97 protein-coding genes, 16 tRNA genes and 2 pseudogenes (2 of these 115 only partly in view) are annotated in these 115026 nt (G+C 62.9%); 28 read left to right on the plus strand and 87 right to left on the minus strand.

Going from position 1 to position 115026, the window contains the following annotated elements:
* From ACK2SD_RS17195 to leuC, 21 genes are all read right to left on the minus strand, one after another.
* Positions 1-209 carry the 5' end (the start) of a DUF2242 domain-containing protein gene (locus tag ACK2SD_RS17195; protein ID WP_412460423.1) on the minus strand. Its footprint begins 649 nt before the window's first position, so the window shows 209 of its 858 coding nt (coding positions 1-209); it begins with the start codon at positions 207-209; its stop codon lies beyond the left edge, outside the window.
* A 194-nt stretch (positions 210-403) separates the two neighbouring features.
* Positions 404-480, minus strand: a tRNA-Asp gene (locus ACK2SD_RS17200).
* Positions 481-620: 140 nt separating this feature from the next.
* Positions 621-697, minus strand: a tRNA-Asp gene (locus ACK2SD_RS17205).
* A 98-nt stretch (positions 698-795) separates the two neighbouring features.
* A tRNA-Asp gene (locus ACK2SD_RS17210) sits at positions 796-872 on the minus strand.
* A 78-nt stretch (positions 873-950) separates the two neighbouring features.
* Positions 951-1026: transfer RNA gene (locus ACK2SD_RS17215), tRNA-Val, on the minus strand.
* 206 nt (positions 1027-1232) lie between these two features.
* Positions 1233-2006, minus strand: coding sequence for an SDR family oxidoreductase (locus ACK2SD_RS17220; RefSeq protein ID WP_412460424.1), 774 nt, complete (start codon positions 2004-2006; stop codon positions 1233-1235).
* Complete coding sequence (locus ACK2SD_RS17225; RefSeq protein ID WP_029614186.1) at positions 2003-3214, minus strand: O-succinylhomoserine sulfhydrylase; 1212 nt, start codon at positions 3212-3214, stop codon at positions 2003-2005. Before ACK2SD_RS17225 ends, ACK2SD_RS17220 begins: the two co-directional genes overlap by 4 nt.
* 24 nt (positions 3215-3238) lie before the next feature.
* On the minus strand, positions 3239-4744 hold the full coding sequence (gene purF, locus ACK2SD_RS17230; RefSeq protein WP_295483573.1) for an amidophosphoribosyltransferase: 1506 nt from the start codon (positions 4742-4744) through the stop codon (positions 3239-3241).
* Between the two features lie 41 nt (positions 4745-4785).
* Positions 4786-5340 (minus strand): CvpA family protein, encoded by a 555-nt coding sequence (locus ACK2SD_RS17235; protein ID WP_412460425.1) that lies wholly within the window; start codon positions 5338-5340, stop codon positions 4786-4788.
* Between the two features lie 194 nt (positions 5341-5534).
* On the minus strand, positions 5535-6218 hold the full coding sequence (locus tag ACK2SD_RS17240) for an SPOR domain-containing protein (RefSeq protein ID WP_412460426.1): 684 nt from the start codon (positions 6216-6218) through the stop codon (positions 5535-5537).
* On the minus strand, positions 6202-7509 hold the full coding sequence (gene folC, locus ACK2SD_RS17245) for a bifunctional tetrahydrofolate synthase/dihydrofolate synthase (protein ID WP_412460427.1): 1308 nt from the start codon (positions 7507-7509) through the stop codon (positions 6202-6204). Before folC ends, ACK2SD_RS17240 begins: the two co-directional genes overlap by 17 nt.
* Entirely contained in the window at positions 7509-8402 is an 894-nt protein-coding gene (gene accD, locus ACK2SD_RS17250; protein ID WP_029614183.1) for an acetyl-CoA carboxylase, carboxyltransferase subunit beta, read from the minus strand. Before accD ends, folC begins: the two co-directional genes overlap by 1 nt.
* Positions 8403-8656: 254 nt before the next feature.
* The gene (locus tag ACK2SD_RS17255; protein WP_412460428.1) at positions 8657-9277 is read right to left on the minus strand and encodes a phosphoribosylanthranilate isomerase; all 621 of its coding nucleotides are present in this window, start codon (positions 9275-9277) and stop codon (positions 8657-8659) included.
* A 59-nt stretch (positions 9278-9336) separates the two neighbouring features.
* Positions 9337-10191: a tRNA pseudouridine(38-40) synthase TruA gene (gene truA / locus ACK2SD_RS17260; RefSeq protein WP_029614181.1), complete on the minus strand. Its 855-nt coding sequence runs from the start codon at positions 10189-10191 to the stop codon at positions 9337-9339.
* 95 nt (positions 10192-10286) lie between these two features.
* On the minus strand, positions 10287-12908 hold the full coding sequence (locus tag ACK2SD_RS17265) for a FimV/HubP family polar landmark protein (RefSeq protein ID WP_412460429.1): 2622 nt from the start codon (positions 12906-12908) through the stop codon (positions 10287-10289).
* Positions 12909-12979: 71 nt separating this feature from the next.
* On the minus strand, positions 12980-13984 hold the full coding sequence (locus ACK2SD_RS17270) for an aspartate-semialdehyde dehydrogenase (protein ID WP_412460430.1): 1005 nt from the start codon (positions 13982-13984) through the stop codon (positions 12980-12982).
* Positions 13985-14093: 109 nt separating this feature from the next.
* Entirely contained in the window at positions 14094-15206 is a 1113-nt protein-coding gene (gene asd, locus ACK2SD_RS17275) for an aspartate-semialdehyde dehydrogenase (protein ID WP_039576342.1), read from the minus strand.
* A gap of 64 nt (positions 15207-15270) precedes the next feature.
* Positions 15271-16353, minus strand: coding sequence for a 3-isopropylmalate dehydrogenase (gene leuB / locus ACK2SD_RS17280; protein ID WP_116887834.1), 1083 nt, complete (start codon positions 16351-16353; stop codon positions 15271-15273).
* 51 nt (positions 16354-16404) lie between these two features.
* Complete coding sequence (locus ACK2SD_RS17285; RefSeq protein ID WP_317871843.1) at positions 16405-17169, minus strand: class I SAM-dependent methyltransferase; 765 nt, start codon at positions 17167-17169, stop codon at positions 16405-16407.
* Between the two features lie 52 nt (positions 17170-17221).
* Positions 17222-17866, minus strand: a complete 645-nt coding sequence (gene leuD, locus ACK2SD_RS17290) for a 3-isopropylmalate dehydratase small subunit (RefSeq protein ID WP_412460431.1) — start codon at positions 17864-17866, stop codon at positions 17222-17224.
* On the minus strand, positions 17863-19296 hold the full coding sequence (gene leuC, locus ACK2SD_RS17295; RefSeq protein ID WP_412460432.1) for a 3-isopropylmalate dehydratase large subunit: 1434 nt from the start codon (positions 19294-19296) through the stop codon (positions 17863-17865). The genes leuD and leuC overlap by 4 nt, the downstream gene beginning before the upstream one ends.
* 131 nt (positions 19297-19427) lie before the next feature.
* Between leuC and ACK2SD_RS17300 the strand changes: the two genes are divergently transcribed.
* On the plus strand, positions 19428-20306 hold the full coding sequence (locus tag ACK2SD_RS17300; protein ID WP_029614179.1) for a LysR family transcriptional regulator: 879 nt from the start codon (positions 19428-19430) through the stop codon (positions 20304-20306).
* Positions 20307-20366: 60 nt separating this feature from the next.
* Positions 20367-23663 carry a PAS domain S-box protein gene (locus ACK2SD_RS17305; protein WP_412460433.1) on the plus strand — a complete coding sequence of 1099 codons (3297 nt, stop codon included), beginning with the start codon at positions 20367-20369 and terminating at the stop codon, positions 23661-23663.
* A gap of 99 nt (positions 23664-23762) precedes the next feature.
* Here the strand turns inward: ACK2SD_RS17305 and ACK2SD_RS17310 are convergent, their stop codons facing one another.
* The 11 genes from ACK2SD_RS17310 to uvrB form a co-directional block, all read right to left on the minus strand.
* A complete protein-coding gene (locus tag ACK2SD_RS17310; protein WP_029614178.1) occupies positions 23763-24206 on the minus strand; it encodes an Hsp20 family protein in 444 nt (147 codons plus the stop codon).
* A gap of 124 nt (positions 24207-24330) precedes the next feature.
* On the minus strand, positions 24331-25311 hold the full coding sequence (locus ACK2SD_RS17315) for a tRNA dihydrouridine synthase (protein WP_412460434.1): 981 nt from the start codon (positions 25309-25311) through the stop codon (positions 24331-24333).
* Between the two features lie 47 nt (positions 25312-25358).
* Positions 25359-25793 (minus strand): acyl-CoA thioesterase, encoded by a 435-nt coding sequence (locus ACK2SD_RS17320; protein WP_039576325.1) that lies wholly within the window; start codon positions 25791-25793, stop codon positions 25359-25361.
* A 116-nt stretch (positions 25794-25909) separates the two neighbouring features.
* Positions 25910-25985: transfer RNA gene (locus tag ACK2SD_RS17325), tRNA-Glu, on the minus strand.
* A gap of 44 nt (positions 25986-26029) precedes the next feature.
* Positions 26030-26105 (minus strand) — tRNA-Ala (locus tag ACK2SD_RS17330).
* Positions 26106-26172: 67 nt separating this feature from the next.
* Positions 26173-26248 (minus strand) — tRNA-Glu (locus ACK2SD_RS17335).
* 43 nt (positions 26249-26291) lie between these two features.
* A tRNA-Ala gene (locus ACK2SD_RS17340) sits at positions 26292-26367 on the minus strand.
* A 52-nt stretch (positions 26368-26419) separates the two neighbouring features.
* Positions 26420-26495 (minus strand) — tRNA-Glu (locus ACK2SD_RS17345).
* Between the two features lie 71 nt (positions 26496-26566).
* Positions 26567-26642, minus strand: a tRNA-Ala gene (locus tag ACK2SD_RS17350).
* 245 nt (positions 26643-26887) lie between these two features.
* A complete protein-coding gene (gltX, locus tag ACK2SD_RS17355) occupies positions 26888-28369 on the minus strand; it encodes a glutamate--tRNA ligase (protein ID WP_342649347.1) in 1482 nt (493 codons plus the stop codon).
* A gap of 146 nt (positions 28370-28515) precedes the next feature.
* Positions 28516-30531: an excinuclease ABC subunit UvrB gene (gene uvrB, locus ACK2SD_RS17360; RefSeq protein ID WP_412460435.1), complete on the minus strand. Its 2016-nt coding sequence runs from the start codon at positions 30529-30531 to the stop codon at positions 28516-28518.
* Between the two features lie 288 nt (positions 30532-30819).
* Here uvrB and ACK2SD_RS17365 point away from each other — a divergent pair, with 288 nt between their 5' ends.
* A complete protein-coding gene (locus ACK2SD_RS17365) occupies positions 30820-32016 on the plus strand; it encodes an amino acid aminotransferase (RefSeq protein WP_116887827.1) in 1197 nt (398 codons plus the stop codon).
* Between the two features lie 62 nt (positions 32017-32078).
* A tRNA-Asn gene (locus tag ACK2SD_RS17370) sits at positions 32079-32154 on the plus strand.
* A gap of 78 nt (positions 32155-32232) precedes the next feature.
* Here ACK2SD_RS17370 and ACK2SD_RS17375 read toward each other — a convergent pair.
* The 15 genes from ACK2SD_RS17375 to ACK2SD_RS17445 all read right to left on the minus strand — a co-directional run bounded on the left by ACK2SD_RS17375 (position 32233) and on the right by ACK2SD_RS17445 (position 44446).
* Positions 32233-32793 carry a DUF1285 domain-containing protein gene (locus ACK2SD_RS17375; protein WP_039576318.1) on the minus strand — a complete coding sequence of 187 codons (561 nt, stop codon included), beginning with the start codon at positions 32791-32793 and terminating at the stop codon, positions 32233-32235.
* Between the two features lie 10 nt (positions 32794-32803).
* Entirely contained in the window at positions 32804-33409 is a 606-nt protein-coding gene (locus ACK2SD_RS17380) for a DUF4823 domain-containing protein (protein ID WP_295483526.1), read from the minus strand.
* A 133-nt stretch (positions 33410-33542) separates the two neighbouring features.
* Positions 33543-34178: a TetR/AcrR family transcriptional regulator gene (locus tag ACK2SD_RS17385; RefSeq protein WP_029612997.1), complete on the minus strand. Its 636-nt coding sequence runs from the start codon at positions 34176-34178 to the stop codon at positions 33543-33545.
* A gap of 400 nt (positions 34179-34578) precedes the next feature.
* Positions 34579-35361 carry a TatD family hydrolase gene (locus tag ACK2SD_RS17390; protein WP_412460436.1) on the minus strand — a complete coding sequence of 261 codons (783 nt, stop codon included), beginning with the start codon at positions 35359-35361 and terminating at the stop codon, positions 34579-34581.
* A 36-nt stretch (positions 35362-35397) separates the two neighbouring features.
* Entirely contained in the window at positions 35398-36384 is a 987-nt protein-coding gene (locus ACK2SD_RS17395) for a DNA polymerase III subunit delta' (RefSeq protein WP_412460437.1), read from the minus strand.
* Positions 36377-37009, minus strand: coding sequence for a dTMP kinase (gene tmk / locus ACK2SD_RS17400; protein WP_412460438.1), 633 nt, complete (start codon positions 37007-37009; stop codon positions 36377-36379). The genes ACK2SD_RS17395 and tmk overlap by 8 nt, the downstream gene beginning before the upstream one ends.
* Before the next feature lie 18 nt (positions 37010-37027).
* On the minus strand, positions 37028-38203 hold the full coding sequence (gene mltG, locus ACK2SD_RS17405) for an endolytic transglycosylase MltG (protein ID WP_412460439.1): 1176 nt from the start codon (positions 38201-38203) through the stop codon (positions 37028-37030).
* A gap of 3 nt (positions 38204-38206) precedes the next feature.
* A complete protein-coding gene (pabC, locus tag ACK2SD_RS17410) occupies positions 38207-39028 on the minus strand; it encodes an aminodeoxychorismate lyase (protein ID WP_412460440.1) in 822 nt (273 codons plus the stop codon).
* Entirely contained in the window at positions 39028-40272 is a 1245-nt protein-coding gene (gene fabF / locus ACK2SD_RS17415) for a beta-ketoacyl-ACP synthase II (protein WP_029612988.1), read from the minus strand. Before fabF ends, pabC begins: the two co-directional genes overlap by 1 nt.
* Before the next feature lie 171 nt (positions 40273-40443).
* Positions 40444-40680 (minus strand): acyl carrier protein, encoded by a 237-nt coding sequence (acpP, locus tag ACK2SD_RS17420; RefSeq protein ID WP_029612986.1) that lies wholly within the window; start codon positions 40678-40680, stop codon positions 40444-40446.
* Positions 40681-40884: 204 nt separating this feature from the next.
* On the minus strand, positions 40885-41625 hold the full coding sequence (fabG, locus tag ACK2SD_RS17425; protein ID WP_039576305.1) for a 3-oxoacyl-ACP reductase FabG: 741 nt from the start codon (positions 41623-41625) through the stop codon (positions 40885-40887).
* A 17-nt stretch (positions 41626-41642) separates the two neighbouring features.
* On the minus strand, positions 41643-42581 hold the full coding sequence (fabD, locus tag ACK2SD_RS17430) for an ACP S-malonyltransferase (RefSeq protein ID WP_412460441.1): 939 nt from the start codon (positions 42579-42581) through the stop codon (positions 41643-41645).
* Between the two features lie 127 nt (positions 42582-42708).
* Positions 42709-43719 carry a phosphate acyltransferase PlsX gene (gene plsX / locus ACK2SD_RS17435; protein ID WP_317871830.1) on the minus strand — a complete coding sequence of 337 codons (1011 nt, stop codon included), beginning with the start codon at positions 43717-43719 and terminating at the stop codon, positions 42709-42711.
* 3 nt (positions 43720-43722) lie between these two features.
* On the minus strand, positions 43723-43905 hold the full coding sequence (gene rpmF / locus ACK2SD_RS17440; RefSeq protein ID WP_008096416.1) for a 50S ribosomal protein L32: 183 nt from the start codon (positions 43903-43905) through the stop codon (positions 43723-43725).
* Positions 43906-43918: 13 nt separating this feature from the next.
* The gene (locus ACK2SD_RS17445; RefSeq protein ID WP_080754710.1) at positions 43919-44446 is read right to left on the minus strand and encodes a YceD family protein; all 528 of its coding nucleotides are present in this window, start codon (positions 44444-44446) and stop codon (positions 43919-43921) included.
* Positions 44447-44541: 95 nt separating this feature from the next.
* Here ACK2SD_RS17445 and ACK2SD_RS17450 point away from each other — a divergent pair, with 95 nt between their 5' ends.
* Positions 44542-45120 carry a Maf family protein gene (locus ACK2SD_RS17450; protein WP_039576294.1) on the plus strand — a complete coding sequence of 193 codons (579 nt, stop codon included), beginning with the start codon at positions 44542-44544 and terminating at the stop codon, positions 45118-45120.
* 37 nt (positions 45121-45157) lie between these two features.
* On the opposite strand, the gene ACK2SD_RS17455 is transcribed toward ACK2SD_RS17450, so the two are convergent.
* The 3 genes from ACK2SD_RS17455 to rluC are packed head-to-tail and all read right to left on the minus strand — an operon-like array spanning position 45158 to position 47798.
* Positions 45158-46153 (minus strand): S49 family peptidase, encoded by a 996-nt coding sequence (locus ACK2SD_RS17455; RefSeq protein WP_039576293.1) that lies wholly within the window; start codon positions 46151-46153, stop codon positions 45158-45160.
* Positions 46146-46835, minus strand: coding sequence for an HAD family hydrolase (locus tag ACK2SD_RS17460; protein ID WP_412460442.1), 690 nt, complete (start codon positions 46833-46835; stop codon positions 46146-46148). The genes ACK2SD_RS17455 and ACK2SD_RS17460 overlap by 8 nt, the downstream gene beginning before the upstream one ends.
* 6 nt (positions 46836-46841) lie before the next feature.
* On the minus strand, positions 46842-47798 hold the full coding sequence (rluC, locus tag ACK2SD_RS17465; RefSeq protein ID WP_412460443.1) for a 23S rRNA pseudouridine(955/2504/2580) synthase RluC: 957 nt from the start codon (positions 47796-47798) through the stop codon (positions 46842-46844).
* A gap of 739 nt (positions 47799-48537) precedes the next feature.
* Here rluC and rne point away from each other — a divergent pair.
* Positions 48538-51834, plus strand: coding sequence for a ribonuclease E (rne, locus tag ACK2SD_RS17470; protein WP_412460444.1), 3297 nt, complete (start codon positions 48538-48540; stop codon positions 51832-51834).
* 88 nt (positions 51835-51922) lie between these two features.
* Here rne and murB read toward each other — a convergent pair whose 3' ends face one another.
* The 8 genes from murB to ACK2SD_RS17510 all read right to left on the minus strand — a co-directional run bounded on the left by murB (position 51923) and on the right by ACK2SD_RS17510 (position 58785).
* Positions 51923-52942, minus strand: coding sequence for a UDP-N-acetylmuramate dehydrogenase (gene murB / locus ACK2SD_RS17475; RefSeq protein WP_412460445.1), 1020 nt, complete (start codon positions 52940-52942; stop codon positions 51923-51925).
* Positions 52939-53403, minus strand: coding sequence for a low molecular weight protein-tyrosine-phosphatase (locus ACK2SD_RS17480; RefSeq protein WP_295483469.1), 465 nt, complete (start codon positions 53401-53403; stop codon positions 52939-52941). The genes murB and ACK2SD_RS17480 overlap by 4 nt, the downstream gene beginning before the upstream one ends.
* A complete protein-coding gene (gene kdsB / locus ACK2SD_RS17485) occupies positions 53403-54167 on the minus strand; it encodes a 3-deoxy-manno-octulosonate cytidylyltransferase (RefSeq protein WP_029612981.1) in 765 nt (254 codons plus the stop codon). Before kdsB ends, ACK2SD_RS17480 begins: the two co-directional genes overlap by 1 nt.
* Entirely contained in the window at positions 54164-54349 is a 186-nt protein-coding gene (locus tag ACK2SD_RS17490; protein ID WP_029612980.1) for a Trm112 family protein, read from the minus strand. Before ACK2SD_RS17490 ends, kdsB begins: the two co-directional genes overlap by 4 nt.
* A 41-nt stretch (positions 54350-54390) precedes the next feature.
* Positions 54391-55386: a tetraacyldisaccharide 4'-kinase gene (lpxK, locus tag ACK2SD_RS17495; protein WP_412460446.1), complete on the minus strand. Its 996-nt coding sequence runs from the start codon at positions 55384-55386 to the stop codon at positions 54391-54393.
* Complete coding sequence (locus tag ACK2SD_RS17500; RefSeq protein ID WP_029612978.1) at positions 55386-55820, minus strand: ExbD/TolR family protein; 435 nt, start codon at positions 55818-55820, stop codon at positions 55386-55388. Before ACK2SD_RS17500 ends, lpxK begins: the two co-directional genes overlap by 1 nt.
* Entirely contained in the window at positions 55817-56452 is a 636-nt protein-coding gene (locus ACK2SD_RS17505) for a MotA/TolQ/ExbB proton channel family protein (RefSeq protein WP_029612977.1), read from the minus strand. The genes ACK2SD_RS17500 and ACK2SD_RS17505 overlap by 4 nt, the downstream gene beginning before the upstream one ends.
* Before the next feature lie 113 nt (positions 56453-56565).
* Complete coding sequence (locus ACK2SD_RS17510) at positions 56566-58785, minus strand: DNA internalization-related competence protein ComEC/Rec2 (protein WP_412460447.1); 2220 nt, start codon at positions 58783-58785, stop codon at positions 56566-56568.
* A gap of 143 nt (positions 58786-58928) precedes the next feature.
* Between ACK2SD_RS17510 and ACK2SD_RS17515 the strand changes: the two genes are divergently transcribed.
* Positions 58929-59555: a DUF2062 domain-containing protein gene (locus ACK2SD_RS17515; protein ID WP_116887815.1), complete on the plus strand. Its 627-nt coding sequence runs from the start codon at positions 58929-58931 to the stop codon at positions 59553-59555.
* Here the strand turns inward: ACK2SD_RS17515 and ACK2SD_RS17520 are convergent.
* The 3 genes from ACK2SD_RS17520 to ACK2SD_RS17530 all read right to left on the minus strand — a co-directional run bounded on the left by ACK2SD_RS17520 (position 59439) and on the right by ACK2SD_RS17530 (position 61917).
* Positions 59439-60218, minus strand: a complete 780-nt coding sequence (locus tag ACK2SD_RS17520; RefSeq protein WP_029612976.1) for an ABC transporter permease — start codon at positions 60216-60218, stop codon at positions 59439-59441. The two genes, ACK2SD_RS17515 and ACK2SD_RS17520, sit on opposite strands and share 117 nt — an antisense overlap.
* Positions 60215-61147 carry an ABC transporter ATP-binding protein gene (locus ACK2SD_RS17525; RefSeq protein ID WP_029612975.1) on the minus strand — a complete coding sequence of 311 codons (933 nt, stop codon included), beginning with the start codon at positions 61145-61147 and terminating at the stop codon, positions 60215-60217. The genes ACK2SD_RS17520 and ACK2SD_RS17525 overlap by 4 nt, the downstream gene beginning before the upstream one ends.
* A 146-nt stretch (positions 61148-61293) precedes the next feature.
* Complete coding sequence (locus ACK2SD_RS17530) at positions 61294-61917, minus strand: glutathione S-transferase (protein WP_412460448.1); 624 nt, start codon at positions 61915-61917, stop codon at positions 61294-61296.
* Between the two features lie 183 nt (positions 61918-62100).
* Here ACK2SD_RS17530 and ACK2SD_RS17535 point away from each other — a divergent pair, with 183 nt between their 5' ends.
* Both ACK2SD_RS17535 and ACK2SD_RS17540 read left to right on the plus strand, forming a co-directional pair.
* Positions 62101-64548 carry an acyl-CoA dehydrogenase gene (locus ACK2SD_RS17535; RefSeq protein WP_412460449.1) on the plus strand — a complete coding sequence of 816 codons (2448 nt, stop codon included), beginning with the start codon at positions 62101-62103 and terminating at the stop codon, positions 64546-64548.
* A 125-nt stretch (positions 64549-64673) separates the two neighbouring features.
* Positions 64674-65084, plus strand: coding sequence for a PA2817 family protein (locus ACK2SD_RS17540; protein ID WP_304484470.1), 411 nt, complete (start codon positions 64674-64676; stop codon positions 65082-65084).
* A 236-nt stretch (positions 65085-65320) separates the two neighbouring features.
* Here the strand turns inward: ACK2SD_RS17540 and ACK2SD_RS17545 are convergent.
* From ACK2SD_RS17545 to ACK2SD_RS17565, 5 genes are all read right to left on the minus strand, one after another.
* A tRNA-Gly gene (locus ACK2SD_RS17545) sits at positions 65321-65396 on the minus strand.
* 81 nt (positions 65397-65477) lie between these two features.
* Positions 65478-65553 (minus strand) — tRNA-Gly (locus tag ACK2SD_RS17550).
* A 3-nt stretch (positions 65554-65556) separates the two neighbouring features.
* Positions 65557-65632: transfer RNA gene (locus ACK2SD_RS17555), tRNA-Glu, on the minus strand.
* Between the two features lie 92 nt (positions 65633-65724).
* Positions 65725-65800: transfer RNA gene (locus ACK2SD_RS17560), tRNA-Gly, on the minus strand.
* Positions 65801-65802: 2 nt separating this feature from the next.
* Positions 65803-65878: transfer RNA gene (locus tag ACK2SD_RS17565), tRNA-Glu, on the minus strand.
* A 346-nt stretch (positions 65879-66224) separates the two neighbouring features.
* Between ACK2SD_RS17565 and ACK2SD_RS17570 the strand changes: the two genes are divergently transcribed.
* The gene (locus ACK2SD_RS17570) at positions 66225-66992 is read left to right on the plus strand and encodes a hypothetical protein (RefSeq protein WP_412460450.1); all 768 of its coding nucleotides are present in this window, start codon (positions 66225-66227) and stop codon (positions 66990-66992) included.
* 47 nt (positions 66993-67039) lie between these two features.
* Here the strand turns inward: ACK2SD_RS17570 and ACK2SD_RS17575 are convergent, their stop codons facing one another.
* Both ACK2SD_RS17575 and ACK2SD_RS17580 read right to left on the minus strand, forming a co-directional pair.
* Positions 67040-67522: a GAF domain-containing protein gene (locus tag ACK2SD_RS17575; RefSeq protein WP_039576275.1), complete on the minus strand. Its 483-nt coding sequence runs from the start codon at positions 67520-67522 to the stop codon at positions 67040-67042.
* Positions 67519-68409, minus strand: coding sequence for an ATP-binding protein (locus ACK2SD_RS17580; RefSeq protein WP_412460451.1), 891 nt, complete (start codon positions 68407-68409; stop codon positions 67519-67521). The genes ACK2SD_RS17575 and ACK2SD_RS17580 overlap by 4 nt, the downstream gene beginning before the upstream one ends.
* 102 nt (positions 68410-68511) lie before the next feature.
* Between ACK2SD_RS17580 and ACK2SD_RS17585 the strand changes: the two genes are divergently transcribed.
* Complete coding sequence (locus ACK2SD_RS17585; RefSeq protein WP_412460452.1) at positions 68512-70866, plus strand: response regulator; 2355 nt, start codon at positions 68512-68514, stop codon at positions 70864-70866.
* Here ACK2SD_RS17585 and ACK2SD_RS17590 read toward each other — a convergent pair.
* Positions 70856-71344: a glutathione peroxidase gene (locus ACK2SD_RS17590; RefSeq protein ID WP_412460453.1), complete on the minus strand. Its 489-nt coding sequence runs from the start codon at positions 71342-71344 to the stop codon at positions 70856-70858. The two genes, ACK2SD_RS17585 and ACK2SD_RS17590, sit on opposite strands and share 11 nt — an antisense overlap.
* 13 nt (positions 71345-71357) lie before the next feature.
* A complete protein-coding gene (gene msrB / locus ACK2SD_RS17595; RefSeq protein WP_029612960.1) occupies positions 71358-71753 on the minus strand; it encodes a peptide-methionine (R)-S-oxide reductase MsrB in 396 nt (131 codons plus the stop codon).
* Between the two features lie 168 nt (positions 71754-71921).
* Between msrB and ACK2SD_RS17600 the strand changes: the two genes are divergently transcribed.
* Together ACK2SD_RS17600 and htpX are read left to right on the plus strand one after the other, a co-directional pair.
* Positions 71922-73133 (plus strand): pyridoxal phosphate-dependent aminotransferase, encoded by a 1212-nt coding sequence (locus tag ACK2SD_RS17600; RefSeq protein WP_029612957.1) that lies wholly within the window; start codon positions 71922-71924, stop codon positions 73131-73133.
* 231 nt (positions 73134-73364) lie between these two features.
* On the plus strand, positions 73365-74252 hold the full coding sequence (gene htpX / locus ACK2SD_RS17605) for a protease HtpX (RefSeq protein WP_029612955.1): 888 nt from the start codon (positions 73365-73367) through the stop codon (positions 74250-74252).
* A gap of 72 nt (positions 74253-74324) precedes the next feature.
* On the opposite strand, the gene ACK2SD_RS17610 is transcribed toward htpX, so the two are convergent.
* On the minus strand, positions 74325-74969 hold the full coding sequence (locus ACK2SD_RS17610) for a thiopurine S-methyltransferase (protein WP_412460454.1): 645 nt from the start codon (positions 74967-74969) through the stop codon (positions 74325-74327).
* Between the two features lie 102 nt (positions 74970-75071).
* On the opposite strand from ACK2SD_RS17610, the gene ACK2SD_RS17615 reads away from it, so the two are divergent.
* Positions 75072-75839, plus strand: a complete 768-nt coding sequence (locus ACK2SD_RS17615; RefSeq protein WP_412460455.1) for a DODA-type extradiol aromatic ring-opening family dioxygenase — start codon at positions 75072-75074, stop codon at positions 75837-75839.
* A 74-nt stretch (positions 75840-75913) separates the two neighbouring features.
* Here ACK2SD_RS17615 and ACK2SD_RS17620 read toward each other — a convergent pair.
* Both ACK2SD_RS17620 and ACK2SD_RS17625 read right to left on the minus strand, forming a co-directional pair.
* Positions 75914-77627: pseudogene (locus ACK2SD_RS17620) on the minus strand (DEAD/DEAH box helicase).
* Positions 77628-77908: 281 nt separating this feature from the next.
* Positions 77909-78664 (minus strand): spermidine synthase, encoded by a 756-nt coding sequence (locus ACK2SD_RS17625; protein WP_412462335.1) that lies wholly within the window; start codon positions 78662-78664, stop codon positions 77909-77911.
* 115 nt (positions 78665-78779) lie between these two features.
* Between ACK2SD_RS17625 and ACK2SD_RS17630 the strand changes: the two genes are divergently transcribed.
* The 3 genes from ACK2SD_RS17630 to ACK2SD_RS17640 all read left to right on the plus strand — a co-directional run bounded on the left by ACK2SD_RS17630 (position 78780) and on the right by ACK2SD_RS17640 (position 82094).
* Positions 78780-80126 carry a class II 3-deoxy-7-phosphoheptulonate synthase gene (locus tag ACK2SD_RS17630; RefSeq protein WP_039576261.1) on the plus strand — a complete coding sequence of 449 codons (1347 nt, stop codon included), beginning with the start codon at positions 78780-78782 and terminating at the stop codon, positions 80124-80126.
* A gap of 154 nt (positions 80127-80280) precedes the next feature.
* Entirely contained in the window at positions 80281-80697 is a 417-nt protein-coding gene (locus tag ACK2SD_RS17635; RefSeq protein WP_039576259.1) for a Spy/CpxP family protein refolding chaperone, read from the plus strand.
* Positions 80698-80765: 68 nt separating this feature from the next.
* Positions 80766-82094: a sensor histidine kinase gene (locus tag ACK2SD_RS17640; protein WP_116887809.1), complete on the plus strand. Its 1329-nt coding sequence runs from the start codon at positions 80766-80768 to the stop codon at positions 82092-82094.
* A gap of 23 nt (positions 82095-82117) precedes the next feature.
* Here the strand turns inward: ACK2SD_RS17640 and ACK2SD_RS17645 are convergent, their stop codons facing one another.
* Entirely contained in the window at positions 82118-82675 is a 558-nt protein-coding gene (locus ACK2SD_RS17645) for a nitroreductase family protein (protein WP_412460456.1), read from the minus strand.
* A 162-nt stretch (positions 82676-82837) separates the two neighbouring features.
* Here ACK2SD_RS17645 and ACK2SD_RS17650 point away from each other — a divergent pair, with 162 nt between their 5' ends.
* The gene (locus tag ACK2SD_RS17650) at positions 82838-84292 is read left to right on the plus strand and encodes a TrkH family potassium uptake protein (protein ID WP_039576254.1); all 1455 of its coding nucleotides are present in this window, start codon (positions 82838-82840) and stop codon (positions 84290-84292) included.
* On the opposite strand, the gene ACK2SD_RS17655 is transcribed toward ACK2SD_RS17650, so the two are convergent.
* Complete coding sequence (locus ACK2SD_RS17655; RefSeq protein WP_412460457.1) at positions 84249-85301, minus strand: AraC family transcriptional regulator; 1053 nt, start codon at positions 85299-85301, stop codon at positions 84249-84251. The genes ACK2SD_RS17650 and ACK2SD_RS17655 overlap by 44 nt on opposite strands.
* A 153-nt stretch (positions 85302-85454) precedes the next feature.
* Here ACK2SD_RS17655 and ACK2SD_RS17660 point away from each other — a divergent pair, with 153 nt between their 5' ends.
* Complete coding sequence (locus ACK2SD_RS17660) at positions 85455-85766, plus strand: DUF962 domain-containing protein (protein ID WP_116887807.1); 312 nt, start codon at positions 85455-85457, stop codon at positions 85764-85766.
* 9 nt (positions 85767-85775) lie between these two features.
* Here the strand turns inward: ACK2SD_RS17660 and ACK2SD_RS17665 are convergent, their stop codons facing one another.
* Positions 85776-86588, minus strand: coding sequence for a UDP-2,3-diacylglucosamine diphosphatase (locus ACK2SD_RS17665; protein ID WP_295483401.1), 813 nt, complete (start codon positions 86586-86588; stop codon positions 85776-85778).
* A gap of 98 nt (positions 86589-86686) precedes the next feature.
* Positions 86687-86968, minus strand: a complete 282-nt coding sequence (locus tag ACK2SD_RS17670; RefSeq protein ID WP_029612945.1) for a SelT/SelW/SelH family protein — start codon at positions 86966-86968, stop codon at positions 86687-86689.
* Between the two features lie 69 nt (positions 86969-87037).
* On the opposite strand from ACK2SD_RS17670, the gene ACK2SD_RS17675 reads away from it, so the two are divergent.
* Entirely contained in the window at positions 87038-89221 is a 2184-nt protein-coding gene (locus ACK2SD_RS17675) for a patatin-like phospholipase family protein (protein WP_295483396.1), read from the plus strand.
* A gap of 87 nt (positions 89222-89308) precedes the next feature.
* Here the strand turns inward: ACK2SD_RS17675 and ACK2SD_RS17680 are convergent, their stop codons facing one another.
* Entirely contained in the window at positions 89309-89746 is a 438-nt protein-coding gene (locus ACK2SD_RS17680; protein ID WP_029612943.1) for a MarR family transcriptional regulator, read from the minus strand.
* Positions 89747-89864: 118 nt separating this feature from the next.
* Entirely contained in the window at positions 89865-92009 is a 2145-nt protein-coding gene (gene recQ / locus ACK2SD_RS17685; protein ID WP_295483392.1) for a DNA helicase RecQ, read from the minus strand.
* Positions 92010-92252: 243 nt separating this feature from the next.
* Between recQ and ACK2SD_RS17690 the strand changes: the two genes are divergently transcribed.
* Positions 92253-92840 carry a YecA family protein gene (locus tag ACK2SD_RS17690; RefSeq protein ID WP_029612941.1) on the plus strand — a complete coding sequence of 196 codons (588 nt, stop codon included), beginning with the start codon at positions 92253-92255 and terminating at the stop codon, positions 92838-92840.
* Between the two features lie 6 nt (positions 92841-92846).
* Positions 92847-93212, plus strand: a complete 366-nt coding sequence (locus ACK2SD_RS17695; protein ID WP_342649379.1) for a YbaN family protein — start codon at positions 92847-92849, stop codon at positions 93210-93212.
* A gap of 25 nt (positions 93213-93237) precedes the next feature.
* On the opposite strand, the gene ACK2SD_RS17700 is transcribed toward ACK2SD_RS17695, so the two are convergent.
* On the minus strand, positions 93238-100455 hold the full coding sequence (locus ACK2SD_RS17700) for a retention module-containing protein (RefSeq protein WP_412460458.1): 7218 nt from the start codon (positions 100453-100455) through the stop codon (positions 93238-93240).
* A 468-nt stretch (positions 100456-100923) separates the two neighbouring features.
* On the opposite strand from ACK2SD_RS17700, the gene ACK2SD_RS17705 reads away from it, so the two are divergent.
* The 3 genes from ACK2SD_RS17705 to ACK2SD_RS17715 all read left to right on the plus strand — a co-directional run bounded on the left by ACK2SD_RS17705 (position 100924) and on the right by ACK2SD_RS17715 (position 105880).
* Positions 100924-102297, plus strand: coding sequence for a TolC family outer membrane protein (locus ACK2SD_RS17705; RefSeq protein WP_039576240.1), 1374 nt, complete (start codon positions 100924-100926; stop codon positions 102295-102297).
* A 66-nt stretch (positions 102298-102363) separates the two neighbouring features.
* Positions 102364-104508, plus strand: coding sequence for a type I secretion system permease/ATPase (locus ACK2SD_RS17710; RefSeq protein WP_412460459.1), 2145 nt, complete (start codon positions 102364-102366; stop codon positions 104506-104508).
* Between the two features lie 28 nt (positions 104509-104536).
* Entirely contained in the window at positions 104537-105880 is a 1344-nt protein-coding gene (locus ACK2SD_RS17715) for an HlyD family type I secretion periplasmic adaptor subunit (protein ID WP_412460460.1), read from the plus strand.
* Here the strand turns inward: ACK2SD_RS17715 and ACK2SD_RS17720 are convergent.
* The 4 genes and pseudogenes from ACK2SD_RS17720 to ACK2SD_RS17735 form a co-directional block, all read right to left on the minus strand.
* A complete protein-coding gene (locus ACK2SD_RS17720) occupies positions 105877-106482 on the minus strand; it encodes a tRNA-uridine aminocarboxypropyltransferase (RefSeq protein WP_412460461.1) in 606 nt (201 codons plus the stop codon). The genes ACK2SD_RS17715 and ACK2SD_RS17720 overlap by 4 nt on opposite strands.
* A gap of 80 nt (positions 106483-106562) precedes the next feature.
* Positions 106563-107630, minus strand: a complete 1068-nt coding sequence (locus ACK2SD_RS17725) for a methyl-accepting chemotaxis protein (RefSeq protein ID WP_412462336.1) — start codon at positions 107628-107630, stop codon at positions 106563-106565.
* A gap of 186 nt (positions 107631-107816) precedes the next feature.
* Positions 107817-108128: pseudogene (locus tag ACK2SD_RS17730) on the minus strand (PAS domain-containing protein); the annotation flags it as partial.
* Between the two features lie 159 nt (positions 108129-108287).
* Positions 108288-109181, minus strand: coding sequence for a LysR family transcriptional regulator (locus ACK2SD_RS17735; protein ID WP_029615208.1), 894 nt, complete (start codon positions 109179-109181; stop codon positions 108288-108290).
* Positions 109182-109405: 224 nt separating this feature from the next.
* Here ACK2SD_RS17735 and speB point away from each other — a divergent pair, with 224 nt between their 5' ends.
* Both speB and ACK2SD_RS17745 read left to right on the plus strand, forming a co-directional pair.
* Entirely contained in the window at positions 109406-110356 is a 951-nt protein-coding gene (gene speB / locus ACK2SD_RS17740) for an agmatinase (RefSeq protein ID WP_029615209.1), read from the plus strand.
* Positions 110357-110491: 135 nt separating this feature from the next.
* Positions 110492-111871, plus strand: coding sequence for a sodium:solute symporter (locus ACK2SD_RS17745; protein ID WP_412460462.1), 1380 nt, complete (start codon positions 110492-110494; stop codon positions 111869-111871).
* An 81-nt stretch (positions 111872-111952) separates the two neighbouring features.
* On the opposite strand, the gene ACK2SD_RS17750 is transcribed toward ACK2SD_RS17745, so the two are convergent.
* Both ACK2SD_RS17750 and ACK2SD_RS17755 read right to left on the minus strand, forming a co-directional pair.
* A complete protein-coding gene (locus ACK2SD_RS17750; RefSeq protein WP_295484792.1) occupies positions 111953-112081 on the minus strand; it encodes a PA1414 family protein in 129 nt (42 codons plus the stop codon).
* 189 nt (positions 112082-112270) lie between these two features.
* Positions 112271-112681, minus strand: a complete 411-nt coding sequence (locus tag ACK2SD_RS17755; protein ID WP_029615210.1) for a hypothetical protein — start codon at positions 112679-112681, stop codon at positions 112271-112273.
* A 247-nt stretch (positions 112682-112928) separates the two neighbouring features.
* On the opposite strand from ACK2SD_RS17755, the gene ACK2SD_RS17760 reads away from it, so the two are divergent.
* A complete protein-coding gene (locus ACK2SD_RS17760) occupies positions 112929-113489 on the plus strand; it encodes an RNA 2'-phosphotransferase (RefSeq protein ID WP_412460463.1) in 561 nt (186 codons plus the stop codon).
* A 188-nt stretch (positions 113490-113677) separates the two neighbouring features.
* Here the strand turns inward: ACK2SD_RS17760 and ACK2SD_RS17765 are convergent, their stop codons facing one another.
* A protein-coding gene (locus ACK2SD_RS17765; RefSeq protein WP_412460464.1) for a ShlB/FhaC/HecB family hemolysin secretion/activation protein crosses the window boundary here: on the minus strand, positions 113678-115026 show its 3' portion. Its footprint extends 361 nt past the window's final position; 1349 of the gene's 1710 nt are visible here — the last part of the coding sequence; its start codon lies off the right edge, out of view; the stop codon is at positions 113678-113680.

Genomic DNA, 115026 nt, shown 5'->3' on the forward strand with positions numbered 1-115026 from the left:
CTGCTGGTGATGATGTAGCCCTGGCTCAGCAAGGCTCGGCGCGCGGCCTCGCATGAACCGGCCTCCCCCACCGCGAAGGTGCGCGAGAAGGTGCCTGAGTCGGCGAAGTTTTCATGCTCGTAGACCGCTGCCTTCTTCGTGGCGCAGCCGGCGAGGCCCGCCAGCGTCAGGGCCAGCCCGAGCGCTACGCAGACATTAGATCTGGACATTGTCGATTCCGGGTAAACGAATGGGGCGTATTGTGCAACACATCCCTCGATGGCAGGAACCGCCGGTCGATGAAGATGCGTTCAGCATCGCACCTGCAAGGTTTTGGCCAGGCCTCTAATGGCAGGCACAAAAAAAGCGACTCTCAGGTCGCTTGATTTGAGCTTCGAGGCGTTCAGTGACCTCGAGGCGAATATGGCGCAGCGGACGGGACTCGAACCCGCGACCCCCGGCGTGACAGGCCGGTATTCTAACCGACTGAACTACCGCTGCGTATCGCACAGGCCATGGCCTGTTTGAAACTGGGATCTGCTCGCCGGCGCAAGACGCTGGCGTTGCAGGCACAAAAAAGGCGACTCGTTTCATCGCCTTGATTGCCGCCTCGAAGAGTTCTAGGGCTTCGAAGCATAAGATGGCGCAGCGGACGGGACTCGAACCCGCGACCCCCGGCGTGACAGGCCGGTATTCTAACCGACTGAACTACCGCTGCGTATCTCACAGGCCGAGGCCTGCTTGAAACTAGGATCTGGCCTTAAGGATTTGCCTTATGACCACGGACCGGTGAATCTCACCCATCCGTTGAAGAAGTGGCGCAGCGGACGGGACTCGAACCCGCGACCCCCGGCGTGACAGGCCGGTATTCTAACCGACTGAACTACCGCTGCGCATAGTGGACTTGCGTCCTGTTCCTCTCTGCTGGAAAGCTTCGTTGGAAGCGTTCCGGTCCAGGAACTCTCAGGAAGTGGTGGGTGATGACGGGATCGAACCGCCGACCCTCTGCTTGTAAGGCAGATGCTCTCCCGGCTGAGCTAATCACCCCCGCGATGTTGCTTGTTGCGTTTGCTTCGCTGAGGCCGCGAAATTTACGCAGGTGCCGAAGCTAAGTCAATAGCCCTGTTGAGTTTTTTTCAAAAACAGCGAAAAGCTTCAAGCCGCAAGTGACGAGAAAAAGCCTGATCGCATGTGAACGCGCCGGCAGGCTCGACAGCGCTCCTACTTGTAGCTTGCCGCTTAAAACTTGCCGCTCAGTTGTAGATCATCTTGCGGGTCATGCCGCCGTCGACCACGAACTCCTGGCCGGTGACGAAGCTGGCCTGACGCGACAGCAACCAGGCCACCAGCGCAGCCACATCCTCCACAGTCCCTACCCGACCTGCCGGGTGCTGGGCGTGGTCGGCGTCGCTCAAAGGCTCGGCGCGGCGCTGCGACGGGTCGCGTGCGTCGATCCAGCCGGGGCTCACCGCGTTGACGCGAATCTCCGGCGCCAAGCTGATGGCCAAGGCATGGGTCAGGGCAACCAGGCCACCCTTGCTCGCGGCATAGGCCTCGGTATCCGGTTCAGACTGACGGGCGCGGGTCGACGCCAGGTTGACGATCGAACCGCCGTGGGCACGCAGGTACGGTGCACAATGCTTGGCCAGCAGCATCGCACCGCTGAGGTTGACCGCCAGCACCCTGTTCCACTGCGCCAGGCTGAGGCTTTCCAGGGTGTGGTTGTGGGGATTGGCGATGGCCGCGTTGCACACCAGCGCATCCAGACGACCGAACTGGCCGAGCACCTCGGCGACGCCCGCGATGACCTGGGACTCGTCGGCCACATCCATGGCGATGAACCAGGCATTGCTGCCCAGTGCCTTGGCCACCTTGGCGCCGCGTGGGCGATCCAGGTCGGTGAGCACCACTTGCCAGCCTTCGCAGATCAGCCAGGCGGCGATGCCCAGACCAATGCCGCGCGCGGCACCGGTCACCAAGGCGACCCGACCGTTGTGGTCGGGCGCCTCACCTGGCCAGTCGATCACAGCGCGGCCAGGCCGCGGGCGAGATCGGCCTGCAGATCGGCCACGTCTTCCAGCCCCACGGCCACGCGAATGAGGCTGTCACGAATACCGGCAGCTTCGCGCTCCTGTGGCGTCAGGCGACCATGGGAAGTGGTTGCCGGATGGGCAATGGTGGTCTTGCTGTCACCCAGGTTGGTGGTGATGGAGATCACCCGAGTGGCGTCGATGAAGCGCCAGGCGCCCTCTTTGCCACCCTTGACCTCGAAGCTGACGACCGCGCCGAAGCCACTCATCTGCCGTTTGGCCAACTCATGCTGGGGATGGCTGGGCAGACCCGCGTAATGCACTTTCTCGATACCGTCCTGGCGCTCCAGCCATTCGGCCAAGGCCTGAGCGCTCTCGCAGTGCGCACGCATGCGCAGCTTGAGCGTCTCCAGGCCCTTGGTGAAGATCCACGCATTGAAGGGGCTGAGCGTCGGGCCTGCGGTGCGCAGGAAACCCACCACTTCCTTCATCTGCTCGGCACGCCCGGCTACCGCACCGCCCATGCAACGGCCCTGGCCGTCGATGAACTTGGTCGCGGAATGGAAGACGATGTCGGCGCCCAGCTTCAGAGGCTGCTGCAGCGCTGGCGTGCTGAAGCAGTTGTCCACCACCAGCATCGCATCACCGGCGTGGGCGATATCGGCCAGCGCGCGGATATCCACCAGCTCGGCCAGTGGATTGGACGGCGACTCGACGATCAACAGTTTGGTGTTGGTCTTCAGCGCACTCTTCCAGGCACCCAGGTCGACCAGCGGCACGTAGTCCACCTGCAGGCCGAAACGCTTGAAGTACTTCTCGAACAAGCTGATGGTCGAGCCAAAGACACTCTGCGACACCAGCACATGATCGCCAGCGCTGCACAGCGACATGACCACGGCCAGAATCGACGCCATGCCCGTGGAGGTGGCCACGGCCTGCTCGGCCCCCTCCATCGCCGCCAGGCGCTCCTCGAAGGCGCGCACCGTCGGGTTGGTGTAGCGCGAATAGACGTTACCTGGCGTTTCACCAGCAAACCGCGCAGCCGCATCGGCTGCGGTACGGAACACATAGCTGGAGGTCAGGAACAGCGCTTCGCTGTGCTCGGCCTCAGGCGTCCGGTGCTGGCCGGCGCGCACTGCCAGGGTGTCGAAACCGACACCCTCCAAGTCGCTGTCCAGCCGTCCGGCCTCCCATTGATCCGTCATGCCGTACTCCTCACAAAGTGCAGATCAGTTGTTGTACAGGTCGATGATCGCGCTGACGGCCTGGGTCTTGACCTTGGCAGCGTCATTGCGCGCCTGTTCGATCCGCTCCAGGTAGACGTCGTCGATGTCGCCGGTGACGTACTCACCGTTGAACACCGCGCAATCGAAATGCTCGATCTTGATCTTGCCGCCACCGACCGAGTCGATCAGGTCCGGGAGGTCCTGATAGATCAGCCAGTCGGCGCCGATCAACTCGGCCACCTGTTCAGTGGTACGGTTGTGGGCGATCAGCTCGTGAGCGCTCGGCATGTCGATGCCGTAGACGTTGGGGTAGCGTACAGCGGGCGCTGCGGAGCAGAAGTAGACATTCTTCGCCCCGGCCTCGCGGGCCATCTGGATGATCTGTTTGCAGGTGGTGCCGCGCACGATCGAGTCGTCCACCAGCATCACGTTCTTGCCACGGAATTCCAATTCGATGGCATTGAGCTTCTGCCGTACCGACTTCTTGCGTGCCGCCTGGCCAGGCATGATGAAGGTGCGGCCGATGTAACGGTTCTTGACGAAGCCTTCACGGAATTTCACGCCCAGGTGGTTGGCCAGTTCCAGGGCTGCGGTGCGGCTGGTGTCCGGAATCGGGATGACGACGTCGATGTCGTGCTCGGGGCGCTCGCGACGGATCTTGTCGGCCAGCTTCTCACCCATGCGCAGACGCGCCTTGTACACCGACACGCCATCCATGATGGAGTCGGGGCGGGCCAGGTAGACGTGCTCGAAGATGCACGGTTGCAACAGGGGGGCATCAGCGCACTGCTTGGTGTGCATCTGTCCGTCTTCGGTGATGTACACCGCTTCGCCCGGCGCCAGGTCGCGGATCAGGGTAAAGCCCAGCACGTCCAGGGCCACGCTTTCGGAGGCAATCATGTACTCGACGCCTTCGTCGGTGTGGCGCTGGCCGAAGACCACCGGACGAATGCCGTTGGGGTCACGGAAACCGACGATACCGTAGCCGGTGATCATCGCCACCACGGCGTAGCCACCGACACAGCGGCTGTGCACATGGGAAACCGCCGCGAACACATCGTCCTCGGTCGGCTGCAGCTTGCCGCGTACGGCCAGCTCGTGGGCAAACACGTTGAGCAGCACTTCCGAGTCGGAGTTGGTGTTGACGTGGCGCAGGTCGGACTCGTAGATCTCCTTGGCCAACTGCTCGACGTTGGTCAAGTTGCCGTTGTGCGCCAAGGTGATGCCATACGGCGAGTTGACATAGAACGGCTGGGCCTCGGCCGAAGTCGAGCTGCCCGCCGTGGGGTAGCGCACGTGGCCGATGCCCATGTGACCGACCAGGCGCTGCATGTGGCGCTGCTGGAATACATCGCGCACCAGGCCATTATCCTTGCGCAGGAACAACCGGCCATCATGGCTGGTCACGATACCGGCAGCGTCCTGGCCGCGGTGCTGGAGGACCGTTAGCGCGTCATACAGCGCCTGATTGACGTTCGACTTACCGACGATACCGACGATGCCACACATGCGACGCAACCCCTACTTTGATGAAACGGAGTGAAAAGCGCTCAGGGCCGGGAAGGTCCGAGCAACTGTTCCTTGAACGGAAGATCAACCGGTGAGCTGATCCCATTGGACATCCACTGACCCGCGAAGCCCAGGATCAGGTTCTTCGACCAGTCGGCGACCAATAGAAACTGTGGTATCAGGCGTGATTCCTGCCACCACGAATCCTGTTGTACCGGCCCCAGGCTGAGCAGCCCGACGGCCACCACCACCAGCAAGCCTCCGCGCGCAGCGCCGAAGGCCATGCCGAGAAAGCGATCGGTGCCGGACAGCCCGGTCACGCGGATCAGCTCGCCGATGAGGAAATTGATCATCGCCCCCACCAGCAGCGTGGCGATGAAGAGCATGGTGCAGCCTGCGATGACCCGTGCCGAAGGCGTCTGGATATAGCTTTCCAGGTACTGCGACAGAGACCCGCCGAACATCCACGCCACCGCGCCGGCAACGATCCAGATGAGCAGGGACAAGGCTTCCTTGACGAAACCGCGCTTGAGACTGATCAGTGAGGAAATGGCGATGATCGCGATGATCGCCCAATCAACCCAGGTAAATGCCACGGTACGGCCTGCAGACGTTTGAGGCGGCGCATTTTAGCAGAGCATAGGGCGTGGGGTAAGCGGAAAGTCACGCCGTTGCAGGCTTGCAGCTTGACTCCCAAGACAACTTAACAAGCCTTGGCACCCCACCCGCGCGCACAAAAAGGCCCTGTTCGGCCGACGCTTGAGCGCAGGCTGAACAGGGCCGCATGGACTCAACCGCGCTCAGGCTGGAAACGCACCACGATGCCCTTGAGGCTCTGCTGGCGGTTGATCGTATCGCGTAGACGCTCGGCTTCGGTACGGTCGATGATCGGGCCGACGAATACCCGATTCAGTCCACCGCTGGAGCGGATGTAGGCGTTGTAGCCTTGGCTGCGCAGGGTTTTCTGCAGAGTGTCGGCGCCTGCACGATTGGACAGGCTGGCCAATTGGATCGACCAACTCACCGGCAAACCATTGGCATCGACCTTGGAAGCAGCCGTCGGCTTGCTGGCCGTTGCACTGGCCGCAGGGGGCTGGGCAGCCGGTTGTGCAGCACGACTTTCGACCTTGGCCTCGGCAACGGGCGCCTGAGGCTTCGCGGCGGCGGGCTGGGCGTTCTGCGACGGCGACGGCGTGATCGGCTGGCTGGGAGCGCTGGGAGGCGATGTGGACTCATCGACCACCACCGGCGCCTGCTCGGAAAGATCGGGCAACGGCTGAGGCTCAGGCACTTGGACCGGCTCGACCTTGACCTCGGACGGGCTTGGCATCGCCGGGGCTTGAGGCACTTCGACATGCACCTGGCGCATCTCGTCCTCTCGGGTGAACAGCATGGGCAGGAAGATCACCGCCAGCGCCACCAGCACCAGCGCACCCACCATGCGCTGCTTCATTCCCTTATCCAGCACTGCCATCTACTCCATCCTCCAGGGCCTGCCGCTCAAGCCATTCGAGGGCCTGGCCGACGCAGAAAAACGAACCGAACAGCAGGATCTGGTCATCTGCCGTTGCCTGCGCACAGTGCCCCTCGAGGGCAGCGGCGACACTGGCATATGACTTCACCGTCGCGCCGTGGTTCGTCAAGGCCATGGCAAGCTCCTGCCCGGTGCGACTGCGCGGCGTCTCAAGCGGCGCCACCGCCCAGGAATCGATCAGCGGCAGCAACGGTGCGACCACGCCCTCGAGATCCTTGTCCGCCAGCAGCCCGAACACCGCCAGGCGGCGCCCGGAGACAGGCCGGGTGGCCAAGCGGCGTGCCAGGTACTCGGCAGCGTGGGGGTTGTGGCCGACATCCAGGAGCAATTCCAACCGTTGGCCGCGCCACGTCACCGTGCGACGGTCGAGGCGGCCGGTCATGCGGGTACCCAGCAGCGCCTGGGCGATATCCGACGCAACCCAGGGCAGATCCATCAGCAGGTACGCCTGCACTGCCAGGGCTGCGTTCTCCATCGGCAAGTCGAGCTGGGGCAGATCGACCAACTCCACCGCCTCGCCCCTGAGCGTGGTACCACGCCATTGCCAATGTGCGTCAGTGCTCGCCAGATCGAAATCGCGCCCGCGCAAGAAGAACGGGCAAGCCAATTCGGCCACTTTATCCAGTAGCGGCTGGGGCGGGTCGAGATCGCCGCACAAGGCTGGCGTGCCTTGGCGGAAGATACCGGCCTTCTCGAAGGCCACCTGCTCCCGGGTATCGCCCAGATAGTCGACATGGTCCACGCCGATACTGGTCACCAACGACAGGTCGGCGTCGATCAGGTTGACGGCATCCAGACGCCCGCCCAGCCCCACTTCGAGCACCACGGCATCCAAGGACGACTGCCTGAACAACCAGAAGGCCGCCAGGGTACCCATCTCGAAATAGGTCAGGGAGATTTCGCCACGCGCGGCCTCTACGGCAGCGAAGGCCCGACACAGGTCACGGTCGCTGGCCTCGTTGCCATCGATCTGTACCCGCTCGTTGTAGCGCACCAGGTGCGGCGAGCTGTAGACCCCCACCTTGAGCCCCTGGGCGCGCAACAGCGCGGCGACGAAGGCACAGGTCGAGCCTTTGCCATTGGTGCCGGTTACCGTCACCACTCGCGCAGCCAGGCGCCCCAGGTCGAGGCGCGCCAGCACCTGCCGGCATCGCTCGAGGCCCATGTCGATGGCCGAGGGATGCAGTTGTTCCAGGTAAGCGAGCCACTCGCCCAGGGCACGCTCGCTCATCACGCGACGACGGCCGCTTCTTGGGCCTGCTCAGGCGTGGCCTGGCCGGTCATTTGCGCCAGCAGTCGGGCCAGGCGCGGACGCAGTTCCTGACGCGAAATGATCAGGTCGATGGCGCCGTGCTCCAGTAGGAATTCGCTGCGCTGGAAGCCCTCGGGAAGCTTTTCGCGCACGGTCTGCTCGATCACGCGTGGGCCGGCGAAGCCGATCAGCGCCTTGGGCTCGCCAACGATGACGTCGCCGAGCATGGCCAGACTGGCCGATACACCGCCGTAGACCGGATCGGTCAGCACCGAAATGAACGGAATGCCTTCTTCACGCAGACGTGCCAGCACCGCAGAGGTCTTGGCCATCTGCATCAGCGAGATCAGCGCTTCCTGCATGCGCGCACCACCCGAGGCGGAGAAGCAGATCATCGGGCAACGGTGTTCCAGCGCATGGTTTGCAGCGCGGACGAACCGTTCACCGACGATGGCGCCCATGGAACCGCCCATGAACGAGAACTCGAAGGCACTGACGACAACCGGCAGACCCATCAGCGTTCCACTGACCGACACCAGGGCATCTTTTTCGCCCGTCTGCTTCTGAGCAGCGGTCAGGCGGTCCTTGTACTTCTTGCCATCACGGAATTTCAGACGGTCGACCGGTTCCAGGTCGGCACCCAATTCGGCACGCCCTTCGGCATCGAGGAAGATATCGATACGCTCACGGGCACCGATGCGCATGTGATGATTGCACTTGGGGCAGACGTCGAGGGTTTTTTCCAGCTCCGGACGATACAGCACGGCTTCGCAGGATGGGCACTTGTGCCACAGGCCTTCCGGTACCGAGCTCTTCTTCACCTCGGAACGCATGATCGAAGGGATCAGTTTGTCTACCAACCAGTTGCTCATGCTCTATTTCTCCCGTTCCGGCCGGTGGCGGGCTGACTGTCGCCTGCCCTGCCCCGACCCTTGAGCTCAAAATCGTGTTCAAAACGATGATGGACCGGCCAACGGGACCACCCGTTGCACCACTCCACCTTCAACCTGTACGCCGACGCCCGCGGCGCCGCGTGTTCTGATGGCCCGCCCCGCAGGGCCGGCCGGGCAGCATCGCGCTGCGATAGCTATGGACGATGGCGCACGGCCAACCGTCACATCCAAGCTCATGCCAGCCTGACCGCCTCGAGGAAGGCATCGATCTTGCCCGCATCCTTGATGCCCTTGGCCTGCTCGACCCCGCCACTGACATCGACCGCATAGGGTCGAACCTGGCGAATCGCCTGAGCGACGTTACCCGCCGACAACCCTCCGGCCAGAATGATGGGCTTGCCCAGGCCTGCCGGCACCAGCGACCAGTCGAACGCCTCACCCGTACCGCCCGGCACACCCGGCACGTAGGTATCGAGCAGAATGCCGCGGGCGCCATGGTAGTGCTCGCAGGCCGCCTGCAGATCGTCGCCTGGGCGCACGCGCAGCGCTTTGATCCACGGACGATGGTACCCCTCGCAATCGGCCGGTGTTTCATCGCCGTGGAACTGTAGCAGGTCCAGCGGGACCACTTCGAGGATCTCGCTCAGTTCGCAACGCGAAGCATTGACGAACAGGCCCACGGTGGTGACGAAAGGCGGCAGCGCGGCGATGATGGCCCGGGCCTGGCGTACATCCACCGCGCGCGGGCTCTTGGCATAGAACACGAAGCCGATGGCGTCGGCTCCCGCCTCGGCAGCCGCCAGGGCATCCTCGATGCGGGTGATGCCACAGATCTTGGTGCGCACGTTACTCATGGACGACAACCCTGGGTGATCGGTGAAGGGCCGGATGTTAGCAAATGACGTATCACCCGTCAGTCGGACAGCGACTCGTAGCCGGTGAGAAAGTGTGGACCGATGTAACGCTGCGGTAGCGCGAACTCGTCCGGGTACTCCACCTGCACCAGATAAAGGCCGTAGGGGTGGGCGGTGACGCCACCTTCGCGCCGATTGCGCCCTTCCAGCACCTGCCGCGCCCACTCCACCGGCCGCTCGCCGGCGCCGATGGTCATCAGCACGCCGGCGATGTTGCGCACCATGTGATGCAGGAAAGCGGTGGCACGCACATCCAGCACGATCATGCGGCCGTGGCGCGTCACACGCAGGTGATGGATATGCTTGATCGGCGACTTCGCCTGACACTGGCTGGCGCGAAACGCGCTGAAGTCATGAGTGCCGAGCAGATACTCGGCCGCCTGGGCCATCGCGGCGATGTCCAGCGGGCGATGATTCCAGGTCACTTCCTCGGCCAGGTGCGCCGGACGGATCGGATCGTTGTAGATCACGTAGCGGTAGCGCCGAGCGGTCGCCTTGAATCGTGCGTGAAAGTGCGCAGGCATTGGCCGCGCCCAGACCACACTGATGTCGTGGGGCAGGTTGAAATTGCTGCCCAAGGTCCAGGCGCGCTCGTCGCGCACCGCGCACGTGTCGAAATGCACCACTTGACCACAACCGTGCACACCGGCATCGGTGCGCCCGGCGCACACCACGCTGATCGGCGCGTCGGCGACCTTCGACAACGCCTGCTCCAGCGCCTGCTGGACACTGGGCACGCCGCTGGCCTGACGCTGCCAGCCGCGATAGCGCGACCCTTTGTATTCCACGCCCAGGGCGATGCGCGAGTAGCCTTCGGCGGCCGACTCGGCCGCCTCGATGTCGTTGATGTCCAAGAAAGCCAAACCTGTGGAACTGATCGAAAGGCGGCCATTATAAAGAAAACGGCAGCCCACTGGGCTGCCGTCATCCCCTTCAAGCACGCTGCCTGTCAGACCAGACGCGAGAGCATGTCCTCAGCTTCCTGACGCTGGGTATCGTCACCATCCTTGACCACTTCATCGAGGATGTCACGGGCGCCCTGATGGTCCCCCATATCGATGTAGGCACGCGCCAGGTCCAGCTTGGTCGCCACCTCATCGGTCCCGGAGAAGAAATCGAAATCCAGGTCGTCCAGGGCTTCGGGCTCGAGCGCCGCATCCTCGGCGGTGAAGTGCGGTTCCAGCGAAGGCGACGCCAGACTCTGCGAAAGCTTGTCCAGCTCGGCGTTGACATCATCGAGCTCAGACGCGAAATGCTTGTCGGCGGGTGTTTCGTCATCCAGCGACAACGACAGGTCGAAGTCCTCCGGCAGTTCCAGTTCGGAAATCGGATCGAACTCAGGAATCTCGTCGAACGCTGCAAGCTCGGCAGCGACATCAACGGGCGTCTCGCTGTCTGCGGCTGGCGTGGCGGCAGCAGGCTCAGCGACATCCAGGTCAAAGTCCGCCAGATCATCCAGTGGCTGCGGCTGGGACTGCGCCTGAGCCTGCGCCAGCAGCGCCTCGAAATCGTCGTCTGCGCCGCTCTGCATCTGGTCGGCCTGCGGTGCTTCTGGGGCGTCGAGCACCGGCGCGTTGAGCGGCTCGTCCAACAGCAGGTCGTCATCCAGGCTCAGGTCGAAGTCGTCGCCCAAATCCGGCGTGGCCGTGATGGATTCGACGTCAGCTTCGCTCGCGTCCTGCGGCGCGGGCTCGACGGCTTGCACGGGCTCAGGCTCAGGCTGCGCCTCGACTAGCGGCTCTGGGTCCTGCAACAGCTCCTGGACGTATTGCTCATCCTGCTCTGCTGCCAAAGCGGCGGCGCCGAGCCCGACGGCTGCCGCCGTAGCCACGACGGCAACCATGGCCGGGTAACGCTGCTTGATGCCTTCGACTTCACCCTGATTCTCCGGGGTGTCGGCCAATTGGTGCTCCTGCTCGGCAAAGGCGTGTTGATCGCCTTGACGCGCATAGACCTCCATCAACTTCAGGCGCAGGTCGCTGCGCTGCGGCTCAGCAGCCACAACAGGTTCAAGCAGGCTAGCGGCGTGGTTCAGACGCCCCTTGGCGACACTGTCATCGACCTCGGCCAACAGTGCGGCATAGCGATCGGCAACCACAGGCGCACTGGCAGCGACCGGCTTCTCAGCCGCGGCGGCGGCCGCTGCAGAGGCCGCCACCACCGCCGGCGACAGGGTCACCGTGGGGGCAGACACGTCCAGGCCATCGAAGCTGCCTGGCGGCAAGTCTGGGTCCGGCCCACGCTCATCGTCCTCGGCCAGCGCCCGTGCCATGCGCAGATGTTTTTCCGCCTCTTGCTGCGCCTTGCGCTTGCGCGCCAGAAGCAGCAACAGCAGCAGCAGGACCAGGAACGCCGAACCGGCCAACAGTCCCAGCAACAACGGATTACCCAGCAGATCGTCGAGCATGCTCGGTTCGGTCTGGGGCTGAGCAGCGGTCTCTGGCTCCGGCACCGGCGCGGTATCGACCGCAGCCGGAGGGGGGACGACCACAGGTTCGGCAGGCGTCAGTTGGGCATTCACCGCAGGCTCGACCGGCGGCGGCGCGACCGTAGCGGCCGGCGCCGCGTCACCTTGAGCCTGCAGACGCGCCAGTTGATCATTCTTCAGTTCGATCAGGCGCTGCAGCTTGTCCAACTGGCTTTGCAGATCGGTCATTCGACTCTGCAGTTCTTCGTTGTCACGGCGACTGGTATCCAGGCTCTCCTGAGCGACCGCCAATTTGTCGCTGAGGGCCTTGGCGTCATTCGCCGCACCTTGGTTATTCGGTGAGACCAGGCGCAGGTTATCGCCTTGGGCAATCCGCGCCGGTGCAGCATCGGCGGCGCCACGACGGGTCGCGTCCAATTGCCGAGCGCGAGGCCCCAGGCGCCGTCCTTCGCGCCAGGCGGCGTACTGTTCGGCCACCTCACGAATCGCTTCGCCCTGGGGGATGGCGCGGATCTGCTGCTGATCCGGCAGGCGCAGCACCTGGCCGGTCTTGAGCTGGTTGATGTTGTTACCGATGAAGGCGTCAGGATTCAAAGCCTGGATCGCCAGCATGGTTTGTTGAATCGAGCCGCCCTGGGTATTGCGCGCAGCGATTTGCCAGAGCGTGTCACGCTGACGGGTGGTATAGCTGCCCGCAGTGGTCGCCGGGTTGACAGTTCCCTGCGCTGGCGCGGCAGTGGCAGCTTGCGGCGCATCGAGCGCAACGCTGTAGTCACGCAGCAGTCGCCCTTGCGGCCACATCACTTGCACCAGAAACTTGATGACAGGCTCGGGCAGCGGCTTGCTGGAGGTGACACGCAGCACGCTGCGGCCGTTGGGGTTGATCACCGGGGTGAAGCTCAGGTCCTGCAGATAGGCCGGTAGCGTCACGCCAGCCTTGGCGAACTCCTCGGCGGGCGCCAGGCTAGGCGCCACCTCCGCAGGGGTCAGGTCGCGTACATCGAGCAGCTCGATCTCGGCGTCCAGCGGCTGGTTCTGCGCCGACTTGAGGGTCAGCTCGCCAAGACCGAGTGCATTGGCCATGCCGGACGACAGCGCCGAAGCGGCCGCGATAGCCAGAACCAATTTGCGAATTCGAAGCATGGACCTGTTCCCTTGTATGAATCGTCCCCAATACCTGCCAGGCATAGGACAAATGTGCTGGCCAGTATCTTTTACGCCATTTTTTTAATCAACAATTGCGCCAATTGTACGGCGTTGAGGGCCGCGCCCTTGCGCACGTTGTCGGTCGTCAACCACAGATCGAGTTGGTGATCCGCGTCGATTCCCTGGCGTACACGACCAACATAGACCACGTCCTGCCCCACTGCGTCACCCACTGGCGTCGGATAATCGTCATTCTCCACGCGTTCGACGCTGGCAGCGCCATCCAGCGCCAGCTTGACCGCCTGCACATCCACGGGAATTCGGCTTTGTACGGACACACTGAAGCTATCGCCGAAAAACACTGGGACTTGAACGCAGCTCACAGAAATCTTCAGTTCAGGCAGCCCCAACAGCACGCGACTCTCACTGACCAAGCGCCGCTCCAGGGTGCCGTGCCCCTGCTCATCGGTAGCGCCCACTTGCGCCAGCAGGTTGAACGCCACCTGCCGATCGAAGAAGCGCGGCTCTAGAGGGCGTGCGTTGAGCAACTCGGCAGTCTGTCTGGCCAGTTCGTTCACGGCCTCGCGTCCCTGCGACGACACGGCCAGGCAGGCCATGACCTGAATCCGCTCGATATCGAGCACACCTCGAAGCGGTGCCAGCGCCACCGCCAAGGCGATCGCACCGCTGCTCGGGCTCGACACCAACACTGGCAGCTTTAGCCCGTCCAGCGCCTCAGGGTTGGCCTCCGGTACGATGCTCAACGCCTCTTCGAGCCCGCCAGAGAGGTCGATCACCGAACACCCAGCCTCACGCGCCTTGCTCGCAAAACTGCGGCTCACCGCCGCACCAGCGGCGAAGAACGCCAGCTTGACCTGAGCAAAATCGAAACTGTCGACTTCGCGCACACGGACCTTCTTGCCGGCGAACATCACACTGCTGCCCGCTGACTCCATGCTCGCCAACAAATGCAGGGTTGCCACTGGAAACTGAAGCTCCTCGAGGATCTGCACCAGGGCTTCACCGACACTGCCGGTGGCGCCGACGACGGCGATATCTAAGGCTTGGCTCATGCTTTGAATCCTTGTACGGGAACGGCGGGAGCGGCACTGTACTTGATTGACAGACAAACAAAAAACCCGTGCGGTTGCCCGGCACGGGTTTTTCGACACGCCGAAGCGATCAACGCTCCAGAAGAATCCGCAGCATGCGGCGCAGCGGTTCGGCTGCGCCCCACAGCAGTTGGTCGCCGACTGTGAATGCCCCAAGGTACTGCGAGCCCATGTTCAGCTTGCGCAGACGGCCAACCGGAACGTTCAGGGTGCCAGTGACCTGAGTCGGACTCAGTTCCTGCATGCTGATCTCGCGCTGATTGGGTACCAACTTAACCCACGGATTGTGCTGGCTGATCATGCCTTCGATATCGGCCAGCGGCACATCCTTGTTCAGCTTGATGGTCAGTGCCTGGCTGTGGCAACGCATGGCGCCGATCCGCACGCAGATGCCGTCGACCGGAATCGGGCTTTTGAAGCGACCGAGAATCTTGTTGGTTTCGGCCTGGGCCTTCCATTCCTCACGGCTCTGACCGTTGGGCAATTCCTTGTCGATCCACGGAATCAGGCTACCGGCCAGCGGCACACCGAAGTTTTCGGTGGGGAAGCCATCACCGCGCATGGTCTCGGCGACCTTGCGGTCGATGTCGAGAATGGCACTGGCGGGATTGGCCAGTTCGTCCGCTACTGCGGCATGGATACCGCCCATCTGCCGGATCAGCTCACGCATGTTCTGCGCGCCTGCACCGGAGGCTGCCTGGTAGGTCATGGCGCTCATCCACTCCACCAGACCGGCTTCGAACAGCCCGCCCAAGCCCATCAGCATCAGACTGACGGTGCAGTTGCCGCCGATGTAGTTCTTGGTGCCAGCGTCCAGTTGATGGTCGATGACCTTGCGGTTGACCGGATCGAGAATGATGACTGCATCGTCCTGCATGCGCAGGGACGACGCGGCGTCGATCCAGTAGCCTTGCCAGCCTGCTTCGCGCAGCTTGGGGAAGACTTCGTTGGTGTAGTCGCCGCCCTGGCAGGTCAGGATCACGTCGAGGGTCTTGAGCTCTTCGATCGAATAGGCGTCCTTGAGCGGCGCCGTATCCTTGCCCACGTTCGGGCCCTGGCCGCCGACATTGGAGGTGGTGAAGAACACCGGCTCGATAAGGTCGAAGTCCTGCTCTTCCAGCATCCGCTGCATGAGCACGGAACCGACCATACCGCGCCAACCGATCAGACCTACACGTTTCATCGCAACTACACCTTTGCTAAAAAGTGGGCCACCGTCGAGGGGAAACGACGGCGGGCCAGAGAGATTACAGATTCTGCAGAGCCGCGACTACTGCGTCGCCCATTTCCTGGGTACCGACCTTGGTGCAACCGGCCGACCAGATGTCGCCGGTGCGCAGCCCTTGGTCGAGCACCAGGCTGACGGCACGCTCGATGGCCTCGGCGGCCACCTGCTGGTTGAAGCTGTAGCGCAGCATCATGGACACCGAAAGAATGGTCGCCAGTGGGTTGGCGATGCCTTGCCCGGCGATGTCCGGCGCCGAGCCATGGCACGGCTCGTACATGCCCTTGTTGTCGGCGTCCAGCGACGCAGACGGCAACATGCCGATGGAGCCGGTCAGCATGGAAGCTTCGTCCGAAAGGATGTCTCCGAACATGTTGTCGGTGACCACCACATCGAACTGCTTGGGTGCGCGGACCAGCTGCATGGCGGCGTTGTCCACGTACATATGGCTGAGCTCGACGTCCGGATAGTCCTTGGCCACCTCTTCGACCACTTCACGCCAGAGCTGGCTGGATGCCAGGACGTTGGCCTTGTCGACCGAGCACAGCTTCTTGCCGCGCACGCGGGCCATGTCGAAGCCGACACGGGCGATGCGACGCACTTCGCTCTCGCTGTACGGCAAGGTGTCGTAGGCCTGACGCTCGCCGCCCTGCAACTCGCGCTGACCACGAGGTGCGCCGAAGTAGATACCGCCGGTCAACTCGCGGACGATGAGGATGTCCAGACCGGACACGATCTCCGGCTTGAGCGAAGAAGCCTGCGCCAGTTGCGGGTAGAGGATCGCCGGACGCAGGTTGGCGAACAGGCCCAGTTGTGCGCGGATCTTCAGCAGGCCCCGCTCGGGACGGATGTCACGCTCGATCTTGTCCCACTTCGGTCCACCGACAGCGCCCAGCAGCACAGCATCGGCGTTGCGTGCGCGCTCCAGCGTTTCATCGGCCAACGGCACGCCGTGTTTGTCGATGGCCGCGCCGCCGATCACATCGTGCGCCAGGCTGAAACCCAGGCCAAACTTTTCGTTGGCCAGGTTCAGCACCTTGACGGCCTCGGCCATGATTTCCGGGCCGATGCCATCACCTGGGAGAATCAGAATCTGTTTGCTCATGCTTTCCTCTATTCGTTCAAGCGGCGCGGCTGGATGCGCCGCGCCGAAATGCTAGCGCTCGGCCCACAGCACGATGACATCCGTGCTGAAGGAGCCGTCGGCTTGGATCTGATAATACTGCCGCACTTCCTCTCCCATGGCCCGCTGCAACTGGCGGATGGCCACGCGCATGGGCTCGGGTGTGCGCATGCGCTCGACCCAGGAGGCGAATTCCAGGTGCAAACGCTGGCGGCTGTGGCTGCGGGTGAACAGCCCCGCATCACTGACCTGGCGCAGCCACTGGTCGGCAGAGTAATCGCGCACATGACTGGTGTCGCGCAGGACTTCGACGCTTTGCAGGTAGGTGTCGAGCAGCGGGCTGCCCGGCGACATGACGTCGATGAAAGCAGCCACGCCACCGGGCTTGAGTACCCGGCGCACTTCCCGCAGGGCCAGGCCCAGGTCGCTCCAGTGATGCGCCGAATAACGACTGATGACGTACTCGAAAGAGGCATCGGGGAATGGCAGACGCTCGGCCGCGCCGCGCTCGGTGACGATAGTGTTCAACCCACGCGCCGCCGCCGTACTGGCAACCACATCGAGCATCGACTGCGAGAGATCGTAGGCCACCACCTCGGCCACCAAGGGCGCCACCTGGAAGCTGACATGGCCGGCACCACACCCCAGGTCCAGCACCCGCGCAGCGCCTTGGCCTTGCAGCTCAGCCTGCAGCAGAGCGAACTCGGTGCCCTGGGCATGTACGGGGCTGCTGAGATAAGCGCTGGCCTGTTCGCCGAACTGGCGCTGAACCACATCGGCGTGGGTGCTGCTGGTCATGGTGTCGATCCTCATGGGTCGTTTCAAGATGCGGTGCGTCCGGCACGCTCACTCAAGCGTCGCGAAACAACCACGGCTGCGCAGCGCGGTGCCCAATTTCGAAGTCCTTGATGGCGTCGCCATCCTGCAAGGTCAGGCCAATATCATCCAGGCCATTGAGCATGCAGTGCTTGCGGAAGGCGTCGATCTCGAAATGCAGGACCTTGCCGTCCGGGCGAGTGACGGCCTGGGCCTGCAGGTCGATGGTGAGTTGATACCCCGGATTGGCCTCGACCTGCTTGAACAATTCGTCCACTTCTTCGTCGGCCAGGATGATCGGCAGCAAGCCGTTCTTGAAACTGTTGTTGAAGAAGATGTCGGCGAAGCTCGGCGCGATGACACTGCGAAAGCCGTACTCATCCAGCGCCCAAGGCGCATGCTCGCGGCTCGAACCGCAGCCGAAGTTCTCCCGTGCCAGCAGCACGCTGGCGCCTTGATAGCGGGCGTGGTTGAGCACGAACTCCTGGTTCAGCGGGCGCTTGCTGTTGTCCTGGTAGGGCTGACCTACATCCAGGTAACGCCACTCATCGAACAGGTTGGGGCCGAAGCCGGTGCGCTTGATCGATTTGAGAAACTGCTTGGGAATGATCTGATCGGTATCGACGTTGGCCCGATCCAACGGCGCCACGAGACCGGTGTGCTGGGTGAAGGCTTTCATGCTGCGCTCCCTTGGATCAACTCGCGGACATCGATGAAATGACCAGTCACCGCCGCAGCGGCGGCCATGGCCGGGCTGACCAAATGGGTACGCCCACCTGCGCCCTGACGCCCCTCGAAGTTACGGTTGGAGGTAGAGGCACAATGCTCGCCGCTCTCCAGGCGGTCCGGATTCATCGCCAGGCACATCGAGCAACCTGGCTCACGCCATTCGAAGCCGGCTTCGAGGAAGATCTTGTCCAGCCCCTCGCGTTCGGCCTGGGCCTTGACCAGCCCCGACCCCGGCACCACCAACGCCTGCTTGACGTTCGCCGCCACCTTGCGGCCCTTGGCGATCTCGGCCGCTGCGCGCAAGTCTTCGATGCGCGAGTTGGTGCACGATCCGATGAACACCCGGTCGAGCTTGATATCGGTAATGGCCTGATTGGCTGCCAGCCCCATGTACTTGAGGGCGCGCTCGATCGAGCCGCGCTTGATCAGGTCTGGCTCGGCCGCCGGATCCGGAACACGTTGATCGACCGCCAGCACCATTTCGGGCGACGTGCCCCAGCTGACTTGCGGCTTGATCTGGGCGGCATCCAGTTCGACAACAGTGTCGAACACGGCATCCGCGTCGGATACCAGCCCCCTCCAAGCCTGGACCGCCTGGGGCCACTGCTCGTCATTGGGCGCGTAGGGGCGTCCTTGAACGTAGGCAATCGTGGTGTCGTCCACGGCGACCAGGCCGACGCGGGCACCGGCCTCGATGGACATGTTGCAGATGGTCATGCGGCCTTCCATGGACAATGCGCGGATAGCGCTGCCGGCGAACTCCATGGCATGACCGTTGCCACCAGCGGTACCGATCTTGCCGATGACCGCCAGCACGATGTCCTTGGCGGTGACGCCGGCAGGCAACTGCCCCTCGACCCGCACCAGCATGTTCTTCATTTTCTTGGCGACCAGGCACTGCGTGGCGAGCACATGCTCGACTTCCGACGTACCGATGCCATGGGCCAACGCGCCGAAAGCGCCGTGCGTGGAGGTGTGCGAATCGCCGCAGACCACGGTCATGCCCGGCAATGTCGCGCCTTGTTCGGGGCTGATCACGTGCACGATGCCTTGGCGCTCGTCGTTCATCTTGAATTCGACGATGCCATATTCGTCGCAGTTCTCGTCGAGCGTCTGCACCTGCAAACGCGAGACCTGGTCGGCGATGGCCTCGATACCGCCCTTGCGCTCAGGCGTGGTCGGCACGTTGTGGTCAGGGGTGGCGATATTGGCGTCGATACGCCATGGCTGGCGGTTGGCCAGGCGCAGGCCTTCGAAGGCCTGGGGCGAAGTCACTTCGTGGATGATGTGACGGTCGATGTAGATCAAGGACGAACCATCGTCGCGTCGCTTGACTTCGTGCGCATCCCAGAGTTTGTCGTAAAGCGTTTTGCCAGCCATCAGACTGTTCCTCATCAGCGTATTTCTATGCCAATAACCCCTTGGCTTGTACGGTCGATGCTAAAGGGCTAGATTGAATAACTCAAATTCATAATTTTTATGCTTTGAATAACCAAAAGGAATTCGAAAGCGTGGATCTGGCAAACCTCAGTGCCTTTATTGCGATTGCTGAAACCGGCAGCTTCTCGAGTGCCGCTGAGCGCCTGCATTTGACCCAACCGGCGGTCAGCAAACGCATCGCAGGCCTGGAGCAGCTACTGGGCGTGCGCCTTTTCGATCGGCTCGGCCGCGAGGTGAGCCTGACCGAGGCCGGGCGAGCCCTGCTCCCGCGTGCTTACCAGATCGTCAATGTACTGGACGACACACGGCGTGCACTGACCAATTTGACAGGAGAAGTTACCGGCCGCCTGACTCTGGCCACCAGCCACCATATCGGCCTACACCGCCTGCCCCCGGTTCTGCGGGCGTTCACCCGGGAATACCCTGGCGTGGCGCTGGATATCCAGTTTCTCGATTCAGAAGCGGCCTACGACGAAGTTCTCCACGGCCGCGCAGAAATTGCCGTGATCACCCTGGCCCCCGAGCCTCATCACCTGATTCGGGCCACCCCTGTCTGGGACGACGCACTGGACTTCGTCGCCGCCCCAGAGCACCCACTGGCACGCGACAGCCACGTTCGACTGGCCGATGTCGCACGCCATCCCGCCGTGTTCCCCGGGGGTAATACGTTCACTCATCACATCGTGCAACGCCTGTTCGAGAGCCAGGGATTGACGCCAAACATCGCCATGAGCACCAACTATCTGGAGACTATCAAGATGATGGTGTCCATTGGTCTGGCCTGGAGCGTTCTACCGCGCACCATGCTCGATGGGCAGGTCGCATCCATCGCTTTGCCCGGCATATGCCTGTCTCGCCAGCTAGGCTACATCCTGCATACGGAACGAACGCTGTCCAATGCGGCCAGGGCGTTCATGGCCTTGCTCGACAGCCAGCGCGAGCCTGCCTGACTGCATCGCGGTACGGCGTGTGATCCATAGCAAGCTTCATCTGCCGAAGGTCTGCAAGCCATGCCCAAACCAGACAAAACCTACCCGCGCCTGCCTCATATTCCTGCAGTCGACCCATTGGAATCGGAGCAGGCGTGGCAGAACGCCCCGCAATTGCTCACTGCACTCAACGGTGCGCGCCTCGGCGCGTGGCTGTGGGATATCGAAACAGGCCGGGTGAGCTGGTCGCGCGGCACCCAGGCGCTATTTGGCTTCGACCCGCAGCACCCGCTGGCAGAAGGTATCGATTACCTGGATTTGCTCCCTGAAGAAGACCGTGCGCGAACCCGCCATTTGTTCCAGGCGGTGGTCGATGGCGAACCGGCGGATCAAGCCATGCGCCATCGCATCCGCTGGCCCGACGGCAGCCTGCACTGGCTGGAAATAAACGGCAGCCTGACCCACGATCACAATGGTCGCCGCCAGATGATCGGGGTGATTCGCGAAATCACCCGCCAGCGCGATCGAGAGGCCGCGCTGGTCAACTCGGAAAAGCGCTTTGCCACCCTTTTCCACCTCAGTCCCAATGCGATCCTGCTGACCCGTCGCCACGACGGCATGATCTTCGAGGTCAACCAGCACTTCGAGGCCATGTTCGGCTGGCCCGGCGCGCTGGTGATCGGCAAGAGCAGTGTCGAACTGGGCATGTGGGTCCACGCCGAACAACGCCAGCAAATGCTCGACGCCACCCGCAACAGCGGCAAGCCGGTGACCATGGAAGTGCAGTTCCGCACCGCGACCGGCCGGGTCCAGGACGGCATTCTGTGCACCCAGGGCATTGAACTCGAAGGTATTACTTATCTGGTCAGCACCTTTGTCGACACCACTGAGCGCAAGCGCGCCGAGCGAGCCCTCAAGGACAGCCAAGAGCGCCTGGACTTGGCGCTGGACTCCGCACAACTGGGCACCTGGGACTGGCACATCCCCAGCGGCATGCTCTATGGCTCAGCGCGCGCCGCGCAGTTGCATGGCCTGGACCCTGCCCCCTTCCACGAGTCGTTCGACGCGTTCTTCGAAGGTGTGCCGGAAGAAGAACGCAGCGCCATGCGCCAGGCCTACCGCAGTTTGCGCGAAGGGCCGGCGGGCAATTACCAGATCACCTACCGGGTGCAATTGGAAAACGGCGCCTCGCGCTATATCGAAAGCCGAGCACGGCTGTACCGGGATGATCAGGGCACTCCGCTGCGCATGGCCGGTACATTGCTGGACATTACCGATCAGGTCGAACGCGAGCAGCGCCTGAGCGCCTCGGAGGAAAAATTCGCCAGCCTGTTCCAGGTAAGCCCCGATCCGATTTGCGTTCTGGATCAGGACAGCGGCCAGTTCATCGAAATCAACCCGGCCTTCACCCAAACGTTCGGTTGGACCGCCACGCAGGTGATAGGGCGCAGCCCCGACCAGATCGGATTGTGGGCCGAACCTTACGCCCGCGCCCAACGTATCGAGCGGGTCATTCGCGAACAGGGCTTGAGCAACATTGCCGTAGTGGTCAACCACCTGAGCGGCATACCGCTGACCTGTATGATTTCCAGCCGCCTGATCACAGTCGACAACCGACCTTGCAGCGTGACCACGCTACGCGACATCACCCAGCAACAACGCGCAGAGTCCGCCCTGAAGGCCAGCGAGGAAAAGTTCGCCAAAGCGTTTCATTCAAGCCCCGATGCCATCACCATCACCGAACGTCAAAGCGGTCGTTACCTGGAGGTCAACGACGGCTTCTGCCGACTGACCGGCTTTAGCAGCCACGAAGTGGTCGGCCGGACCGTCTTCGAATTGGGCATCTGGACCGACGAAAAGCAGCGCGCGGCGCTGTTGGCAGACCTCGGCGAGCATGGCCGGGTGCACCATCGGGAAATGCTCGGACATAACAAGCAGGGCGAGGTCTTGACCGTCGAAGTCTCGGTCGAACCGATCAGCCTCAACGACACCGACTGCCTGTTGATGACTGCCCGCGACGTCAGCCAACTGAAGAATGCCCAGGCGCAGATTCGTCACCTGGCCTACCACGACCCGTTGACCAACCTGCCCAATCGCGCCCTGCTGACCGATCGGCTGAGCCAGCAGATCGCCCTGCTCAAACGCCATGATCTGCGCGGCGCCTTGCTCTTCCTGGACCTGGATCATTTCAAGCACATCAACGATTCACTCGGCCACCCGGTCGGCGATACCGTGCTCAAGATCATCACCGCACGTCTGGAAGCCAGCGTACGTCTGGAGGATACGGTGGCGCGGCTGGGCGGCGACGAGTTCGTGGTGCTGCTCAGCGGCCTGGCCGGCAGCCGCGAACGGGTCGAGGCCCAGGTACGCGAACTGGCCGACACCTTGCGCGAGCTGCTGGCCGCACCGATGTCGCTGGATGGTCAGCGCCTGCAGGTGACGCCGAGCATTGGCGTAGCGCTGATTCCGGATCATGGCTCCACCCCGGCCGACCTGCTCAAACGTGCCGACATCGCCCTGTACCGGGCCAAGGACTCGGGACGCAACACCACGCAACTGTTTCACACCACCATGCAGGAAGCCGCCAGCGAACGGCTGCGCATGGAAAACGACCTGCGCTTGGCGCTGTCGCGTGACGAACTGGCGTTGCACTTCCAACCCCAGGTTGACGCGCGCGCCAATTGCATCGTGGGCGTAGAGGTCTTGCTGCGCTGGCATCACCCACAATTGGGGCAGCAATCCCCTGCGCTGTTCATCCAGGTGCTGGAGGAAAGCGGACTGATACTCGAGGTGGGCAGTTGGATCCTCGACCAGGCCTGCGAGGCCTGCGCGCGCCTGCTGGATGAGGGCTTGATCGATGCTGGTGAGTTCAGCCTGTGCGTGAACATCAGCCCCAAACAATTTCGCCAGAATGATTTCGTCGAAAGGGTTTTGCGCAGCCTGGACGAGCATCATCTGCCCCGCTACATGCTCAAGCTGGAAATCACCGAAGGGATCGTGATCCAGAACCTGGAGGACACCATCGGCAAGATGCGCGAGCTCAAGCGTCACGGCGTGACCTTCGCCATGGACGATTTCGGCACGGGCTATTCCTCGCTGACCTACCTCAAGCGGTTGCCCGTCGATGCACTGAAGATCGATCAGACCTTCGTGCGCGATGCACCCAACGATTCGAACGATGCGGAAATCGTTCGCGCCATCGTCGCCATGGCACACAGCCTCGGGCTGACGGTAATCGCCGAAGGTGTCGAGTTGACCGAACAACTGACGTTCCTCCAGCGCCAAGGCTGTCATCTCTATCAGGGTTATCTGTTCAGCCGACCACTGGCTCTGGCTGAGTTTCGCCGTCTATTGGCTGAGACAAGCGGTCGCACATGACTGGCTGGCGAGAGAAATCAGGTAGAACGATGCGCAACGCAAACAAGATCGGAGCCGCAAAGCGGCCCCGATCGATGCTCACCGAGCAGTTTCAAGGTATCAATTGAGCGCTGGCTTATCGCCATTGATTGGGATGCGCTTGGCCTTGGCTTCTTCCGGCACGACACGCAGGAGGTCGATGCTCAGCAGCCCGTTGGCCAGGTCGGCGGCCTTGACCTCGATGTGATCGGCCAGACGGAACGACAGCTTGAACGCGCGCTGGGCAATGCCTTGATGCAGATAGGTCACCTCGGTGGCGGCCTTGTCACGCTTGCCACCCGAGACCGTCAGTACACCCTTCTCGACCTGAAGATCAAGGTCCTGCTCCTGAAGGCCGGCGGCGGCAATAACGATGCGGTACTGGTCATCACCATGCTTTTCAACGTTGTAGGGCGGATAGCTGCTACCAGCCTCGTTACGTGCCGCAGACTCGAACAAGTCATTGAAACGGTCGAAGCCAACGGAGTGGCGGAACAGCGGTGCGAGGGAGAAAGCGGTAGTCATAGTCATTAACTCCTGAGATTCAGCAAGTAAGTCACTTCGCGACCCGACTTCGGCATCGCGTACTCAAGAGATAAGGTCTTCAACAACGGTTTCAAGGGACATCGGCAAAAAAATCGTGTGCCCTTCAGGCAACATCCAATTCAACGCCTTGCCCGGTGAGTACTCCAACGCCCAGCAACTGACTGATCCGCTGGCAGTCGTCTTCACGGCGCAATTGGGCGAACAGTGCCACGGCCTCTGGATAGCTGCGAGTCAACATGGCCAGCCACTGCTTCATCCGTCCTGGCGCATAGCGCGGCGACAGCTTGGCCTGGGCCTGACGCCAGAATTCGCGCAACAGCGGCAACAGTTCGCACCAGGCCAAAGGTCGGTAGTCGCGCCCCTCGTGTGCTGCTGCGATCTGCAGTGCCAAGTCGGGCCGAGACACCAGACCACGCCCCAACATGATGTGTTCGGCACCGCTGACCTCGCGGCAGCGCCGCCAGTCCTGGACCGTCCAGATTTCGCCGTTGGCGAACACCGGTACCTGAACCACGTCCTGCACCCGCGCCACCCATTCCCAATGGGCTGGCGGCTTGTAACCTTCGACCTTGGTTCGCGCATGCACCACCAGGTGCGCTGCCCCGCCTTCGGCCAGCGCCGTACCGCACTCCAGCGCACCGTCCGGACTGTCGAAGCCCAGACGCATCTTGGCGGTCACAGGGATATGCGCAGGTACGGCGCGGCGAACTTCATGGACAATGGCGTGCAGCAGTTCAGGCTCCTTGAGCAGCACGGCGCCACCGCGGGATTTATTGACGGTCTTGGCCGGACAACCGAAGTTCAGGTCGATAACCGGCGCACCCAGCTCGCAAGCCAACGCGGCATTCTCTGCCAGACATATGGGGTCCGAGCCCAGCAACTGCACACGCATGGGCACACCTGCCGCTGTTTGAGCCCCATGGCGCAGCTCAGGCGCCAACTTGTCGAATGACGAGGGCGGCAGCAGGCGATCGCAGACGCGGATGAACTCGGTGACACACCAGTCGATGCCACCGACACGGGTCAGCACGTCGCGCAGGATGTTGTCGACCAGACCCTCCATGGGGGCCAGGGCAATTTGCATGTTGGGGTCTCGAGAAAAAGCGGGAGTCTAGCAAAAAGACGGGACGATCAGGCACCGAGTAATGCCGGACCATAGCCTTCGATGAACTCGGCAGGCATGCGCCGAGGCCTGCCGCTGGACAGCTCGATGCAGGCGAAGGTGGTCTGCGCACGAAGCAGCGTGACGCCGTCGCTTGGACGCCTGAGCTGGAAACGACGAGTCATGCGCAGACGCTGGTCCCATTCGACGATCCACGTGCCTAGTTGCAGCTCGTCGTCCTCATAGCCGGCCGCCAGATAGTCGATTTCATGACGAACAACGGCCATGGCCCGGTCCAGCCGACGGTATTCGGCCAAGTCCAGGCCCAGGCGCTGCGAATGACGCCAGGCACACCGCTCCAGCCACGTCACGTAAACCGCATTGTTGGCGTGGCCAAGGCCGTCGATGTCTTCGCTGCCGACCCGAAGGTCGATGATGAACGGCGCTGCCAGATCCCAGCTCATGCCTGCTCCCCAATGAGTGAAGAGGCAGAGTGTAACCAATGCCGAGAAGTAGAAAAACAAAAGGCCCATTCAATAATCGAATGAGCCTTTGAAGTCCCGCAAAACGCGGGTAAAAGTGGCGTCCCCTAGGGGACTCGAACCCCTGTTACCGCCGTGAAAGGGCGGTGTCCTAGGCCACTAGACGAAGGGGACGTGAAACCTTCGTGCAGACTCGTTTTCACGAATCCTGGCAGATTTGGTGGAGCTAAGCGGGATCGAACCGCTGACCTCCTGCATGCCATGCAGGCGCTCTCCCAGCTGAGCTATAGCCCCGAAACAAAACAAAAAGCCCATCCAACAACCGAATGAGCCTTTCAACCCCGCAATACGCGGGAAGAAGTGGCGTCCCCTAGGGGACTCGAACCCCTGTTACCGCCGTGAAAGGGCGGTGTCCTAGGCCACTAGACGAAGGGGACGTTGACCTTCGTGCCGGCCCGTTTTCACGAGCCGCGGCAAAATTGGTGGAGCTAAGCGGGATCGAACCGCTGACCTCCTGCATGCCATGCAGGCGCTCTCCCAGCTGAGCTATAGCCCCAGATTTCTAGCCTCGCGGCCCAGCGACCCTTGCAGCATCGCTTGTGTGAAACTGGCGTCCCCTAGGGGACTCGAACCCCTGTTACCGCCGTGAAAGGGCGGTGTCCTAGGCCACTAGACGAAGGGGACGAACCTTCTTGCCTTCAAGACCGTGTACTAGACCCGATCTTGCTTCATGTTACTGGACATGAAGCGGAATGTGGTGGAGCTAAGCGGGATCGAACCGCTGACCTCCTGCATGCCATGCAGGCGCTCTCCCAGCTGAGCTATAGCCCCACAATGTCGCAGTGAACCGAAGCATCGACTGGGCGCCGAATGTTTCGTTCTCGTTCATCGCTGTGGACGGGGCGCATATTAAGAGTGGATTGCAGGGCTGTCAAACGAATTCGTGAAAAAACTCAAAATTTTTTTCACAGATAACAATCACTTACCGCCCTGCCCTGGCGGCCCACGAAGGGCTGCCCACGGCAGTGAAGGCTTGCTCCACCGCCGCCGCCCAGGCGATGACCATTCACAAACGATCAGGCGATACTGGCGAGGAGCTTTTCCCACTCCTTGTTTTCTTTCTTGGACACGCCCCCCAGCAACTCCAGCGCCTGCCGCAAGCGATAGCGCGTGAGGTCAGGGCCAAGAATCTCCATGGCATCAAGCACCGACACCGAACTGGCCTGACCGGAAATCGAAGCGAACATCAGCGGCATGGCGTCACGCAACTTCAAGCCAAGCGCGTCGACTACTGCCTGGATACAGCCAGTGATGCGCTCTTTTTCCCACTGACGCAAACTTTCGAGTTTCCACAAGATCAACTGCATCACCTGGCGGACCTGCTCAGGCGTCAGCTTCTTGTGCTCGAACAGCTTGGCATCGAGCTTGAGCGCACCTTCAAAGAAGAAACCGGCCAACGGCGCAATCTGACTGAACGTTTCCACCCGACCTTGAACGTGCGGGGCGATTTTCATCATGTAGTCGGAGTTGAACGCCCACTGTCGCACACGCGTAGCGAAGTCTTCGACCGGCAGATCACGCAGCCACTGGCCATTGAGCCAGGACAGCTTCTCGATATCGAAGATCGGTCCACCCAGCGAGATGCGCGACAGATCGAAGTGCTCGACCATTTCCGCCAGGGAGAACTTCTCGCGCTCGTCGGGCATCGACCAACCCATGCGCCCCAGGTAGTTGAGCATCGCCTCGGGCATGAAGCCCATGCGCTCGTAGAAGGTGACGGAGGTCGGATTCTTGCGCTTGGACAGCTTGGATTTGTCTGGATTACGCAGCAGCGGCATGTAACACAGCTTGGGCTGTTCCCAACCGAAATACTCGTAGAGTTTGATCAGCTTCGGCGCCGAAGGCAGCCATTCCTCACCGCGCAAGACGTGGGTGATCCCCATCAGGTGATCATCGACCACATTGGCCAGGAAGTAGGTGGGCAGACCGTCGTTCTTCATCAGCACCTGCATGTCCATGCGGTCCCACGGAATCTCGACATCGCCACGCAGCATGTCCGGCACCACGCAGATACCTTCGCTGGGCACCTTCATGCGGATCACATGAGGCTCGCCTGCCGCCAGACGGCGCTGGACCTCCTCATCACTGAGCTTGAGCGCACGCCCGTCATAGCGGGGCGTCTCGCCGCGGGCCATCTGTTCGGCGCGCATCTGATCCAGCTCTTGCGCCGTGCAGAAGCAATAGAAAGCGTGACCGGCATCGACCAATTCCTTGGCATAGCGCGCGTAGATTTCGCCACGCTCGCTCTGCCGATATGGGCCATGCGGACCACCGACATCCGGACCTTCGTTCCACTCGATTCCCAGCCAGCGCAGGGCATCGAAGATCTGCTGCTCGGACTCACGGGTCGAACGCAACTGATCGGTGTCTTCGATACGCAGAATGAATTCGCCGCCGTGCTGCTTGGCGAAGCAGTAGTTGAACAGAGCGATGTAGGCGGTGCCGACATGGGGGTCGCCGGTAGGCGATGGCGCGATGCGCGTGCGAACGGTGGTCATGGACAGTCTCGGACGAAGGATGAAACAAAGACGGAATGTTAGCAGGGAGCAGGCTGCGGGCTCCAGCAAAGGCGCTTGCAACATCGGATCGGACGCGCTCGCGCGCAGGGCCCGTACGCCAGGTGAGCGATTGAGCGATCAGTGACTCAACTGCTGATCAAGCGTGCACGCAGCTGTCCAATCTCGTCGCGCAACTGTGCGGCGGCTTCGAATTCGAGGTCGCGCGCCATCTGGAACATCTTCTCTTCCAACACCTTGATGCGCTTGGTGATTTCGCCAGGCGCCTTGAGTTCGGCCTCGTAACGCGCAGCCTCCTCCGCCGCCTTGGCCATTCCTTTGCGCTTCTTGCTGCGCGCGCCCGGTACCGTGGCGCCCTCAAGGATGTCAGTGATGTCTTTGACCACACCCTTGGGCACGATGCCGTTGGCTTCGTTGAAGGCCACCTGCTTTGTACGGCGCCGCTCGGTCTCGTCGATCGCCCGCTGCATGGATCCGGTGATCTGATCGGCGTACAGGATGGCCTTGCCGTTCAGGTTTCGCGCCGCACGGCCAATGGTCTGGATGAGTGAACGCTCGGAGCGCAGGAAGCCCTCCTTGTCGGCGTCGAGGATCGCCACCAGCGATACCTCGGGCATGTCCAGACCTTCGCGCAGCAGGTTGATGCCCACCAGCACATCGAAGGTTCCAAGACGCAGATCGCGGATGATTTCAACGCGTTCCACGGTGTCGATGTCCGAGTGCAGATAGCGAACGCGCACGCCGTGATCGGCCAGATAGTCACTCAGGTCTTCGGCCATGCGCTTGGTCAAGGTCGTGGCGAGCACTCGCTCACCTGCTGCCACACGCTTGCCGATCTCGGACAACAGATCATCGACCTGAGTCAAGGCCGGCCGAATCTCGACCTCGGGGTCGACCAGGCCGGTCGGGCGCACCACCTGCTCGACCACTCGGCCGGCGTGCGCCTCTTCGTAGGGCCCGGGTGTCGCAGAAACGAATATGGTCTGCGGGCTGACCGACTCCCACTCGTCGAAACGCATAGGTCGGTTGTCCAGCGCGGAAGGCAGCCGAAAACCGTACTCCACCAGGGTTTCCTTGCGCGAACGGTCGCCTTTGTACATGGCCCCGACCTGGGGCACGCTAACGTGGGATTCGTCGATGACCAACAGGGCATCGGCCGGCAGATAGTCATAAAGCGTGGGCGGGGGAGCCCCCGATGGGCGACCGGACAGGTAGCGGGAGTAGTTCTCGATACCGTTGCAATAGCCCAGTTCGAGAATCATCTCCAGGTCGAAGCGAGTGCGCTGTTCGAGGCGCTGTGACTCCACCAGCTTGTTGGCCTTGTTCAGATACTCCAGGCGCTCGCCGAGCTCCTGCTTGATACCATCGACCGCGTCGAGCAACGTTTCCCGAGGGGTCACATAATGGCTCTTGGGATAGAACGTGAAACGCGGCAGCTTGCGAATGACCTCGCCGGTGAGCGGATCGAAAGCGGCGATGTTCTCCACCTCGTCATCGAACAGCTCGATGCGAATGGCTTCGAGGTCCGATTCAGCCGGGAAAATGTCGATCACATCACCCCGGACACGGAACGTCGCACGGGCAAAATCCATCTCGTTGCGGGTGTACTGCAGGTCAGCCAGCCGGCGTAGCAACGCGCGCTGATCGAGCTTGTCGCCGCGGTCGATGTGCAGCACCATCTTCAGGTAGGTTTCCGGGCTGCCCAGACCATAGATGCAGGACACCGTGGTTACGATGATCGCGTCGCGTCGCTCGAGCAGGGCCTTGGTCGCCGACAGACGCATCTGTTCGATGTGGTCGTTGATCGACGCATCTTTCTCGATGAAGGTGTCCGAAGACGGCACATAGGCTTCGGGCTGGTAGTAGTCGTAATAAGAAACGAAGTATTCGACCGCGTTGTTCGGGAAAAACGCCTTGAACTCACCATACAGCTGGGCTGCCAACGTTTTATTGGGCGCCAGGACCATGGTTGGACGCTGCACCTGCTGGATGACGTTGGCGATGCTGAAGGTTTTGCCAGAGCCGGTGACGCCGAGCAGCGTCTGGTGCGATAGCCCCGCCTCCAGCCCCTCGACCATCAGACGAATGGCCTCGGGCTGATCACCGGCCGGCTGGAAGCGCGTGACGAGCTGGAACTCGGACATGAAGGACCTCGTGGAAATCGCGGCAACTGTAAATTTAGCCAGTAGTCTATACGCAAAAACGCGCATCGGGCGAATCTGCCCGTCCCTACATGTGAACACTCATTGCAGTGGACCGGGCAATTGACCCAAGGGTCGAAAAATATTTGCGCCAACTGTGGCAAAAACCTGCGCCAGACTGTCGCGGTCACCCAGCGGTATCTCTATACTGACTCCCCGTTTGCACCGCTTCAGTGCACTGGGCTGGAGCGTGCATTTCCCATCACTCTCCACTTCAGAGCCAAGGTAACAATGAGCCTGTTTTCCGCTGTCGAGCTGGCACCCCGCGATCCCATTCTGGGCCTCAACGAAGCCTTCAATGCCGACCCACGCACCGACAAGGTGAATCTGGGCGTTGGTGTTTACTGCAACGAGGAAGGTCGCATCCCGCTACTGCGTGCGGTGATCGAGGCTGAAACCCAGCGTGCAGCCCAACGGGCCTCGCGCGGCTACCTGCCGATCGACGGTATCGCCAGCTACGACCAAGCCGTGCAGAAGCTGCTGTTCGGTGCAGAATCCCCGTTACTCGCTGCCGGCCGCGTGGTCACCGTACAGGCCGTCGGCGGTACCGGCGCCCTGAAGATCGGCGCCGACTTCCTCAAGCGTCTGTCGCCCACCGCCACCGTCGCCATCAGCGATCCGAGCTGGGAAAACCACCGCGCCCTGTTCGAGTCGGCCGGTTTTGCTGTGCAGAACTACCGCTACTACGACGCTGCGAATAACGACGTCAATCGCGTCGGCATGCTCGAAGACCTGAACAGCCTGCCCTCGGGCTCGATCATCGTCCTGCACGCCTGCTGCCATAACCCAACGGGTGTCGACCTGTCGCTCGACGACTGGAAGAACGTGCTGGAAGTGGTCAAAGCCAAAAACCATATCCCGTTCCTCGACATGGCCTACCAGGGCTTCGGCGACGGCATCGCCGAAGACGCGCTCGCGGTGCGTCTTTTCGCCGAATCGGGTCTGGACTTCTTCGTCTCCAGTTCGTTCTCCAAATCGTTCTCGCTGTACGGCGAGCGTGTAGGCGCCCTGTCGATCGTCACCGGCTCCAAGGACGAAAGCACCCGCGTGCTGTCGCAGGTCAAGCGTGTGATCCGCACCACCTACTCCAACCCACCGACCCATGGCGCTACCATCGTCGCCACCGTACTCAACAACGCCGAACTGCGGCAGATGTGGGAAACCGAGCTAGGTGAGATGCGCGAACGCATCCATGGCATGCGCAAGCAGATGGTCGAATTGCTGGCCCAGTATGGCGCCAAGCGCGACTTCAGCTTTGTCGGCCGTCAGGTCGGGATGTTCTCCTACTCCGGATTGACCGTCGAGCAAGTGGCACGTCTGAAGAACGAGTTCGGCATCTATGCGCTGGACACCGGACGCATCGCTGTGGCCGCGCTGAATCAGAGCAACATCCACGTGGTGACCAAAGCTATCGTCGAGGTGCTGTAAGCGCTTGATTTGCCAAGGGGCGGGTTGACTTCCCCTTGGCATTCATTAAGATACGCTCAGATTCCGCGATAGCTCAGTCGGTAGAGCAAATGACTGTTAATCATTGGGTCCCTGGTTCGAGTCCAGGTCGCGGAGCCACACATTGAAAACCTCCAGATGCGCAAGCACTGGAGGTTTTTCGTTTTCGGGCGCACGCTTTCTCTCTGCAGCCCCGACTCAGTCGGCTCGCCCCAACGGGTAGAACTGACCGTGACTCCACACGCCAAGCCAAGACTGGCCCTCTATCATCCGCGGCACTGCAAGGTCCACCAATTGGTAGAACACGTTGCGGTGGATCAGTGCCTCCAGGTTGCTGCGCATCAGCAGATAAGGCGCTGGCTCGCCCGTGTCAGCGCAGGTGTGCACCCGCAAAGGATGTTCTGGTCCGGCTTCGGCTTGGTCGTCGACATTGCTGATAAAACGCAATACCTGACCCTCGCCTTCACCCTCGACCTGCATCGAGACAGCCACGAACGGCGCGTCGTCGACACGAATGCCGACCTTCTCGACCGGCGTCACCAGGAAGTAATCGTCCCCATCACGCCGCAGGATGGTGGAAAACAGCCGAACCATGGGCTTGCGCCCGATGGGGGTACCCAAGTAGTACCACGTACCGTCACGGGCGATGCGCATGTCGATATCGCCGCAGAAATCAGGGTTCCAGAGATGCACGGGCGGCAGCCCTTTGTCCTTGGGAATTTGCCCGAGGATGTCACTGGCCTTGCCCTCACCCGTCATCGCGTACTCCTTAACGACTCATCCCAAGAAGACTGCGAGCGTACTCGCGCATCGGCTCAGCGAGCAAATCCTGGGGCGTATTGTCGTGGAACGTCAACAAACCGCCGCGACTCTTGATCCGCGCAGTGTCGATCAGATATCGAGTGCTGGTTTCGATCAGCATCATCTGCACGACGCCAGTGTCCCAGCCAAGACGATCTACAGCCTGCTCGTCGTACCATTCGTCACCGTTGCCGATACGATCATCCGTACGGGCGAACCGGGTGTAGAGCACATAATGGGCGCCGACCGAACGAGCTTCGGCAATGGCTTCTTCCAGGCCCAGGGGAGCCTTCGCGCGACGTACCAGCGGAAAGTACTCGACAAAGCTCTTGAACGCCTCTTCAGCGACGGCGTTCTGTCTGGGTACCGGGCCTTTACCCGGCGGAACGAATGCGCCTTGGCCAATGAAGATGAAAGAGTCAGGCTGCAGACGGACCGACAGGGTGCGCGTCGTGTCACTGTGGTCGAGCAGACCCGCATCGCTCAACTGGTAGCGCACCCCCTCCCCCATGTCGCTGACTTTCATGCAGCCGCCCAACGCCATCAGCGCCAGCAGCAAGACCAGGCTACGCATCTTTCCTCCAGTGACCGGTGACGAAAAACCGGCGAATAGCCGCGTGATGCAGCTTTTACGCCAGTTCGCTGATCACTGCCCCGGTTGAACGACTTGCGCATGCATTCATCACAACCCGCCGGGAACAGGGTGATTAGGTGGCGGGGTCCGGATCACGCTTGCGCTTGTTGCCCATGCGTACACCGATATCCATCAAGAACTGGAAGAAACCCTCTTGGTCTTCCAGCACGTTGCTCCAGAACGGCGAGTGATACAGGGCGACCGCCCCGTGCACCAGCGCCCAGGCTGCACAGTAATGGAAATACGGAGGAACGTCCTCGAGCTTGCCCTCGCTGATCCGTCCCTTGATCAACTGGGTAAGACGCTCGAAATTCGAGGCACGGATGCTGTGCAACTGCTCGACCATCTCCGGCACCTGATTGCCCTTGACCACTTTCTCTTCAAGCCGGTCGAACAAACGGTAGCGCTGGGGATCACGCATGCGGAACTCGAAATAGGCGCGCGACAGGGCTTCCTTGTCGCGGTCGACATCGCTCGAATGCAGCAGCGCATTCAGATCGCGCTCGTAGTCGAGCATCAAGCGCAGATAAATTTCTGCCTTGGATTTGAAGTGCTTGTAGATCGTGCCTTTGCCGATGCCGACCGCGTCGGCAATCATCTCGACGGTGACGCTGTCTTCACCCTGTTCGAGAAACAGCTTGAGCGCCGTGTCGAGGATCTCTTGTTCGCGACGGCGAAACTCACGGACCTTACGAGGTTCTTTCTGCATAGGAAGGACTGGGATGACAATCGAAGCGGATTATTATGCCTAAGTGCTGCCAAATTGCACGGTTCTTCCGCTGACGTGAGTGTTTCATCGTGAGTGTGCGTGCGGTGGGTACTGAAAACGGCAGTTCTGCCCTCGACTCATGCGGTCGAGGCATTTCGCATCGACTACGTATGCCAAATCTGTTTAAAAAACCATCAATCGACGCTGGCACAGCGCCAAGACTGACCAATACTAGATGTGTCGATGCTGAGCTTCCCCCCAAGCGAAGCATTGATGAAGGCACCTAGGGACCGCGTGCCTGTGTATTACTCCTAATGGTCTTGACCCGGATTCCTCCCCCAGAAGCCGGGTTTTTTTTGCCGTTTGCAGCGATCGATCAATCGCTCGCTGCAAACCTTGATCAGGCGACGCGTGCCAGCGGGAACAGTCGTTTGAAGTTGGCGGTGGTCTGATCGGCCAACTGGGTGTAGCTCACCCCGCGTAACGACGCTACGTACTCGGCAACCTCACGCACGTATTGCGGGAGGTTGGGCTTGCCGCGATAAGGAATCGGCGCCAGGTAAGGCGAGTCGGTTTCGACCAGCAAGCGGTCGTGCGGAACCTGGCGCGCCACCTCGCGCAAGGCATCGGCGTTGCGGAAGGTGACGATCCCGGAAAGTGAGATGTAATAGCCCAGGTCCAGTGCCGCCCGCGCCATGTCCCAGTCTTCGGTAAAGCAATGCAACACGCCGGCCTGTGGCAGGTTGGCCTCGCGCAGTAACGCGAGGGTGTCGGCCCGCGCGGCACGGGTATGCACGATCACCGGCTTGCCGGTCTGTCGCGACGCTTCCAGATGCAGGCGGAACGACGCCTGCTGAAGTGTCGCAGCTTCGGGCTCGTAGTGGTAATCCAGACCCGTTTCGCCGATTGCGACCACATGAGGGTGAGCCAGCTCGCTCAGGAGCCATTCGAGCGCCGGCGTCTCGCCCGGCGCCAGATCGAGCGGATGCACGCCAACCGAGCAGTCGACATCGCCATACTGCTCGCTCAGGGCTTTGACTGCTCCAGCATTCTCGGCGCTCACGCCAATGCATAGAAAATGCCCGACCCCGCGCTGGCGAGCCGCCTGCAAGGCAGCGTCGAGCGAACCTGCGTGGGCGCTCAGGTCAAGACGGTCTAGGTGGCAATGGGAATCTACAAGCATGGGATTGGCACATATCTGAAAAAAGCGGTGGAAGAATCAGCGCGCACCCGGCAACTGCAGCCAATGGGCAAGCAGCGCTTCGAGCAGCAGCACACGGTTGAGGTTGGCCTTGCCCATGACTTTCTGACGCTGCTCCAGAATCCAGGCCTGCATCTCCAGCACGCGACTCTGACGACTTTTCTGCGCCAGGTACTGCAGCACTTTACGCATGTCGGCCAAGCCCAGCCCATCCTCGTCCTGGGTCAGTTGATAGCGCAGTATCAGGTGCGACCAGTCGCAGAACCAGTCGAACAGCAACAGCAGCGGCACTGTATTCCAGGCTTCGGCCAATTGCGTAGGTGACTGCTGTTGCTTGAGCAGTTTCTTGATGCCCTCGGTGACCAATGCGCGTTGCTCACGTACACCCTGGGCTTGCAAGCTCAGCGCCATCAATGGCGAGCCGGCAGCCAGGCTCAGCAACTCATCACGTTCGCTCTGGTCGACGTCCGGCAATGCCGCAGCCAACCAGTCCTGGCTCTGCGCAGGCGTAGGTTGCGGGCACGCAATCTGCTGACAGCGACTCTTGATGGTCGGCAGCAGGCGACTGGGCTGATGGCTCACCAGCAGCAGCACCGTGTCGCCCGAGGGCTCCTCCAGGCTCTTGAGCAACGCATTCGAGGCATTGACGTTCATCGCCTCGACCGGCTCGATCAGCACCACCTTGCGTCCGCCTTGCTGGGCGGTCTGAACCACAAAAGCAACCAGATCACGCACCTGATCGACCTTGATCGGCTTGTCGGCCTCTTCCGGCTCGAGCACAAAGTTGTCGGGATGGCTGCCAGCCTTGAGCAGCAGGCAGGATTTACACTGGCCGCACGCTTGCGAAGCGTGCGGTTTCTGGCACAGCAGCAGCGCCATCAGCCCCTCAGCCAAGGCGCGCTTGCCGATACCCTGTGGCCCATGGAACAGGTAGGCATGGGCATGCTGCCGACGCCCGGCCACCTGCTGCCAGAGCGCCTGTTGCCAGGGAAACACCTCAGCCACGGCTGCGCTCCAGAATGTCGGGCAGCAACGTGTCGATGGCTTGCTGCACCGCAGCCAGTGGCTGCGCCGCATTCAGTAGATGGTAGCGTTGGGGGGCCGCAGCAGCGCGTTGCAGGTAGGCCTGACGCACCGCCTCGAAGAACGCTTGGCCCTCCTGCTCGAAGCGATCCAGACGCCCACGAGCCGCTGCGCGGGCAAGGCCGACCTCTACGGGCAGGTCGAAGACCAGCGTCAGGTCGGGACGCAACTGGCCCTGAACGAAGTGTTCCAGCGTGGCGATGCGCTCGATGGGCAGACCGCGACCGCCGCCCTGGTATGCGTAAGTGGCGTCGGTGAAACGATCGCACAGCACCACAGCACCACGCGCCAGAGCAGGACGAATGACCATGGCCAGATGCTGAGCGCGGGCGGCGAACATCAGCAACAGCTCGGTATCGACCGCCATCGTTTCATCGCTAGGGTCCAGCAGCAACTCGCGAATGCGTTCGGCCAGCGGCGTGCCGCCGGGTTCGCGAGTCATCACGACATCTATGCCGTGCTCGCGCAGGCGCTGCGCCAGATACTCACGATTGGTGCTTTTGCCCGCGCCTTCGGGGCCTTCCAAGGTGATGAACAGACCGCTCACAGGCATTCCTTGATGTGCTTAGTGGGTTGCCGGCGCATCGCCCGACACGGAGGATTCGGAAGTTTCGCCCGGAGCACTGTCCGGCACCTCGCTCGAGGGTGACGGGCTGCTGGCAGGAAGCTCGGCGTCCTGGGCCTGCGGCGACGCTCCGGCCGGCGCACGCGGCGCGGGGCTGGAGCGGTAGTCGGCCCGGCGCTTGAGCTGATACTCACGGACTGCGGAGTTGTGATCGTTCAGATCGTCGGAGAACACATGACTGCCATCGCCACGGGCAACGAAGTACAGGCTGGTGCCCGCAGATGGATTCAACGCAGCATGAATCGCCTCGCGTCCGACCATGGCGATCGGCGTCGGCGGCAGTCCGGTATTGGTGTAGGTGTTGTAGGGCGTTGGCGTACGCAGGTCGGCACGGGTGATCTTGCCGTTATAGCGTTCACCCATTCCGTAAATCACTGTCGGATCGGTCTGCAGCATCATGTTCAGGCGCAGCCGACGCACGAATACGCCAGCGATCTGCCCACGCTCCTGGGCAATGCCGGTTTCCTTCTCCACCAGAGAGGCCATGATCAGGGCTTGATACGGGTCGCTGTAGGGCAGATCACCGGCGCGTTGCGCCCATTCCTTGGCCAGCACCTCATCCAGGCGCAGATAGGCCTGCTGCAACAGCTCGACATCGCTCATCCCGCGCACGAAGCGATAGGTATCGGGAAAGAATCGACCTTCGGGAAAAACACCCTCGTGACCGAGCCTCTCCATCACTTCGCTGTCAGACAAGCCCTCGAGGGTATGCTTGATCTTGTCATGCTTGGCCAGCGCGGCACGCAACTGCCGGAAAGTCCAGCCCTCGACGAGCGTCAGGTTGTACTGCACCACGTCGCCACGGCGCCAGGCGTCGATCAGGCCTTCCACCGTCATCCCCGGTGTCAGGCGGTATTCGCCAGTGTGCAGAGCGGTGCCAGCCATATTGAAGCGCCAGTACAGGCGCAGCCACAGCGCATCGTCGATCAAGCCCTCGCTCTGCATGCGATAGAACATACGGTTGGGGTTGGTGCCGGTGGGCACGTCGATCAGTCGCTCCTCAGCGATGTGCAGCGGTTGCTGCAAGGCCGAATGAACCTTCCAGGCCGACCAGCCCAGCGCCAGACCAGCGAGTACCAGGCCCATCTCCAGCAGCAGCAGGAATTTACGTCTCACGAATCAGGTATCCAGTAACGTACGGGCGACGGCCTGCAGTTTACGGGTGAGCGGCCCGGCCGGCCAGTCAAGCTTGAGCGCCGGAACGCTGCGCACTGGCCAGATACCGTAGACGCTGTTGCAGGTGAACACTTCATCGGCCTGCTGCAGATCGGCTTGTGCAAGCTCGGCGGTGCATGCCTCGATGCCAAGCGCACGAGCCTGATCCAAGAGTTCGCCGCGCATGACCCCGGCTACCCCGCAGTGACTCAGTTCAGGCGTGGTCAACACGCCATCGCGCACCAGGAACAGGTTGCTGTAGACACCTTCGATCAACAGACCTTGGGCATCGCGCATCAAGCCTTCGGCGTAGGCAGGATCCTGCCACTCGGCACGCGCCAGCACCTGCTCCAGGCGGTTGAGGTGTTTCAGCCCGGCCAGCAGGGGTTGCCGAGCCAAGCGCGTTTGACAGTCGAACAGCGAGATGCCTTGCTCGGCATGCGCTGCCGGATAGGCCGGGAGCGGGCTGTTCTGCAGGATTCGTCGGGCCGGGGATCCGGGCGCGGGCGCATAGCCGCGTGGGCTATCACCGCGAGTGACCATCAGTTTGACGACACCCTCACCCAGTTGCGCCGCATAGGCCAGCAATTCTTCGCGAGCGAGCGGCACATCGAGATCGATCGCCAGGCGCCGACACCCCATCGCCAGCCGATCCAGGTGACGCTGCAGCAGGCTAGGCCTGCCGCCGCGCACGGCGATGGTCTCGAACAGACCATCGCCGTAAGCCAGGCCGCGATTCTGCAGGTTGACCGCAGAGCCAGGCTGGCCGTCGATCCAGCTGTGCATCAGTCGGCGAACCGACGGAATACCAGGGAACCGTTGGTCCCGCCGAAACCGAAGGAGTTGGACAGCACCACATCGATTGGCATGCTGCGCGCCTGATGCGGCACGAAGTCCAGATCGCAGCCTTCGTCCGGCTCATCCAGGTTGATGGTCGGAGGCGCCATCTGACTGTTGATCGCCAGCACACTGAAGATCGCCTCGACGGCACCCGCGGCGCCGAGCAAGTGACCGGTCATCGACTTGGTCGAGCTGACCGCCAGTTTATAGGCATGCTCGCCGAACACGTGCTTGATAGCAGCGACTTCAGCGATGTCGCCAGCAGGGGTCGAGGTACCGTGGGCATTGATGTAGCTGACCTGCGATGGTGCTACACCCGCATCGCGCAAGGCGTTGATCATGCACCGTGCAGCCCCTTCTCCGGTGTCCGGTGGCGAGGTCATGTGATAGGCGTCACCACTCATGCCAAAGCCAACCAATTCAGCGTAGATGGTCGCCCCGCGCGCCTTGGCGTGCTCAAGCTCCTCGAGCACCAGTGCGCCTGCACCGTCGGAGAGTACGAAACCATCACGCCCTTTGTCCCAGGGACGACTGGCGCGGGCCGGCTCGTCATTTCGGGTCGACAGTGCACGCGAGGCACCGAAACCGCCCATGCCCAGACCGCAGGCAGCCATCTCGGCACCGCCGGCAATCATCACGTCCGCCTCGCCATAGGCAATGTTGCGCGCGGCCATGCCGATGCAGTGGGTGCCCGTGGTGCAGGCGGTGGAGATGGCGTAGTTCGGACCTTGCAGCCCCAAGTGGATCGACAGGAAACCGGAGATCATGTTGATGATCGAGCCTGGCACGAAGAACGGTGAGATCCTCCGCGGCCCCTGCTCGTGCAAGGTCCGGCTGGTGTCTTCGATATTGGTCAGGCCACCGATGCCCGAACCCATGGCCACGCCGATACGCTCGCGATTGGCGTCAGTGACCTCCAGGCCGGCGTTGCGCACCGCCTGGAAACCGGCCGCCAGGCCGTACTGAATGAACAGGTCAAGCTTGCGAGCTTCCTTGGCCGACAGGTACTGCTCGACCTCGAACCCCTTCACCGAGCCGCCAAAACGGGTGGAGTAGGCACTCAGGTCCGTGTGTTCGATCGGACCGATGCCACTGCGGCCAGCCAGAATGCCCTGCCAGGTGCTCGGTACGTCAGTACCCAGTGGCGACAGCATACCCATACCGGTGACCACGACGCGTCTACGCGACACAGCACTCTCCTTTTCTAATAACAGAGTCTCTTGCCATTGCATTCATCCATCCGGAATGAAATGGCAACAGGCTCTCGGTTGCTCGAGTATCGACAGCAGGGCTCGCAAAGAAAAAACCGCACGCCGAAGGCAGTGCGGTTTTTCCCGACAAGAAGCGTCGACTACAACGTCTTAGGCCTTGTGGCTGTTGACGTAGTCGATGGCGGCTTGAACGGTAGTGATCTTCTCGGCTTCTTCGTCAGGGATTTCGGTCTCGAATTCCTCTTCCAGAGCCATCACCAGCTCAACGGTGTCAAGCGAATCGGCACCCAGGTCATCGACGAAGGACTTGTTGTTGGTCACTTCTTCTTCCTTCACGCCCAGTTGCTCGGCGACGATTTTCTTGACGCGTTCTTCGATGGTGCTCATACCTAGTTTTCACTCCTAGTGGATATATGTCAGGCAGCTGGCCGGTGCCCAAGTTTATAGGAAGACGCCTGCTTTTCAAGCGTAACGCGCCTTCACGAGAGTCGCCTGGCCTGCCGCCTGGAATCTGGTTGCAGCTTTATAACGGATTTTAGGCACGCAGTATGACTGTTTTTTTAAGCAATCCGTCACATTGAGTTGCGGCTGTTACATGTACATCCCGCCGTTCACCGGCACTGTAGCGCCGGTGACATAGGCCGCGCCATCAGATGCCAGGAAGGAAACCACCTTGGCAATTTCCTCGGCCTGACCCAGGCGACCCAGCGGAATTTGCGTCTGCAGCGCTTCGCGTTGTGCTTCTGGCAGCTCGCGGGTCATGTCGGTATCGATGAAACCCGGCGTCACCGAGTTCACCGTGATACCGCGCGATCCCACTTCACGCGCCAAGGCACGACTGAAGCCTTCCAGACCTGCCTTGGCGGCGGCATAGTTGGCCTGACCTGCGTTACCCATCGCACCGACCACCGAGCCGATGCTGATGATACGACCCCAGCGGGCCTTGGTCATGCCGCGCAGCACGCCCTTGGACAGACGGTAAAGGCTGTTGAGGTTGGTGTCGATGACATCGAACCATTCTTCATCTTTCATCCGCAACATCAGATTGTCACGTGTGATCCCGGCGTTGTTGACCAGAATCGTCGGCGCGCCGAACTGCTCCTGGATAGAGGTCAGGACGCCAGTCACGGATGCCTCGTTGGTGACATTGAGCTCAAGGCCGGTACCGGTGATACCGTGTTCCTTGAGTGTCTCAGCGATGCGCTGAGCGCCAGAGGCGGAAGTGGCGGTGCCGATCACGGTCGCGCCTTGGCGACCCAGCTCGAGGGCGATAGCCTGGCCAATGCCACGGCTGGCACCTGTAACCAGTGCAACTTTACCTTGCAGGCTCATGCAAGCTTCTCCAGATGTCAGACCAGCGCCGCGCGGGCGGCGGCGATGGCGTCAGGGGTATTGAGGTTGTAAGTGGTGACGCCCTCGGCGCACCGCTTGTTCAGGCCGGCCAGTACCTTGCCAGGACCGCATTCCACCAAATTGACCGCGCCGTTGGCAGCCAGGGTCTGCACGCACTCGACCCAACGCACTGGTTGGTACAACTGTGCCAGCAGGTCACGCTTGAGGGCTTCCAGATCGGCAGGTACGGCGGCAGAGACGTTCTGCACCACCGGGATTTGCGGAGCCTGCCACTCGACGGCACTGACCGCCTCGGCGAAGCGCTCGGCGGCTGGCTTCATCAAGGCGCAGTGCGACGGCACGCTGACCGGCAGAGGCAATGCACGCTTGGCGCCCTTGGCCTTGCACAGCTCGATGGCACGCTCGACTGCAGCCTTGTTGCCAGCGATGACCACTTGGCCAGGCGAGTTGAAATTGACCGCACTGACCACGTCATCTTCGGCCGCCTGCGCACAGACATCCACCACCACGGCGTCGTCCAGCCCCAGGATGGCAGCCATGGCGCCATGACCGGCCGGCACCGCTTCCTGCATCAGTTGGCCGCGGCGCTCGACCAGACGTACGGCGTCCTTGAGCGACAAGCTACCCGCGGCGACCAGGGCGCTGTACTCACCCAGGCTGTGACCGCAAACGTATGCCGGACGCGCGCCGCCCTGCTCCAGCCACAGGCGCCATAGCGCGATGGAGGCCGTCAGGATAGCTGGCTGCGTCTTGTCGGTTTGATTGAGTTGTTCCTCGGGACCTTCCTGGACCAATTTCCACAGGTCATAGCCCAGAGCCTCGGAAGCTTCCTTGAAAGTCTCGATGATCAGCGGCTGCTCGGCACCGAGTTCAGCGAGCATGCCCAGTGACTGGGAACCTTGGCCAGGAAAGACGAATGCGAGGGATGCAGACATTGAACAAGCCCTTATGATCTTGTCGTCGAATGGGGTGCACCCTGCCGTCGGCAGGGCACGGAATCTGAAAACTTGGATGGAAACGCAGACCAAGCGGTCACATTTAACCACTTCATGGCCGATACACCTAAGGCAACAGGTCTTCCAGGCGACCATGCAAACGCTGCGGTAGATTTTCCTGAATCTCGATCAGCGCCCGCTGGATAGCACTCTGCAGGCCTTGCACACCCGCCGACCCGTGGCTTTTCACGACGATACCCTGCAATCCCAGAAAGCTTGCGCCGTTGTGCCGCGCCGGCGCCAGGTCCGATTGCAGGCGCCGCAACAAGGGCCTGGCCAAAGCACCCGCCACACGGGCGAACAAACCGGCCCTGAACAACGCTTCCAGACGCTCGCCGACCATGGTTGCCAGCCCTTCGCTGGATTTGAGCAGGATATTGCCCACGAAGCCGTCGCACACCACCACATCGGCCTCGCCGCGATACAGCCCGTCACCTTCAATGAAACCGACATAGTTAAGGCCGCGGGCGTTCTTCAGCAAACTGGCAGCCAGCTTGACTTGCTGATTGCCCTTGATGTCTTCGGTACCGATGTTCAGCAGAGCTACTCGTGGGCGGCGCACGCCCAGCGCCTGCGCCGCCACCGATCCCATCACAGCAAACTGGTAGAGGTGATCGGCGCTGCAGTCGACGTTCGCACCCAGGTCGAGCAGTTGGCAGTAACCTTGCTGTGTAGGAATGGCCGCCACCATGGCCGGCCGATCGATACCCGGCAAGGTTTTGAGCACGAGACGCGACAAGGCCATCAAAGCGCCCGTATTGCCGGCGCTTACGCACGCCTGCGCTTTGCCATCACGGACCAGCTCGAGCGCGACACGCATCGAAGAGTCAGGCTTGCCGCGCAAGGCCTGCGAGGGCCGCTCATCCATACCAATCACTTCGCTGGCATCCACGATCCGCAGGCGCGCGCGATCGATGGCTGCAAGGCCACTGACGAGTTCTTCGAGAAGGGAGGTTTGACCGACGAGGGTCAGATGGAGCGAGGGGGTAGCCGAAAGGCAAGCGATACTGGCCTCAACAATGCTGCGGGGACCGAAGTCCCCGCCCATTGCGTCGATCGCGATGATCTGAGCGGACAAGGATTACTCGTCAGCGCCCTTGTCGATCACTTTGCGACCACGGTATACGCCTTCTGGCGACACGTGGTGGCGCAGGTGAACTTCACCGGTGCTCTTTTCTACGGACAGCGCGTTTTCCGACAGGGCATCGTGCGAACGACGCATGTCACGGGCAGAGCGGGATTTTTTGTTCTGCTGAACAGCCATAATTGATTAACTCCTAAACGTTTGGGTCACGCTTTAACTGCGCCAAGACACTGAACGGGTTGGACCGCGATACCTCGTCCTTGCTCGATTCGGGCTCGTCTGCGCCCGCCGGCTGCTGGCATTCTTCCGGATGATGAGCAGGCACGATAGGAAGTGCGAGCAAAAGCTCTTCCTCGATCAGCGCCTGCAGATCCAAAGGATCTTCGCCCAGTTCCAGCACGTCATAGCCTTTCGGCAACGACTGGGTATTCGCACCCTCCTTCACCACAGCATACGTACATTCGCTATGGATCGGCAGGGTGACCAGCTCAAGACAACGCTGGCAAACCATTTTGACTTCGACATTCAAATCGCTGTGGATAACCACAACGTGCTGTTCGTCTCGTTCAAAATCGAACTTCGCCTGCACCGTACCGACAGTGTCGGAAAGCGGGTCGCAGAGTCTTTCCAAATCAGCGAGTTGCAGCGAACCCTCGAGGGTTACGCCACGATCGGCTAATTTGCGCGGGTCAACGTGAGGTGGAATCGGGTCATTCAACATAGGCGCAGCATTCTAGGGATGCCCCCCGCCTCTGTCAAAGGAAATTCGGCAGCTTGACGCATGTTAGAATCACGGCAACTGCCAAGGAGTCCACCATGCTTCCTCTGCTGCTCGCCTCGAGCTCCCCCTACCGGCGCGAACTGCTCCAGCGCCTGCACCTGCCCTTCACCTGGGCGAGTCCCGACATAGACGAAGCGCGCCAAGGCGACGAGACCGCTGCTGAACTGGTCCGCAGACTCGCTCGGCTCAAGGCCCAAGCCCTGGCCGAACATCACCCACAGCACCTGATCATCGGTTCGGACCAGGTCGCCGTGCTCGGCGAACGTATCCTCGGCAAACCACACAGCGCCGAGCGCGCCTGTGAGCAACTGCTGGCCGCCAGCGGACAATCCGTCACTTTCCTGACTGGCCTGGCCCTGCTCAACAGCGCCACAGGCCACTGCCAGGTTGACTGCATCCCCTTCACCGTGACGTTGCGCGAACTGGACCGCCAGCGCGTGGAGCGCTACGTACAGACCGAGCAACCACTGGATTGCGCCGGCAGCTTCAAGGCCGAGGGATTGGGCGTTTCGCTCTTTCAGAGCACACACGGCAGCGACGCGACAAGCTTGATCGGCCTGCCCCTCATACGCCTGGTGGACATGTTGCTCAAGGAGGGCGTGCAAGTACCCTGAAACCGGCGGGGCCGTCGAGCAGCCCCGCTAGCGCGCATTAGCGCAATGAAGGCCCCTGAAGCCCCATGTACAGCGCAAGACGCTCAGCCACGCTGGCACCCATGCGCTTGGAGAAGCGATCGAAAGGCGATTCCTGCACGGTGAAGTCGACCAACTCTTTCTCGCCGACGACATCACGCGCCACATAGCTGGCGCTGCCCAGGCCATCGACCAACCCCAAAGCCTTGGCCTGCTCGCCAGACCAGACCAAACCACTGAACAGCTCAGGGTGTTCTTTGTCCTTCAGGCGATCGCCACGACCTTGCTTGACCATCGCGATGAACTGATTGTGCGTGGTATCCAGCACACCTTGCCAGAACGCTGTTTCATCCGGCTTCTGCGGCGAGAACGGATCGAGGAACGCCTTGTGCTCGCCCGAGGTGTAAGCGCGACGCTCCACTCCCAGCTTCTCCATCGCCCCGACAAACCCGTAGCCTGCCGCCGTCACGCCGATCGAGCCCACCAGACTGGCCTTGTCGGCATAGATCTCATCAGCCGCACTGGCAATGTAGTACGCACCAGAGGCCCCTAGATCCGTGATCACCGCATACAGCTTGATCGCGGGGTACTCGGCGCGCAGGCGACGTATCTCGTCGTAGACATACCCTGCCTGCACCGGACTACCGCCCGGGCTGTTGATGCGCATCACCACCGCCTTGGTCTTGGCATCCTTGAATGCCTCCCGCAGGCTCTTGATGATGTTGTCGGCACTGGCAGCTTCCTGATCCGCGATGACCCCACGCACCTCGACCAGCGCCGTATGACTGGCACTGCGCGAGGCCGTGGACTCCATGTCCATGAAGGGCGAGAACAGGAAAAGGATGCCGAACAGATAGATGAACGTCAGCAACTTGAAGAAGATCCCCCAACGCCGCGCACGCCGCTGCTCTTGAACACTGGCCAGGAGCGTCTTCTCCAGCAACTTCCAGCTCTTGCGCTCTTCCTTGCCCTCGACTGCATCTTCGGATGCAGGCGCCTTCCACTCGTCAGCCATGCTCACCTACCTTGGAATTGGAGCGCGCAGCGCCAGCCAGCCACTCGCGCAATTGTGAAAAATGCTCGATACACACCTGCGGCCCAAACTCGGCGAGCGCCTCAAGCGACATCGCGCCGTAGCCCACGGCCACCGAGTGCATGCCAGCATTGCTGGCCATCTGCAAATCGAATGCCGAATCCCCAACCATCAACGCCTCGCCCGCCTCGACCCGGCAATGCGCGAGAATTTCCTGAAGCATCAGCGGATGAGGCTTGCCACGGGTCTCGTCGGCAGCACGGGTGATATCGAAAAAGTCCTCCCAGCCATTGGCCTTGAGCACCCGATCCAGCCCTCGCCGCGCCTTGCCGGTGGCCACCGCCAGGCGATAGCCCTGCGCCCGAAAGACCTCCAGCGATTGCGCCACACCCTCGAACAACGGCGAAGGCTGCCGGTCGAGATCGGTATAGATATCGGCGTAATGCTGTCGAAAACGTGCCACTTCATTCGCGTCAAGGTGCGGATAGAGCACCGAGATCGCCTCATCCAGCGCTAGACCGATGATCCCCTTCACGGCAGCCTCGGCACTGGGGATCTCACCCGCGCGCTCAGCGGCGACATTCATCGAATCGACAATACGGCCTATGGAGTCGGCCAGGGTGCCGTCCCAGTCGAAGATCAGCAGTTCATAGGGTTTGCGCATGGCCGCTCAGCTTGCCCCCAGGCGTTCGACTGTCTTGGCCCACGCCTCATCGACGGGAGCCTCGAGCTTGAGCTCGCCGCCATCGGGCAGCGGCACCGTCAGCGCATAGGCGTGCAGGAACAGGCGCTTGCCGCCCAGGTCACGAATTTCGCGAGTGAAATCTTCATCACCATATTTACTGTCGCCCGCGATCATGTGCCCGGCATGCAGGGTGTGCACACGAATCTGGTGCGTGCGCCCGGTGATCGGACGGGCCTCGACCAGCGTGGCGAACTCGCCGAAGCGACGCAATACACGGAACAGCGTCAGCGCTTCCTTGCCCTCGTCATTCACTTCGACCATGCGCTCGCCGGAACGCAGGTTGCTTTTCTGCAGAGGCGCATTGACCTGCTTCTTCGAGGTCGGCCAATGACCCCGCACCAAGGCCATGTAGCGCTTGTCCACGCCATCGCCGCGCAGCGCGGCATGCAGGTGGCGCAGCATGCTGCGTTTCTTGGCGATCATCAGCAGGCCTGAGGTATCACGATCCAGACGGTGCACCAACTCCAGCTCCTTGGCATCGGGGCGTAGCTGGCGCAGCGCCTCGATGACACCGAAGTTCAGACCGCTGCCGCCGTGCACGGCGATGCCAGCCGGCTTGTTCATCACGATCAAGGCCTTGTCTTCATAGACGATCGCCGCCTCCAGGCGCTGCAACAGCCCTGGCGCCACCGGCGCCGGCTCGTCGCGCTCGGGCAGACGCACGGGCGGCACGCGCACGACATCGCCGGCCTGGAGCTTGTACTCGGGTTTGATGCGCCCTTTGTTCACGCGCACCTCGCCCTTGCGCAGGATGCGATAGACAAGGGTCTTGGGCACGCCTTTGAGCGCGGTGATGAGGAAGTTGTCGATACGCTGGCCGGCAAGTTCCGGCGCGACTTCGATCAGCTGAACGCCGGAAGTCGGGGGATTATTGGTCGTCATCGCAGGATCATAACAATTTTTATGGAATTGAAGCACTTAATCATTGCTGCTATAGTCGCGAACGCCGCCCAAAGCGGTAGGCCAGTAACGCACGGTTTCGCACCGTCTCTGGCCAACGCAATTCTCGAGGACGCGAGGCCGTCCGACGGGGTGTGTGCCAGTTTACCGAGATGCCTGGAATCGCCACCAGCGCCGAGCAGAGAAGAACGAAAAAAACGACAAGTGCGGTGTTCCATCTCCCTCCTGTTCTTTTTCGCATGCCCCTGCCCCGCCTTGTCGCTTCCGTGCAGCGCCTGGCGAACACTTCGGAAACACCAGCCTTGGACATGAATGGCGTCAGCGCAGATACGGCGCTGGCGAAAAATGCAACCCGTTGCGGATTCAGCGCGCGGCAGCACCCGAATTATCAGGGATACGTGCAGGGTGGAGATGTACAGCCCGGACCGTGAAGCACGGCCGGCACCGGCCCACTGTATTGGCCCGGCGAGCGGAACCGGTGTTTGCAGACGCCCCAGAGGCGTCCACGGCCCTCGGCTGATTCCTCCTCCTGACTGAGTGCGATAGGCACCGCAGCAAACAGGACGCGTCGTCGCGACAACGGCAGGCTGGGCAACCGGCTGGTGCCGAACGTCGCTGGACACGGGGGTGGCATGCCACCCTTTGCGCACCTTGGCACCGACCATGAGACGTCGTGTGTGCCGAACGCCGTTTCCGGCAGCCCGGAAACCGACGGTACAACATGAAAAGAATGCTGATTAACGCGACTCAACCCGAAGAGTTGCGTGTAGCACTGGTGGATGGCCAACGCCTCTACGACCTGGACATCGAGTCCGGTGCCCGCGAGCAGAAAAAGGCCAACATCTACAAGGGCAAGATCACTCGCATCGAACCCAGCCTCGAAGCCGCTTTCGTCGACTTCGGCTCCGAACGTCACGGCTTCCTGCCGTTGAAGGAAATCTCCCGCGAGTACTTCAAGAAGACCCCTGAAGGCCGTGTCAACATCAAGGAAGTCCTGAGCGAAGGCCAGGAAGTCATTGTCCAGGTCGAGAAAGAAGAACGTGGCAACAAGGGTGCAGCCCTGACCACTTTCATCAGCCTCGCCGGCCGCTACCTGGTGCTGATGCCCAACAACCCACGCGCTGGCGGTATTTCTCGTCGCATCGAAGGCGAAGAACGCAACGAACTGCGCGAAGCCCTCAACGGCCTGACCGTACCGGGCGACATGGGCCTGATCGTGCGCACCGCTGGCCTTGGCCGCAGCAGCGAAGAAATGCAGTGGGACCTCGATTACCTGCTGCAACTGTGGACCGCCATCAAGGAAGCCTCCCTTGACCGCGCCGCGCCCTTCCTGATCTACCAGGAAAGCAACGTCATCATCCGCGCCATCCGCGATTACCTGCGCCAGGACATCGGTGAAGTGCTGATCGATAGCATCGATGCCCAGGAAGAAGCACTGACCTTCATCCGCCAGGTCATGCCGCAGTACGCCAGCAAGGTCAAGCTGTACGAAGACAGCGTCCCGCTGTTCAATCGCTTCCAGATCGAAAGCCAGATCGAAACTGCCTTCCAACGTGTGGTTGACCTGCCATCCGGCGGTTCCATCGTCATCGATCCGACCGAAGCACTGGTCTCGATCGACATCAACTCGGCGCGCGCCACCAAAGGCAGCGACATCGAGGAAACTGCCCTGCAGACCAACCTGGAAGCGGCCGAAGAAATCGCCCGCCAACTGCGTCTGCGTGACATCGGCGGCCTGATCGTCATCGACTTCATCGACATGACGCCAGCCAAGAATCAACGCGCCGTCGAAGAACGTGTTCGCGAATGCCTGGAAGCCGACCGCGCCCGTGTACAGGTCGGCCGCATCTCGCGCTTCGGCCTGCTGGAGATGTCTCGCCAGCGCCTGCGCCCATCGCTGGGCGAGAGCAGCGGCATCGTCTGCCCACGCTGCTCGGGCACCGGCATCATCCGCGACGTCGAATCCCTGTCGCTGGCCATCCTGCGCCTGATCGAGGAAGAAGCACTGAAGGACCGTACCGCCGAGGTGCGTGCCCAGGTGCCGATTCCGGTTGCCGCGTTCCTGCTCAACGAGAAGCGTAACTCGATCACCAAGATCGAACTGCGCACCCGTGCGCGCATCATCATCCTGCCCAACGATCATCTGGAAACCCCTCACTTCGAAGTCCAGCGCCTGCGCGACGACAACCCGGACGTGCTGACCAACCAATCCAGCTACGAGATCGCCACCAGCGAGACCGAAGAAGCGCCGCAACCCACCGCCACCCGTACACTGGTGCGCCAGGAAGCCGCCGTGAAGACTGCGCCGGCCCGCACCAACGCACCGACGCCGACCGTTAGCGAAGAGCAGCCAAGCACGCCGACGCCTGCTCCAGCACCCGTCGCCGTCCCGGAGCCGAGCCTGTTCAAGGGGTTGGTCAAGTCGCTGGTCAGCCTGTTCGCCGGGAAGGAAGAGCCCGTCGTCGCACCGGCCGCCACTGTGCAGAAACCTGCCACCGAGCGCACCGCGCGCAACGAAGAGCGCCGCAACGGTCGTCAGCAGAGCCGCAATCGTAACGGCCGTCGTGACGAAGAACGCAAGCCGCGTGAAGAGCGCAGCGAGCGCACCTCTCGTGAAGAGCGTCAGCCGCGCGAAGAGCGTGCCCCTCGTGAAGAACGCGCCCCTCGCGAAGAGCGCCAGTCGCGCCAACCGCGTGAAGATCGCCGTGGCAGCCGCGAAGAGCGCGTGCGCGAACTGCGCGAGCCGCTGGATGCCACCCCTGCGGTGGCCCGTGAAGAGCGCGCCCCTCGTGAGGAGCGTGTGGCCCGTGAAGAGCGTGCGCCACGTGAAGAACGCGCATCACGTGAAGAACGTGCCCCTCGCGAAGAACGCACACCGCGCGAAGAACGTGCTCCTCGCGAAGAACGTGTAACCCGTGAAGAGCGTGCTCCGCGAGAAGAGCACGCTGCTGTGCGCGAAGAGCGTCCGGCCCGCGAAGAGCAGGCCGCACGTGAGGAGCGCCCAGCTCGCGAAGAGCGCGCACCGCGCGAGGAACGCCAACCACGCCAGCCGCGCGAAGAGCGTCAGCCACGCACTGCCGAACAAGCCGCCGAGACCAGCGAAGAGCAACTGCCTGACGAAGAGCACCTGCAGGACGATCAGGAAAGCACCGATGGCGAGCGCCCACGTCGTCGTTCGCGCGGTCAACGTCGTCGCAGCAATCGCCGCGAGCGCCAGCGCAACGCCAATGGCGAGTTGATCGAAGGCAGCGAGGAAGAAGGCAGCGAAGAGCAGCCAGCTCAGCAGCACAAGGCTACAGAACTGGGCGCCGAACTGGCTGCAGGCCTGGCGGTAACTGCCGCTGTGGCTACCAGCGCGGTCAGCGCCAATGCCGAAGCCCAGGCCAATGAGCAAGCCGAGCGCGCGACTGCCGCTGTCGCCGAGACCGAGCAGCACGAAGCAGCTCAACCCGTCGAGCAGACTCAGATGCAGCCGCAACCGGCTGAGGTCAAGGCTGAGGACGTTACTATTGCGCCAGTCGTTGAACAGCCGTTCAGCGAGCCTGTCGCAGGGGTTGAGCCGAGCGTCGAGCCAGTTGTCGAGGTCGCGCCTGAACCGGTAGCACACCTCGCTGCCAGCGAGCCGGAAACGGCTGCTGAGACGCCAGCCCTTGAAGCACCGGCCGTGGAAGTGGTCGCCGCTGAGAAGGCCCCGGTCGTCGAAAGCAAAGACGTGCCCGCGTCCTCCGTCGAGGCTGCAACGGTCGAACCGGTTGCGGTCGAGCCCGAAGTCGAGACTTCCGCTGCTACCCCTGCCGCGCCTGCAGTTGCCGAAGAGCCCGCTCCTGCCGTAGCCGAAACGGCAGTGGTCGAAGAACCAGCCGTGGCGCCAGCCTCGACTGTCATGCTGTCGAACGGTCGTGCACCGAACGATCCGCGTGAGGTACGTCGCCGCAAACGCGAGGCTGAAGCCGCTGCGGCCGCCGCTGCACCCGCACTGGAAACCTCCGACAATGAGCACAAGCCTCACCACGGTTGATTCAGTCGGCTGAATGAAAAGGCCCCGCCAGTGCGAACTGGCGGGGCCTTTTCTTATTCAACGTTCCAGCACGAGAGGTAGCCGTGGCTTAGTAGACGTTGGGTTCCATTTCCAGCGCCACACCGAAGCGCTCGAGGATATCAGCCTGGATTCGCTGGGCCAGATCCTGCATCTGAGCGCCCGAGGCCAGACCGTGATTGACCAGCACCAGCGATTGCAAACGGTGCACGCCTGCGTCACCTTCGCGATGGCCTTTCCATCCCGCTTGCTCAATCAACCAGCCCGCCGCCAGTTTCACCCCACCGTCAGCCTGTGGATAAGCCACAAGGTTCGGATAATGCGTGCGAATCTGCTCAGCCAAGGCAACTGAAACGACAGGATTCTTGAAAAAGCTGCCGGCATTGCCCAACACAGCAGGGTCCGGCAGCTTCTCACGGCGAATGCTGCTGATCGCATCGCTGATAGCCTGCGCCGTCACCGCTTCGATGCCCTGCTCCTGCAGCCGCTGGCGCACCGGCCCGTAATCCAGGTGCGCGCTCAGCGTGCGACTGAGCAGAAAACGAACACGCAGAATCAACCAGCGGCCTGGGTTACGCTTGAACACACTGTCCCGATAGCCGAACGCACAGTGTTCGAGCGTGAACTCACACAACTCGCCGGTCTGTCGATCCAGGGCCGTCAAACCGGCGAAGACGTCCTTGATCTCCACCCCATAGGCGCCAACGTTCTGCATGGGAGCAGCACCAACCGTACCCGGAATCAGGCTCAGGTTTTCCAGACCGCATAGCCCTTGGGCCAAGCTCCACTGGACGAATGGATGCCAAGGCTCACCGGCCTCGGCCTCGACGACGACCCGTTCGCCATCGTCGCTACAGATCCGTCGACCACGGCTGGCCATGTGCAGTACCAAGGCGTCGACGTCGCGAGTGAACAGCATGTTGCTGCCACCGCCGATGACCAGCACCGGGATCTGTCGCTGGATAGCACTCTCCAAGGCCGAACGCACCTGCGCGTCGTTGTGGGCCTGTGCCAGCCACCGCGCCTTGACGTCGATGCCAAAGGTATTGAACGGCTTGAGCGACGCATGCTCCTGCCACTGCATCGTCATATCCGCCCCTTGATATCCACCACCAGTTCACGGCACGCGGCCTCGATCAAGTCGAGGACCTGCTCGAAACCCTCGGCGCCGCTGTAATAGGGGTCCGGCACTTCATCCAGCGCAGCGCCATAGCGGCGCAGAAAGAGATCAAGCTCACCCCTCGTACCGCTCGGACGCAGGGCCTGCAAGTCGCGCAGGTTGCTCTCGTCCATGGCCAGGATCAGGTCGTACTCGCTGAAATGGGACGCTTTGACCTGCTGAGCGCGCTGCGCACTGAGATCATAGCCGCGCGCCCGGGCAGCTGCGCAGGTGCGGCTGTCGGGGGGGTTACCCACGTGCCAGTCGCCGGTGCCGGCCGAGGCCACTTGCACGCGGTCGGCAAGCCCGGCAGCCTGCAACTGCTGGCGCAGCACGCCCTCAGCGGTCGGCGACCGGCAGATATTGCCCAGGCAGACGAACAGGATACGCATCATACCTCCAGCAAGCGCCGCACGCGCTCAAGGTCTTCGGCGGTATCGACACCGACGGCCGGGGCCTCCAGCGCATCGGCCACGTGGATACGCACCCCATGCCAAAGCGCACGCAGTTGCTCCAGCGATTCAGTCTGCTCGAGCCAGCAAGGCCCCCAGCCGACGAAATCCTGAAGGAAGCTCACCCGGTAAGCATACATGCCGATGTGTCGGCGATAGGGCACGTCATGGGGCAATTGCTCACGATCACGGGCGAACGCTTCGCGCGCCCAGGGCAGTGGTGCCCGGCTGAACGTCAGGGCCAGCCCATGCTTGTCGCTGACCACCTTGACAGCGTTGGGATTGAACACGGTCTGCGGCTCGTCGATCGGCTCGGCGAGGGTTGCGATGCCCGCTTCCGGATGAGCTGCCAGATTGACCGCCACCTGGTCGATGATCGAAGGCGGAATCAACGGCTCGTCACCCTGCACATTGACCACAATGGCTTCTGCGGGCAATCCCAAATGGGCGGCGACCTCGGCCAGTCGGTCGGTACCGGACTCATGGTCGGCGCGGGTCAGCAGCACTTCAGCGCCAAACGCCTGGCACGCCTGGACGATACTGGTGTCGTCGGTCGCAATCACCACACGACTGGCGCTGCTCTTGCAGGCCTGCTCCCAGACATGCTGCACCATCGGTTTACCGGCAATCGGCAGCAGTGGCTTGCCAGGCAGACGGGTGGAGTGCAGTCGCGCGGGAATAACGACCGTGAACGTCACACTCATTTGTCCAGACGCTCATCGTCAGTCAAAGTGCGCGCTTCACTTTCCAACATTACCGGGATGCCCTCGCGGATCGGATAGGCCAGGCCAGCAGCCTTGCTGATCAGTTCGGTCTTGTCGGCACTGAGCTTGAGCGGACTCTTGGTGATCGGGCAGGCCAGGATATCTAGCAGTTTGGTGTCCATGAGGGTGTCCTAGAGGCCGGAGGCCGAAAGAATGAAAGGGGTCAAGGCAACAGGCGGTCGAGTTGCCGATCGAACCAAGCGACGAACGCGCGAGAAGGTTCGGCATCGACAGCCAGATACCACCAGTCGTCACTTGCGAAATCTCGACATTTCACCGCATCCTTTTCTGTCATGACCAACGGCAACGCGGGCGTGAACCTGAGGGTCTGCGCGCTGAACTGAGCATGATCGGCAAACGGATGAGGTACGGGCTGCCAGTCTAGTCCCAGCAGCGTATTGAAGAAACGTTGGGGATTACCGATGCCGGCCACGGCGTGGACAGCTTGCCGGGGAGGGAAGTAATCGAGCGCGCGCCGCTCACCGCTGCGTAGATTGACCAGGGCGCTGGGGCGCAAGGCGAAGGCGAAACCACCTTCGGGATCGGACGAAGCACCGTTGTGCAGCACCGCATCGACCTGCGCCAGACGCTCAACAGGCTCACGCAAGGGGCCGGCCGGCAGGCAACGACCATTGCCCAAGCCGCGTGCTGCATCGATCAGCACCAGTTCCAGGTCACGCGCCAGCCGGTAGTGCTGCATGCCATCATCGCAGAGCACCACGTCCAATGGCTCGCAGGCCAGCAGCGCCTGCACAGCGCGCGAACGGTCCGGGTCGATCATCAGCGGCACGCCTGTGCGCTGCACGATCAGCAGCGGTTCGTCTCCGGCCTGCGAGGCGGGTTGATCGGGCGTGACCCGCCACGGCAAGCTGGGCGGCGTGGCGCCATAGCCTCGACTGACCACACCGACCTTGAGCCCCTGGCGCCGACAATGCTCGATCAGCCACAGGATCATAGGCGTCTTGCCGGTACCGCCGACGGTGATGTTACCGACCACGATCACTGGCACCGGTGCACGGTAGCTGGGGCTTTGCCCTTGCAGAAAGCGCACGCGCTTGCGGGTGACGACACACCGGTACAGCGCTTCGAGCGGGCGCAGCAGCGCCAACGCCGGATGCCCTTCGTACCAGGCGGCAAGCAAACGATCGGCGATGCTCATCAGGGTGTCCCCTGGGCCGCCTCGACGGTGGTCATGCGCAGATGGCTGAAGCCGAGCTTGCCGGCAGCGTCCATCGCCGTGATCACGGCCTGGTGCGGGGTCTTGCCATCCGCGCTGATGGCCAGTGGCAGGGTGTTGTCCCCGCCGGATTCGCGCTCGAGCGCCTCGGTCAAAGTGCCCAGATCGCTCTTGGGCAGCAGATGGTTGTTCACTGAATACACCCCATCGGCGCTGATGGTCACCTCAACCAGTTTGGCGTCATCGGCAACCGCCGGCGCGCCGCTGGCCGCTTCGGGCAGTTCCACGCGCAATTGCGTCTCGCGGGTGAAGGTAGTGGTGACTACGAAGAACAGCAGCAGGACGAACACCACATCGATCAGCGACGCCAGGTTGATGTCGACGTTTTCGCGCTGTCGATTACGCCGAAACTTCACGCATCGCCTCCGGCCACCTCGACCTCGCGGTCGCCTTGCAGCACTTCGACCAGTTTGATCGCTTCCTGCTCCATCCCAACGACCAGCTCATCGATGCGGCGCAACAGGAAACGATGGAAGAACACCGCGGGGATGCCCACCATCAGACCGGCTGCGGTGGTCACCAAGGCTTTGGAAATACCCCCAGCGAGCACGGCGGCATTGGCGGTCATCTGCGAGCCCATGAAGGCGCTGAAGATGTCGATCATGCCCAGCACTGTGCCAAGCAGACCGAGCAGAGGCGCCATGGCGGCGATGGTGCCGAGCGTACTGATATAGCGCTCGAGCTCATGGATGACTCGGGAAGCGGCCTCTTCGATGCATTCCTTCATGATCTCTCGGCCATGGCGGGAGTTGGCCAGACCTGCCGCAAGAATCTCGCCCAGTGGAGAATCGGCACGCAGCGCCTTGAGCTTGTCGCTGGTCAACTGCTTGTCCTTGATCCACATCCATACCTGCCCCAGCAAATGGGAGGGCGCGACGCGGCTGGCACGCAGGGTCCACAGGCGCTCGACCACGATCGCCATGGCAGCGACGGAGCTCAGAATGATCGGCAGCATCATCCAGCCGCCAGACTTGACCAGTTCCCACACAGTAAGCATTCCCCCTGAAAATGGTCGCCACTCTACCATAGGCGCGCCAGACGCTCATCTGCCGGAGGTCAGGGCTTCCTCAGGTTGATTGAGCCAGTGCCGTTAAGGCAGGTTCAGGACGGTGGCCCGCGCCAGAAACGCCTTTGCAGACCAAGCCCCTCGACGTCGCCATGGGCACCCAGCGACAGGCGCAACGCGCCATGCAGAGCCGTATCATGCACGGTCACACCATGCCGTCGATAGCGTTCGATCACTTGGGGATGAGGGTGACCGAACATGTTGTGTCGCCCTCGGGAAATCAATACGCCACGTGGCGCCGTTGCGCGCATGAACGGCTCGGTGGAGGAACTGCGGCTGCCGTGATGCGGCGACTGCAGCCAGTCGATGCGTGGCGATACGTTTTCTTTCAGCCAGACGCGCTCGGCGGCCGTCTCCATATCGCCAGCGAGCAGTAAGCGCTCGCCCTGAGCCTCGACCAACAATACACAGGAGCGGTCGTTGCTGCTCTTGCCCTGCGGCCAGTGCCACAGCGAGAAATGCACGCCGTCCCATTCCCAGCGCTCGCCGCTGGCGCACGCTTGCGCCTGCAGCGAGGCTGGCAGCGCCAGCGGCTCGCCTGCCAGCACGCGCGCGATCGGCAGTCCTCGATACACCGCCGCAGCACCGCCCGCGTGGTCGGCATGGGCATGACTGATCAACATCACATTGAGCTGATCGACACCGAGCTTGCGCAACGTTGGCAGTACCACGCTTTCCCCAAGATCGCTGAAACGGGTGGCTGGCCCGGCGTCGTAGAGCAGGCTGTGATGCCGCGTACGCAGCAGTACCGCCAGGCCTTGGCCGACGTCCAACTGCCAGATCTCTGCCTGTCCATGCGGGATATGATCGCGGGGCGTCCATAGCGCCAGGAGCATCACCGCCCCCAGCCCCTTGAGCGGCGCGCCGCGCGGTGACAGCAGCAGCGCACCGGCACACACCAGGCTCCAACGCCACAGCGGCAAGGGACGAGGCAGCCACGCCGGTTGCCATTCGGCCAACAGGCCGAGCGTGCGGAACATGATGTCGATCAACCCGCCGGCCGCCCATAACAAACTCTCGCCGACGCCCGTCAGCGGTAACAAGGCCGTGCCGAGCAACGCCAGAGGTAAAACAGCCAGGCTGATCCAGGGCACGGCCAGCAGATTGACCAACGGGGCGCTGAGGCTGATCGGCAGGCCCAGCGCCAGCAATGCAGGCAGCAAACCGATCGCGATCACCCATTGCGCGCGACTCCAGGCTTGCCAAGGACGCCAGCGGCCCAGACGCCCACTGAAACAGTAGATCAAGGTGGCCACGGCAGTGAAGGACAACCAGAAACCTGGCAGCAGGCTTGCCAGTGGCTCGAGCAGCAGCACACCGGTCAGCGCCAGCAATAGCGGAAAGAAGGCGCCCAAGTGGCGAAAGCGCAGACGCCAGAGCAGCACCGTAGCCAGCGTCAGGCAGGCACGCTGCACGGGCACTTGGAATCCAGCCAGCGCCCCGTAGCCCAACGCCGAAGCCATCGCCAGACCACACGCCCAAGGTAGCCACGGCCAGCGCCCAGGCCACACGCCTAGACGAGCCAAGCCGGCAATGACGCCGTAAATCAGCCCTGCCAGCAGACCGATGTGTTGTCCGGAAATAACCAGCAAATGCACGGTGCCAGTGGCCTGCAAGGTTTGCCAGTCCGTGCGCGTCAAGCCCGAGCCATCCCCCAGCAGCAAAGCCGCCAGCACCGATTCACGTCCGTGCGCATCCACTGCCAGCAGCCGCTGACGCAAGCGATCCCGCCATCCGCCTCGGACCGGCTCCAGCCTCTCGCCGGCCTTGACTGTTCCGGTGGCACCGATGCGACGAGCCAGAAACATCGCTTCGCGATCCGCACCATGGGGGTTGAGCAGACCGCTCGGCCGCCTGAGTGTCACCGCCAGTCGCCAGCGTTCACCCGCCCTGATCGTCGGGCCGCCGAACCAACTCAACTGGACGTGCCGAGGCAGCGCACCACGCCGCGACTGCGCATCCTCAAGGTCGAAGCGCACAGTGCCGCCGGAGTGTGCCGGAAGCCCCACCACCCTGCCCTCCAACCACAAGGTGCGGCCATCCAGACCGCTGGCCAGGCGATCGTCCAGGGCCTGCTGCGCCGACCAGCAGGCCCAACACACGCCCAGCAACAGCCAGCCCAGCGGCCAGGCGCGGCTGCGCAGGCACAACAGCGCCAACAACGACAGAAGGAAAAGCCACCCGACCGATGGCAAGGCAGGCCACAAACCCAGGCTCAACAACCCGAGCACCAGCGCAAACATCCCTGTGCGCATAGAAATAGAGCTCCGCAAGCATCAACGCCCCTGCAGCCTAGGCGCCAATGCCCACAGAACTCACTCAATAATTGTCACAAACTCTGAACGAGATTGCGGTGAAATCGCGGCATACTCGCCCTACTCCAGCCCCGGGGGCCTACATGCCGCGCCGATTATTCAAACGCTACATGCCGGATCCGACCAGCATCAGGGAACACAAATCCTTACGCTTCTTCGGCCGATTACTCCATGACCCCAACCTCTGGCACCTGAACCGCCATTCGGTGGCTCGTGCCATGGGTGTCGGACTGTTCGCGGCGCTGATCCCCATTCCCATGCAAATGCTGCTGGCTGCAGCCTTGGCCATTCCCGTACGGGGCAACCTGCCCATTGCCGTGAGCTTGGTGTGGCTGACCAACCCGCTGACCATGCCACCGGTGTTCTTCGTCACTTACATGACCGGGGCTTGGCTGATGCAAGTGCCACCGCGCACGCTGCCAGACGAGTTGACCTTTCAGTGGATCACCGACCAGCTCTCCACCGTATGGCAGCCCTTCCTGCTGGGGTCGGTGGTATGCGGCGTACTTCTGGGCATCGCCGCCTACTTCAGCACACTGTTCTACTGGCGCTGGTGGGTCGGTCGCCAGTGGCGTCGGCGCAAGCTCAGAAGCTCACGCCCGCATGCCACGCCCACTGACCAGGAGTCGGATGCACAGTGCGTAGAGCAGTGCAGTGGCCACCACCATGAAGGTGATCGCGGTGCCAATGCTGATATCCGACACCCCTAGAATGCCGTAGCGGAACGAGTTGACCATGTGCAACACCGGGTTGGCCAGCGACACGGTCTGCCAGAACGGCGGCAACAGGTTGATCGAATAGAACACCCCGCCCAGGTAGGTCAGCGGTGTCAGCACAAAGGTCGGGATGATCGAAATGTCATCGAAATTCCGTGCAAAAACCGCGTTGACGAAGCCCAGCAGCGAAAAGATCGTCGCGGTGAACAGCACCACCACGACCGTCACGCCCAGATGGTGAACCTGCAGATGGGTGAAGAACATCGACAGGATCGTCACGATCACGCCCACTGCCAGACCACGCAACACGCCACCCAGCACATAGCCCACCAGGATGGTATGCGGCGACACCGGCGAGACCATCAGCTCTTCGATGGAGCGTTGAAACTTACTGCCGAAGAAGCTCGACACCACGTTGCCATAAGAGTTGGTGATCACCGACATCATGATCAGCCCCGGCACGATGTACTCCATGTAGGTGAAGCCGCCCATGTCGCCGATCTGCCGGCCGATCAGGTTTCCGAAGATGACGAAGTACAAGACCATGGTGATAGCTGGCGGCAGCAGTGTTTGCGGCCAGATGCGCAGGAAACGACGTACCTCACGGTAGACGATGGTGTTGAGGGCGACCCAATTGGTCCGCAATTCGATACTCATACCGCCACCTTCGAGAGGTTTTTTTCAACCAGGGACACGAACAACTCCTCGAGACGATTGGTCTTGTTACGCAAGCTTTGCACTTCGATGCGCTGCAACGCCAACTGACCGAAAAGCGCAGTGATACCAATGTCCTTGTCCACCTGCACTTCCAGCGTGTGTGGCGTGATCAGCCGGCACGGGTAACCTTGCAGGACCGGAGCGGCGATCAGATCCTGACGCAGGTCGAGCACGAAGGTTTCGACGTGCAGCTTGCCCAGCAACTGGCGCATGCTGGTGTTCTCGACGATGGTGCCGTGGTCGATGATGCCGATGTTGCGGCACAACTGCTCAGCCTCCTCCAGATAATGCGTGGTGAGGATGATGGTGATGCCTTTCTGGTTCAGTTCGGTGAGGAAGCTCCACATCGAGCGGCGCAACTCGATATCCACACCCGCAGTGGGCTCGTCGAGGATCAACAGGCGCGGCTCGTGGATCAATGCACGGGCGATCATCAGCCGGCGCTTCATGCCGCCGGACAGCGAACGCGACTGCACATCACGCTTGTCCCACAGCCCCAACTGAGTGAGGTACTGCTCGGCCCGCTCCTTGGCCAGCTTCGGCGGGATGCCGTAGTAACCGGCCTGGGTCACGACAATGTCGAAGGTCTTCTCGAACTGGTTGAAGTTGAACTCCTGAGGCACAACACCGATGCTGCGCTTGAGCGCGGCAGGCTGGCGGTCCAGATCGTGGCCGAAGACATTCACTGTGCCGCTGGTCTTGTTAACCAGCGTCGAGAGAATGCCGATCGTAGTAGATTTTCCGGCACCGTTGGGGCCGAGCAAGGCGAAGAAGTCGCCTTCGGCAACTTCCAGATCGATGCCCTTGAGGGCCTGGAAGCCGTTGCCGTAGGTCTTGGTCAACTGTCGGATGGACAGAGCAGAACTCATAGCAGATCACGTACCGAAAAAAGGGTTCGGAACACGCCGACTTGGAGCGCCAGCGCAGTAGAGGGTGCGGCCATGGTGCAAGGCCTGACCGCACAAGTACAGTCATGCGTATCGATAGTGACTATCGAAGCACTTGGAGTGTTCGATCAGGTCAAGGCCGTCATAACAGCTGTCTGGTAAGACGGCCGCACTTTCAACCGTTCGTACCAGGCCTCAAGGTGAGGCATCTCTGGACGTTCGATGGGCAACTCGAACCAGGCGTAGGCGAAACTGCCCAAGGGAACATCGCCCATACCGATGTGCTCACCGGTCAAATAGGGTTGCGTCGCCAGAGCCTGGTCAGCAATGGACAGCAACTGTGCGCAGTGCTTGTGCGCCGCGTTGATGGCGACCCAGTCGCGTTGCTCTTCGGGGGTGCGTAGCAACCCCCAGAACAGAGGTCTGAATGGCGCAGCGAGGGATGAAGTGGTCCAATCCATCCATTTGTCTGCCTGAGCGCGTTGACGCGGCTGATCCAAGTACCAACCCTGCTGGCTGCCATATTCAGCACAGAGATAACGCACGATGGCGTTGGACTCCCAAAGTATCAGTTCATCGTCTTCGAGCATTGGCACCAGGCCGTTAGGGTTACGCTGGCGATAATAGGGTTCGTCGACCATGCCAAACGCGCCGCCAGCGTCGATCGAATCGAACGACAGGCCCAGTTCGTGCGCGATCCACAACACCTTGCGCACGTTGCTGGAATTCTTGCGACCCCAGATCTTGATCATCACCACGTCCTCAGGAAGGCAGAGCCGACCAGTCTACTCCTTGTGCCTGACCTCTGTACCGGTAGCGGGCTCTTCTGAAACTCCTGTAGCCATACCCTGTCACTGTTCAGAGCGAGTCATCCTGCGCAGCGCGTCTATGCTTGCGGGGATACCTCGAGCCCTAGCTTCCAAGGAGGAAGGTCTATGTTGCTGTTGTGGTTGGTGGTGCTGGTGATCGGCGCCGCGTATCTCACCCATCGGCGTTTGGCGCCGCTGCACATCATCGGTGCCATCGCGGTCTATGTGCTGCTGATGGGCGTCTTCGCCGATGCCCCTGGGTGGTTGTTGACGCTGATCTGGCTGGTGCTGGCAGCCAAGGTTGCCTTGCTGGTGCTGCCCGAGTGGCGGCGCCGGTTGTTCACCGCCCCGGTGTTCAACTGGTTCCAGCGCACGTTGCCGCCCATGTCGCAGACTGAACGCGAAGCGATCGACGCCGGCACCGTCTGGTGGGACGGCCAGCTGTTCAGCGGCCAGCCCGACTGGAATACCCTCCTCGACTACCCTGCTCCCCAACTCACCGCCGAGGAACAGGCCTTCATTGACGGGCCGACCGAGGAACTTTGTGCACTGGTCAGCGACTGGCAGATCGGCCAGGACCTGGATCTTCCACCGGCTGCCTGGGAACACATCAAAACGCACGGCTTCTTCGCCCTGATCATTCCCAAGGAATACGGCGGCAAAGGCTTTTCGGCCTACGCTCACTCGCAGGTGGCGATGAAACTGGCTACCCGCAGCGGCGACCTGGCCTCAACGGTGATGGTACCCAACTCGCTCGGCCCCGCCGAATTGCTCCTGCATTACGGCACCGATGAGCAACGCAACCATTATCTGCCGCGCCTGGCGCGGGGCGATGAGATCCCTTGTTTCGCCCTCACGGGACCACTGGCCGGGTCAGATGCCGGCGCGATGCCCGACACCGGTATCGTCTGCAAGGGCCAATGGAACGGCGAAGAAGTCATCGGTTTGCGCTTGAATTGGGAGAAACGCTACATCACCCTCGGCCCAGTCGCCACGCTCTTGGGCCTGGCGTTCAAAGCTTACGACCCCGACCATCTGCTCGGCGAGGAAGAGTCGCTGGGCATCAGCCTGGCGCTAATCCCCACTGACACCCCCGGTGTACAGATCGGCCAGCGCCACCTGCCCCTGGGCGCAGCTTTCATGAACGGTCCAAACAGCGGAACGGACGTATTCGTGCCACTGGACTTCCTCATCGGTGGCCAGGACATGCTCGGCAAGGGCTGGATGATGCTGATGAACTGCCTGTCCGTGGGTCGCTCCATCTCGCTGCCCGCCGTCGGCACCGGCGCCGCAAAGTACACCAGCCTGGTGACCGGACAATACGCGCGCATTCGCGAGCAGTTCAATGTGCCTCTGGCCGCATTCGAGGGTATCCAGGAATCGCTCGCGCAGATTGGTGGCAATGCCTGGCTGATGGACAGTGCGCGCCTGCTCACCGCCAAGGCGGTAGACCTCGGTGAAAAACCTTCTGTCCTGTCGGCGATTCTCAAGTATCACCTCACCGAGCGCGGTCGAGCGTGCATCCAGCACGCCATGGACGTGCATGGCGGCAAAGGCATCATCATGGGCCCCAACAACTACCTGGGCCGCAATTGGCAAGGCGCGCCGATTTTCATCACGGTCGAGGGGGCGAACATCCTCTCGCGCAACCTGATGATCTTCGGCCAAGGGGCGATCCGTTGCCATCCGTTCGTCCTCAAGGAGATGGCCCTGGCAGGCCGTGAGGACCGCGATCAGGCACTGAAAGAATTCGATGATCTGCTGATGAAGCACATCATGTTCGCCACCCGCAATGCGGCGAGTACTTTTGTATTGGGGTTAGGTCTTGGACACTTCGACAAGGTGCCGGGCGATGCACTCAGCCAGGGCTACTTCCGTGCACTGAACCGGCAGGCAGCAGCCTTCGCGCTGCTGGCAGACCTGTCGATGATGCTCCTGGGCGGCGCCTTGAAGCGTCGCGAGCGCCTCAGTGCACGACTGGGCGACGTGCTGAGTTACCTGTACCTCTCGTCCGCCGCACTCAAGCGCTACCATGATCTCGGCGCGCCCGACTACATGCAGCCTTTGCTGCGCTGGGCGCTGGAAGAGAGCCTGGGACAGGCAGAAACGGCCCTGGATCGATTGCTCGACAACTTCCCCAATCGCTTCGTCGGCGGCGCCCTGCGGGTACTGGTGTTCCCCTTCGGTCGGCGGCATACCGGCCCCAGCGATGAACTGGACGCTGAAGTGGCTGCGCTGATCGGTCGACACAAAGGTGACCCCGCTCTGGAAGAACTGCTCGCAGGGTGCTTCCGTCCTCAGGCGGATGGCGATCCGGTAGCAGCGCTGCAACAGGCTTGCGATCTACTGGACGACACCGAGCCGCTGCAAAAGGCTGTTCACCAAGCGCTCAAGGAAGGCAAGTTGCACCCTGCGCCCGGCCAGTCCTTGATCGATGCGGCAGTGCAATCAGGTGTGCTGCAGACCGCCGAGGCCGAGCGGCTGCGAGCGGCGGAGGCTGCACGCCGTGTCGTGATCGATGTGGATGCGTTCGACAAAGAGCAGCTCTTACCCACAGAAGGCAAGATTCGCTGAAGTGAATCTCTGACTCGATTGCCGACCGCCCTGCCGGTCGGTGATCGACGCCAATCGCCACCCTGCCCCCGCGAATAAAACCTGCGTATACTCCGCCCCCCGTTTCAATACCCGAGGACAGCCCCATGGCCAATTCCCACCTGGAGTATCACCTGCAACTGCTTCGACATCTGCGCACCATCCTGGTGGCCCTGGGCGAAGCCGAGCAGGTACCGGAAGAAAGCCATCTGCTGTTCCTGGAACGCTTCGACGAACTGTTGAGCCTACTGCCGCAGGATCCACTGGAAAGCCAGTACCTGGGCCAGGACATCATCTGCCAAGTCATCACCCGCTACCCGCAGATCGCACACCTGGTGCCGCGTGATCTGCTCTGGTTCTTCGGTGGCGACTGCCTTCACTACATGCCGGATGACGAACTGGATCTTTATCAGACCCTGGAAGAGCGGCGTTATGAGGCCGAACAGCAGGGCGAGCCGTTTGACTGGCATTTGGAGAAACAACTGTTAAGCGCCCCGGATCAGGGCGAGCGCCACTAGGACTGAGTCACCCGCTGCTTGAGTTGCTAAGCGCCACTGCAATGACGTGGCGCTTTTCTTGAATCAAAGCATGACCGTTGGCTTGGTCCAAGGCGTGTTGAAGGCTCGTTGATGGGGTGACCAACGATAAGGGCCAGTCGAGAACACCTGGCTCGGGAAAACGCAGGAACGAAAAAAGACGCCGAAGCGTCTTTTTTGTGATTCAACAACATTTGAAAACGTTGAAGATCAAGATATGGAGCGGGAAACGAGACTCGAACTCGCGACCCCGACCTTGGCAAGGTCGTGCTCTACCAACTGAGCTATTCCCGCAATGTAAACCAACCACTTGAGGCTTGAAGTGACCTGAGCCCTTCAACACCGCTGTACCGTCATGAACGCCACAGAATTAACTGGAGCGGGAAACGAGACTCGAACTCGCGACCCCGACCTTGGCAAGGTCGTGCTCTACCAACTGAGCTATTCCCGCAAATGGCGTCCCCTAGGGGACTCGAACCCCTGTTACCGCCGTGAAAGGGCGGTGTCCTAGGCCACTAGACGAAGGGGACATACCCAACGCTTTTCAGCGCACCAGGTGTAAAGCCTCGCGGCTGACCCTGGATTTCTTTTCCAACCCTGCCAGACGGCAGCGTCGTGAAACTGGAGCGGGAAACGAGACTCGAACTCGCGACCCCGACCTTGGCAAGGTCGTGCTCTACCAACTGAGCTATTCCCGCAATGGCGTCCCCTAGGGGACTCGAACCCCTGTTACCGCCGTGAAAGGGCGGTGTCCTAGGCCACTAGACGAAGGGGACACACTAGATCTTTTCACTGCCTGCGGCGCTTGGCGAAGAGCTTTACGCTGCAAGTGGCGCGCATTCTAGGGATGCACTCGGAAGCCGTCAACCCCTTTGTGGAAATTTATTTAAATCAATGACTTCCGTAATTCCCTAGTGTGCCCGCACAGGTGCCCGGGGATTGACGTTGCTTTTCTGGCGGCGGCCCGGCAAGCTCGCTGCAAAGTGCCAGCACTGTAGTTTTACGCGCCCGTGCCGACAACGCTATGGGCGCTTGAATGCGCTGCCCGCCAGGCTGCACTGTTCGCGCCCCCGCGGACTCACTACACTCAATGATGCAAAACTTCTTCATGAGGCGTTAACGGTGACACCACTTCTGATCACCCTGCTCATCGTGGCGGGTATCGCGTTGCTGATCGTGATCGGCTACCTCAACAATGTCGTGGAAAACGCCAAGCTCGAACGCACGCGCTTGAAAATCGAGCTCACCGATCGTTTGCGCCGGTGCGGTGAGATCACCGAGACCTTTCCCGGCCAGTTGATGACCCCGGCGCTCAAGCTGCTGCTCACGCGCCTGGAGTTGAACATCAATCAGCGGCAGTTGGCGCTGGACAAGCAAAATAGCGATATAAAGGCGCGAATCGGCGAACTGGAAGCCTTGATCGCCTTGGGCGACAAGCTGCCGGTGAACAATCCGCCTAGCCCGATCCAGACCGAGGCCAAGGCCAAGGACGTGCGGTTTCTGCTTGAATCGCTGCACAACCAGATCGTCCGGGCGACCCAGGAGAACTTCCTGCAGTCCAATGAAGGCAAGTACTGGGTCAAGGAAATCCGCCACATCCTCGTGCTGCTGCACATCGAGTTCTTCAATAACCTGGGACAACAGGCTTTGCAGCAGGGCCAACCCGGGCAAGCCCGACTGGCGTTCGAGCGCGGCGTACAGTATCTGCGCAAGCAACCTGAGCCCAAGCAGTACGAAGAACAGTTGATCTACCTGGAGAAGCTGCTGGCACGGGCCAATGCCCAGGTACTCGACCAGATGGAGCCGACCGAGGACGAACAGAACGCCTTGACCGAAGGCCTCAAGACCGATGAAGACGAAACCTGGAAAAAGCGCGTGATCTACGATTGATCCGCGAATTCACCTGAAGAAGGGCCGCGCTGCGGCCCTTCTGTCTTTCAGCAGTCGCTCAAGCTGAGGAAGATCGAGGCCAAGTGCTCAAGCCCGCGCTGGTCTGCCTCGCTGAAGCGCGCCAAGGTCGGGCTGTCCAGATCCAGCACGCCGATCAACCTGCCCTCTTTCACCAGCGGTATCACCAGCTCGCTATTGGATGCGCTATCGCACGCGATGTGGCCGGGGAATGCATGCACGTCCTCGACCCGCTGGGTCTGCCGGGTCGCTGCCGCAGCGCCGCACACGCCCTTGCCGAAAGGAATGCGCACGCAGGCCACCTGCCCTTGGAACGGGCCGAGCACCAGTTGCTCATCGCGATTGAGGTAGAAGCCCGCCCAGTTAAGGTCCGCCACTTGATGATAGATAAACGCCGAGAACTGCGCGGCATTGGCGATGAAATCACGCTCGTCGGCGAACAGCGCCTGGACTTGCGCCGCCAGAAGTTCGTAGCCATCCAGGCCTTTGCCACTGGCATTGAGGTCGATCATTGATTCTGCTCCAGCAATTGCAGTCCGACCCAATAGCGGGCGAACTGGTAGGCACAACGGCCATTACGGTTGCCACGGCCGGTCGCCCAGCGCGTGGCGAGGATGTCGAGCGCTTCGGTACGCTGCCAAGTCAGTCCGGCGGTCGTGGCAAGCTGACCGATCCAGTGCTCGACCACATCGAGGAAGTGTTCCTGGGTGAACGGATAGAACGACAACCACAGGCCGAAGCGGTCGGACAGTGCAATCTTATCCTCCACCGCTTCGTTGGGATGAAGTTCTCCATCGACCATTTTCCAATTCTCGTTATCGCTCTGTTTCTCCGGCACCAGGTGTCGACGGTTAGACGTGGCATACAGCAGCACGTTGTCAGGCGCCTGTTCGAGGGAGCCGTCCAGTACGCTCTTGAGCACCCGGTAATCACCCTCGCCCGCCTCGAACGACAGGTCGTCACAAAACAGGATGAAACGCTGGTCTAAACCCTGCAACTGTTCGACCACCCGCGGCAGGTCGGCCAGATGATCGCGTTCGATCTCGATCAGGCGCAGCCCCTGACCGGCGTGCTCGGCCAGTAACGCCCGCACCAGCGACGATTTACCGGTGCCACGCGAACCCCACAGTAGCGCGTGGTTGGCAGGCATGCCCTGAATGAACTGGTGCGTGTTGCGACCCAATTGCTCGCGCTGCTGGTCGACGCCGATCAGATCGCTCAGGCGCATATCCAGGCTCACCTGCAACGGCATCAAATAGCCGCTGCGGCCATCACGCTGCCAACGCGCGGCCAGCGTTTCGCTCCAGTCTATAGTCGGCCGTTGGGCCGGAAGCAGCGGCTCAAGGCGCGCAAGCACCGATTCGGCGCGCTCCAGAAATGCGGTCAAGCGGGCGTCCATGATGGCTCCTACGATTTTCAGTGAGGCATGCCCGACGACGGCACACCAGGGAATCAACTGAAATGAACAGACAGACCCGCCAGCAGCCGGGGCTGATCGGCTATGCTTGCGCAGCGCAAAGGGCGTAGAGCCGGCTCGGGAAGCATGGATATCAAGTTCACCAATCGCCTGTCATACAAGCAAGCCCGGTTGACAGTCCTGGTCGGCTTCATCCTGGGGACATTGCTCAGTCTCATCCAGATCGGCATCGATTATGCCAGCGAAGACGCGTCCATCAACCGCGAAGTGCAGGCGCTGCTGCAAATAAGCCACGACCCGGCATCACGCATCGCCTACAACATCGACGCCGAACTGGCTCAGGAACTGACTCGGGGTCTGCTGCAGTCGCCCGCCATCGTGCGTGCTCGGCTGATCGACAACAACGATACCGTGCTGGCCGATGTCAGCCGTCTGCGCCAGGAAAACAGCTACCGGCCGCTAAGCGACTTTCTGTTCGGCGAGCAGCGCCAATTCAAAGACCCGCTGTATCTGGCGCACATGCCCAAGGACTACCTGGGCACGTTGTACCTGGACGTCGACACTTACGCCTTCGGCAGTCGTTTCCTCGAGCGCGCCGGCATCACCTTGCTCAATGGTTTTGCCCGCAGCCTGGTGCTGACGGTGATCCTGCTGGGGCTGTTCTACGTCATGCTGACCAAGCCGCTGGTCACGGTCATCAGCGCGCTGAGCAGCCGCGATCCACGCCAACCCGGACAGGCGCGCCTGGACTACCCCAAAGGCCACGAGCACGATGAGATCGGCGTACTGGTCAAGGTCGCCAACCAACAATTCATCAGCATGGCCACCGAGATTCAGCAGCGGCGCAACGCCGAAAATCGCCTGACTCAATACCTGAACGAACTGGAAGACATCGTCTCGGCCCGTACCGACGAACTCAAAGCCAGCAACAGCCGCTTGAGTCAGTCCAATCAGGAACTGGAGGATGCCCGTCGCCGCGCCCTGGACATGGCCCAGGCGCGCGCGGCCTTTCTGGCCAACATGAGCCACGAGATCCGCACACCGCTCAACGGCATGCTCGGCATGCTTTCCCTGGCGATGGACAGCGGCCTGAGCGGCGAGCAACGCCAGCAACTGTCGATCGCCCACGATTCGGGCAAGGTGCTGGTGGAACTGCTCAACGATATTCTCGACCTGTCCAAGTTCGATGCCGGGCAACTGGAGTTGGAACGCATTCCATTCGACCTCGGCACCTTGCTCGAGGACACCGCCAGCCTGCTGTCGCAGAATGCCGCGGCCAACGTCGAGCTGACCTGCCTGATCGCCTCGGACTTTCCGGCGAGCGTGCTGGGCGACCCAACCCGCGTGCGGCAGATCGTCAGCAATCTGTTGGCCAATGCGTTGAAGTTCACGCGCTTCGGACGGGTCGATGTGCGCCTCTCGAGCATCGTCGGCGGCATTCGTCTGGAGGTGTCGGACACCGGCATCGGCATCCCCGAAGATGCCCAGGCGCGCATTTTCCAACCCTTCACCCAGGCCGGTGCAGGTATCACCCGCCAATACGGCGGCACCGGTCTGGGTCTGACCCTGACCCGCAACTTGTGCAAGGCCATGCACGGGCACCTGACCATTGAGTCGCAGACCGGATTCGGCAGCCGCTTCAGTGCCGACCTGCCCTTGCCCGCCCACCTGGAGGCGGTCCCCCCGCCTGCGCTGCATGGACGGATCGTGGCCCTGACCAATGCCGCCAGCGGTCTGGCCGAACTGCTCGATCGCCTGCTACCGAACTGGGGCTTGGACTACGGGCGCTGCGAGCACACCGAGGAGCTCGACAATGCTGCCCTGGACCTGTTGATCTGCGACGATGCCGAGCAACTACCTGACCTGCGCAAGCGAACACACGCACCGATCCTGCTGATCACCGCGTATGGCAATTTCCTGGCCGCCGAGCAGGCCCTGCGCCTGGCGCCCTTGCATCAACTCGCACGCCCGCTGGCACGCAATACGCTCTATCAACTGCTGCGCCGAACGCTACAAGGGGAAAACGGTAACCCACTGCCGGCAGGTACAGCGCTATTGGCCGAGCGGCGGGCGCACATCCTGCTGGTCGAAGACAATCCGGTGAACCAGCTGGTGGCCATCGGCATGCTGGGAAAACTCGGCTGCCAAGTGCAAGTGGCTGCCCACGGCGCCGAAGCGCTGCAGATGCTCGAACACGACCGCTTCGACCTGGTGCTGATGGACTGCAACATGCCAGTGATGGACGGTTACGAAGCCAGTAGACGCATTCGTCAGGACGGTCGCTGGAGTCAGTTGCCGATCGTGGCCCTGACCGCTAACGCCATGCCCGACGAGCGCGAGCGCTGTCGCGCAGCGGGCATGGACGACTATCTGGCCAAGCCGTTCCGCCGCGAAGAACTGCTGGCACTCATCGACCATTGGGTACCGTTCAACGGCTGAGCAGCCGCTCGATGTCGGCCTCCAGTGCCTGGGGCTTGGTGGTGGGTGCGTAGCGGGTGATCTTGCCGGTAGAGGGATCGAACAGAAACTTGGTGAAGTTCCACTTGATCTTCTGGGTGCCGAGTACGCCGGGGGCACGGCGCTTGAGCTCGGCGAACAGCGGATGGGTACCGGGTCCGTTGACCTCGATCTTGCGAAACAACGGGAAGCTCACACCGAAATTCAACTCGCAGAACTGCGCGATCTCGTGCGCATCCCCCGGCTCCTGCTTGCCGAACTGGTTGCAAGGAAAGCCCAGCACCACCAGGCCGCGACCGGCGTAGGCCTGCCACAGTTTCTCCAACCCTTTGTACTGCGGGGTAAAGCCGCACTGACTGGCGGTGTTGACCACCAGCAGCGCTTTACCGGCAAAGTCGCCCAAGGTTTTCTGCTCACCGCCGAGGGTGAGGCAGGGAATGTCCAGCAGCGCATCGGTCATGGGGGCTCTCCGTTCAATCACGCGGTTGGAAATCCAGGCACACCGAGTTGATGCAGTAACGCAGCCCGGTCGGCGGCGGACCGTCCGGGAACACATGGCCCAGGTGCGCATCGCACTGAGCGCAGGTCACCTCGGTGCGAATCATGCCGTGGGAGGTGTCGCGAATCTCGATCATCGCGCTGTCTTCGATCGGGGCGTAGAAACTCGGCCAGCCGCAACCGGAGTCGAACTTGGTCTGCGAATCGAACAGCGGCAGACCGCAGCAAATGCACGAGTAGGTGCCCGCGCGCTTTTCGCTGTTGTACTTGCCGGTGAAGGGTCGCTCGGTGCCTTTCAGGCGGCACACTTGGTATTGCGCGGGATCGAGCATTTCGCGCCATTCTTCCAGGGTTTTGTCGATCTTTTGCATGGCTGGACCTCGGCAGGCTGAATTTCACCCTGCGCCGTCTTTTCCCTGGCGCGGGTGGCACGTATATTAGTCGGCTTGTGTGCAGACGGTCAGTCTGGCACCCGCGCCGCGTCCTTTTCAAATCTTTAGACGCCCGCGCCCCGCGACTTATCCATTCGGGATCACATCATGCAGTTCAGCAAATCGAACAAGCTCGCCAATGTCTGCTACGACATTCGCGGCCCGGTGCTCAAGCACGCCAAACGCCTGGAAGAGGAAGGCCAACGCATCCTCAAGCTGAACATCGGCAACCCGGCACCTTTTGGTTTCGAGGCGCCGGACGAAATTCTCCAGGATGTGATCCGCAACCTGCCGACGGCCCAGGGCTATAGCGACTCCAAAGGTCTGTTCAGCGCCCGTAAAGCGGTCATGCAGTATTGCCAGCAAAAGCAGATCGACGGTGTCGGCATCGAGGATATCTACCTGGGCAACGGCGTCTCGGAACTGATCGTGATGTCGATGCAGGCGTTGCTCAACAACCATGATGAAGTGCTGATCCCCGCGCCTGACTACCCGCTGTGGACGGCAGCCGTCAGCCTGGCCGGCGGCAAGCCAGTGCATTACCTGTGCGACGAGCAGGCCGACTGGTTCCCCGACCTGGACGACATCAAGGCCAAGATCACCCCCAATACCAAGGCGCTGGTAATCATCAACCCCAACAACCCGACGGGTGCGGTGTACTCGAAGGAATTGCTGCTGGGCATGTTGGAACTGGCTCGCCAGCACAACCTGGTGGTGTTCTCCGACGAAATCTACGACAAGATTCTCTATGACGAGGCCGTGCACATCAGTACCGCTTCGCTCGCGCCCGACCTGCTGTGCCTGACCTTCAACGGCCTGTCCAAGTCGTACCGCGTCGCCGGCTTCCGCTCCGGTTGGCTGATCATTTCCGGACCCAAGCACAACGCACGCAGCTACATCGAAGGCATCGACATGCTGGCCAACATGCGCCTGTGCGCCAACGTGCCGGCCCAGCACGCGATCCAGACCGCCCTGGGCGGGTACCAGAGCATCAATGACCTGGTACTGCCGCCGGGCCGCTTGCTCGAACAGCGCAACCGTACCTACGAACTGCTCAACGATATTCCCGGCGTGAGCTGCGTCAAGCCCATGGGCGCGCTGTATGCCTTCCCGAAAATCGACCCCAAGGTCTGTCCGATCCATAACGACGAGAAGTTCGTACTTGATCTGCTGCTGTCAGAAAAACTGCTGATCGTGCAGGGCACTGCGTTCAACTGGCCATGGCCGGACCACTTCCGCGTCGTCACCCTGCCACGGGTAGATGACCTCGAACAGGCCATCGGCCGTATCGGCAACTTCCTGCGCACCTATTCGCAGTAAGCTTTCTGACGCCTGCGGCACCTTTATCCAAGGTGCCGCAGGAATAGGCGCCCTCCCCCTCGGATGAATTCTTACATCCTGCAACGGTCTATCCACCGGCGCGCCCTTGCGCCTCTGGCATACTGCCGGGTACACAGTTTGAAATAGTCGGCCGGTTGAATCGCCCAGGCCGCCCCCTTATATACCCCGCAGTAGAGCGACATTTTCATCCGTCAGGAGAACGTAACAACCATGATGCGCATTCTGTTGTTTGTGGCCACCAACCTTGCGGTGGTGCTGGTTGCAAGCATTACCCTCAGCCTGTTCGGCTTCAACGGGTTCATGGCCGCCAACGGCGTCGACCTCGACCTGAGCCGTCTGCTGGTCTTCTGCGCCGTGTTCGGTTTCGCCGGCTCGCTGGTCTCGCTGTTCATCTCCAAGTGGATGGCAAAGATGACCACAGGTACGCAGATCATTACCCAGCCGCGCACCCATCACGAACAGTGGCTGCTGCAAACGGTCGAGGAGCTGTCCCGCGAGGCGGGCATCAAGATGCCCGAGGTGGGCGTGTTCCCCGCCTATGAGGCCAACGCCTTCGCCACTGGCTGGAACCGCAACGATGCCTTGGTCGCGGTATCCCAAGGTCTGCTCGAGCGTTTTTCGCGTGACGAGGTGCGTGCCGTGCTGGCCCACGAGATTGGTCACGTGGCCAATGGCGACATGGTCACCCTGGCGCTGGTGCAAGGCGTGGTGAACACCTTCGTGATGTTCTTTGCGCGAATCATCGGCAACTTCGTCGACAAAGTGGTGTTCAAGAACGAGGAAGGCCAAGGCATTGCCTACTATGTTGCCACCATCGTCGCCGAACTGATCCTGGGCATCCTGGCCAGCATCATCGTCATGTGGTTCTCGCGCCGTCGCGAATACCGCGCGGACGAAGCCGGTGCGCAACTGGCAGGCACCGGGGCGATGATCGCGGCACTGCAACGCCTGCGCTCGGAGCAGGGCATGCCGGTGCATATGCCCGATACGCTAAAGGCCTTCGGCATCAACGGCGGCCTGAAGCAAGGCCTGGCGGGCCTGCTGATGAGCCACCCGCCGCTGGAAGACCGTATCGACGCGCTGCGTCGCCGCGGCTGAGTCAATCGGCAGTGCAAAAAAGGGCGACTTCGGTCGCCCTTTTCATGCTTCATTTTTCAATGAAGTGCACGCTCAGCGCCGCACAGCGTAGACCCTCTCCAGCAGGCTAGTGACACCCGCCGCCTGAAATTTGGGGCTGCTGGCGATGACCTGAGGCGCCTGCAACTCCGTCACCTGCCATCCGCCGAGCCCTTGCCTCACCTGCGCTTGTGGCACTGAAAACGGCGGCCCCTCTATGAGCGATTGATCGTACTCCAGCGTCACCAACAGGCCTTCGCAGCGATCTGGCAAACAGCGGGACAGGTGGTCCAGGTAGCGCTCACGCATGCTCAGGGGGAACGCGATCAGCGCGGCTCGGTCGTACACCGCCGCGCAGTCTGCCAGGTCCGACGCACGCAGTGCGAAGAAGTCCCCACACCACAACTCGAAATCCGCGCTGCGCCATACTTCGAACGCTCCCTGTCGCTCGACTTCGGCGGCCAGCCCCTGCTCGGCGAAGAAGTCTTCGACTGCACGCCGCGACAGCTCCACGCCGAGCACCCGATAGCCCTGCCCCGCCAACCAGACCATATCCAGACTTTTGCCGCACAAAGGTACGAATACCCGACTGCCTGGCGCCAACGTCGGCCAATGGCCCTGCAGATAGGTATTCACCTGAGGCTGATGAAAACCGATCTGGTTATCCGCCCACCGCTTGTGCCAAAACGCCGGCTCCATGATTTCTCCAGTTTTTTCGATTGATTTACCGCAAATCTTATATTGGATATCGATCTTTACCTGATCGAAGATGGCAGCATCTTAACGCCCCAGGACACCGCCATGTTGCCCAGCCTGTTCATTTCCCACGGCTCCCCCATGCTTGCCCTTGAGCCGGGCGCCAGCGGTCCGGCGCTTGCCGGATTGGCTGCCGGCCTGCCGCGGCCGAAAGCGATCGTGGTGGTATCGGCGCACTGGGAAAGCCGTGAACTGATGCTTACCAGCGCCGCTCGTCCCGAGACCTGGCACGACTTTCGCGGTTTTCCAGCGGCGCTGTACGCGGTGCAGTACCCGGCGCCCGGCGCGCCGGGCCTGGCCAGGCAGATCGTCGAACAGCTCGGTCAGGCCGGCTTGATTGCGCACCTCGACGCCCACCGGCCGTTCGACCATGGCGCCTGGGTACCGCTGTCCTTGATGTACCCAGAAGCCGACATTCCGCTGCTCCAGCTATCGCTGCCCAGCCATCGCCCTCCCACGCTGCATGTGCAGATTGGCCAGGCGTTGGCCGGCTTGCGCGACCAGGGCGTTCTGCTGGTGGGGTCGGGCAGTATTACCCACAACCTGGGCGAACTGGATTGGCAGGCTGGCCCGGAGGTCATCGAACCCTGGGCGCGCAGTTTCCGCGACTGGATCGTCCAGCGACTGGTCGACGGCGACACCGCGGCTCTGCAGGACTATCGCCAGCAGGCCCCCTTTGCGGTGCGCAACCACCCCAGCGACGAGCACTTGTTGCCGCTGTTCTTCGCCATGGGCGCAGGCCAGCGTTTTGGCATCGTGCATCAGGGATTCACGCTGGGTGCGCTGGGCATGGACATCTATCGGTTCGACTGAGACCGCCTTGCGCTTGATCGCACGGACAAAAAAAATCCCCAGCCTGAGCTGGGGATTTTTCATGACCGCGGGACTCAGTCCTCGCGATAGCGACGCAGTTTGAGCTGCTTGCCGGCTACGCGGGTGTCCTTGAGTTTGGTCAGCAGACGCTCCAGACCCTCCTCAGGCAGCTCGACCAGACTGAAGCTGTCGCGCACCTGGATGCGGCCGATAGCGTCGCGGGCCAGACCGCCTTCGTTGAGGATCGCACCCAACAGGTTCTTGGCGGCGATGCCGTCACGTGCGCCCAGGGCAGTCCGGCAACGCACGCGGCCTTCAGCCAGTGGCATCGGTGCACGACGCTCGCGGTCGCCGCGCTCAGCGCGCTCGCCACGGTCACTGCGCTCGCCGCTACGCTCGCGCGGCGTGTGGGTCGGCACCAGCGGCTGCTCGCGCTCGACGGCGGCCAAGTCCAGCGACTGACCGTTGGTCGCCTTGCGCAGCAGGGCGGCGGACAGCGCACGGGCCGAGCAGCCCAAGTCGGCAGTCAGGCGATCGAACAGTTCGCCGTGGGTCGCTTCGGCCTCGGCCACCAACGGTGCCAGGCTGGCGGTCAGCTTCTTGATGCGCGCATCCAGCACGGCTTGCGGGCCAGGCAGACGGGCTTCGGCGACCTTCTGCCCAGTGACGCGCTCGATCACCTGCAGCATGCGACGCTCACGCGGGGTCACCAACAGCAGGGCGCGACCTTCACGACCGGCACGGCCAGTACGACCGATACGGTGCACGTAGGATTCAGGATCGTACGGCATGTCCACGTTGAACACGTGGGTGATGCGCGGGACGTCCAGACCACGGGCAGCGACGTCGGTCGCGACGACGATGTCCAGACGACCGTCCTTGAGCGAGTCGATGACGCGCTCGCGCTGGTTCTGGGCGATGTCGCCGTTCAGCGCAGCAGCCTTGTAACCCTTGGCTTCCAGCGCAGCAGCCAGATCCAGGGTGGCCTGCTTGGTACGCACGAAGGCGATCAGCGCGTCGAATTCCTCGACTTCCAGCAGACGCAGTACGGCCGGGATCTTCTGGTCGGCATGGACCATCAGGTGTGCCTGGTCGATGGCGGTGACGGTCTGGGTCTTGCTCTGGATCTTGACGTGCTTGGGCTCGCGCAGATGACGCTCGGCGATCGAGCGGATCGACGACGGCAGGGTCGCGGAGAACAGCACGGTCTGACGGGTCGCTGGGATCGCGTCGAAGATCACTTCGAGGTCGTCCATGAAGCCCAGCTTGAGCATCTCGTCGGCTTCGTCGAGTACCAGGTACTGAACGGTGGAAAGCACTTTCTCGTCACGGCGCAGGTGATCGCAGAGACGGCCTGGGGTGGCGACCACGATCTGGGCGCCATTGCGGATGGCGCGCAACTGTGGACCCATCGGGGCACCACCGTACACGGCCACGACATTCACGCCCGGCATCTGCTTGGCGTAGGTTTCGAAAGCGGTAGCTACTTGCAGCGCCAACTCACGGGTTGGCGCCAGGATCAGGGCTTGCGGTTCGCGCTTGCTCACGTCGATCTTGTTGAGGATCGGCAGGGCGAAGGCAGCGGTCTTGCCGGTGCCAGTCTGCGCCTGGCCGATCATGTCGTGACCGGCGAGGATGATCGGGATCGACTGTTGCTGGATGGCCGATGGCTCTTCATAGCCTGTGGCCAATACGGCAGCAACGATGTTCGGATGAAGATCGAGAGCGGCGAATCCGCCGGTTTCCTGGGTCATGGGTCTGCCTCTATGTGCATCCGCAAAGACCCATGCTCCAAAGCTGCACATGCCTTGAAAGACCCGAAGGTCACCCAGGCAGCTTTGGCGGCGGGGATTTGCGAAAACGATTGAAAAAGAATTACGTGGGAAGGTCCGCCTAGCGGACGTGCAGCCGAAGCTGGACTCGGAGGATTTGCACCGCCTGATTTTGAGGTCCGCTAAAAGACCGGCGCGTACTATATACGAATTCGCGTAGCACCGTGAGAAAAATTTCTACGGGAACCCGCAGCGGGTACGACACGGGCGTCGCAGACTGAAACGTTTCCGTTTCGCTCAACTGGCGGGCCTGATCGCCTTGATCAGATACTCCAGCGAATAGCCCAGACGCGTCGCCAGCGCTGCCGCCCGGTCACGCACTGCGTCCTGATCCAGGCCCTGCTCGAGGTCCGCAGGCACAAGCAGGATCACATTGCCTTCCTTGACCGGCAGCTCCCAGTAATGGCGGTGATACAAGCCGCGCAACAGCGCCGCCCCCAATGGCCGACCGTCATCGGCGGCCCATTGGTTGATCACCAGCCAGCCCCCCGGATTGAGCTGCTGCTGGCATTTTTCCAGAAAGCCCCACGCCAGGTGGCCAACGCCCGGCCCGTAGTCGGTATACAGGTCGACGAAGATCAGGTCGGCCTTTTCCGCCGTAGGCAGCAGTTCGAGTGCATCGCCGATGCGCACGTACAGGCGCGGATCGTCGTCCAGGCCCAGGTACTCCATGGCCAGACGCGGCACATCCGCGCGCAGTTCGATGGCTTCGACGTCTTCCAGCGGCAGGAATTTCAGACAGGCCTGGGTCAGGGTGCCGGCGCCCAGCCCGAGAAACAGCGCGCTTTCCGGGTGTGGGTGGCACAGCGCGCCGACCAGCATCGCCCGGGTGTAGTCGTACTCCAGCCAACTCGGATCGGCGGTGAAGGTGCAGCTTTGCTCGATGGCGTCACCGAACTCGAGGAAACGGTAGTCTTCGACCTCGTAAACGCTGATGACCCCGTAGGCATCCTCAACCCGGGCCAGCCGCCGCTCTTCCCGATCCATCGCCATCGCCGCCACCTGCCCGCGCAAAACCGGCATTGTCCGCCAATGCCTGCAGTGCAACAAGCCGGCGGGCAACTGTTACCATGGCCAGCATGCCCGAACCGACCTGACCGAGCCGATGATGAACCGACCCTGGACCCCCGACAGCTGGCGCGCCCTGCCGATCCAGCAGCAGCCGATCTACCCCGATGCCGCACACCTGCACAAGGTTGAGCAGACCCTGGCCAGCTATCCGCCGCTGGTGTTCGCCGGCGAAGCCCGCGAACTGCGTCGCCAGTTCGCCGAGGTCACCCAGGGCCGCGCGTTTCTGCTGCAAGGCGGCGACTGCGCCGAGAGCTTCGCCGAATTCTCCGCCGCGAAGATCCGCGACACCTTCAAGGTGCTGCTGCAGATGGCGATCGTCATGACCTTCGCCGCCGGCTGTCCGGTGGTGAAGGTCGGGCGCATGGCCGGGCAGTTCGCCAAACCGCGCTCGGCCAACGACGAAACCCTGGGCCAGGTCACCCTGCCCGCCTATCGCGGCGACATCGTCAATGGCATCGGCTTCGACTCGGCCAGTCGCATTCCCGACCCCGAGCGCCTGCTGCAGGCCTACCATCAGTCCACAGCCAGCCTCAACCTGCTGCGCGCCTTCGCCCAGGGCGGCTTCGCCGACCTGCACCAAGTGCACAAGTGGAACCTGGACTTCATCGCCAACTCGGCGCTGGCCGAGAAGTATCATCAACTCGCCGACCGCATCGACGAGACCCTGGCCTTCATGCGCGCCTGCGGCTTGGACAGCGCGCCGCAACTGCGCGAAACCAGCTTCTTCACCGCCCATGAGGCGCTGCTGCTCAATTACGAAGAAGCGTTCGTGCGCCGTGACAGCCTGACCGGCGACGCCTACGACTGCTCGGCGCACATGCTGTGGATCGGCGACCGCACCCGCCAACTCGACGGCGCTCACGTCGAGTTCCTGCGCGGGGTGCACAACCCGATCGGGGTCAAAGTCGGCCCCAGCATGAACCCTGAAGAACTGATCCGCCTGATCGACGTGCTCAACCCGGACAACGACCCCGGTCGTTTGAACCTGATCGTGCGCATGGGCGCGAACAAAGTCGGCGACCACCTGCCACCGCTCATTCGTCATGTCGAGCGCGAGGGGCGCCAGGTGCTGTGGAGCTCCGACCCGATGCACGGTAATACCATCAAGGCCAGCAGCGGCTACAAAACGCGCGACTTCGCGCAGATCCTCGACGAGGTGCGGCAGTTCTTCCAGGTGCACCAGGCCGAAGGCAGCCACGCCGGCGGCATCCATATCGAGATGACGGGGCAGAACGTCACCGAGTGCATCGGCGGCGCGCGCCCGATCACCGAAGACGGCTTGTCGGACCGCTACCACACCCACTGCGACCCGCGGCTCAATGCCGACCAGTCGCTGGAGCTGGCGTTCCTGATCGCCGAAACCCTCAAGCAGGTGCGTCGCTGAACACAGCCCAAACCGGTTCGATCCGGGCGCCAGCCGCGATCGACGTCGAGGGCGGTCTTTACCGAGCCTTTACCCTGACCTGACCGCGCTTGACCTTGCGCACCCTAGACTGGGCTCATCCGGTAACCACCGGCCTGAAAAAGGAGAAACACCCATGCGCAAGACCCTGACCGCACTGATGTTCGCTGCCGCCCTGCCGACCGTCGCCATGGCCATGCCTGAACCCGGCCCGCACGGCGAAGGCCCTCATCACCGTGGCCCTGCGGCTTTCGCCCAGCTCGACCTGACCCCGGAGCAGCGCCAGCAGATCGGCCGGCTGATGGGCGAACAGATGAAACAGCGCCGCGAGATCACCGAGCGCTACCTGGACAAGCTGCCGGCCCCTGAACAGAAGGCCATGAAGGACGAGATCAAGGCCGGTCACGACAAGACCCAGACCCAGATCCGCGCCCTGCTCAAGCCCGACCAGCAGAAGCAATTCGACGAACTGCAAAGCAAACGCGCGGCCGACAAGGCCGAGTGGGAGCAGTTCCAGGCCTGGAAAGCTGAAAAAGCCGCCAAGGCCCAGTAAGCTGCACGTTCGACGCCCGGCCCGCACTCCAGCGGGCCGGGCCTTTTCATGCCTGGGAGGTACTCGTCTTGCGCTCACTGTTCTGGCGCATCCTGGCCAGCTTCTGGCTGGCCATCGCCCTGGTCGCCGGCCTGTCGATCCTGCTTGGCCACATGCTCAATCAGGATGCCTGGATCCTCAGTCGTCACCCGGGCCTCAACACCCTCGCCAGCCGCTGGGTCCAGCACTACGAGCAGGAAGGCCTGCAAGCCTCGCAACGTTTCCTGGAACGGCGTAAACAGCGCTACAAGATCGACGTCCAAGTGCTCGACGACAGTGGCGACGCCGTGGTGCCCGGTACCTTCCCGCGGCGCGCCGAAGACTTCGAGCGCCGTCAGCACAATGACGAGCGCCTGCCCTGGCGTCGCCTCACCGAGGAGTACACCAGCCCCACCACCGGCCAGACCTACCTGCTGATCTACCGCATTCCTCATCCGGAACTGATGGCTTGGCACCGCGAGAGCCTGATCTGGCCGCTGAGCGCCCTGGGCATCGCCCTGGTGGTGCTGACGTTGTTCAGTTTGCTGGTCACCCTGTCCATCACCCGTCCGCTGAGCCGTCTGCGCGGCGCGGTGCACGACCTGGGGCAAACCACTTATCAGCAGAACAGCCTGGCGCAGTTGTCGGTCAGGCGCGACGAGTTCGGCGTACTGGCCAACGACTTCAACAAGATGGGCGCGCGCCTGCAAAGCCTGATTTCCAGCCAGCGCCAATTGCTGCGCGACGTGTCCCATGAGCTGCGCTCGCCGCTGGCACGCCTGCGCATCGCCCTGGCCCTGGCCGAGCGGGCCGAGCCCGAGCAGCGCCAGGCGCTCTGGCCACGACTGACCCGCGAGTGCGATCGCCTGGAAGACCTGATCAGCGAGATTCTGGTGCTGGCCCGGGTCGATGCCGAGCAGGCGCACCCGGAGCCGGTGGACGTCAACGCACTGCTGGGCAGTGTGCGCCGGGATGCTCAACTCAGCGAAGCGGAGCAGGAGGTGCGCCTGGAAGCAGAACCCGGCTTGACCTTGCAGGGCTGGCCGACCTTGCTCGAACGGGCGCTGGACAACCTGGTACGCAATGCCCTGCGGTTCAACCCGGCGGGCCAGCCCATCGAAATCCATGCCCGCCGCGAGCACGAGCAGGTGCTGCTGAGCGTGCGCGACCATGGCCCTGGGGTCGCGCCGGAACACTTGCTGCACCTGGGCGAGCCGTTCTTCCGCGCGCCGGGGCAGCAGGCGGCGGGGCATGGGCTGGGCTTGGCAATCGCCCGCCGCGCCGCCGAGCGTCATGGCGGAACGCTGGTGCTGGAGAACCACCCACAAGGCGGGTTCGAGGCCCGGCTGGCGCTGCCGGTCACTCAGGCGCCCGTTTAAGGGCGCACGCCATCAGGCCTTGGTCACTCGCCCCAGGCGGTGACGAAGTCGGCGGTGTCCAGTACCGGCGGTGTGCGCGGCTCGCTAGTCGGGGTGCCCAGGTACAGATAGCCGATCAGCTCTTCATTGTCGGCCAGCCCCAGCCCCTTGTGCACATGGCTGTCGAAGGCCATGTCGCCGGTGCGCCACACCGCACCGATGCCTTGGGCATGGGCGGCGATCAGGATGCCGTGGGCCGCGCAACCGGCCGCCAGGCGCTGTTCGGACGCCGGCACCTTGGGATGCGCCTGCACACGTGCGATCACCACCACCAGCAACGGCGCACGCAGCGGCATGGCCCGGGCCTTGTCCAGCGCAGCCTGGCTGGCATCGCCTTGGGCCTGAATCGCCTCGGCGAACAGCTCGCCCAACGCTTCGCGCGCCGCCCCTTCGATGGTCAGGAATCGCCACGGTCGCAGTTGTCCGTGATCCGGTGCACGCAGCGCCGCCTGAAACAACCCTTCACGCTGGGCCGCATTGGGCGCGGGATCGGTCAGGCGTGGCACGGAAACACGGTTGAGCAAAGCGTCGAGAGCCTCCACGGGCTACCCTCCTGGCAAATTGAAAGTGCCGCCATTCTCAGGTGCCCAGCCGCAAGCTTCAAGCTGCAAGCTGTCAGCCAACGCCGGCTCGCTTCACTTGCCGCTTGCAGCTTGAGGCTCGCCGCTTAAAATGTCGCCCTTTCCCGTTTCGAGTCAGATCACATGGCGTTGCCGACCTTAAGGATCATCGCGTTCATCATCGGCATCTTCCTGATCACCCTGGCCGTGAGCATGGTCGTGCCCATGGCCACGCTGATGATCTTCGAACGCACGGCCGATCTGCCCTCGTTCCTGTGGTCGAGCCTGATCACCTTCATCGCCGGCCTGGCCATGGTGCTGCAGGGGCGTCCGGAACACGTGCACCTGCGCCCGCGCGACATGTACCTGCTGACCGTCAGCAGTTGGGTCGTGGTCTGCGTGTTCGCCGCCCTGCCCCTGCTGCTGACCCAGCACATCAGCTACACCGACGCCTTCTTCGAAAGCATGTCAGGCATCACCGCCACCGGCTCGACAGTGCTCAGTGGCCTGGACAGCGTGTCGCCGGGCATTCTCATCTGGCGCTCGATGCTGCACTGGCTCGGCGGCATCGGCTTCATCGGTATGGCGGTCGCGATCCTGCCGCTGCTGCGCATCGGCGGCATGCGCCTGTTCCAGACCGAATCGTCGGACCGTTCGGAAAAGGTCATGCCGCGTTCGCACATGGTGGCCAAATACATCGTCGCGGTGTACGTGGGCATCACCGTGCTCGGCAGCCTGGCGTTCTGGTGGGCCGGCATGAGCCTGTTCGATGCCATCAACCATGCCATGTCGGCGATCTCGACCGGCGGTTTCTCCACCTCCGATCTGTCCCTGGCGAAATGGGACATGCCGGCCGTGCACTGGGTGGCGGTGGTGGTGATGATCCTCGGCAGCGTGCCGTTCACGCTGTACGTGGCGACCCTGCGCGGCAACCACCGCGCGCTGTGGCGCGACCAACAGGTGCAGGGCCTGCTCGGTCTGCTGGTGGCCACCTGGATAGTGCTCGGCACCTGGTACTGGGCCACCACCGACCTGCACTGGCTGGACGCCTTCCGCCACGTGGCGCTGAACGTCACCTCGGTGGTCACCACCACCGGCTTCGCCCTGGGCGACTACAGCCTGTGGGGCAACTTCTCGCTGATGCTGTTCTTCTATCTGGGCTTCATCGGCGGCTGCTCCGGCTCGACCGCCGGCGGTATCAAGATCTTCCGCTTCCAGGTGGCCTACATCCTGCTCAAGGCCAGCCTCAACCAACTGATCCACCCGCGCGCGGTGATCAAGCAGAAGTACAACGGTCACCGCCTCGACGAAGAAATCGTGCGCTCGATCCTGACCTTCTCGTTCTTCTTCGCCGTGACCATCTGCGTCATCGCCTTGCTGCTGTCACTGCTGGGCGTGGACTGGATGACCGCGCTGACCGGTGCCGCCAGCACCGTCTCCGGCGTGGGCCCGGGATTGGGCGAGGTGATCGGCCCGGCCGGCAACTTCGCCAGCCTGCCGGATGCGGCAAAGTGGATCCTGGCCGGCGGCATGCTGCTCGGTCGCCTGGAGATCATCACCGTGCTGGTGTTGTGCATGCCGGCGTTCTGGCGCCATTGAGCGACGCCTCCAGGCGCGCCCGGTACTCGCTGGGCGTGGCGTCGAACCAGCGACGGAAGGCCCGGTAGAAATTGCTCGGATCGGCGAAACCCAGCAGGTAGGCGGTTTCCAGCAAGGTCATGCCAGGCTGCGCCAGGTACTGCTCGGCCAACTCCCGACGGGTGTCGTCGAGCAGGGTCTGGAAGCTGGTGCCCTCCTCCTGCAACCGGCGCTGCAGGGTGCGCTGCGAAAGGTGCAGGGCCTGGGCCACGGTATCGCGCTTGGGTTCGCCCTGCGGCAGGATGCGGCACAGGGTCTGGCGCACCCGATGGGTCACTCGGCTTTCGGAAAAGCGTGCCAGGTACTCGCCCGCGAAGCGGTCGTGCAGTATGGCCATCGCCTCGTTGGCGGTGGGCAACGGCGCCTCCATGTCCGCGCGTTCCAAGACCAGCGCATCGTGCCGCGCGCCGAACTCCAAAGGCGCACGGAAGGCCTGTCGGTAGGGTTCGATGTCCCTGGGCTGCGCGCCTTGGATCAGCACCCGCCGCGGCTGCACCGGGCGGCCGCTGAGCCAGGCGCACAACGACAGCGCACAGGCCAGCGACGCCTCGGCGCTGTGGCGGGTCGGCGGCAGGTGATCGCCATGCACGGTGAGGATCAGCGAGTAGCCTTCAGGGCCGAGGGTGAAGCTCAGGTCAGAGCTCTCGGCGATGATGCGCTGATAGCGCACCAGGCGCTCGAAGCCTTCTGCCAGGGTACGACTGGACATCAGCGCATACCCCACCACATGGAACGACGCCGGGCGCACCACCCGCGCCATGTTCAGGCCGATGGCCTGGTTCCCGGACAGCTCGACCGCCAGCAACCACAGACGGGTCATGTCATCCTGGGGAAAGCGTGCATCCGGGTCGTCCAGCGCCGCGAAGTCCAGCCCCAACTGCTTGAACATGGCCCGGCAATCGAGTCCTTCGAGCTCGAGCGCTTTGACGATCCCTGAGGCCCAGCTGGCCGACGTGGTTCTTTCGCTCATGACAGGCTTCTTGTGCTGACCGCTCCTGCGGTGAATCGAAAGGATACTCAAATGGCGCCAATTGTCACTGGTGGGCGCTCCCAGTGACTCTAGACTCGAAACAGGCTCCACGCCGTATACCCCGAACAAAAACGCAGCGGCGAGAACCCCGCCATGAACAGCACGACGCAGTTTCGCAGTTTCGCCGAGTTCTATCCCTACTACCTCGGCGAGCATGCCAACCCCACTTGCCGACGCCTGCACTTCGTCGGCACCAGCCTGGTCATCGCGCTGTTGGCGTATGCCATCGGCAGCGGTCAGTGGCTATTGCTGCTGGCCATGCCGGTGGCCGGCTATGGCTTCGCCTGGGCCGGGCACTTCTTTTTCGAGAAGAATCGGCCGGCCACTTTCACCTATCCCCTCTATAGCCTGATCGGCGATTTCGCCATGTTCCGCGACATCCTGCGCGGCAAGATCAGCCTCTGAGCACGGGTCTCAGACCAGCTCGCGCAGCGCCGACAAGCGCTCGCTCTCCTGGGCTTGCGCCTCGGCCAACCGATACAACTCGATATGACCGTCCCAGTGCTCGATGAGCGCGGTGCACGACTCGACCCAGTCGCCGCAGTTGAGGTATTGCACATCGCCCACCTGACGAATCTCGGCGTGATGTATATGCCCACAGACCACGCCTTGAAAGCCGCGCCGTGTGCATTCGTGGGCAATCGCATCCTCGAAATCGCTGATGAAGTTCACCGCGCCCTTGACCTTGTGCTTGAGGTACGCCGACAGCGACCAGTAGCCATAGCCGTAACGGGCGCGCCAGTGGTTGAGCCAGCGGTTGAGCACCAGGGTGAATTCATAGGCGCGGTCGCCGAGAAAGGCCAGCCAGCGGTGGTAGCGGGTGATCACGTCGAATTGATCGCCATGCACCACCAGCAGGCGACGGCCGTCAGCCGTGAGGTGTTCGGCCTCGTCCACCAGTTGGATGTTGCCCAGGATCAGCCGTGAGTAACGGCGCAGGAATTCGTCGTGGTTGCCGGTGACGTAGATCACCTCGGTACCGCGTTTGCTCATGGTCAGCAAGCGGCGGATCACATTGGTGTGAGCCTGCGGCCAGTAGACGCCGCTGCGCAGCTTCCAGCCGTCGATGATGTCGCCGACCAGATAGATGCGATCGGCCTGATACCCCTTGAGGAACTGCGACAGGTGCTCGGCCTGGCAGTCACGAGTACCCAGGTGCACATCGGAGATCCACAGGGTTCGCACGCGTTGCTTGCGTGACGGGCGGAGCAGTTCGGCGTGTGTCATCGGGCGGCCTCCGGCGTTGTTTGCAGGAGACTGGCAGGTACGGATGACAGGTTGGTGGCAGTCGTGTGACGAGTCACGCGCTGCCCACCGACACACCCTCAGCGGTCGTTGTGGCCCAGGTCGCGCTGCGGGTCGATGCAATCGCGCACCCGCTGCTTGAGCACCTTGGCTTCGGGGAAGCCGCCGTCGGCCTTGCGTTCCCAGAGCTGTCGCTCGTTGCAGGTGATGCGGAACACACCGCCGCTGCCCGGCTGCAGCGTGACCCGGCCCAGGTCGTCAGCGAAGGTGCTGAGCAATTCCTGCGCCAACCAGGCGGCGCGCAGCAGCCACTGACACTGGGTGCAATACTCGATGACGATTTCGGGCTTGGCATCGGCCATGGTCAAACGTCTCCTGCTGAAATGGGCCGCTTATACTAGCGGTCTTTGCCCACGGTTTTGAGACTCACGATGCGCCGTCTGCTGTTATGCCTGTTGCTGACCCTCACCCCGCTTGTCCTGCACGCGGCCGACGCGGCCCGGCCCAAGGTCGGCCTGGTACTGTCCGGCGGCGCCGCCCGAGGCCTGGCCCACATCGGCGTGCTCAAGGCCCTGGAAGAACAGGGCGTGCGCATCGACGCCATCGCTGGCACCAGCATGGGAGCGGTGGTCGGCGGGCTGTACGCCTCGGGCTACAGCATCGAGGAACTCGAACACCTGGCGCTGACCCTCGACTGGCAGCAGGCGCTGTCCGATGCGCCACCGCGCAAGGACGTGCCGTTCAGGCGCAAGCAGGACGACCGCGACTTCCTGGTCAGGCAGAAGCTCAGCTTTCGCGACGACGGCAGCCTGGGTCTGCCGCTGGGGGTGATCCAGGGCCAGAACCTGTCGCTGCTGCTGGAAAGCAAGCTGGCCCACACCGCCGACATCCGCGACTTCGACAAACTGCCCATTCCGTTCCGCGCCGTCGCCACCGACATCGCCAGTGGCGAAAAGGTGGTGTTCCGCCGTGGCCACCTGCCGCAGGTGGTGCGGGCCAGCATGTCGATTCCAGCGGTGTTCGCGCCGGTGGAACTGGACGGCCGCCTGCTGGTCGATGGCGGCATGGTCGACAACATTCCGCTGGATGTCGTGCGTGAAATGGGCGTCGACCTGGCCATCGTGGTGGACATCGGCACCCCGCTGCGCTCGCGCAAGCAACTGGCCACTGTGGTGGACGTGCTCAACCAGTCGATCACCCTGATGACCCGGCGCAACTCCGAAGAACAGCTGGCCAGCCTGGGCCGCGAAGACATTCTTGTGCAACCACCGCTGAGCGCCTTCGGCGTCACCGATTTCGGCCGCGCCCAGGACATGATCGACGCGGGCTACCGTGCCACCCGCGCCCTCGACGCGCGCCTGGCCGGGCTGCGCCAGGCCGGTGACGCCGAACTGGCCGTGGCCCGCTCACCGCGCCAGCGCACGCCGGTGATCACGGCGATCAAGGTCGAGAACGACTCGAAGGTCAGCGACGAGGTGATCCGCTACTACATCCGCCAGCCCATCGGCGAGCCGCTGGCGCTGGATCGCCTGCAAACCGACATGGGCACCCTGTACGGGCTGGACTACTTCGACCGCGTGCAGTACCGCGTGGTACACAAGGGCGACGACAATACCCTGGTGATCAATGCCCGTGGCCGGCGTGGCGGCACCGACTACCTGCGTCTGGGCCTGAACCTCTCGGACGACATGCGCGGCGACAGCGCCTTCAACCTCGGTGCCAGCTACCGCGTCAATGGCATCAACCGGCTGGGCGCCGAATGGCTCACGCGCGCGCAGATCGGCGACCAGCAGGAGCTGTACAGCGAGTTCTACCAACCGCTGGACGTGGGCTCGCGCTACTTCGTCGCCCCCTACCTGTCCCTGGGTTCGCAGAACATCGAAGCCACCCTGGACAACGATCCGGTCGCCGAGTACCGCCTGGAACGCTACGGGTTCGGCCTCAACCTAGGCCGACAGATCGGCACCTACGGCGAAGTGCGACTCGGCGTCGGCAAGGCCTGGGGTGAGGCTGAAGTGCGTATTGGCGATCAAAGCCTGCCCAAAGTCAGCTTCAACGAGGGCTTCTACGAACTGAAGTACTCCTTCGACACCTTCGACAACGTCTACTTCCCCCACAGCGGCGAAGACATCGGCCTGAGCCTGCGCAAGTTCGACCGCTCGCTGGACTCGGACAGCGACTACCGCCAATGGCAGTTCCACCTGGACAAAGCCTTGAGTTACGGCGCCAATACCTGGGTGCTGGGTGGCCGCTACGGGCGCACCCTGGACGATACCGAGGTGGTGACTTCCAGCTTCGTGCTCGGGGGAGCCAGGCAACTGTCGGGGTTCCGCCAGGATTCGCTGTCAGGCCAGAACATCAGCCTGATGCGCATGGTGTATTACCGCCGGCTGACGCCTCGGGCCTATGTGCCGTTGGATCTGCCCTTGTACCTGGGCGGGTCGCTGGAGCGTGGCCGCGCGTGGAACAACGACAACGACTTCGACAGCGGCTACATCAACGCGGCCAGCGTGTTCCTGGGACTGGAGACGCCACTGGGGCCTTTGAACATCAGCTACGGAATCAACACCGAGCATCAGAAGGCGGTGTACTTGAATTTGGGCAGCAGCTTCTGAGTGTCGACGGGCCCGGCCAAAGAAATGGAAAAAGCGGATGGGGCCGCCATCCGCTTTTGCGTGCGCGCGCGGGTGCGCCGTTGAACCTCAAGGCTTCTCCAGGTTGCCGAGAATCTTCGCATGCACCCGCATGCACACGTCCAGGTCCGCCTCGTCAACGCCGGTGAACAGCTCCGCGCGCAAGGCGTTGGCGATGGTCTCGATCTGGTCGATCAGCGGCTTGGCCGGCGGACACAGCAGGATTTTCTTGGCGCGGCGGTCTTCCATGACGGCCTGGCGACGGACCAGCCCCTGGTTTTCCAGGCTGTCGAGCAGTCGCGCCAGGGTCGGACCTTCGACGCCGACGCTCTGCGCCAGCTCGCGCTGGGTGGGTGCTTCGCTGAACCGGGCCAGGTGCAGCAACACCAGCCAGCGTGCCTGGGACAGATTGAGCCCGGCCAGACGACGGTCCAGTTCGGCACGCCAGCCTCGGGACATCTGTGCCAGTTGCATGCCGAAGCGGTGTTGATTGTCGGTGAGGGGCATAGGCAACTCTGTGGAGGGAAACTAATAGTTAGTCAGCTAATCATGCCCCACAGGATCAGGCAAGGCTCGGCCTGTGGGAATGCGCCGAAAATCGACGCAGAGCATGACGCCGGTCAGCTCAGAGCTCGAACTCGGCCGCCAGTGCTGCGCGTACGCAGTACAGCACGCCTTCCGGCACCCGCTGCGCGAACTGTGGCAACAAGGCCGACACCGGTGGCAGCTCGCCTTCGCCGTCGAGGAAGGCGTCCTGAATTTCCATCATCAGCTCCTCGGGCAGGTCCAGCGCCTGCTCCAGGCTCAGTTCCTGACGACCGATGGCCTCGGCCAGCAGGCTGTACACGTTCTTCTCGCTGCACGCCAGTTGCCCGGCGATCTGCGCCGGCGTCATCCCCGCACGGGCCAGACTGACCAACTCGTGGCGCAGGTCGAGCACCACCTTGGGCGCCTCCTCGGTGCCACCGGCGCCGTTGAGCACCTCGAGGAAGGCCTGGCCATAGCGCTCCAGCTTGCGTGCACCGACGCCGCTGACCTGGGCCATGTCGCTGAGGCTGGTGGGCTGGCTGCGCAACATCTCCAGCAAGGTGGAGTCGGGGAAGATGACGTACGGTGGCACGCTGTGCTCCTCGGCCAACTTGCGCCGCAGGGTGCGCAGCGCCTCCCACAGCTCGCGCTCCTCGGCACGCACCAATTGGCTGGCCGGGCTGCCGCCACCGCTCGAGGACTTGGCCACGGTTTGCGGCTTGAGGTCGCGGCGCAGTTGCAGGTTGACCTCGCCGCGCAGCAGCGGCCGGCACGTGTCGGAAAGCCGCAGGCCGCCGTAGCCTTCCAGATCGATGTCCACCAACCCGCGCGCCACCAACTGGCGGAACAGCGAGCGCCATTCGTGTTCGCCCAAGGCCTTGCCGACGCCGAACACCGAGAGCTTCTCGTGACCGAAACTGCGCACCTTCTCGTTGTCCTTGCCCAGCAACACATCGACCAGATGCCCGACACCATAGCGCTGTCCGGTGCGGAATACCGCCGACAGGGCCTGGCGCGCGGGCTCGGTGGCATCCCAGGTCTGCACCTGGTCGACGCAGTTGTCGCAATGGCCACAAGGCTGCTCCAGCACTTCGTCGAAGTACGCCAGCAGCGCCTGACGACGGCAGCGGGTTTCCTCGCACAGCGCCAGCATGGCATCGAGCTTGTGCTGCTCGACACGCTTGTGGCGCTCGTCGCCTTCGGAGTTCTGCAGCATCTGCTTGAGCATCACCATGTCCTGCAGCCCATAGGCCATCCAGGCGTCAGAGGGCAGGCCGTCACGGCCGGCACGGCCGGTTTCCTGGTAATAGGCCTCGAGCGACTTGGGCAGGTCGAGGTGGGCGACGAAGCGCACGTTGGGCTTGTCGATGCCCATGCCGAAGGCGATGGTCGCAACCATGATCAGCCCCTCCTCGTTGAGGAACCGGTGCTGGTTGGCCGAACGGGTCTCGGCGGGCAGGCCGGCATGGTACGGCAGCGCCGGGAAGCCTTGCTCGCAGAGGAAGGCCGCCGTCTCGTCGACCTTCTTGCGCGACAGGCAATAGACGATACCGGCGTTACCCCGACGCTCGGCGAGGAAGGCCATCAATTGCTTGCGTGGCGATTCCTTGGGCACGATGCGGTAGAAGATGTTGGGCCGGTCGAAACTCGACAGGAACCGCTCGGCGCCCTGCAGGTGCAGGCGCTGGACGATTTCCTCGCGGGTCCGCATGTCAGCGGTGGCGGTCAGGGCGATACGCGGCACATGGGGGAACAACTCGGCGAGCTGACCCAGTTGCAGGTACTCGGGACGGAAGTCGTGCCCCCACTGCGACACGCAGTGCGCTTCATCGATTGCGAACAGGGCGATGTCCAGGTCGCGCAGGAAGTCCAGCATGCGCGGCTGCACCAGGCGCTCAGGCGCCAAGTAAAGCATCTTCACTTCGCCGCGGCGCAGGCGCGCGGCCAGGTCGCGCTGCTGCTCGGCACTCAAGGTGGAGTTCAGCGCCGCCGCCGCCACGCCGAGTTCATCGAGAGTGGCGACCTGGTCGTCCATCAGCGCGATCAGCGGCGACACCACCACGGTCAGGCCGTTGCGTAACAGGCCGGGCACCTGGAAGCACAGCGATTTGCCGCCGCCGGTGGGCATCAGCACCAGCGCATCGCCACCGTTGGCCACGCATTCGATGATCGCCGCCTGGCGACCCCGGAAGCTGTCGTAGCCGAAGATGTCCTTGAGGACGCGCTGAGCCTGTTCGAGCATTTGCCACTCCACGATCGTCGTACCATCCCGCAGACAGGCTGGACGATAAATCCGCTGCGCACACGCCGGATGCGTAAGCGTTTTTTGCCGAATGACGCCAAGGCGCCACCTGGCTCGAAAACGGCGAAGTATACCCCACTGCCCTGCCCTGCGGCAGGCTGGGATGACAGACGTTCCCTTTGCCCCGCCATCGCTGCAAGGTGCTAGAATTCAGCATCGTTTATTCCCCAAGGTAGCCCCGTAATGTCCTTCGCCGAGCAACTGACCCGCCTGCAAGCCTTCCTCGACGCCGACGAGCTGCACGAAGAGGCGCTGGACTACGTCGCCGCACACGGCTACCTGACCGCCCTGTCGATCTGCTCGGAGGAGGTGCCCGAACGTGAATGGATCGACGCGCTGTTCGCCGAGGAACCGCATTACGCCAGCGAAGCCCAGCACGTCGAAATCGAGGCCACCCTGGTCGCCCTCAAAGGCCACATCGCCCGCCAACTGGCCAGCGACGAGGAATTCGACCTGCCCTGCGAGCTCGACCTGACCGACGAGCCGGACGATTCCGAACTGCGCGGCTGGTGCATCGGGTTCATGGAAGGCGTGTTCCTGCGCGAAGAAGCCTGGTTCGAGAATGCCGAAGAGGAAGTCAGCGAAATGCTGCTGCCGATCATGGTCGGCTCGGGCCTGTTCGACGAACAGCCGGAGTTCGCCGACATCGCCAGCAACGCCAACTTGCAGGACGACATGATCGTGCAGATTCCCGAGGCCCTCAGCGCCTTGTTCCTGCTGCTGCACGCCCCGGAAGAGAAGCCGGCACTGCTCAAGCCACGCCACCACTGATCGGCAGTGGCGCGCTATCTGCTGCTGGCCATTGGCTGGCTCAGTGTCGCGCTGGGGGTGATCGGCATCTTCCTGCCGGTCTTGCCGACCACCCCGTTCCTGCTGCTGGCAGCCGCCTGTTTCGCCCGCAGCTCCCCGCGCTTTCACGCGTGGTTGGTCGAGCATCCCCGGCTCGGCCCCTGGATCCGCGACTACCTCGATGGACAGGGCATTCCACTCAAGGGCAAGGTGTACGCCATCGGCCTGATGTGGGCCAGCATCGGCCTGTCGTGCTACCTGGTGCCCTTGTTCTGGGCACGGGCCTTCATGCTCACCAGCGCCGTGCTGGTCAGTCTCTACATCCTCAAGCAGAAGACCCTGCACCGGCCCTGAACAGGCCGGCGCAGCCACCTGGCAATCAGACCGTATCCACCTTCAACGAATGATCGTTGAGCATGCCGTTGATCAGCGCCGCCGTGTCGTAGCCGGCAGCGATCAAGCCGCCAGCGCCAGGGGTCACCCCGTAGTGCTGCGCCAGGTCGACACCCGCCAGGTCGATGGTCTGGGTCGGCGCCGCACCCGCCACGCTGCTCACTTCCAGGGTCGATACCACCCCGGCACCACTGCCGCTGATCGTGAAATGCAGGTAGTCGTCCAGTGACGCCGCCGTGGCGTTCTCGCCCTGCAGCAGTTGCGACAGGTCGAGCGTGTCGCTGCCTGGGGTGAAGTCGGTGACGCGGTCGTGCCCGCTGTCGCCCTGCTGCCAGACGAAGGTGTCGTTGCCGCTGCCCCCCGTCAGGGTATCGTTGCCCGGCCCGCCGATCAGGGTATCGTTACCCGCGCCGCCGACCAGCAGATCGTCGCCCTTGCCGCCATTGAGCACATTGTCGCCGTCGTTGCCGAACAGCCGATCGTCATGGTCAGAACCGATCAGGTTCTCGATGCTGACCAGGGTATCGAGCCCCGCACCCAGGGTATTCTGTTGACCGACATGGGCCAGATCGACGGTCACGCCCGTGCCAGCGCTGGCATAGCTGGCGGTGTCATTGCCCGGGCCGCCGTCGAGCAGGTCGTCGCCTGGCCCGCCGATCAGCAGGTCGTTGCCCTCCCCGCCGTACAACCGGTCGTTGCCCTCTCCCCCCACCAGCACATCGTGCCCGGCGCCACCGATCAAGGTGTCGTCGCCGTTACCCGCCAACAGCACATCGTCGCCCGCACTCCCCACCAAGGTGGTCCCCGCCTGATAGGTGATGTCCACAGCGCCAGTGGCGACGCCGCCATGGTTGTCGCTGAGGGTATAACTGTCGTGCCGGACTTCGTTCTCGGCCTGGCTGTAATCGATCACCAGGCTCAATTTGTAACTCTCGGCCGCCTTGCTGTTGCCTTGCGCATTCTCAGTGTTGATCACATGCAGGCTGTACACCCCGTCATGGCTGGCGGTGAAGCGGCCACCATCGTCGATAGCCTGATAATTGCCCGTGGCGTCCTTCCACTGCATCTGCAGATTGCCGGCCGGACGGTCGTGGTCCAAGGTCAGGCTCTCACCCTTGCGCAGGCTGACCGTCAGCGTGTCTTCGTCGTTGGCATTGCTGGTGCTGATGGCGCCCAGGTAGCCCGCGACCACCAGCGCGGCGGTCATGCTGCCCGACACCGCCGTAAAGTCGCTGCGCAGCAGTTCCTTGAATTGGTTCGCCGTGGTGTTGGCCGTACCGTCGAAGCGCAGGGTCTGCACCTGACCGGCGGCGGCGAAGCCGGTCCCCTTGTCGGCGAAGCCGGTGGTGAAGGTGGTCGGCGCGGCACTCAGGCGATCATGGTCAGCATCGCTGTCGTTGGCCAACAGGGCCTGCATCGGCACGTTGATGCTGGCCCCCGTGATGTTGGTGATGATGTGGTCGGCCCCGGCGACCGGCGCGCTGTTGCTGTTGAGCTGCACCACCAGGCTGGCGCTGCTGGTATCGCCGTCGTTGTCGCTGACGGTGAAGCCGAAGCGCTCCACGTGGCGACTGCCATCGTCCTTGGGCGGTGCGTAGGTGAACTCGCCGGTATCCATGTCCACCAGCAGCGTACCGCCGAGTGCGGTCTTGACTGCCAAGGTATTGCCCTGCGTGTCGAAGCTGGCCTTGTCCGGTCCGCCCGACACGCTGTAGCCACCCTGCCCGCCATTGGCTTTGGGGTCGAAGGTGTAGGTGGTGCCATCGACCAGCAATGCCTTGATGAAACCGCCGTCGGCCCCGAAGTGCCCGCCACTCATCAGGCTGCCGGTGATCGGCGCGCCCTGCACGGTGCCGGTGAGTACCGCACTGAGCTGACTGAGGTCGGTGACCACCACCGAGCCGGTGTCGACATGGCTGCTGCCGTCGTAGGCCAAGGGATCGAGATTGGCCTGATTGACCCCGGTGCCCATACCGATTGCGTAGGACTTGATGCCCTGGTCGTCAAGGAACCGCTCCCAAGCGGCCTCGCGCACCGACGTCATCGCGTGCCCATTGGTCGGTACGCCATCGGAGAAGAAATAGCTGACGTTCTGCGCCCCGGCGATCTTGCCGCTGCTGAGGAAGGCTTCTTGGGCCTTGGTCACCGCCGAGTCGTAATAGGTGGAACCGTCGGCGGTCAGCCCTGCGACCACGCTCTTGGCCTCGGCGATCGACACCCAGACCGGCGTCTTGACCCAGGCGCCGGTAGCAAAGGTCACCACCTGCACCTTGATGTCACCCATCTCGTCGTAGCGCTCGAGCAACGCGTTGATCGACTGCTTGGCCAGGTCCAGTCGGCTCAGCCCTTGAACACCGGAGGCGAAGTTCATGCTGCCGGACACGTCGATCACCAGCAGGATGTTGGAGTCCAACTGGCCCGGCGTGATGCTGCGCTCGGCGCACGCGGCTTTGGGTACGTCATCGACGATGGAAATGGCGATGGTGCTGGTCACGCTGTTGCCCAGCGAATCGGTGGCTTTGTAGGTGAATTGCTCGATGACCCGGTTGGCACCGTCATCGGCACCACTCGGCGTCTTCGGCGCCGAGGTGAGGGTGTAGGTGTAGGTGCCGTCCGCATTGACCTGAATCTGGCCGAACTGACCGACCGTACTACCGACCAAGCTATAGGTCACGGCCCCCACGCCACCGCCGACCGAGCCCGCCAGGTTGCCAGTGGCCGTTTCGCCGGTGGACTGCGGATCGCTGCCGATGACCGTACCCGCGGCCAGATCGTGGCCGTCCTTGACCAGATCCAGCGCCTTTTCGTACACCGTCACATCGCTGTTCTCACAGGCCAGCAAGCGGCTGTCCTGCACGTTGATGGTCAGAGTCGTGCTGCTTTCATCGCCATCGGCATCACGGATGGTGTAGACGAACACGTCGGTGGCACCGGCCTTGGATACGCTGTTCGGATTGGCGTGATAGGTGGCGTTGCCTTGCGCGTCTAGGGTGAGGTAACCGTACTGGCCAGCCACCTGCACACCGAGCTGGCCAATCGCCGATGTCGAGGTATCCGACCCGGCGCGCACGCCCACGACATACTGGCCGTCGGCCCGCACGTCGGCGCCGACGATGTCATTGTCCAGCACATTGCCGCTGACCGCGCCGCCTTCGGTCACGCTGGCGACGTCGCAGTGCGCCTTCGGCACGTCATCGACGATGCTGATGACCACGGTGCCCGTGGTCGAGTTACCCAGCGAATCCTTCACCTGATAGGTGAACGACTCCGTCAGCGTATTCGCCCCGTCATTGAGGTTATCCGGCGACTTCGGCGCCGAAGTGAGCGTGTAGGTGTAGGAACCGTCGGCGTTGAGCTGGATCTGGCCGTACTGGCCGACCGCGTTGCCCACCAGCGCGAAGGTCATTGCACCGATGCCGCCGCTGACCAACCCGGCCAGTGAGCCAGAGGCGGTTTCTGCAGTGGAATGCGGATCGCTGCCGATGACCGTGCCCGGCGCCAGGTCATTGCCGTCCTTGACCAGATCGAGGGCCTTTTCGTACACCGTCACGCCACCACCTGGCGCAACCACCAGCGAGCAGTCGTGGATATCGATGGTGATGGTGGTGGTGCTTTCGTCGCCGTCGGCATCGCGGATGGTGTAGACGAACACGTCGGTGGCACCGGCCGGCGTCACGCTGTCCGGCTTGGCGTGATAGGTGGCGTTGCCCTGGGCGTCGAGGGTCAGGTAACCGTACTGGCCGACCACCTGCACGTCGAGCTGGCCAATGGCCGAGGTGGAAGTGTCGGCGCCCGCGCGCACGCCCACGACATACTGGCCGTCGGCCCGTACATCGGCACCGATCACATCGTTGACCAGCACATTGCCGCTGACGCTGCCGCCCTCGTAGACGTTGACGAAATCGCTGTCCGCCTTCGGCACGTCATCGACGATGCTGATGACCACGGTGCCCGTGGTCGAATTGCCCAGCGAATCCTTCACCTGATAGGTGAACGACTCCGTCAGCGTATTCGCCCCGTCATTGAGGTTATCCGGCGACTTCGGCGCCGAGGTGAGCGTGTAGGTGTAGGAACCGTCGGCGTTGAGCTGGATCTGGCCGTATTGGCCGACCGCGTTGCCCACCAGCGCGAAGGTCATTGCACCGATGCCGCCGCTGACCAACCCGGCCAGTGAGCCAGAGGCGGTTTCTGCAGTGGAATGCGGATCGCTGCCGATGACCGTGCCCGGCGCCAGGTCATTGCCGTCCTTGACCAGATCGAGGGCCTTTTCGTACACCGTCACGCCACCACCTGGCGCAACCACCAGCGAGCAGTCGTGGATATCGATGGTGATGGTGGTGGTGCTTTCGTCGCCGTCGGCATCGCGGATGGTGTAGACGAACACGTCGGTGGCACCGGCCGGCGTCACGCTGTCCGGCTTGGCGTGATAGGTGGCGTTGCCCTGGGCGTCGAGGGTCAGGTAACCGTACTGGCCGACCACCTGCACGCCAAGCTGGCCAATGGCCGAGGTGGAGGTGTCGGCGCCCGCGCGCACGCCCACGACATACTGGCCGTCGGCCCGTACATCGGCACCGATCACATCGTTGACCAGCACATTGCCGCTGACGCTGCCGCCCTCGTAGACGTTGACGAAATCGCTGTCCGCCTTCGGCACGTCATCGACGATGCTGATGACCACGGTGCCCGTGGTCGAGTTACCCAGCGAATCCTTCACCTGATAGGTGAACGACTCCGTCAGCGTATTCGCCCCGTCATTAAGGTTTTCCGGCGACTTCGGCGCCGAGGTGAGCGTGTAGGTGTAGGAACCGTCGGCGTTGAGCTGGATCTGGCCGTACTGGCCGACCGCGTTGCCCACCAGCGCGAAGGTCATTGCACCGATGCCGCCGCTGACCAACCCGGCCAGTGAGCCAGAGGCGGTTTCCGCGTTCGACTGCGGGTCGCTGCCCACCACGGTGCCCGGGGCGAGGTCGTTGCCGTCCTTGATCAGATCCAGCGCCTTCTCGTACACCGTCACCCCATCGTTGGGACCGACGATCAGTGCACAGTCGCGGACATCGATGGTCAGGGTGGTAGTGCTCTCGTCGCCGTCTCCGTCGCGCAGGGTGTAGACGAAGACATCTATTGCACCGGAGGGCGGTGCGACATTGGGATTGGCGTGGTAGACCGCATTACCGGCGCCATCGAGGGTCAGGGTGCCATACAGGCCCACCACGGCAGTTCCCAGGTTGCCGCTGGCCGAGGTCGAGGTGTCGGCGCCCGCGCGCACGCCCACCACATACTGGCCGTCGGCCCGAACATCGGCGCCGATCACATCGTTGACCAACACGTTGGCGCTGACGGTGCCGCCCTCGTAGACCGTGGCGACGTCGCTAGACGCCTGGGGCACGTCGTCGACAATGTTGACGTCCAGGCTGGCCGTGGCGCGGCTGCCGTCCGTGTCCTGGGCAATCACACTGAAATGCTCGCTCAGGCTGTTCGCCCCCTGGCCGGCAGGGTGGCCTTCGTTACCGCGCAAGGTGTAGCTGTAGCTCACCACGCCGGTGGCCGGATCGTAGCCGAGCAGGGTCAAGGTGTTGCCCAGGGCCGTGACGATCGACTGCGGCAAGCCCGCGACCACGCCACCACTGACCACGGCGATGCCACCGACGCTCAGGCTCTGCAGGCCGTCTGCCGCGCTGACCGTGAAGCTGCCCTGCTGGGTCAACGCCGCCGGATCGGGGGAGGTGCCCGTGCTCAGGTTCTTCTCGTAGACCGTCAGCTCACCGCCGTCCACGTCCAGGCCACGGAGGATCACCGGATCGTCCAGATTGGTGACGTTCAGGGTCAGGGTCGCGCTGCTGGTATCGCCGTCGGCGTCGCGCAGGGTGTAGGTGAAGGTCTCGGTGCCGCGCCCGCCTCCGTGGAGATTCTTGAAGTCCGCAGCGTCGGGGTCGAGGGTGTAGGTGTAGGAACCGTCGGCCGCCAATTGCAGGGTGCCGTAGGTGCCGGCATAGGTGCCGGCGACCACCGGGCCGCTGGCGATGCGGTCGGCGCCCTGGATGTCGTTGTCCAGCACGTTGCCGGTCAACTGCACCGACTGTTCGTTGGCGCTGAGCGGATTGCGGTCGTTGACCGCCGTGGGCACGTCGTCGCGGATGATCACATCCAGCGAGCCGCTGGCGGTATCGCCGTCGGTGTCGCTGGCCAGCACCGAGAAGTGCTCGCCCAGCAGGTTGGCGCCGTCGCCTGCGGGGTGCTGCTCGGCGCCAGTGAGGGTGTAGCTGTAGCTGACCAGGCCGTTGGCCGCGTCATAGCCGGTAATGGTCAGTTGGTTGCCAAGGCCGGTGGTGATCGACTGGCCGACACCGGTCACCACGCCGGCGGTGACCACGTTGATGCCGCCGACGCTGAGGTTGAACAGCCCGTCGAGCGCGACCACGGTGAAACTGCCGGTTTGCGTCAGGGCCTGGGGATTGGGCGCCGAGCCCTGTGGCAGATTGGCTTCGTTCAGGCTCAGCTCCGCAGGACTCAGGTCGAGACCGCCCAGGGTGACAGGGTGGTCCGAGGGCGTGACCGGGGGCGTGACCGGCGGAGTGACCGGCGGATTCACCGGAGGCGTCACCGGCGGTGTAACAGGTGGAGTGACCGGTGGAGTCACAGGCGGCGTGACAGGTGGCGGATTGGTCGTGGGGCCCCCGCCTGGGGGATTACCGCTCGGGTCGAGTCCGCCGAGGTCACGATTGGCCAACTCGGGCGTGCCATTGAAACCGGCGGTGGGGAAACCGACCGTAGGGTCGACTCGCCCGGCGACCTCGGTCAGCAGCACGAAGCTGTGCCCACCGCCCAACGCACCCGGTGCGCCATTGGCACCGGGACCGGCGGCAGGCGCCTCGCCTTCCTGGGTCGGGTCACCGCCCGCGGCGATGGCCTGCTGCAAGCGCTCGACGTCGCTGAGCTGGGCCTGGGTGGGCGTCGGATCGGGCGCCTGGACGTGGGGCGCATGATTGGCCAGCAGGTCCGGCGTGAGCGTCAGGCTGCTGCCTCGCCCGAGGGTCAGCTCGGCACCGTTGGCTAAACGAACTGCCACGGCACCACCCAGGCCCGTGTCCAGTTGCTCCCCAGCGAACAGCCGATCGCCCTCCACCAGCAAGCGCCGGGCACCATCACTGGCGACCGCGAACACCTGACCGATCACCTTGCTCACCACCCCGATTGAACCCGCCATGAACATACGCCTCCGATGCTGGTGCTCGTTACAGGCGATCCCGGAAACCGCGCGACGCGATCAGGTTCAACCACTTCACCTGTCAGATCCGTGAGAAATCCCGCTCACTTTGGACCTAATACGCAGGGACTAATACCAAGTAGCCATCAATTAATCGCCAATATTTTGTCGCCAAAATACGCCTAAATTTTGCTTTCCGGCGCCCGCACTGCAAACAAACGTTGAACTTTCAGTAAAGCCCGGAAATCAGGTACTTCAGCCAATTAACCGAGCGACTGTGTAGAACAATGTCTCGGTTTTCTTAGAGCTCATAAGTTTTTTTTCGCATAGCACTTATGAAGAAATCTTCTTAGCTTTGCCACGAAATGTTCTTAGCTCTGTTGTTACAAACCTGAAACGGTTTTAACATGCATTTCCGTCATTTTTTTGGCGAGTGCAGCACCTTATTCGATCAGGGAGAAGTACCCGATGCGCGTTCCAACCCCCATCACCAGCGCCATCTTGTTGGCCATGGTCTGTGCCAACGCACAGGCGATGTCGATCACCGAGGCCGTCCAGAGTGCCGTGGACTACCACCCTCAGATCAGTTCCAACCGCAACAGCAAGCTCTCGGCCGATGAGGATGTGAAGTTCGCGCGCGGCGGCTACTTCCCCACCGTCGACCTGGTCGCCGGCTACGGGCGCCAGCGCTCGGACAACCAGAACACCCGTGGCGTGAACCCTGATGGCACGCGCAACCACGACAAGGCGACCCTGAACTACACACAGTCCGAACTGCGCCTGCGGCAGATGATCTTCGACGGTTTCAACACCTCCAACGAAGTCGGTCGTACGCAATCGGTGGCCACCTCGCGCGCCTACTACACCCAGGCCGTGGCCCAGGACGTGGCGCTGCGCGCCATCGAGGTGTACCTGGAGGTGCTCAAGCGCCGCGAACTGGTGACCCTGGCTCGTAACAACCTGCAAGCGCACCTGCGCGTGAACGATCAGATCGGCCTGCGCAGCGAACGCGGCGTAGGCAGCACCGCCGACCTCGACCAGTCCCGCGCCCGACGCGCGCTGGCGGAAAACAACCTGGACACCGCCGAAGTGGACCTGGCCGACGCCGAGGCCAACTTCTACAGCGTCGTCGGCCGTCAGCCGGACGAGCTGGAAGCACCGAGCAGCATCAAGATCCAGATGCCCAACACACTGGACGAAGCCCGCCAGGGCATGCGCGAGAACAACCCGTACCTGAAATCGGCACAAGCCGACGTGAATGCCGCCGAGAAGCAGTACGAAGTGGCCAAGTCGCCCTTCTACCCGCGCCTGGATGCGGTGCTGGCCACCGGCGCCAACAACAACACCGGCGGTGAGCGCGGTCACAGCAACAACGACTGGCAAGCCGGCGTCGAGCTCAGCTACAACCTGTTCCGTGGCGGCAGCGACAAGGCGCGCCTGGAGTCTGATTCGTACAAGATCAACCAGGCCATGGACATCCGCAACAACGCCCTGCGCGAGCTCACCGAGAACCTGAGCCTGGCGTGGAACGCCATGAACAATGCGCGCAAGCAGACCCCGAGCGCCCGCGAATACGCCGAGACCACCACGCGGGTGCGCGCGGCGTACCAGGACCAGTTCGGCCTGGGCCAACGCACCCTGCTCGACGTGCTCGACAGCGAAAACGAGCTGTACAACGCCAACCGCCGCTACACCGAAGTGCGCTACACCGAGGAGTACTCGATGTACCGCGTGCTGGCCACCATGGGCGAGCTGCTGACCAAGCAGCGCATCACCCTGCCGCCGGAAGCCATCGCCACCACCGAAGTCCGTACTCAGGCGCAATTGCCCGAAATGCGTTAAGCCCTGCGACGCGGTCGGGCGTGCGCCTCGACCGCTTCCCGTCCCGCGCGACAGGAGTAGGCCATCGTGACGTCACTGCACCGCACACCGCCGCCCGAGGCGGCGGACGACCCCCTGCTCGATGGCCTGCTGATCCTGTGCAAGGTGCACGGCTGCGCGGCCAGCCGTGCCAGCCTGTGTGCCGGCCTGCCGCTGCCCGAGCAGCGCCTGGACCTGGCCCTGCTGCCGCGTGCCGCCGCACGCGCCGGGCTGCAGGCGCGGGTGCTGCGCCGTGAACTGGGCGCGATCAGTGCGCTGAACCTGCCCGTGCTGCTGCTGTTGAGCGATGGCCGCAGCGCCGTGCTGCAACGTTGGGGCGAGGACGGCCAGGCGCTGATCCTGCCCTGCGAGGCCGAAGGCGGCGAGCAGTGGGTGCAGCGTCAGACGCTGGAACAGGTCTACAGCGGGCACGCCCTGTTCGCCCGCCCTCGGCATACCCTCGAAGCGCTGCGCGCGCCCCTGCTGCCCCGGGTCGAAGCCTGGTTTCGCGACACCCTCAAGCATTCGCGCGGGCTGTACGGCGACGCATTGCTGGCCAGCCTACTGATCAACCTGCTCGGACTGCTGGTACCGCTGTTCGTGATGCAGACCTACGACCGCGTGGTGCCCAACCAGGCGCTGTCGACCTTGTGGGTGCTGGTGATCGGCCTGTTCATCGGCACCGCCTTTGAGCTGGTGCTGCGCATGGTGCGCGCGCACTTGCTGGACCAGGCCGGCAAGAAGACCGACCTGATCCTCTCGGCCACGCTGTTCGAACGCATCACCGGCATGGCCATGAAAGCGCGCCCCGCCAGCATCGGCGGCTTCGCCCAGAGCATCCACGACTTCCAGGGCCTGCGCGAATTCCTCACCGCCGTCACTCTCACCAGCCTCATCGACCTGCCTTTCGTGCTGCTGATGCTGCTGGTGATCGGCCTGCTCGGCGGCTGGCTGGTGCTGATCCCGCTGCTGGCCTTTCCCGTGGCCATGGGCGCCGCCCTGCTGATCCAGGCCCGCTTGCGCGACACGGTGGACAAGAGCTTGAGCCTGGGCGCGGTACGCCAGGCCTTGCTGATCGAAACCCTCGGCGGCCTGGAAACCCTCAAGGTCTGTGGCGCCGAGAGCGAGCGCCAGTACCAGTGGGAGCACACCAACGGCGCCATCGCCCGGCTCGACGCCCACGCCCGCAACCTGGCGTCGCTGGCCACCAACGGCACGCTGTTCATCCAGCAGTTCTGCGGCATGGCGACCATCGTCGCCGGAGTCTACGCGATCATCGCCGGCGCCCTGAGCGTCGGCGCCCTGGTCGCCTGCTACATGCTCGGCAGCCGGGTGCTGGCGCCACTGGGGCAGATCGCCGGGCTGATCACCCGCTACCAGCAGGCGCAACTGACCATGCGCAGCACCGACGCGCTGATGGCTCTGCCCCAGGAGCGCCAGCCCGACCAGCAGGTGCTGGAACGCACCGCGTTGCAGGGCAGCATCGACGTCAGTCACGTGAGCTTTCGCTATCCCGGCCAGACCGCGGCGGCCCTGAACGACGTCAACCTGAGCATCACCCCTGGCGAACGGATCGGCATCATCGGCCGCAGCGGCTCGGGCAAGAGCACCTTAGGTCGCCTGCTGATGGGCCTGTATCACGCCGACGAAGGCCAGGTGCTGCTGGACAACCTGGACCTGCGTCAGTTGGATGTCGCCGACCTGCGCCGCCAACTCGGCTACGTGGCCCACGACCTGCCATTGCTGGCCGGCAGCCTGCGCGACAACCTCACACTCGGCGCCCGCCACGTCAGCACCGCGCGCCTGCTCGAGGTGGCCGCGTTGACCGGCGTCGACGCGCTGGCCCGCCAGCACCCGCAGGGCTTCGACCGGCCCGTGGGCGAACGCGGGCAACTGCTCTCCGGCGGCCAGCGCCAGGCCGTGCTGCTGGCCCGCGCGCTGCTGCTGGAGCCGCCGATCCTGATGCTCGACGAGCCGACCAGCCACTTGGACAACAGCAGCGAGGATCAACTGCGCCAGCGTCTGCTGGACTGGGTGCCGGGCAAGACGCTGCTGCTGGTGACCCACCGCAGCTCGATGCTCGCGCTGGTACAGCGGTTGGTGGTGCTGGACAACGGCAAGGTGGTGGCCGATGGGCCGAAGGATGCCGTGATCGAGGCCCTGCGCAAGGGCCGCATTGGCGCGGCGCTGTGATGAGCGTCCGCTTGGCGTGAGGTGAACCATGTCCCTGACTGACACTGCACGCACTGCCCCCGCAGACGCCGAGCGCGACTACATGCCGGAGCTGGCCGGCGCCACGCTGCAGGACTCGCCGCGCCTGTCGCGCCTGACCGTGTGGCTGGCCGGCGCGCTGCTGCTGGTGGCGCTGATCTGGGCGCACTTCGCCGTGCTCGACGAGGTTACCGTTGGCGACGGCAAAGCCATTCCCTCCTCCAAGGTGCAGGTGATTCAGAACCTGGAGGGCGGCATCGTCACCGAGATTCTCGTGCGCGAGGGGCAGATGGTCGATAAAGGGGCGACCCTGCTGCGTCTGGACGACACCCGCTTCAAGTCGAACAAGGGCGAAAGCGAGGCCGACCGCTATGCCCTGACTGCGCAGGTCGAACGTCTGTCGGCTGAGGCCGAAGGACGCCCCTTCGTGCTCTCCGACCCGGTACGCGCCAAGGCGCCCCAGGTGGCCGAGGACGAGATCGCCCTGTACCAATCGCGCCAGCGCCGCCTGGCCAGCGAGAAGCAGACGCTCAACGAGCAGTTGCGACAGAAGACCCAGGAGCTCGCCGAGTTCCGCTCCAAGGTGGACCAGTACCGCTCGGCGGTCGGGCTGCTGCAGCAGGAACTGGACATGTCTTCGCCACTGGTGAGCAAAGGTGCCATTTCACCGGTGGAGATCCTGCGTCTCAAGCAACGCAGCGTCGAGGCGCGCGGGCAGCTCAACGCCACCAACCTGGCCATCCCCCGCGCCGAAGCGGCCATCGCCGAAATCCGCAGCAAGATCCAGGAATCGGATGCCGGCTTTCGCTCCGACGCCGCCAAGGAGCTCAACGACAAGCGCACCGAGCTGTCGAAACTGACCGCCACCAGCATCGCCATCGACGACCGGGTCAACCGCACCACGGTGGTCTCGCCGGTGCGGGGCATCGTCAAAGTGCTCAAGGTCAACACCATCGGTGGCGTGGTCCAGCCCGGCAGCGACCTGATCGAGATCGTGCCGATCGAGGACAACCTGCTGATCGAAGCCAAGGTGCGCCCGCAGGACGTGGCCTTCCTGCATCCGGGGCAGACGGCGATGGTCAAGTTCAGCGCCTACGACTACACGATCTACGGTGGCCTCAAGGCGCGCCTGGAATTGATCGGCGCCGACACCGTCAGCGACGACAAGGGCAATGCGTTCTACCTGATCCAGGTGCGCACCGAAAACAATCACCTGGGCACGACCGACAAACCGCTGCTGATCATCCCCGGCATGACCGCGACGGTGGACATCATCACCGGACACAAGAGCGTACTGGACTACCTGCTCAAGCCGGTGCTGAAGGCGCGCACCGAGGCCCTGCGTGAACGTTAGGCTCCGCCCTGGCCGTGATTGCGCTCGAAGGTCTCGGCGCCCATGGCTTTGATCTGCCCTTCGATCAGCGCCTCGAACGGGCGCAGCAGCGCATCGAACCGGACCGGCGCCTCCAGGACGTCGAGCGCCTGCACCACCGCCTCGATCGTCGACAGCGCCCCTGGCTGCGGCGCCTTGCGCAGGCGATAACGCGAAGGCGGCACCTGGCCCAGGGTCAGGCGTGGCAGCGCGTCGAGCAGTGGGTTGAGGTACAGCAGCTTGCGCGCCTTGCGCCAGGTACCGTCGGGCACGATCAGCAGCAGCGGCAACGCGTCGTGCTCGGCGTAGGGCTGCACGATTTCTGCCAGCTCGCCGGGAAACAGCAGCGCCGGGCGATAACCTGGCGTGGCCAGCAACGCGGGCAGCTCGTCGAACACCTCGCCGCTCAGCAACTCGGCATTGCGCAGGCCCAAGGCGGCCAGTCGCGCGGTGTTCAGCGCATGGGGGGTCTCGCTGGCGTGCTGCAGCAGGACCACGCGGGTACGGCTGGGCAGCGATGGGATCAGCGCGCAGAGGCAGTGGGCAAGTGGACGTTGGCAGCGTGGGCAGCGGGGTCTGGACATGGGCTCTCCTCAAGGCGCGCAGTGTGCCACACCGGCCTGCGGTGTGGCTGCTGATCGCCGCGATGACGCCCTCTTCGCGCTTACCGGCTGAAGCGCTCCGCCAAGCTGTGCAGGTACTCGGCCATGCGCTCCAGGTCCTGGCTGATCTCGGCGCCCTGCTTGGCCTGCCCGGCGCTCTCGTCGCACAACTGGGCGATGCGCACGATCTGCTGGTTGATGTCCTCGGCCACATGGCTCTGCTGCTCGGAGGCCGTCGCCATCTGCTGGCTCATGCCGGTGATGCGGCTGACGGCCTGGACGATGCCGGTCAGCGCCGTCTGCACCGCCTCGACGCTGTGCATGCTGTCGCGGGAAATCTGCTCGCCGCGCCCGGCGCTGGTCACCGCACGCTCGGCGCCAGCACGCAGCGTATCGATGATCTGGTGAATTTCCTCGGTGGAGGTGCGGGTGCGCTGCGCCAGCGAACGCACCTCATCGGCCACCACCGCGAAACCGCGTCCCTGCTCGCCCGCACGCGCGGCTTCGATGGCGGCGTTGAGCGCCAGCAGGTTGGTCTGTTCAGCGATGGCGGTGATCACGTCCACCACGCTGCCGATGCTCATGGTCTGCTCGGCCAGGGCGTCCACCGCCTGGCTGATGTCGCCGACCGCCTCGCTCATGCTGCCCATGGCGCGCAGGCTCTGGCGCGCCAGTTCGCTGCCCTGCTGCGCCAACTGGTCAGCATCGCCGGCAGCATGGGCGGTGCTCTGCACATTCTGGGTGACCTCCTGGATGGTCGCGGCCATCTCGGCGATGGCGGTGGCCGACTGGTCGGTTTCGCTGCGCTGACGGTCGAGCATCCGCGCCTGGGCGTCGGACAGCTCAGCCGACTGCGCAGCCCGCGACTTGACCCCGACGCCCGCGTCCACCAGGCGAGTCAGGGCCGTCTGCAGCCGTGCCTCTTCGCTGATGATGGCCAGGTCGAGCTGCCCGCGCAGACCCGGGTTGTCGCTGTAGGTCAGCGCCACCAGCGGGCTGGTGAAGGCCTTGGGGTGATCGGCGAGGGTGCGGCGGATGGCCCGGTTCTGGCGGTGCTCGATCAGCCAGCCGGCGCCGAGCAGGCTGGCCAGCAGCACGCCGAGGGCGCCCGGCAGCGGCAGCCACAGCATGCCCGCGGCGGCGATCGCTGCCGCGACCAGCAGGGGTCCACTGGTGCCGAGCCATTGGGTCAGGCGCGCCACCTTCGGCACCGCTGAACGTCCGGCATTGAGCCGCGCATAGAGCGCCTCGGCGCGGCGAATCTGTTCGCGGCTGGGCACCGAGCGCACCGACTCGTAGCCGCTGAGCCGACCGTTCTCGTAGACCGCCGTGACATAGGCGCTGACCCAGTAGTAGTCACCGTTCTTGGCCCGGTTCTTCACCACCCCCATCCAGGCTTTGCCTTGCTTGATGGTGTCCCACATGTGACCGAATACCGCCGGTGGCATGTCGGGATGGCGCACCAGATTGTGCGGCTGGCCCACCAGTTCCTCGTAGGTGAAACCGCTGATGGCCACGAAGGCCTCGTTGCAATAGGTGATCCGACTGTCCAGGTCGGTGGTGGAGATCAGCCGCTGCTCACTGGGGAAAGTTCTTTCTTGCTCGGTCACGGGCAAATTCGTGCGCATCGCGGGCGGTCCTTGCTGGTTCGGGTGTAGGAATTGAACAAAACGTTTACAGGTTTAGCAGAGCGCGTCAGTGCCGGATAACGCCATTCGACGAACAGCCACCGACGCGACGACGCGGTGATAGGAAAAGGCCGATCAGGCCCAGGGTGGCGCCGGTCATCAACCGACGTTCAACTGCGACTTGAGCAAGTCACGAAAAGTCTGGATCAGCGGTTCGCGACTGCGGCCCCGGCGAATGATCAGGGAAAACGGCGCCTGGTAGCCGAAGGTCGCGGGCGACAGCACACGCAGGTCGCCTTTGTCGGCCCAAGCCTGGGCGTAATGCTCGGGCAGGTAGCCGATGTAGGCGCCGGAGAGGATCAGGATCAACTGCGCCTCCATGCTCTCCACCGTGGCCGCGCTGTGCTTGAAGCCATGCCGGGCCAGTTCCGCCTGGCTCCAGTAGCCGCGCCCGACCATGCGCTGCTGGGTGATGACCTGGGCGGGGATGCGCCGCTCGGCGTACAGCGGATGACGGTTGCTGCAGTACAGCCAGTGCTGCTCGCGGTACAGCGGTTGGTACAGCAACCCGCTCATGCGCGAAGAAAAGGCGCCGATGGCCAGGTCCAGGCGGTTGTCCTGCACCCCCAGTTGCAGCTCGTAGGGGCTGGACACCGACAGGTGCAGGTGCACCGCCGGGTGCTCCTGGCTATAGGCGCCGATCGCCTCGGCCAGCGGCAGGGCGCGGTCGCCCACGGTGGAGTCGATCACGCCGAGGTTGAGGGTGCCGCGCAGTTCGCCCTTGAGCGCGGCGGCGTACTGCTCGAAGCCGTCCAGCTCGCCAAGCAGGCGCAAGGTCTCCTGGTGGAACAGCTCGCCCTTGCTGGTCAGGCTGAAGCCGCCACGGCCGCGGTGGCACAGCACCAGGCCGAGGCTGCTTTCCAACTGGCTCATGTAGGTGCTGATGGCCGACGTGGACAGGTTGAGGTCGCGCTGGGCATTGGCGAAGCCCTGGTGACGCACCACGCTGGCAAAGATGCGCAGCAGCTTCAGGTCGGGCAGCGTTGAGGCCATGACACACCGGTCCACTCGGAAAATTCCGACAGAGTCTACCGCGCCTGGAGAGTGATAGTTTAGAAATTCATGAAGTAAGTATTTGTCGGTAGCGATTCTTCCACGCCACTACCTCTCGCACACTCGGCCGAAATGTCCCTGGTCGCCGGCCCCGTGCCTGGCTCGAGCGCGCCGCGACACAGGTTCGAACAAACACAACAATCGACCGACTGATGAGGCCCACCGTGGACAAGATTCTCCACCAACCACTGGGCGGCAACGAAATGCCGCGTTTCGGCGGCATCGCCACCATGCTGCGTCTTCCCCACCTGCAGAGCGCCGAAGGCCTGGACGCGGCCTTCATCGGCGTGCCGCTGGACATCGGCACCTCGCTGCGCGCCGGCACCCGCTTCGGCCCTCGGCAGATCCGCGCCGAATCGGTGATGATCCGCCCCTACAACATGGCCACCGGCGCCGCCCCGTTCGACTCGCTGTCGGTGGCCGACATCGGCGACGTGGCGATCAACACCTTCAACCTGCTCGACGCCGTGCGCATCATCGAAGAAGCCTACGACCAGATCCTCGAACACAACATCATCCCGCTGACCCTGGGCGGCGATCACACCATCACCCTGCCGATCCTGCGCGCCCTGCACAAGAAACACGGCAAGATCGGCCTGGTGCACATCGACGCCCACGCTGACGTCAACGATCATATGTTCGGCGAGAAGATCGCCCACGGCACCACCTTCCGCCGCGCCGTCGAAGAAGGCCTGCTGGACTGCGAGCGCGTGGTGCAGATCGGCCTGCGCGCCCAGGGCTATACCGCCGACGACTTCAACTGGAGCCGCCGCCAAGGCTTTCGCGTGGTGCAGGCCGAGGAGTGCTGGCACCAATCCCTGGCACCGCTCATGGCCGAAGTGCGCGAAAAGGTCGGCGGTGGCCCGGTGTACCTGTCGTTCGACATCGACGGCATCGATCCGGCCTGGGCGCCCGGCACCGGCACCCCGGAGATCGGTGGCCTGACCACCATTCAGGCCATGGAGATCATCCGTGGCTGCCAGGGCCTGGATTTGATCGGCTGCGACCTGGTGGAGGTCTCGCCGCCCTACGACACCACTGGCAACACCTCGCTGCTGGGAGCGAACCTGCTGTTCGAAATGCTCTGCGTGCTGCCGGGCGTGGTGCACCGCTAGGCCCGAATCCATGCGACACCCGGGCAGGAGCCGTGGGACAGGGCCATAGAGGCCCGCCAACACTCGATGAGGAGCACCGGGCGCGGTCAGCGTGCCCGGATCGATCTCGCATAATAAAGATAATCGGAGACACCCATGGCCTTGGACATCATCGTTGTACTGATCTACGCCGTCGGCATGCTGGGATTGGGCTGGTACGGCATGCGTCGGGCGAAAACCCACGAAGACTACCTGGTGGCCGGACGCAACCTGGGGCCCACGCTGTACATGGGCACCATGGCCACCACCGTGCTGGGCGGCGCCTCGACCGTCGGCACCGTGCGCCTGGGCTACGTGCACGGCATTTCCGGCTTCTGGCTGTGCGCAGCCCTGGGCCTGGGCATCGTCGCCCTCAACCTGTTCCTGGCCAAACCGCTGCTGCGCCTGCGCATCTTCACCGTGACCCAGGTGCTGGAGCGCCGCTACAACCCCATGGCGCGCCAGGCCAGCGCGGTGATCATGCTGGTCTATGCATTGATGATCGCGGTGGTCTCGACGCTGGCCATGGGTACCGTGCTGCAGGTGCTGCTCGATGTGCCGTTCTGGATGGCGCTGCTGTTCGGCGGTGGCGTGGTGGTGGTGTACTCGACCATCGGCGGCATGTGGTCGCTGACCCTCACCGACATCGTCCAGTTCATCATCAAGACCGTGGGCCTGATGTTCATCCTGCTGCCGGTGTGCGTGTTCAAGGTCGGCGGCTGGGACAGCCTGGTGGCCAAGCTGCCAGCGGCGAGTTTCCAGCTCACCACCATCGGCTGGGACACCATCGTCACCTACTTCCTGATCTACTTCTTCGGCATCCTCATCGGCCAGGACATCTGGCAGCGAGTGTTCACCGCACGTGACGCCAAGGTGTGCCAGCGCGCCGGCACCGCGGCCGGTGTGTACTGCGTGATCTACGGCCTGGCCTGCGCGCTGATCGGGATGGCCGCCCATGTGTTGCTGCCGGACCTGGCCAACCCCAACAACGCCTTCGCCGAGATGATCAAGACCACCCTGCCCGACGGCATCCGTGGCCTGCTGATGGCCGCTGCCCTGGCGGCGATGATGTCCACCGCCAGCGCCTGCTTGCTGGCCGCCTCGACCACCCTCACCGAGGACCTGCTGCCACGGCTACGCGGCGGCAAGCAGTCGAGCCTGAACGTCAACCGACTGTTCACCCTGCTGACCGGCCTGGCGATGCTGGCCATCGCCCTGGTGGTGGACGATGTGATCGCCGCTCTGACCCTGGCCTACAACCTGCTGGTCGGCGGCATGCTGATCCCGCTGATCGGAGCGATCTTCTGGAAACGCGCGACCACCGCCGGCGCCATCGCCAGTATGTCGCTGGGCTTCGCTACGGCACTATTGTTCATGGTCAAGGATGGCCTGGAAGCCAACTCGCCGATCTACTACAGCCTGGCGGTCGGTCTGGTGAGCTTCATCGTGGTCAGCCTGCTGTCGCGCAAGCCGATGGCAGCGGTCAACCTGGCCTGATCCACGACTGGAGTTTTCGCCCGCAACGCAAAAGGCCGCCGCCTCCTGCTCAAGGAGGCGGCGGCCTTTTTCCTGTCGCGGTCAGCGCCGACGGGGCTGGCGCTTGCGCTGTTCTGCGTCGCTGGGAATCGGCACCGGCTGCAGCGGTGGCGGAATCAGACCCAAGGCGACGCCGAGGTCATGGAGCCAGTTGGTCATTGGTTTATTCATCATTGCCCCCTTTACGGGTCAGCCTCACGGCGAAGCGGTTCTGCGGTGCGTCAAACAGATCATAGTCGGATGTTCTGATTGTCGCCTGCGTCTAATCCTACACATAGGGCCGATTCTGCCGCAGATCAAGCGCGAAAGGCGCCAGCCGACGGTCGGTTAACTGTTTCACCTTGTTGCCGATGGCGATACCTACACCGCTCCGGGGGTGATTTGCGGCTTGGCCGACACCTTGTCGAAGGTGGCGGCGTCCAAGGCATCGCTCTCCTGATCGAGGCGCAAGCGCGGGCTGTCGGCGCCCGGAATGGCACTGTCGATCAGGCTGAGCAGGCGCGAGCCACGTTCGGTCAGCACGAAATTCTCGCCATTACCGCCCTCCTCTTCAGGGCGCGGGGCGATGAAGCCACGGTCGAGCAACAGCTTTTCGTATTCGCAAGCGCGGGTCTTGAGCCGGTCCACATCGCCCACTGGCTCACCGGCACTGGCCAGCGCTGCCGCGTGCTGTTCGGCGTAGGGGCGCGGAGTGAAATGTTCACCTGCGCCGTTCTGCACTTCGTGCAGCAGGCGTTCGATCAGATCCCAGTCGTAGGTGCTCGTGCTCATGGCGGTGGCCTCGGTCAATGGGCGAAGGGCTGTACAGAGGGTGGGACCGGCGGCGTATCGCTGGCGTTCAAAACGTCTGCTGGTCAATGGCATCGTGCGTTCAGGCGGGGCACCGCTCGGTCGATAGCGGTAGGAGGCAAAGCGCTTGTCAGTCCAATGCCTTGAGCACTGATGCCTTGAGCACGGGGAGTGCAAAGGCGACAATTCCTACGCCAAAAAAAAGGAAAAGACAAAAAGGAACTCGAATTTGAACAAAAAACAGCGTGACGAAATAAGCAAATTCCTTAGCTATGTACTGCGCCATGCACCTCACGCCATCGGCCTGACGTTGGACCGCGATGGCTGGGCCGAAGTCGATACCCTGCTGCAAAACGCCGCCCAACACGGGCGCAACTTCGACCTCGCTGCGCTGCGCGAGGTGGTCGATACCAACGACAAGAAGCGCTTCACCCTTTCCCACGACGCCCGCTACATCCGCGCCGCCCAAGGCCACAGCACCGATCAGGTGGATGTTCAGCATGTCGAGAAAACGCCTCCGGCCCTGCTCTATCACGGCACCGCGAGCCGCTTCATGACCTCCATCGAACGCCAGGGGCTGCTAGCCGGCACACGTCACCATGTGCACCTCAGCGAAGATCCACAAACTGCCCTGGGCGTGGGCAAACGCTACGGGGAGCCCGTGTTGCTGGAGATCGATACGGCGAAGATGCGCGACGCTGGCGCGAGGTTCTATCAAGCGGACAATGGTGTGTGGCTGGTGGATCACGTACCGGTGGGCTTCTGGAGTCGGTCACAGCGAGCGTGCTGACTGGCTGCCCTGCAATCACGCCCCAAGCTTGAAACACACCAACACAGCGCGATCCTCGCCACCTTCGGCGCAGGTCGCAAAGACACAGCGCTGCTCAGGGCAGCCCCTCCATATCTCGAATCCCCGAGGCACACGCCCCCAGGCGATGGCCCTTTCACGAAGAATGGACAAGGCGTACGACTCGACCGTCAGATGAAGAAGTCGAGCCGGAAATAGACCGGACGCTCTTTGTCGGGCACGGCGTCCGGGCGCTCCAGGCTATGGGCGAAAGTGACGCTGGCAGCCAGGTGCCGGCCCCGGGCGAACAACTCCAGCGAATGGCTACTGGCGCGGCCGTGACGGTCGCCGTTATAGCGATCGTTGCGGATCACGCCCAGGTCATAGCCCAGGCCCATCCCGTACTCGGCGATCACCGGCTGCAACACCGGCCAGGTCACCGGTCGGGTCCAGCGCAGGTCGTTGCGCCAGTAGGCGCCGCTGTCCCCGGACAGCGACTGATCCTTCAAGCCACGCACCGACGACAGCCCGCCGAGGCTGATGCGCTGCGGGCTGAACAGCACGTCCTCGCTGCGCTGGGCGGTGGCCAGGCTGGAGAAGGACAGGTTCTCGCCAAGCACCTGGAAGCCTTGCACGTAGCTCAGCGTGGCGGTGTACTTGCGGTAGCGCGCCACTGGCTCGCCGGGCTGGGGATGGCCGTTGCTCTGGGCGTCGAAGGCGCCGATGCCCGACTGAGTGCCAAGGTCAAGGTTGACGAAGGCGGTGCCGATGCGCCGGCCGTGGTTGATGCCGAACTGCGCTTCGCTGAGGCGGTTGCTGCTGGCTTGCAGGCGGCTGTCTTCGATGTAGTTGTTGGTGCGCAGGTGCGCCAGGCCGACGTTCACCGAGGTCTTGCTGGTGGCATCGCGGTGCAGCACACGGTCGGCGCGCAGTTGGTGGTTCTGGCTGTCGCCGGTCTGCTTGAACGTGAAGCCGTTGGCCTGGGCTTCGGAGCGATAATCGGACTCGCTGTAGCTGTAGCTGAAGTTCCACCACCCCCAGGGCAGGTTGTACGCCAGCGTGCCGTTCTTCGACCCTTGCGTGTGGTCGCTGACCACATCGTGACCGCCGCGCAGGGTCAGTTGGTCGGCCAGGCCCAGGGGGCTGTCCCATTCGAAACCCAGGTTGACCTGCTGCTCGCCGGTGCTGCGCTGGCCTTCGTTGTTGCGCGACAGCGAGGCGCGCCAGGGCTTGTCGGGCTGGCCTTTGACCTGCACCACACTGGCGCCGACGGCGTCACCGGGCAGCAGCTCCATTTGCGCGCGGGTCGAAGGCAGGCGATTGAGCTGATCGACCATTTGCTCGATCTCGCGCAGGTTGAGCACCTCGCCTTCACGGCCGGGGAAGGCCATGGCGATCTCACGCGGCAACAGACCGCTGGCCGGGTCAGCCCGCAGACCTTGCACACGCCCTTCGACCACCAGCACCTGCAGGTGACCGCTGGACAGGTCCTGCTGCGGCAGATAAGCGCGGCTGGTGACCAGGCCACGGTCCAGATACA

The sequence above is a fragment of the Pseudomonas sp. SC11 genome, from assembly GCF_047039205.1.
GTDB lineage: Bacteria > Pseudomonadota > Gammaproteobacteria > Pseudomonadales > Pseudomonadaceae > Aquipseudomonas > Aquipseudomonas boreofloridensis.

Excerpts from the sequence above, each read along its gene's own strand:
- ACK2SD_RS17305 (WP_412460433.1), top strand. The coding sequence starts at position 20,367 with ATGCCCAAACCAGACAAAACCTACCCGCGCCTGCCTCATATTCCTGCA.
- ACK2SD_RS17575 (WP_039576275.1), bottom strand. The coding sequence starts at position 67,522 with ATGATCGACCTCAATGCCAGTGGCAAAGGCCTGGATGGCTACGAACTT.
- ACK2SD_RS17635 (WP_039576259.1), top strand. The coding sequence starts at position 80,281 with ATGCGCAAGACCCTGACCGCACTGATGTTCGCTGCCGCCCTGCCGACC.
- ACK2SD_RS17480 (WP_295483469.1), bottom strand. The coding sequence starts at position 53,403 with ATGCGTATCCTGTTCGTCTGCCTGGGCAATATCTGCCGGTCGCCGACC.
- ACK2SD_RS17510 (WP_412460447.1), bottom strand. The coding sequence starts at position 58,785 with ATGCGCACAGGGATGTTTGCGCTGGTGCTCGGGTTGTTGAGCCTGGGT.
- ACK2SD_RS17585 (WP_412460452.1), top strand. The coding sequence starts at position 68,512 with ATGCTTGCGCAGCGCAAAGGGCGTAGAGCCGGCTCGGGAAGCATGGAT.
- ACK2SD_RS17285 (WP_317871843.1), bottom strand. The coding sequence starts at position 17,169 with ATGACCAGCAGCACCCACGCCGATGTGGTTCAGCGCCAGTTCGGCGAA.
- fabD (WP_412460441.1), bottom strand. The coding sequence starts at position 42,581 with ATGTCTGCATCCCTCGCATTCGTCTTTCCTGGCCAAGGTTCCCAGTCA.
- ACK2SD_RS17725 (WP_412462336.1), bottom strand. The coding sequence starts at position 107,630 with ATGCTGTGGCTGCCGCTGCCGGGCGCCCTCGGCGTGCTGCTGGCCAGC.
- ACK2SD_RS17705 (WP_039576240.1), top strand. The coding sequence starts at position 100,924 with ATGCGCGTTCCAACCCCCATCACCAGCGCCATCTTGTTGGCCATGGTC.
- ACK2SD_RS17390 (WP_412460436.1), bottom strand. The coding sequence starts at position 35,361 with ATGCTTGTAGATTCCCATTGCCACCTAGACCGTCTTGACCTGAGCGCC.
- ACK2SD_RS17520 (WP_029612976.1), bottom strand. The coding sequence starts at position 60,218 with ATGAGTATCGAATTGCGGACCAATTGGGTCGCCCTCAACACCATCGTC.
- ACK2SD_RS17525 (WP_029612975.1), bottom strand. The coding sequence starts at position 61,147 with ATGAGTTCTGCTCTGTCCATCCGACAGTTGACCAAGACCTACGGCAAC.
- ACK2SD_RS17750 (WP_295484792.1), bottom strand. The coding sequence starts at position 112,081 with ATGAATAAACCAATGACCAACTGGCTCCATGACCTCGGCGTCGCCTTG.
- ACK2SD_RS17600 (WP_029612957.1), top strand. The coding sequence starts at position 71,922 with ATGCAGTTCAGCAAATCGAACAAGCTCGCCAATGTCTGCTACGACATT.
- leuC (WP_412460432.1), bottom strand. The coding sequence starts at position 19,296 with ATGGCTGGCAAAACGCTTTACGACAAACTCTGGGATGCGCACGAAGTC.
- pabC (WP_412460440.1), bottom strand. The coding sequence starts at position 39,028 with ATGCACAGCTGGATCGACGGCCAGCCTGGCTCTGCGGTCAACCTGCAG.
- ACK2SD_RS17315 (WP_412460434.1), bottom strand. The coding sequence starts at position 25,311 with ATGCAAATTGCCCTGGCCCCCATGGAGGGTCTGGTCGACAACATCCTG.
- uvrB (WP_412460435.1), bottom strand. The coding sequence starts at position 30,531 with ATGTCCGAGTTCCAGCTCGTCACGCGCTTCCAGCCGGCCGGTGATCAG.
- ACK2SD_RS17660 (WP_116887807.1), top strand. The coding sequence starts at position 85,455 with ATGAACAGCACGACGCAGTTTCGCAGTTTCGCCGAGTTCTATCCCTAC.
- ACK2SD_RS17380 (WP_295483526.1), bottom strand. The coding sequence starts at position 33,409 with ATGCGTAGCCTGGTCTTGCTGCTGGCGCTGATGGCGTTGGGCGGCTGC.
- recQ (WP_295483392.1), bottom strand. The coding sequence starts at position 92,009 with ATGCTCGAACAGGCTCAGCGCGTCCTCAAGGACATCTTCGGCTACGAC.
- htpX (WP_029612955.1), top strand. The coding sequence starts at position 73,365 with ATGATGCGCATTCTGTTGTTTGTGGCCACCAACCTTGCGGTGGTGCTG.
- ACK2SD_RS17375 (WP_039576318.1), bottom strand. The coding sequence starts at position 32,793 with ATGACGGGTGAGGGCAAGGCCAGTGACATCCTCGGGCAAATTCCCAAG.
- ACK2SD_RS17715 (WP_412460460.1), top strand. The coding sequence starts at position 104,537 with ATGTCCCTGACTGACACTGCACGCACTGCCCCCGCAGACGCCGAGCGC.
- leuB (WP_116887834.1), bottom strand. The coding sequence starts at position 16,353 with ATGAGCAAACAGATTCTGATTCTCCCAGGTGATGGCATCGGCCCGGAA.
- ACK2SD_RS17625 (WP_412462335.1), bottom strand. The coding sequence starts at position 78,664 with ATGGCGATGGATCGGGAAGAGCGGCGGCTGGCCCGGGTTGAGGATGCC.
- ACK2SD_RS17655 (WP_412460457.1), bottom strand. The coding sequence starts at position 85,301 with ATGAGCGAAAGAACCACGTCGGCCAGCTGGGCCTCAGGGATCGTCAAA.
- ACK2SD_RS17540 (WP_304484470.1), top strand. The coding sequence starts at position 64,674 with ATGGCCAATTCCCACCTGGAGTATCACCTGCAACTGCTTCGACATCTG.
- purF (WP_295483573.1), bottom strand. The coding sequence starts at position 4,744 with ATGTGTGGCATCGTCGGTATCGTCGGTAAGTCGAACGTCAATCAGGCG.
- ACK2SD_RS17610 (WP_412460454.1), bottom strand. The coding sequence starts at position 74,969 with ATGGAGCCGGCGTTTTGGCACAAGCGGTGGGCGGATAACCAGATCGGT.
- ACK2SD_RS17455 (WP_039576293.1), bottom strand. The coding sequence starts at position 46,153 with ATGGCTGACGAGTGGAAGGCGCCTGCATCCGAAGATGCAGTCGAGGGC.
- rluC (WP_412460443.1), bottom strand. The coding sequence starts at position 47,798 with ATGACGACCAATAATCCCCCGACTTCCGGCGTTCAGCTGATCGAAGTC.
- leuD (WP_412460431.1), bottom strand. The coding sequence starts at position 17,866 with ATGAAAGCCTTCACCCAGCACACCGGTCTCGTGGCGCCGTTGGATCGG.
- msrB (WP_029612960.1), bottom strand. The coding sequence starts at position 71,753 with ATGCAAAAGATCGACAAAACCCTGGAAGAATGGCGCGAAATGCTCGAT.
- ACK2SD_RS17385 (WP_029612997.1), bottom strand. The coding sequence starts at position 34,178 with ATGCAGAAAGAACCTCGTAAGGTCCGTGAGTTTCGCCGTCGCGAACAA.
- rpmF (WP_008096416.1), bottom strand. The coding sequence starts at position 43,905 with ATGGCTGTTCAGCAGAACAAAAAATCCCGCTCTGCCCGTGACATGCGT.
- ACK2SD_RS17265 (WP_412460429.1), bottom strand. The coding sequence starts at position 12,908 with ATGCTTCGAATTCGCAAATTGGTTCTGGCTATCGCGGCCGCTTCGGCG.
- ACK2SD_RS17450 (WP_039576294.1), top strand. The coding sequence starts at position 44,542 with ATGCTTCCTCTGCTGCTCGCCTCGAGCTCCCCCTACCGGCGCGAACTG.
- ACK2SD_RS17240 (WP_412460426.1), bottom strand. The coding sequence starts at position 6,218 with ATGGCAGTGCTGGATAAGGGAATGAAGCAGCGCATGGTGGGTGCGCTG.
- ACK2SD_RS17535 (WP_412460449.1), top strand. The coding sequence starts at position 62,101 with ATGTTGCTGTTGTGGTTGGTGGTGCTGGTGATCGGCGCCGCGTATCTC.
- ACK2SD_RS17580 (WP_412460451.1), bottom strand. The coding sequence starts at position 68,409 with ATGGACGCCCGCTTGACCGCATTTCTGGAGCGCGCCGAATCGGTGCTT.
- asd (WP_039576342.1), bottom strand. The coding sequence starts at position 15,206 with ATGAAACGTGTAGGTCTGATCGGTTGGCGCGGTATGGTCGGTTCCGTG.
- lpxK (WP_412460446.1), bottom strand. The coding sequence starts at position 55,386 with ATGAGCATCGCCGATCGTTTGCTTGCCGCCTGGTACGAAGGGCATCCG.
- ACK2SD_RS17680 (WP_029612943.1), bottom strand. The coding sequence starts at position 89,746 with ATGCCCCTCACCGACAATCAACACCGCTTCGGCATGCAACTGGCACAG.
- ACK2SD_RS17675 (WP_295483396.1), top strand. The coding sequence starts at position 87,038 with ATGCGCCGTCTGCTGTTATGCCTGTTGCTGACCCTCACCCCGCTTGTC.
- ACK2SD_RS17670 (WP_029612945.1), bottom strand. The coding sequence starts at position 86,968 with ATGGCCGATGCCAAGCCCGAAATCGTCATCGAGTATTGCACCCAGTGT.
- ACK2SD_RS17530 (WP_412460448.1), bottom strand. The coding sequence starts at position 61,917 with ATGATCAAGATCTGGGGTCGCAAGAATTCCAGCAACGTGCGCAAGGTG.
- ACK2SD_RS17630 (WP_039576261.1), top strand. The coding sequence starts at position 78,780 with ATGAACCGACCCTGGACCCCCGACAGCTGGCGCGCCCTGCCGATCCAG.
- ACK2SD_RS17665 (WP_295483401.1), bottom strand. The coding sequence starts at position 86,588 with ATGACACACGCCGAACTGCTCCGCCCGTCACGCAAGCAACGCGTGCGA.
- ACK2SD_RS17590 (WP_412460453.1), bottom strand. The coding sequence starts at position 71,344 with ATGACCGATGCGCTGCTGGACATTCCCTGCCTCACCCTCGGCGGTGAG.
- ACK2SD_RS17735 (WP_029615208.1), bottom strand. The coding sequence starts at position 109,181 with ATGGCCTCAACGCTGCCCGACCTGAAGCTGCTGCGCATCTTTGCCAGC.
- ACK2SD_RS17690 (WP_029612941.1), top strand. The coding sequence starts at position 92,253 with ATGTCCTTCGCCGAGCAACTGACCCGCCTGCAAGCCTTCCTCGACGCC.
- ACK2SD_RS17445 (WP_080754710.1), bottom strand. The coding sequence starts at position 44,446 with ATGTTGAATGACCCGATTCCACCTCACGTTGACCCGCGCAAATTAGCC.
- fabG (WP_039576305.1), bottom strand. The coding sequence starts at position 41,625 with ATGAGCCTGCAAGGTAAAGTTGCACTGGTTACAGGTGCCAGCCGTGGC.
- ACK2SD_RS17720 (WP_412460461.1), bottom strand. The coding sequence starts at position 106,482 with ATGTCCAGACCCCGCTGCCCACGCTGCCAACGTCCACTTGCCCACTGC.
- ACK2SD_RS17460 (WP_412460442.1), bottom strand. The coding sequence starts at position 46,835 with ATGCGCAAACCCTATGAACTGCTGATCTTCGACTGGGACGGCACCCTG.
- acpP (WP_029612986.1), bottom strand. The coding sequence starts at position 40,680 with ATGAGCACCATCGAAGAACGCGTCAAGAAAATCGTCGCCGAGCAACTG.
- ACK2SD_RS17515 (WP_116887815.1), top strand. The coding sequence starts at position 58,929 with ATGCCGCGCCGATTATTCAAACGCTACATGCCGGATCCGACCAGCATC.
- ACK2SD_RS17310 (WP_029614178.1), bottom strand. The coding sequence starts at position 24,206 with ATGACTACCGCTTTCTCCCTCGCACCGCTGTTCCGCCACTCCGTTGGC.
- folC (WP_412460427.1), bottom strand. The coding sequence starts at position 7,509 with ATGAGCGAGCGTGCCCTGGGCGAGTGGCTCGCTTACCTGGAACAACTG.
- gltX (WP_342649347.1), bottom strand. The coding sequence starts at position 28,369 with ATGACCACCGTTCGCACGCGCATCGCGCCATCGCCTACCGGCGACCCC.
- ACK2SD_RS17615 (WP_412460455.1), top strand. The coding sequence starts at position 75,072 with ATGTTGCCCAGCCTGTTCATTTCCCACGGCTCCCCCATGCTTGCCCTT.
- ACK2SD_RS17650 (WP_039576254.1), top strand. The coding sequence starts at position 82,838 with ATGGCGTTGCCGACCTTAAGGATCATCGCGTTCATCATCGGCATCTTC.
- accD (WP_029614183.1), bottom strand. The coding sequence starts at position 8,402 with ATGAGCAACTGGTTGGTAGACAAACTGATCCCTTCGATCATGCGTTCC.
- kdsB (WP_029612981.1), bottom strand. The coding sequence starts at position 54,167 with ATGAGTGTGACGTTCACGGTCGTTATTCCCGCGCGACTGCACTCCACC.
- ACK2SD_RS17365 (WP_116887827.1), top strand. The coding sequence starts at position 30,820 with ATGAGCCTGTTTTCCGCTGTCGAGCTGGCACCCCGCGATCCCATTCTG.
- ACK2SD_RS17320 (WP_039576325.1), bottom strand. The coding sequence starts at position 25,793 with ATGAGCTGGGATCTGGCAGCGCCGTTCATCATCGACCTTCGGGTCGGC.
- ACK2SD_RS17225 (WP_029614186.1), bottom strand. The coding sequence starts at position 3,214 with ATGACGGATCAATGGGAGGCCGGACGGCTGGACAGCGACTTGGAGGGT.
- ACK2SD_RS17270 (WP_412460430.1), bottom strand. The coding sequence starts at position 13,984 with ATGAGCCAAGCCTTAGATATCGCCGTCGTCGGCGCCACCGGCAGTGTC.
- ACK2SD_RS17490 (WP_029612980.1), bottom strand. The coding sequence starts at position 54,349 with ATGGACACCAAACTGCTAGATATCCTGGCCTGCCCGATCACCAAGAGT.
- murB (WP_412460445.1), bottom strand. The coding sequence starts at position 52,942 with ATGACGATGCAGTGGCAGGAGCATGCGTCGCTCAAGCCGTTCAATACC.
- ACK2SD_RS17700 (WP_412460458.1), bottom strand. The coding sequence starts at position 100,455 with ATGGCGGGTTCAATCGGGGTGGTGAGCAAGGTGATCGGTCAGGTGTTC.
- ACK2SD_RS17755 (WP_029615210.1), bottom strand. The coding sequence starts at position 112,681 with ATGAGCACGAGCACCTACGACTGGGATCTGATCGAACGCCTGCTGCAC.
- ACK2SD_RS17745 (WP_412460462.1), top strand. The coding sequence starts at position 110,492 with ATGGCCTTGGACATCATCGTTGTACTGATCTACGCCGTCGGCATGCTG.
- ACK2SD_RS17255 (WP_412460428.1), bottom strand. The coding sequence starts at position 9,277 with ATGAGTAACGTGCGCACCAAGATCTGTGGCATCACCCGCATCGAGGAT.
- rne (WP_412460444.1), top strand. The coding sequence starts at position 48,538 with ATGAAAAGAATGCTGATTAACGCGACTCAACCCGAAGAGTTGCGTGTA.